113 protein-coding genes, 4 pseudogenes and 1 other annotated feature (1 of these 118 running past the window's edge) are annotated in these 113,248 nt (G+C 60.7%); of the genes and pseudogenes, 41 read left to right on the top strand and 76 right to left on the bottom strand.

Features of this window, described 5'->3' with window-relative positions:
- The 12 genes from KRR38_RS31785 to KRR38_RS31730 form a co-directional block, all read right to left on the bottom strand.
- Positions 1-664, bottom strand: the 5' portion of a protein-coding gene (locus KRR38_RS31785; protein ID WP_217407811.1) for an efflux RND transporter periplasmic adaptor subunit. It extends 236 nt beyond the left edge of the window; the window shows 664 of its 900 coding nt (coding positions 1-664); its start codon is at positions 662-664; its stop codon lies off the left edge, out of view.
- Positions 665-684: 20 nt separating this feature from the next.
- Entirely contained in the window at positions 685-891 is a 207-nt protein-coding gene (locus KRR38_RS31780; RefSeq protein WP_217407810.1) for a DUF1656 domain-containing protein, read from the bottom strand.
- Positions 888-2,948, bottom strand: a complete 2,061-nt coding sequence (locus KRR38_RS31775; RefSeq protein WP_254515813.1) for an FUSC family protein — start codon at positions 2,946-2,948, stop codon at positions 888-890. Before KRR38_RS31775 ends, KRR38_RS31780 begins: the two co-directional genes overlap by 4 nt.
- 226 nt (positions 2,949-3,174) lie before the next feature.
- Positions 3,175-3,414, bottom strand: a complete 240-nt coding sequence (locus tag KRR38_RS31770; RefSeq protein ID WP_254515812.1) for a hypothetical protein — start codon at positions 3,412-3,414, stop codon at positions 3,175-3,177.
- 729 nt (positions 3,415-4,143) lie between these two features.
- The gene (locus KRR38_RS31765) at positions 4,144-5,553 is read right to left on the bottom strand and encodes a cbb3-type cytochrome c oxidase subunit I (RefSeq protein WP_254515811.1); all 1,410 of its coding nucleotides are present in this window, start codon (positions 5,551-5,553) and stop codon (positions 4,144-4,146) included.
- A gap of 229 nt (positions 5,554-5,782) precedes the next feature.
- On the bottom strand, positions 5,783-6,457 hold the full coding sequence (locus KRR38_RS31760) for a hypothetical protein (RefSeq protein ID WP_217407808.1): 675 nt from the start codon (positions 6,455-6,457) through the stop codon (positions 5,783-5,785).
- A 199-nt stretch (positions 6,458-6,656) separates the two neighbouring features.
- Complete coding sequence (locus tag KRR38_RS31755) at positions 6,657-7,013, bottom strand: cupin (RefSeq protein ID WP_375293486.1); 357 nt, start codon at positions 7,011-7,013, stop codon at positions 6,657-6,659.
- Positions 7,014-7,374: 361 nt separating this feature from the next.
- Entirely contained in the window at positions 7,375-7,848 is a 474-nt protein-coding gene (locus tag KRR38_RS31750) for a hypothetical protein (protein WP_217407807.1), read from the bottom strand.
- Positions 7,849-7,862: 14 nt separating this feature from the next.
- Positions 7,863-8,108: a hypothetical protein gene (locus KRR38_RS31745; RefSeq protein ID WP_375293485.1), complete on the bottom strand. Its 246-nt coding sequence runs from the start codon at positions 8,106-8,108 to the stop codon at positions 7,863-7,865.
- 45 nt (positions 8,109-8,153) lie between these two features.
- A complete protein-coding gene (locus KRR38_RS31740) occupies positions 8,154-8,423 on the bottom strand; it encodes a DUF1971 domain-containing protein (RefSeq protein WP_217407806.1) in 270 nt (89 codons plus the stop codon).
- A 1-nt stretch (position 8,424) separates the two neighbouring features.
- Entirely contained in the window at positions 8,425-9,114 is a 690-nt protein-coding gene (locus tag KRR38_RS31735; RefSeq protein WP_217407805.1) for an alternative oxidase, read from the bottom strand.
- 17 nt (positions 9,115-9,131) lie between these two features.
- Positions 9,132-9,554: a group III truncated hemoglobin gene (locus tag KRR38_RS31730; protein ID WP_217407804.1), complete on the bottom strand. Its 423-nt coding sequence runs from the start codon at positions 9,552-9,554 to the stop codon at positions 9,132-9,134.
- Between the two features lie 57 nt (positions 9,555-9,611).
- Between KRR38_RS31730 and KRR38_RS31725 the strand changes: the two genes are divergently transcribed.
- The gene (locus KRR38_RS31725) at positions 9,612-10,025 is read left to right on the top strand and encodes an Rrf2 family transcriptional regulator (protein ID WP_217407803.1); all 414 of its coding nucleotides are present in this window, start codon (positions 9,612-9,614) and stop codon (positions 10,023-10,025) included.
- A 450-nt stretch (positions 10,026-10,475) separates the two neighbouring features.
- Here the strand turns inward: KRR38_RS31725 and KRR38_RS31720 are convergent, their stop codons facing one another.
- Positions 10,476-10,829 (bottom strand): hypothetical protein, encoded by a 354-nt coding sequence (locus KRR38_RS31720; protein ID WP_217407802.1) that lies wholly within the window; start codon positions 10,827-10,829, stop codon positions 10,476-10,478.
- Here KRR38_RS31720 and KRR38_RS38005 point away from each other — a divergent pair.
- Positions 10,818-11,018 (top strand): DUF6527 family protein, encoded by a 201-nt coding sequence (locus KRR38_RS38005; RefSeq protein ID WP_375293489.1) that lies wholly within the window; start codon positions 10,818-10,820, stop codon positions 11,016-11,018. The genes KRR38_RS31720 and KRR38_RS38005 overlap by 12 nt on opposite strands.
- 198 nt (positions 11,019-11,216) lie before the next feature.
- On the opposite strand, the gene KRR38_RS31715 is transcribed toward KRR38_RS38005, so the two are convergent.
- On the bottom strand, positions 11,217-11,498 hold the full coding sequence (locus KRR38_RS31715; protein WP_217407801.1) for a hypothetical protein: 282 nt from the start codon (positions 11,496-11,498) through the stop codon (positions 11,217-11,219).
- Between the two features lie 482 nt (positions 11,499-11,980).
- Between KRR38_RS31715 and KRR38_RS31710 the strand changes: the two genes are divergently transcribed.
- The 4 genes and pseudogenes from KRR38_RS31710 to rnk all read left to right on the top strand — a co-directional run bounded on the left by KRR38_RS31710 (position 11,981) and on the right by rnk (position 15,198).
- A complete protein-coding gene (locus KRR38_RS31710; protein WP_217407800.1) occupies positions 11,981-12,196 on the top strand; it encodes a hypothetical protein in 216 nt (71 codons plus the stop codon).
- A gap of 316 nt (positions 12,197-12,512) precedes the next feature.
- Positions 12,513-12,949, top strand: a pseudogene (locus KRR38_RS31705) (integrase core domain-containing protein); the annotation flags it as partial.
- 65 nt (positions 12,950-13,014) lie between these two features.
- A pseudogene (locus tag KRR38_RS31700) lies at positions 13,015-14,243 on the top strand (IS3 family transposase).
- Positions 13,295-13,411: a sequence feature (AL1L pseudoknot), on the top strand. Its footprint overlaps the pseudogene before it by 117 nt.
- Positions 14,244-14,757: 514 nt before the next feature.
- Positions 14,758-15,198 (top strand): nucleoside diphosphate kinase regulator, encoded by a 441-nt coding sequence (rnk, locus tag KRR38_RS31695; RefSeq protein ID WP_217407799.1) that lies wholly within the window; start codon positions 14,758-14,760, stop codon positions 15,196-15,198.
- A gap of 486 nt (positions 15,199-15,684) precedes the next feature.
- On the opposite strand, the gene KRR38_RS31690 is transcribed toward rnk, so the two are convergent.
- The 3 genes from KRR38_RS31690 to KRR38_RS31680 form a co-directional block, all read right to left on the bottom strand.
- Positions 15,685-16,155, bottom strand: a complete 471-nt coding sequence (locus KRR38_RS31690; RefSeq protein WP_217407798.1) for a Dps family protein — start codon at positions 16,153-16,155, stop codon at positions 15,685-15,687.
- 352 nt (positions 16,156-16,507) lie between these two features.
- Complete coding sequence (locus tag KRR38_RS31685) at positions 16,508-16,804, bottom strand: hypothetical protein (RefSeq protein ID WP_217407797.1); 297 nt, start codon at positions 16,802-16,804, stop codon at positions 16,508-16,510.
- A 382-nt stretch (positions 16,805-17,186) separates the two neighbouring features.
- Positions 17,187-17,630, bottom strand: a complete 444-nt coding sequence (locus tag KRR38_RS31680) for a universal stress protein (RefSeq protein ID WP_217407796.1) — start codon at positions 17,628-17,630, stop codon at positions 17,187-17,189.
- Positions 17,631-18,051: 421 nt separating this feature from the next.
- Between KRR38_RS31680 and KRR38_RS31675 the strand changes: the two genes are divergently transcribed.
- Complete coding sequence (locus KRR38_RS31675; protein ID WP_254515809.1) at positions 18,052-18,384, top strand: helix-turn-helix domain-containing protein; 333 nt, start codon at positions 18,052-18,054, stop codon at positions 18,382-18,384.
- On the opposite strand, the gene KRR38_RS31670 is transcribed toward KRR38_RS31675, so the two are convergent.
- From KRR38_RS31670 to KRR38_RS31650, 5 genes are all read right to left on the bottom strand, one after another.
- Positions 18,359-18,583, bottom strand: a complete 225-nt coding sequence (locus tag KRR38_RS31670) for a GNAT family N-acetyltransferase (RefSeq protein ID WP_309141231.1) — start codon at positions 18,581-18,583, stop codon at positions 18,359-18,361. The genes KRR38_RS31675 and KRR38_RS31670 overlap by 26 nt on opposite strands.
- Positions 18,584-18,755: 172 nt before the next feature.
- Complete coding sequence (locus KRR38_RS31665; RefSeq protein WP_217407794.1) at positions 18,756-18,941, bottom strand: hypothetical protein; 186 nt, start codon at positions 18,939-18,941, stop codon at positions 18,756-18,758.
- A gap of 41 nt (positions 18,942-18,982) precedes the next feature.
- Positions 18,983-19,750, bottom strand: coding sequence for a slipin family protein (locus tag KRR38_RS31660; RefSeq protein WP_309141227.1), 768 nt, complete (start codon positions 19,748-19,750; stop codon positions 18,983-18,985).
- A 48-nt stretch (positions 19,751-19,798) separates the two neighbouring features.
- Positions 19,799-20,269 (bottom strand): NfeD family protein, encoded by a 471-nt coding sequence (locus KRR38_RS31655; RefSeq protein WP_217407792.1) that lies wholly within the window; start codon positions 20,267-20,269, stop codon positions 19,799-19,801.
- Positions 20,270-20,725: 456 nt separating this feature from the next.
- Positions 20,726-20,989 (bottom strand): hypothetical protein, encoded by a 264-nt coding sequence (locus KRR38_RS31650; protein ID WP_217407791.1) that lies wholly within the window; start codon positions 20,987-20,989, stop codon positions 20,726-20,728.
- Between the two features lie 316 nt (positions 20,990-21,305).
- Between KRR38_RS31650 and KRR38_RS31645 the strand changes: the two genes are divergently transcribed.
- Positions 21,306-21,662, top strand: a complete 357-nt coding sequence (locus tag KRR38_RS31645) for a ParD-like family protein (RefSeq protein WP_217407790.1) — start codon at positions 21,306-21,308, stop codon at positions 21,660-21,662.
- A gap of 8 nt (positions 21,663-21,670) precedes the next feature.
- The gene (locus KRR38_RS31640; protein WP_217407789.1) at positions 21,671-22,246 is read left to right on the top strand and encodes a zeta toxin family protein; all 576 of its coding nucleotides are present in this window, start codon (positions 21,671-21,673) and stop codon (positions 22,244-22,246) included.
- Between the two features lie 52 nt (positions 22,247-22,298).
- Here KRR38_RS31640 and KRR38_RS31635 read toward each other — a convergent pair whose 3' ends face one another.
- Positions 22,299-22,598 (bottom strand): DUF1153 domain-containing protein, encoded by a 300-nt coding sequence (locus KRR38_RS31635; RefSeq protein ID WP_217407788.1) that lies wholly within the window; start codon positions 22,596-22,598, stop codon positions 22,299-22,301.
- Between the two features lie 190 nt (positions 22,599-22,788).
- Between KRR38_RS31635 and KRR38_RS38000 the strand changes: the two genes are divergently transcribed.
- Positions 22,789-23,025, top strand: a complete 237-nt coding sequence (locus KRR38_RS38000) for a Lar family restriction alleviation protein (RefSeq protein WP_217407787.1) — start codon at positions 22,789-22,791, stop codon at positions 23,023-23,025.
- A gap of 413 nt (positions 23,026-23,438) precedes the next feature.
- The gene (locus KRR38_RS31625) at positions 23,439-23,882 is read left to right on the top strand and encodes a MucR family transcriptional regulator (protein ID WP_217407786.1); all 444 of its coding nucleotides are present in this window, start codon (positions 23,439-23,441) and stop codon (positions 23,880-23,882) included.
- 540 nt (positions 23,883-24,422) lie between these two features.
- Here KRR38_RS31625 and KRR38_RS31620 read toward each other — a convergent pair.
- Positions 24,423-25,583 carry an IS110 family transposase gene (locus tag KRR38_RS31620; protein ID WP_217403750.1) on the bottom strand — a complete coding sequence of 387 codons (1,161 nt, stop codon included), beginning with the start codon at positions 25,581-25,583 and terminating at the stop codon, positions 24,423-24,425.
- Between KRR38_RS31620 and KRR38_RS31615 the strand changes: the two genes are divergently transcribed.
- Together KRR38_RS31615 and KRR38_RS31610 are read left to right on the top strand one after the other, a co-directional pair.
- Positions 25,564-25,938 carry a hypothetical protein gene (locus tag KRR38_RS31615; protein WP_217407785.1) on the top strand — a complete coding sequence of 125 codons (375 nt, stop codon included), beginning with the start codon at positions 25,564-25,566 and terminating at the stop codon, positions 25,936-25,938. The two genes, KRR38_RS31620 and KRR38_RS31615, sit on opposite strands and share 20 nt — an antisense overlap.
- Positions 25,939-26,123: 185 nt before the next feature.
- Positions 26,124-26,483, top strand: a complete 360-nt coding sequence (locus KRR38_RS31610) for a CopG family transcriptional regulator (protein WP_217407784.1) — start codon at positions 26,124-26,126, stop codon at positions 26,481-26,483.
- A gap of 270 nt (positions 26,484-26,753) precedes the next feature.
- Here the strand turns inward: KRR38_RS31610 and KRR38_RS31605 are convergent.
- Both KRR38_RS31605 and KRR38_RS31600 read right to left on the bottom strand, forming a co-directional pair.
- Positions 26,754-27,305: pseudogene (locus KRR38_RS31605) on the bottom strand (hypothetical protein); the annotation flags it as partial.
- Between the two features lie 381 nt (positions 27,306-27,686).
- Complete coding sequence (locus tag KRR38_RS31600; protein WP_217407783.1) at positions 27,687-28,058, bottom strand: MbcA/ParS/Xre antitoxin family protein; 372 nt, start codon at positions 28,056-28,058, stop codon at positions 27,687-27,689.
- Positions 28,059-28,516: 458 nt separating this feature from the next.
- Between KRR38_RS31600 and KRR38_RS31595 the strand changes: the two genes are divergently transcribed.
- Complete coding sequence (locus KRR38_RS31595; protein ID WP_217407782.1) at positions 28,517-29,365, top strand: GSU2403 family nucleotidyltransferase fold protein; 849 nt, start codon at positions 28,517-28,519, stop codon at positions 29,363-29,365.
- Between the two features lie 229 nt (positions 29,366-29,594).
- On the opposite strand, the gene KRR38_RS37565 is transcribed toward KRR38_RS31595, so the two are convergent.
- Genes KRR38_RS37565 through KRR38_RS37560 form a run of 3 tightly spaced genes read right to left on the bottom strand, consistent with a single transcriptional unit; the run spans position 29,595 to position 31,328 of the window.
- A complete protein-coding gene (locus KRR38_RS37565; RefSeq protein WP_217407781.1) occupies positions 29,595-30,533 on the bottom strand; it encodes a TerB family tellurite resistance protein in 939 nt (312 codons plus the stop codon).
- Entirely contained in the window at positions 30,526-30,948 is a 423-nt protein-coding gene (locus tag KRR38_RS31585; protein ID WP_217407780.1) for a hypothetical protein, read from the bottom strand. The genes KRR38_RS37565 and KRR38_RS31585 overlap by 8 nt, the downstream gene beginning before the upstream one ends.
- 26 nt (positions 30,949-30,974) lie before the next feature.
- Positions 30,975-31,328, bottom strand: a complete 354-nt coding sequence (locus KRR38_RS37560) for a hypothetical protein (protein WP_309141226.1) — start codon at positions 31,326-31,328, stop codon at positions 30,975-30,977.
- A gap of 15 nt (positions 31,329-31,343) precedes the next feature.
- On the opposite strand from KRR38_RS37560, the gene KRR38_RS31575 reads away from it, so the two are divergent.
- Positions 31,344-31,598 carry a DUF3883 domain-containing protein gene (locus KRR38_RS31575; RefSeq protein WP_309141225.1) on the top strand — a complete coding sequence of 85 codons (255 nt, stop codon included), beginning with the start codon at positions 31,344-31,346 and terminating at the stop codon, positions 31,596-31,598.
- A 75-nt stretch (positions 31,599-31,673) separates the two neighbouring features.
- Here the strand turns inward: KRR38_RS31575 and KRR38_RS37555 are convergent, their stop codons facing one another.
- Genes KRR38_RS37555 through KRR38_RS31560 form a run of 3 tightly spaced genes read right to left on the bottom strand, consistent with a single transcriptional unit; the run spans position 31,674 to position 36,608 of the window.
- A complete protein-coding gene (locus KRR38_RS37555; protein WP_217407778.1) occupies positions 31,674-33,893 on the bottom strand; it encodes an SbcC/MukB-like Walker B domain-containing protein in 2,220 nt (739 codons plus the stop codon).
- Entirely contained in the window at positions 33,847-35,376 is a 1,530-nt protein-coding gene (locus KRR38_RS31565) for an AAA family ATPase (protein WP_217407777.1), read from the bottom strand. Before KRR38_RS31565 ends, KRR38_RS37555 begins: the two co-directional genes overlap by 47 nt.
- On the bottom strand, positions 35,376-36,608 hold the full coding sequence (locus KRR38_RS31560) for an exonuclease SbcCD subunit D C-terminal domain-containing protein (protein WP_254515807.1): 1,233 nt from the start codon (positions 36,606-36,608) through the stop codon (positions 35,376-35,378). The genes KRR38_RS31565 and KRR38_RS31560 overlap by 1 nt, the downstream gene beginning before the upstream one ends.
- 348 nt (positions 36,609-36,956) lie before the next feature.
- On the opposite strand from KRR38_RS31560, the gene KRR38_RS31555 reads away from it, so the two are divergent.
- The 3 genes from KRR38_RS31555 (at position 36,957) to KRR38_RS31545 (ending at position 38,507) form a co-directional block, all read left to right on the top strand.
- A complete protein-coding gene (locus KRR38_RS31555; RefSeq protein WP_217407775.1) occupies positions 36,957-37,202 on the top strand; it encodes a hypothetical protein in 246 nt (81 codons plus the stop codon).
- Between the two features lie 233 nt (positions 37,203-37,435).
- Positions 37,436-37,780, top strand: a complete 345-nt coding sequence (locus tag KRR38_RS31550) for a hypothetical protein (protein WP_217407774.1) — start codon at positions 37,436-37,438, stop codon at positions 37,778-37,780.
- The gene (locus KRR38_RS31545) at positions 37,752-38,507 is read left to right on the top strand and encodes a nucleotidyl transferase AbiEii/AbiGii toxin family protein (RefSeq protein WP_217407773.1); all 756 of its coding nucleotides are present in this window, start codon (positions 37,752-37,754) and stop codon (positions 38,505-38,507) included. Before KRR38_RS31550 ends, KRR38_RS31545 begins: the two co-directional genes overlap by 29 nt.
- A 238-nt stretch (positions 38,508-38,745) precedes the next feature.
- Here KRR38_RS31545 and KRR38_RS31540 read toward each other — a convergent pair whose 3' ends face one another.
- The 3 genes from KRR38_RS31540 to KRR38_RS31530 form a co-directional block, all read right to left on the bottom strand.
- The gene (locus KRR38_RS31540) at positions 38,746-39,339 is read right to left on the bottom strand and encodes a plasmid pRiA4b ORF-3 family protein (protein ID WP_254515806.1); all 594 of its coding nucleotides are present in this window, start codon (positions 39,337-39,339) and stop codon (positions 38,746-38,748) included.
- Positions 39,336-39,716, bottom strand: a complete 381-nt coding sequence (locus KRR38_RS31535; RefSeq protein WP_309141230.1) for a transposase domain-containing protein — start codon at positions 39,714-39,716, stop codon at positions 39,336-39,338. Before KRR38_RS31535 ends, KRR38_RS31540 begins: the two co-directional genes overlap by 4 nt.
- Before the next feature lie 539 nt (positions 39,717-40,255).
- A complete protein-coding gene (locus tag KRR38_RS31530) occupies positions 40,256-41,152 on the bottom strand; it encodes a 3'-5' exonuclease (RefSeq protein ID WP_217407771.1) in 897 nt (298 codons plus the stop codon).
- Positions 41,153-41,396: 244 nt separating this feature from the next.
- Between KRR38_RS31530 and KRR38_RS31525 the strand changes: the two genes are divergently transcribed.
- A complete protein-coding gene (locus KRR38_RS31525; RefSeq protein ID WP_217407770.1) occupies positions 41,397-41,645 on the top strand; it encodes a helix-turn-helix domain-containing protein in 249 nt (82 codons plus the stop codon).
- Between the two features lies 1 nt (position 41,646).
- Positions 41,647-41,970, top strand: a complete 324-nt coding sequence (locus tag KRR38_RS31520; RefSeq protein ID WP_217407769.1) for a HipA N-terminal domain-containing protein — start codon at positions 41,647-41,649, stop codon at positions 41,968-41,970.
- A gap of 75 nt (positions 41,971-42,045) precedes the next feature.
- Here KRR38_RS31520 and KRR38_RS31515 read toward each other — a convergent pair whose 3' ends face one another.
- Positions 42,046-42,738, bottom strand: a complete 693-nt coding sequence (locus KRR38_RS31515; protein ID WP_217407768.1) for an RES family NAD+ phosphorylase — start codon at positions 42,736-42,738, stop codon at positions 42,046-42,048.
- Complete coding sequence (locus tag KRR38_RS31510) at positions 42,739-43,131, bottom strand: MbcA/ParS/Xre antitoxin family protein (RefSeq protein ID WP_217407767.1); 393 nt, start codon at positions 43,129-43,131, stop codon at positions 42,739-42,741.
- Positions 43,132-43,297: 166 nt separating this feature from the next.
- Here KRR38_RS31510 and KRR38_RS31505 point away from each other — a divergent pair, with 166 nt between their 5' ends.
- The 5 genes from KRR38_RS31505 to KRR38_RS31485 are packed head-to-tail and all read left to right on the top strand — an operon-like array spanning position 43,298 to position 46,077.
- The gene (locus KRR38_RS31505) at positions 43,298-43,600 is read left to right on the top strand and encodes a hypothetical protein (protein WP_217407766.1); all 303 of its coding nucleotides are present in this window, start codon (positions 43,298-43,300) and stop codon (positions 43,598-43,600) included.
- A gap of 2 nt (positions 43,601-43,602) precedes the next feature.
- Positions 43,603-44,076, top strand: coding sequence for a hypothetical protein (locus KRR38_RS31500; RefSeq protein ID WP_217407765.1), 474 nt, complete (start codon positions 43,603-43,605; stop codon positions 44,074-44,076).
- 19 nt (positions 44,077-44,095) lie between these two features.
- Entirely contained in the window at positions 44,096-44,548 is a 453-nt protein-coding gene (locus tag KRR38_RS31495; protein WP_217407764.1) for a hypothetical protein, read from the top strand.
- Positions 44,539-45,834, top strand: coding sequence for a hypothetical protein (locus KRR38_RS31490; protein WP_217407763.1), 1,296 nt, complete (start codon positions 44,539-44,541; stop codon positions 45,832-45,834). The genes KRR38_RS31495 and KRR38_RS31490 overlap by 10 nt, the downstream gene beginning before the upstream one ends.
- Before the next feature lie 33 nt (positions 45,835-45,867).
- Positions 45,868-46,077 carry a hypothetical protein gene (locus KRR38_RS31485; protein WP_217407762.1) on the top strand — a complete coding sequence of 70 codons (210 nt, stop codon included), beginning with the start codon at positions 45,868-45,870 and terminating at the stop codon, positions 46,075-46,077.
- Here the strand turns inward: KRR38_RS31485 and KRR38_RS31480 are convergent.
- The 7 genes from KRR38_RS31480 to KRR38_RS31450 all read right to left on the bottom strand — a co-directional run bounded on the left by KRR38_RS31480 (position 46,057) and on the right by KRR38_RS31450 (position 56,443).
- On the bottom strand, positions 46,057-47,418 hold the full coding sequence (locus KRR38_RS31480; RefSeq protein ID WP_254515805.1) for an anti-phage deoxyguanosine triphosphatase: 1,362 nt from the start codon (positions 47,416-47,418) through the stop codon (positions 46,057-46,059). The two genes, KRR38_RS31485 and KRR38_RS31480, sit on opposite strands and share 21 nt — an antisense overlap.
- A gap of 364 nt (positions 47,419-47,782) precedes the next feature.
- Positions 47,783-49,081: an McrC family protein gene (locus KRR38_RS31475; protein WP_217407761.1), complete on the bottom strand. Its 1,299-nt coding sequence runs from the start codon at positions 49,079-49,081 to the stop codon at positions 47,783-47,785.
- 35 nt (positions 49,082-49,116) lie between these two features.
- On the bottom strand, positions 49,117-52,314 hold the full coding sequence (locus KRR38_RS37550) for an AAA family ATPase (protein ID WP_217407760.1): 3,198 nt from the start codon (positions 52,312-52,314) through the stop codon (positions 49,117-49,119).
- A 211-nt stretch (positions 52,315-52,525) separates the two neighbouring features.
- A complete protein-coding gene (locus KRR38_RS36690; protein WP_309141224.1) occupies positions 52,526-52,714 on the bottom strand; it encodes an excisionase in 189 nt (62 codons plus the stop codon).
- A 578-nt stretch (positions 52,715-53,292) separates the two neighbouring features.
- Positions 53,293-54,021, bottom strand: coding sequence for an IS21-like element helper ATPase IstB (gene istB / locus KRR38_RS31460; protein WP_217401355.1), 729 nt, complete (start codon positions 54,019-54,021; stop codon positions 53,293-53,295).
- Positions 54,008-55,522: an IS21 family transposase gene (istA, locus tag KRR38_RS31455; protein ID WP_217406814.1), complete on the bottom strand. Its 1,515-nt coding sequence runs from the start codon at positions 55,520-55,522 to the stop codon at positions 54,008-54,010. The genes istB and istA overlap by 14 nt, the downstream gene beginning before the upstream one ends.
- 75 nt (positions 55,523-55,597) lie before the next feature.
- Positions 55,598-56,443 carry a hypothetical protein gene (locus tag KRR38_RS31450; protein ID WP_217407758.1) on the bottom strand — a complete coding sequence of 282 codons (846 nt, stop codon included), beginning with the start codon at positions 56,441-56,443 and terminating at the stop codon, positions 55,598-55,600.
- A 404-nt stretch (positions 56,444-56,847) separates the two neighbouring features.
- Here KRR38_RS31450 and KRR38_RS31445 point away from each other — a divergent pair, with 404 nt between their 5' ends.
- Both KRR38_RS31445 and KRR38_RS31440 read left to right on the top strand, forming a co-directional pair.
- Entirely contained in the window at positions 56,848-60,048 is a 3,201-nt protein-coding gene (locus KRR38_RS31445; protein WP_217407757.1) for a MobA/MobL family protein, read from the top strand.
- A 585-nt stretch (positions 60,049-60,633) separates the two neighbouring features.
- Entirely contained in the window at positions 60,634-60,924 is a 291-nt protein-coding gene (locus KRR38_RS31440; RefSeq protein ID WP_217407756.1) for a Fic family protein, read from the top strand.
- 64 nt (positions 60,925-60,988) lie between these two features.
- On the opposite strand, the gene KRR38_RS37155 is transcribed toward KRR38_RS31440, so the two are convergent.
- Positions 60,989-61,117, bottom strand: coding sequence for a hypothetical protein (locus KRR38_RS37155; RefSeq protein WP_256449646.1), 129 nt, complete (start codon positions 61,115-61,117; stop codon positions 60,989-60,991).
- 49 nt (positions 61,118-61,166) lie between these two features.
- On the opposite strand from KRR38_RS37155, the gene KRR38_RS31435 reads away from it, so the two are divergent.
- Both KRR38_RS31435 and KRR38_RS31430 read left to right on the top strand, forming a co-directional pair.
- Positions 61,167-61,361 carry a hypothetical protein gene (locus tag KRR38_RS31435; protein ID WP_217407755.1) on the top strand — a complete coding sequence of 65 codons (195 nt, stop codon included), beginning with the start codon at positions 61,167-61,169 and terminating at the stop codon, positions 61,359-61,361.
- A 246-nt stretch (positions 61,362-61,607) separates the two neighbouring features.
- Positions 61,608-62,030: a hypothetical protein gene (locus tag KRR38_RS31430; protein WP_217407754.1), complete on the top strand. Its 423-nt coding sequence runs from the start codon at positions 61,608-61,610 to the stop codon at positions 62,028-62,030.
- Between the two features lie 121 nt (positions 62,031-62,151).
- On the opposite strand, the gene KRR38_RS31425 is transcribed toward KRR38_RS31430, so the two are convergent.
- Entirely contained in the window at positions 62,152-63,477 is a 1,326-nt protein-coding gene (locus tag KRR38_RS31425) for a hypothetical protein (RefSeq protein WP_254515804.1), read from the bottom strand.
- Positions 63,478-63,867: 390 nt separating this feature from the next.
- On the opposite strand from KRR38_RS31425, the gene KRR38_RS31420 reads away from it, so the two are divergent.
- On the top strand, positions 63,868-64,602 hold the full coding sequence (locus KRR38_RS31420; RefSeq protein ID WP_217407752.1) for a topoisomerase DNA-binding C4 zinc finger domain-containing protein: 735 nt from the start codon (positions 63,868-63,870) through the stop codon (positions 64,600-64,602).
- A 126-nt stretch (positions 64,603-64,728) separates the two neighbouring features.
- Complete coding sequence (locus tag KRR38_RS31415) at positions 64,729-65,484, top strand: NYN domain-containing protein (protein WP_217407751.1); 756 nt, start codon at positions 64,729-64,731, stop codon at positions 65,482-65,484.
- A gap of 134 nt (positions 65,485-65,618) precedes the next feature.
- On the opposite strand, the gene KRR38_RS37150 is transcribed toward KRR38_RS31415, so the two are convergent.
- Positions 65,619-65,747, bottom strand: coding sequence for a hypothetical protein (locus tag KRR38_RS37150; protein WP_256449645.1), 129 nt, complete (start codon positions 65,745-65,747; stop codon positions 65,619-65,621).
- Between the two features lie 262 nt (positions 65,748-66,009).
- Here KRR38_RS37150 and KRR38_RS31410 point away from each other — a divergent pair, with 262 nt between their 5' ends.
- Entirely contained in the window at positions 66,010-67,062 is a 1,053-nt protein-coding gene (locus KRR38_RS31410; protein WP_217407750.1) for a tyrosine-type recombinase/integrase, read from the top strand.
- Positions 67,063-67,322: 260 nt separating this feature from the next.
- Here KRR38_RS31410 and KRR38_RS31405 read toward each other — a convergent pair whose 3' ends face one another.
- The 20 genes from KRR38_RS31405 to KRR38_RS31310 form a co-directional block, all read right to left on the bottom strand.
- Positions 67,323-68,171, bottom strand: a complete 849-nt coding sequence (locus tag KRR38_RS31405; RefSeq protein ID WP_217407749.1) for a hypothetical protein — start codon at positions 68,169-68,171, stop codon at positions 67,323-67,325.
- 17 nt (positions 68,172-68,188) lie between these two features.
- Positions 68,189-71,353, bottom strand: a complete 3,165-nt coding sequence (locus KRR38_RS31400) for an exodeoxyribonuclease V subunit beta (RefSeq protein WP_217407748.1) — start codon at positions 71,351-71,353, stop codon at positions 68,189-68,191.
- Positions 71,346-74,072, bottom strand: a complete 2,727-nt coding sequence (locus KRR38_RS37545; protein WP_217407747.1) for a PD-(D/E)XK nuclease family protein — start codon at positions 74,070-74,072, stop codon at positions 71,346-71,348. The genes KRR38_RS31400 and KRR38_RS37545 overlap by 8 nt, the downstream gene beginning before the upstream one ends.
- 150 nt (positions 74,073-74,222) lie before the next feature.
- Positions 74,223-74,417 (bottom strand): hypothetical protein, encoded by a 195-nt coding sequence (locus KRR38_RS31390; protein WP_217407746.1) that lies wholly within the window; start codon positions 74,415-74,417, stop codon positions 74,223-74,225.
- Positions 74,418-74,570: 153 nt separating this feature from the next.
- Positions 74,571-77,261: a DEAD/DEAH box helicase family protein gene (locus KRR38_RS31385; protein WP_254515803.1), complete on the bottom strand. Its 2,691-nt coding sequence runs from the start codon at positions 77,259-77,261 to the stop codon at positions 74,571-74,573.
- Complete coding sequence (locus KRR38_RS31380; protein ID WP_217407745.1) at positions 77,254-78,936, bottom strand: site-specific DNA-methyltransferase; 1,683 nt, start codon at positions 78,934-78,936, stop codon at positions 77,254-77,256. The genes KRR38_RS31385 and KRR38_RS31380 overlap by 8 nt, the downstream gene beginning before the upstream one ends.
- A 2-nt stretch (positions 78,937-78,938) precedes the next feature.
- Positions 78,939-79,532: a GcrA family cell cycle regulator gene (locus KRR38_RS36680; RefSeq protein WP_254515802.1), complete on the bottom strand. Its 594-nt coding sequence runs from the start codon at positions 79,530-79,532 to the stop codon at positions 78,939-78,941.
- A gap of 139 nt (positions 79,533-79,671) precedes the next feature.
- Complete coding sequence (locus KRR38_RS31370; RefSeq protein WP_217407744.1) at positions 79,672-80,574, bottom strand: hypothetical protein; 903 nt, start codon at positions 80,572-80,574, stop codon at positions 79,672-79,674.
- 4 nt (positions 80,575-80,578) lie between these two features.
- Positions 80,579-83,350, bottom strand: coding sequence for an SNF2-related protein (locus tag KRR38_RS31365; RefSeq protein ID WP_217407743.1), 2,772 nt, complete (start codon positions 83,348-83,350; stop codon positions 80,579-80,581).
- 140 nt (positions 83,351-83,490) lie between these two features.
- A complete protein-coding gene (locus KRR38_RS31360) occupies positions 83,491-84,114 on the bottom strand; it encodes a hypothetical protein (RefSeq protein WP_217407742.1) in 624 nt (207 codons plus the stop codon).
- A gap of 43 nt (positions 84,115-84,157) precedes the next feature.
- Positions 84,158-85,174, bottom strand: coding sequence for a YafY family protein (locus KRR38_RS31355; RefSeq protein ID WP_217407741.1), 1,017 nt, complete (start codon positions 85,172-85,174; stop codon positions 84,158-84,160).
- Positions 85,175-85,276: 102 nt separating this feature from the next.
- Entirely contained in the window at positions 85,277-86,566 is a 1,290-nt protein-coding gene (locus KRR38_RS31350; RefSeq protein WP_217407740.1) for a type II toxin-antitoxin system HipA family toxin, read from the bottom strand.
- Positions 86,563-86,775 (bottom strand): helix-turn-helix transcriptional regulator, encoded by a 213-nt coding sequence (locus tag KRR38_RS31345; RefSeq protein ID WP_217407739.1) that lies wholly within the window; start codon positions 86,773-86,775, stop codon positions 86,563-86,565. The genes KRR38_RS31350 and KRR38_RS31345 overlap by 4 nt, the downstream gene beginning before the upstream one ends.
- A 579-nt stretch (positions 86,776-87,354) precedes the next feature.
- Complete coding sequence (locus KRR38_RS31340) at positions 87,355-87,729, bottom strand: DUF488 domain-containing protein (protein WP_217407738.1); 375 nt, start codon at positions 87,727-87,729, stop codon at positions 87,355-87,357.
- Positions 87,726-88,043 (bottom strand): hypothetical protein, encoded by a 318-nt coding sequence (locus KRR38_RS31335; RefSeq protein ID WP_217407737.1) that lies wholly within the window; start codon positions 88,041-88,043, stop codon positions 87,726-87,728. Before KRR38_RS31335 ends, KRR38_RS31340 begins: the two co-directional genes overlap by 4 nt.
- Positions 88,033-88,527 (bottom strand): TlpA family protein disulfide reductase, encoded by a 495-nt coding sequence (locus KRR38_RS31330; RefSeq protein WP_217407736.1) that lies wholly within the window; start codon positions 88,525-88,527, stop codon positions 88,033-88,035. Before KRR38_RS31330 ends, KRR38_RS31335 begins: the two co-directional genes overlap by 11 nt.
- Before the next feature lie 31 nt (positions 88,528-88,558).
- The gene (locus tag KRR38_RS31325; RefSeq protein WP_217407735.1) at positions 88,559-88,804 is read right to left on the bottom strand and encodes a hypothetical protein; all 246 of its coding nucleotides are present in this window, start codon (positions 88,802-88,804) and stop codon (positions 88,559-88,561) included.
- 37 nt (positions 88,805-88,841) lie between these two features.
- Positions 88,842-90,014 carry a cystathionine gamma-synthase gene (metB, locus tag KRR38_RS31320; protein WP_217407855.1) on the bottom strand — a complete coding sequence of 391 codons (1,173 nt, stop codon included), beginning with the start codon at positions 90,012-90,014 and terminating at the stop codon, positions 88,842-88,844.
- On the bottom strand, positions 90,007-91,725 hold the full coding sequence (locus KRR38_RS31315) for an NADPH-dependent assimilatory sulfite reductase hemoprotein subunit (protein WP_217407734.1): 1,719 nt from the start codon (positions 91,723-91,725) through the stop codon (positions 90,007-90,009). Before KRR38_RS31315 ends, metB begins: the two co-directional genes overlap by 8 nt.
- Before the next feature lie 10 nt (positions 91,726-91,735).
- The gene (locus tag KRR38_RS31310) at positions 91,736-93,532 is read right to left on the bottom strand and encodes an assimilatory sulfite reductase (NADPH) flavoprotein subunit (protein WP_217407733.1); all 1,797 of its coding nucleotides are present in this window, start codon (positions 93,530-93,532) and stop codon (positions 91,736-91,738) included.
- A 415-nt stretch (positions 93,533-93,947) separates the two neighbouring features.
- Here KRR38_RS31310 and KRR38_RS31305 point away from each other — a divergent pair, with 415 nt between their 5' ends.
- The 5 genes and pseudogenes from KRR38_RS31305 (at position 93,948) to KRR38_RS31290 (ending at position 100,101) form a co-directional block, all read left to right on the top strand.
- Positions 93,948-94,760 carry a universal stress protein gene (locus tag KRR38_RS31305; protein WP_217407732.1) on the top strand — a complete coding sequence of 271 codons (813 nt, stop codon included), beginning with the start codon at positions 93,948-93,950 and terminating at the stop codon, positions 94,758-94,760.
- 982 nt (positions 94,761-95,742) lie between these two features.
- Positions 95,743-97,401: a cytochrome c oxidase subunit I gene (gene ctaD, locus KRR38_RS31300; protein ID WP_217407731.1), complete on the top strand. Its 1,659-nt coding sequence runs from the start codon at positions 95,743-95,745 to the stop codon at positions 97,399-97,401.
- Between the two features lie 257 nt (positions 97,402-97,658).
- Positions 97,659-98,660 (top strand): rod shape-determining protein, encoded by a 1,002-nt coding sequence (locus KRR38_RS31295; RefSeq protein WP_217407730.1) that lies wholly within the window; start codon positions 97,659-97,661, stop codon positions 98,658-98,660.
- 289 nt (positions 98,661-98,949) lie between these two features.
- Positions 98,950-99,288, top strand: a pseudogene (locus KRR38_RS37995) (aspartyl protease family protein); the annotation flags it as partial.
- Positions 99,289-99,306: 18 nt separating this feature from the next.
- Positions 99,307-100,101, top strand: a complete 795-nt coding sequence (locus KRR38_RS31290) for a PDZ domain-containing protein (RefSeq protein WP_217407729.1) — start codon at positions 99,307-99,309, stop codon at positions 100,099-100,101.
- A 36-nt stretch (positions 100,102-100,137) separates the two neighbouring features.
- Here the strand turns inward: KRR38_RS31290 and KRR38_RS31285 are convergent, their stop codons facing one another.
- The gene (locus KRR38_RS31285) at positions 100,138-100,464 is read right to left on the bottom strand and encodes a hypothetical protein (RefSeq protein WP_254515800.1); all 327 of its coding nucleotides are present in this window, start codon (positions 100,462-100,464) and stop codon (positions 100,138-100,140) included.
- A complete protein-coding gene (locus KRR38_RS31280; protein WP_217407728.1) occupies positions 100,461-100,991 on the bottom strand; it encodes a DUF4142 domain-containing protein in 531 nt (176 codons plus the stop codon). Before KRR38_RS31280 ends, KRR38_RS31285 begins: the two co-directional genes overlap by 4 nt.
- Before the next feature lie 88 nt (positions 100,992-101,079).
- Between KRR38_RS31280 and KRR38_RS31275 the strand changes: the two genes are divergently transcribed.
- The 3 genes from KRR38_RS31275 to KRR38_RS31265 all read left to right on the top strand — a co-directional run bounded on the left by KRR38_RS31275 (position 101,080) and on the right by KRR38_RS31265 (position 106,329).
- Positions 101,080-101,889 carry an RNA polymerase sigma factor gene (locus tag KRR38_RS31275; protein WP_254515833.1) on the top strand — a complete coding sequence of 270 codons (810 nt, stop codon included), beginning with the start codon at positions 101,080-101,082 and terminating at the stop codon, positions 101,887-101,889.
- A 787-nt stretch (positions 101,890-102,676) separates the two neighbouring features.
- Positions 102,677-104,944: a TonB-dependent receptor gene (locus KRR38_RS31270; protein WP_217407727.1), complete on the top strand. Its 2,268-nt coding sequence runs from the start codon at positions 102,677-102,679 to the stop codon at positions 104,942-104,944.
- Positions 104,941-106,329: a PepSY domain-containing protein gene (locus KRR38_RS31265; RefSeq protein ID WP_217407726.1), complete on the top strand. Its 1,389-nt coding sequence runs from the start codon at positions 104,941-104,943 to the stop codon at positions 106,327-106,329. The genes KRR38_RS31270 and KRR38_RS31265 overlap by 4 nt, the downstream gene beginning before the upstream one ends.
- 34 nt (positions 106,330-106,363) lie before the next feature.
- On the opposite strand, the gene KRR38_RS31260 is transcribed toward KRR38_RS31265, so the two are convergent.
- From KRR38_RS31260 to KRR38_RS31240, 5 genes are all read right to left on the bottom strand, one after another.
- Entirely contained in the window at positions 106,364-106,618 is a 255-nt protein-coding gene (locus KRR38_RS31260; RefSeq protein WP_217407725.1) for a hypothetical protein, read from the bottom strand.
- 848 nt (positions 106,619-107,466) lie between these two features.
- Positions 107,467-108,390, bottom strand: a complete 924-nt coding sequence (locus tag KRR38_RS31255) for a multicopper oxidase domain-containing protein (RefSeq protein ID WP_217407724.1) — start codon at positions 108,388-108,390, stop codon at positions 107,467-107,469.
- A 27-nt stretch (positions 108,391-108,417) separates the two neighbouring features.
- Positions 108,418-108,813: a cytochrome c gene (locus KRR38_RS31250; RefSeq protein ID WP_254515799.1), complete on the bottom strand. Its 396-nt coding sequence runs from the start codon at positions 108,811-108,813 to the stop codon at positions 108,418-108,420.
- Positions 108,810-109,511 (bottom strand): c-type cytochrome, encoded by a 702-nt coding sequence (locus tag KRR38_RS31245; protein ID WP_217407723.1) that lies wholly within the window; start codon positions 109,509-109,511, stop codon positions 108,810-108,812. The genes KRR38_RS31250 and KRR38_RS31245 overlap by 4 nt, the downstream gene beginning before the upstream one ends.
- A gap of 11 nt (positions 109,512-109,522) precedes the next feature.
- Positions 109,523-110,614: a multicopper oxidase domain-containing protein gene (locus tag KRR38_RS31240; protein ID WP_254515798.1), complete on the bottom strand. Its 1,092-nt coding sequence runs from the start codon at positions 110,612-110,614 to the stop codon at positions 109,523-109,525.
- Between the two features lie 246 nt (positions 110,615-110,860).
- Between KRR38_RS31240 and KRR38_RS31235 the strand changes: the two genes are divergently transcribed.
- On the top strand, positions 110,861-111,304 hold the full coding sequence (locus KRR38_RS31235; RefSeq protein WP_217407721.1) for an Rrf2 family transcriptional regulator: 444 nt from the start codon (positions 110,861-110,863) through the stop codon (positions 111,302-111,304).
- Positions 111,305-111,353: 49 nt separating this feature from the next.
- On the opposite strand, the gene hemA is transcribed toward KRR38_RS31235, so the two are convergent.
- Positions 111,354-112,619, bottom strand: coding sequence for a 5-aminolevulinate synthase (hemA, locus tag KRR38_RS31230; protein WP_217407720.1), 1,266 nt, complete (start codon positions 112,617-112,619; stop codon positions 111,354-111,356).
- A gap of 196 nt (positions 112,620-112,815) precedes the next feature.
- Positions 112,816-113,202 carry a hypothetical protein gene (locus KRR38_RS31225; protein ID WP_217407719.1) on the bottom strand — a complete coding sequence of 129 codons (387 nt, stop codon included), beginning with the start codon at positions 113,200-113,202 and terminating at the stop codon, positions 112,816-112,818.
- Positions 113,203-113,248 lie beyond the last annotated feature (46 nt).

Below are 113,248 nucleotides of genomic sequence, written 5' to 3'. Positions count from 1 at the left end.
CACTGATCTCGTCAGCAACCCCCATCAGATAGATGCTTGCCCTGTCGCCTACCTTAATCGCGGGCAGCTTGGTTTCCTCGAAGTAGCCTTCAACGCGCAGCGACCGATCAAAAACAAGCGCCAGAGCCGGCTTTCCGGCAGATAGATAGGTGCCAGGTTGTAGCGAGAAATTCGAAACAGTCCCTTCAACCGGGGCCCGAACGAGGGTGCGCTCGAGATTGAAATGGGCAAGATCGCGCGCCGCGACGGCTTGTCCTACTGCGGCCCGCAGCCCCTCGACCTTCGCACGACCCTGCTCGATGGCCTCAGCCGCGATCAATTCGGCCATCGCACGGTTTCGGCGGTCCTCGCGGACTGCCTGGGCGAGCGCAGTTTGCGCATTGACGAGGTTCGCTTCGGCCTGTTCCAGCGCGAGGCGATAACGAGGTCGGTCAATCACGAAAAGCAGGTCGCCCTTTTTCACTGTTTCGTTGTCGCTTACACGCACCTCCGAAACGAGGCCACCGACGTCGGCGGCCACCGGAACCATATCGGCACGGACTTTGCCGTCGCGTGTTATGGGTTCGACCTGGTAGCGCAGCCATAGCGCGTAGATCCCGCCCAGGATCACGAGGATCACTGTCGCGGTAACGGCGGAACGCAACAAATTCTGTCGATGAAGCATAGTTGGCTGAGGGCCCATCACTAGAGGAAGGTGTCGGCCAGGGCGCTCAGCCCCCACCAAGAGAGAACGAACAGTGCAAGTTCGAGCAGGCTCGGGTGCCAGAGGAGTCTGTAGACAGGCAGCTGCTGCAAAGGAGCGCGCAGCGCGTAAACGAAGATCGCTGCTACGACGGCCCATGCGAGTGCGGCAGGCACATAGACGCCGAGGATCTGGATCTCGTCGATCATACTGTTTCGTCCGGCACCAATGGCGCAGAAGTCGGGAACAGGTTGCAGCGCACGCCTACGAGAGCCCGTAGTGCCCGCCGACGTGGCGCGTTGAGCTCCAGCCCGAGTAGAGCATTCAAGGCTTTGTCGAGCTCCACAAGGAGCATCTGTGGTGGAGCGATGGCTTGGCCTTCGCGCCACCGTTCACCGTAAAAGCGGGAGAGCCGCGCGAGAGCGACGCCCAATAAATGCCTGGCTTCATGCGGCACATGGGGGAGGGCGCTTCGGATCGGGATGATATTCCGTCCAACGCGCATATCTGCAAGCCCATCGGCGGCGTGGAGAGCGTCGCCCGGTGCCGCGAAGGCCATGCGCGCGGCGACCTGACCAAGGCGGTCGACGGCCATAGCCGTCCATCGTTCGGCGAGGAATGGTCGCCTTATATCTGCAAGCTGGGAAAGCTCACCCCAATTAGCGCGTAGGATGCGGCGCGCCGTCCAAGCTGCATTGGCAGACCGGAACATTCGGGTGACTGCAAGAGTCGCTACAATACCGCCAAGCTGCGCCAGCCCAGTGTTGACGAACAGCGCGAAATCCGCCTGGAATCGCGCGAGAAAACCCATGGCTACGATGAAGCACGAGAACATTGGCAAGGCTTGCGGGGATCGCTTCGGGTCGGCCTGAATATATCCCATCCACAAGAGCGCCGGCGCTAAAGTGATTATCAGCATCTCGTACCCGTCGACCCGCGGCAGGATGACGAAAAGGTAAAGCGCTGCCAGGGGAAAGGTTTTGAGCGTTGCAAGTAGATAGTGAGCGATGATGGGCGCAGGATCGTCCTGAGCGGCAAAGGAGCAAGTGATTAACGCTGCGAATGCGGCAGTCGCTGACCCGTTCGGCCAGGCGAGCAGAATCCAGACGGCGCAGTAGAGTAATATCGCTGTTCCGGTCGCGAATCCGGCGAGCGCCGCAACCCCGTGATCGCGCGCTAACACAAAGCGATACGCGGTCGCTGCAGCAAGATTGGGACGGCCCGGGGAACCGATCCTGGCAGCGAGGCGATGGCTCGCCGCAAGAGCGGTCAGAAACTCTGCAATGCGAGTGCAGGCGCTCGCCGTCAACAGCGCGGTCCAGTCGCCCTTGGCTTCTGCTTCCAGCGCCATCGCTTCGCAACGACGCACCAATGGCCCCACTTGAGCTAGCTGGCCATCCTCGCACACCAACCAACCGATGGTATCCTCGAGCAGCGCTTCAAGGACGGGCGGAAGGGAGGCGCTCTCGCGCAGCCGGTCGAGCCGGTTGGCGGCTGCCGACGCTAGCGGAAGTATATTCGCAAGATGCTGCTGCAGTGCCGTTACCCGACGCATCGTGGCCGGCGCCCAGCGCTGGTCGAAAGGCAAGTGGATCGCAATCATGCCAAGTTCAGTCACATCGGCTGCCAAAGTGCGGCGATGCTCATTCTCGAGACGGGTGTGATGTCGGCCCAACGCTTCGGCGGTCCATCGCCGCGCATGACTAAGAAATGCTTGTGCGCGGGCCCGAATAACCGGAGTGGCACTCCACGGCTGGAGCAGGGCGTGGGAAGCGGTGACGCAAAGAATGGCGAGCGTCATCTCTTCAACGCGCGCGATTGTCGTTTCGAAAATGTTGCCGGGATCGTCGAGATAGGGAAAGCTCATCACCGCCGAACTAAAAGCCGCCATTTGGAACAGGAAAGCGCGCGGAGTACGGTCCAGGACCGCAATATAGATACAAAAGCCGGTCCAGACTGCGAGGCACAGGACCAGCAACTCAGGTGTGGACTGCAGATTGGGAACAAGGGCGATCGTGACCACCGCACCCGTTGCGATTCCGCCGAGCCGGTAGAGGGCCTTGGGACGGAACGCACCTGCCATGGGCTGTGCGGTCACATAGACTGTCAAGAGCGCCCACCAGGGCCGCGGTAGACTGGCCCAGAAAGCCACACCGAGAGTGAGAGCTGCCGCGATAAAACTACTCATCGAAAAGAGCAGCTTTTGCGGATCAATGTCCAGCGCGATGGGAGGCAGGCGGCGGAGCGCTGCTAGCGGGATGGTCATCAATCGCTACCGTGACAAACTGCTGTGGGGATTTGTCACGATCATTTGCGACCGTGGTCAGCACCTTCCTTGAGCAGATGCCGATAGCTGAGCATGGCATCCAAGGCGTAGAGCAAAATATTGATGGATGAGCGCAACAATTTTGAGGTAACAAATCCCACGGCAGTTCAGGACGCCAAGCCCTCCACGGGCGATCCTCAATCAGGCGTCCATCTGGTCCCGTAAGTTAATCTTCGGCGGCGTCCGCTTCGTTTTGACTCCGATCCTGCCCCGCGCCGGACAGGACAAAAGCGGCGACCGGTACGACTATGAAGACGAAGAGCATGATCTGCTCTTCGCTTAATACACGAAAGTCGTGGAGCAGGTAGAGCCCGTACATGATGGCCGCCATGACGACGGACCAAATCATCCCGAGCCAGGAAAATGGTGAGCCCGGTGTCGGTGGCTTCTCTGCCCGCCACTTCATGAGGCATTCCTCTCGTAGCTGGAACGGGCCTGTGCCAGTTATTATCACGATGGCCTTTCACAGAGTGTGAGAGAGCAGCCAGAGGCTTGCAAACGAATGTTTTTAAAGGATAGCCACAAATATATTGGGTTGACAACCTGGCGTTAAGCGATCGTTTCGCTGTCACCACTTAAGCCACAGTTAGAAATAATCCCTCAGGACTAGCGAAGTTTGCCTTCCCGCCTCGAGGGTGAGCGACAACCGTGTTCCTGCTGGCTGGCCGCTAAGGCGCTTGCCGGGAGCCGGATGCGTAGAATCGAACAGCTTGTCGTCGACAGCAAAAATGCGGTCACCGGTCGAGACACGCCCTCTAAAACCGGTCCATTGTTCCTCAACCTGGTGAGCCGCAGTGAGCGGCCGGCTTTGGGACTTTTCGGCCATTCCTGCGGTAGGGGCAGAACGGCAGTTTCCGACAATACCCGACGTTCGCGATCTGTGGCATGCAACGTCCGTTCGTGCCATCCACAGATCACTGAATTCGATTCGCCGCAGGGTGTGTGCATCCCCGAATAGCCATATCCAGCGCTGACCGCATGTATACTCGCCTCCTGCTCGCCGACAGCCCAAGAGATTCGAGTGGTCGCCGGACGAATTTGGCTAGAGGCTTTTGCGCAGCGAGCGGGCGGGCACAAGCCGTCGTTCCGCATGTTGAGATTGCTTATGTCGTGCGCGAAGGCCTCCCTGTTGGGCTCATTTCATTCCACTCCCTGCAAATGATGCAGCACGAACCATCCAATAGGCTTTGAAGGTGGCTATGCTCAGTGGGATCGCGCCAAAAACGATGAAGATCAGGTCGCCAGGTAGGCGCATCCATTCGAGCTGCCGTGCGATTGCGCTGCCGGTGTAGTCGATGCTGCGTGCGTGCCAATAGCCATGCTGCACCACATCCCAAACCTGCAGAACTCCAGAAGGAAACAAGCTGAAGACCACCATTGAGGCGAGTCCGATGTTGCTCCCCCAGAATCCGACGCGGATATATTTTTCGATGTCTGGCCAGCGCTCCAAGTCAGTCGTTTGACGCAGCACAAACACCATCAAGGCCAGCGCAAGCATTCCGAAGACGCCCATCATGGCGGCGTGGCCGTGATTGGGAGTCAGGATCGTTCCAACCTCATAATAGCTCACGATCGGCAGATTGATCATAAATCCGAAAACGCCGGCGCCGAGGAAATTCCAGAACCCCACCGCCATGAGGAAATAAAAGGTCCACTTGTGGGACAGCGCCGATGCGCTGCCATTTTGGCCGGTTTCGCCGCGTGTCGTGCGGACAAAATCCCATGCGTCGAGCGTCAGCAATGTCAGGGGCACCACTTCCAGCGCAGAGAACAGCGCCGATGCCGCCATATTGATCTGGGTCTGACCCGAGAAGTACCAGTGATGGCCAGTCCCCATCAGGCCGCCTAGGAAATAGAGGATCGCGTCAAGATAAATGACGCGCAGTGCGGTGTTCCGGCCCGTGAGGCCTAGCTGGAACAACATCAGCGCGACCACGGTGGTTGCGAAGAATTCGAAGAAGCCCTCAACCCACAGATGAATGATCCAGAAGCGCCAGGTGTCGACCACGGTAAAGTTGGTCTTTGCGCCAAAAAACAGGGCGGGAACGTAGAAAACGGGAATGGCCAGCGCGCCGAGCAGGAACATCCGGGCGATCGGCCGTGCATGGACGTTGGTGTTCTGGCTGGGCCGCGAAATCCACCAGAGCAGGGCGAACCACCCCAGTAATCCCACAACAAGCAGATACTGCCAGAACCGGCCGATCTCGAGATATTCCCAGCCCTGGTTGCCGAACAGGAACCACCAGTCGTCAAGCCATCCAGATATACCCGCCCATTCGCCAAGAAGGCTGGCGCCGATGACGATAACGAAAGCCGCGAACAGAAGATGAATGGCTGCAGGCAGCCAGCGGGGCTCATCGGACCGGAGCGAGCGGCCAAGAAACAGCGCGGCTGCCGCATAGGCCGTCGCGATCCAGAAGATTGCGGTCTGCAAGTGCCAGATGCGCATCAGGTTGCTCGGAAAGATACTCTCGAGCTGGAAGCCGTAGAAACTTCCCGGATCGGCGCGATAATGCGCAACCGCACCACCTACGAGCGTCTGCATCAGAAACAGCAAGGAGACGACAACGAAGAATTTGACGAGGGCGCGTTGTCCGGGGCTTGCCTGTCCCGGGATCACCTGCGGCGTGGCGCTATGGCCCCGCGTAATCCAGCCCAGATAATCGAATTTGCCGAAGGCAAGCAGTACTGCCGCGATGCCGGCAAGCAGGGCGATCAGGCTGAGTGCGCTCCAGAGGAGTGCCCCGGCCGGAGCAACATTACCGACGCCAGGATCATAGGGAAAATTGTTGGTGTAGGAATAGTCCGCCCCCCGGCCGATCAGCGACCGACGCCCACGCCGTCCAGCAAAAGAACGCGGTCAAGTCGCGCAATTCTGCCGGATCGGTAATGAGCTTGGGCGCGAGACCGCCGTTGCGCGCTGGGTTGATGAAATAGGATGTCCAGCGGGCTGTCTGCGCGCGGTAGGCAATAGCCTCCGGCGCAGTCAGGCGAAGAGTGTCGCTGGCAGGCTCGAAACGATTGGTTTTCAGCGTGACGGCGACCTGACCGCGGATCGACCCTGTCTCGATAGGGGTAAGAGCGTTCAAAGTCTTGGCGAATTGTTGTTGTGCCAGGGAGGTGGCTAGGCTCTCACCAATCTGATGCAGCGTTTCGGCCGAAAAATCGGGGCCAAGATAGGCTCCATGTCCCCAGATCGTGCCATTGTCCATCAAGCCATAGCGCAGAAAAATGGCCTGTCCCGAGCGGATCTGATCACCTGTGAACAGGGTCTCCCCGCGGGCATCCACAACGACATCCGGGATGGGCGGAGCGTTCCGATAGGAGAGCATGGTGATCGCCAGAAGCCCCGCAAAGCCAAGGATCATCACCATCAGGACCGATCGCAGCCACCATTTCGACAAGGGACTTACTTCAGGATCAAATTTGGGTTGGGCGGCTTCGTCCATTGCGCGTCTCCTGGCGAAACCGAAGGTTGGGAAAGAATTGAACGGTCCGGCATACGTTCAACATCGGTAATGGGCCCAGCTGGTCGTAGTCTGATAGAAGCCTCGCAATTGGCCGTTGAGGGCAGCGCGGCGCGGAGAATGTATGGTGCCTCTCACAAAGAACAGCCGAAAGCGGCTGATGATTACAGTTCGCATGCGTTCAGCTTACAGTTGAGACGGTTGGATGCTCGAATAATATGGTGAGCAGCAAGGCTGCATCTTCAATGCCTTCGATGCCATGCTCCTCGCCGCCATCGAGATACATCCAGTCGCTCGCCCGCAAGACAGCCGTCGCGGCTCCGAGCAATACAGACACTCTGCCACGCAGACAGTGGAGCGTAGCCTGTCCGGCAACATGGTGCGGCGGGATTACGGCGCCAGCGTGAACGATGAGGTGGATGGCCTCAAAGGCCTCGGTTTTGACGAGGGCGGTCGTGTGGGCATCATCTCCGCCCACACCTAAGTCTGAGAGATGTACGATCTCGCCGTGCTGCGCGTGATGAAGTGCCATGATCAATTATCTTTCTACCGTTGCCTGAAGCGGTCAATGCCGCGATGAATCCATGCGGGCGCGTCGCTGGCAGGAAGGATTCCCGCGATGCCTGGTCGCGATTGCGTCGGACTCGGCCTGGCTCTCTTGTGCTGCTCCACCCTCTTTGTTACGGCCGTTTCCAGCGCAGCGCGTTGCGCGAGAATAGAATCCGTTATCGGTGCGGTGCCTGCAAAATGCTGGGCCGCCGCCGCCGCCGCCGCTAGCGATACATCGGATCGTCCGTGGCAAAGCGCATGGACGGCGTGCGCGACCGCCTCTATGCGTTCGGGATCTATCGATCTGTTTTCGGTATCAGGCACAACGGTCGGACTCCTTCATCGGCTGTTTAAAAAGGCGAAAACCCGCGGCTTCCGGCAACCGCACCAATGACGGTAGTCAGGCTGAGACCAAGTAGAAGGATATGCGCGCGGTGGAGCAGCCTGAACGCTCCATCCGGAGATCTTGCTGCCCAAACCTCGAACCGGCGACGCAAGATCAGCGGTTCAACGATAAACAGCACCACAAAGAAGATCGACCACACGCATAGCATGGCGTGCATCCACCAGAAATGGGGATCGCCGAAGCGATCCCACATTCCTCCGCGCTGAATCATCCAGAGGCCACTTCCGCCAGCGAGGAGAAGCCAGATGCGCGCCTGCGGCGCGAAGCGGCTTTCGATGCGGTGAAAGGCAGCCATCCGCTCCGATGCCGGCCGGGCTTTGACGGACGGGATGACAACGGTGGTTGCAAACGCAACCCCGCCGATCCAGCAAACGATGGCCAGGATGTGGATCATGCGCGCGATGGTGAGATCATCCATGTCGGTCGGTCCCTTCAGGCGGCGAGTAGTTCGTAGGCGGGGCCGAAGAACTCATAATGAATTCTGTCCGATGCGACGCCAGCGAGCGACAAGGTGGCGACGAACGCGGGCAGGAACGGTCGCGGGCCGCATAGATAATTGTTCGCCTCTTCGATCCGCGTATGGGCCGTGAGCCAAGCCTCGTCGATCAGCCCATCATGGTCATAGTCCCGGCCCGCAACGTCATCTGCCCGTGGTGGCTCGCTGAGTGTCTGTGACATCAACGTCTCCTGTCGTGGTCATGAGGTAGGCTGGTGCTGGCGGCGTCAGCCGCCGGGCGGTTCACTGTAAAAATCGACCCGCATCTTCATCGCACCGATCGGTTCGACAAAATGGGGCTGTTCGGGAAGCAATGGTCCCGGGGTATCGGAATCGAGCAGAAGTTCGGAAGGAGGCTCAAGATAGGTAAGTTTCACTTTGCCTTCGAGCACGCGAACCATGCCCCAGACCCCGACCTTGGTTGCGTGTCGGGCACGCAGCGCCGCAGGGAGGTTGGTCTCGTTGAACACTGGGGTTGAGCGATAGGGCTCGTCCATGTCAGGCTGCCAACCGAATGTCGTCGGCGTGGTCAGGATAGGGCGCCACGGCCGCATGGTTGACCGGCAAACCAGCGAGTTCGTTTGCGAAACCATGATTAATATCGCGGTGATGCGCCTCATCGGCGCGGACCAGGAGCACCACGTCGCGCAAGGTCGCATCGTCTGCAAGCTTCCAATAGTGCCGCGCGATTGCTGGTGCCGGGCCATTGGGGGACCGGCCCTCGTCAAGTTCGGCGAGATAGAGCGTGTAGCTGATCACCGCTTCTTCCTCGAAATATCCGACCACGCGGTGTGCGGTCTTGGCGCTGAGCAGATAGAGCGTGAAGAAGGCGAGGTAGAAGACCCACTGAACGGCCAGAATCACGAGCCGCTCGAACATAGTCGGCTTGGCCACCTCGATGAAGGTCATCAGGTGCATCCGCTCGTTCTCCGCTTCCTCCATCAAGGTGCGGATCCAACCTTTGTCATCGCACATGCGCCGCAGGCAACGCAGATGCGTCAACGTTGCGCCGACCATGCCCGGCACGGCCGCTACAGTCTCAAGCACGATGGCCCGGTGGCCGTAGCGCTTGGCAAAAAATGTGTCGGCCGTGAACCGCAATACCTTGGTGAAGGCCAGCGCGATGCGATCAGACAGACCGCGCGGTTTGCAGTGGATGCTGAGATCAACATAGGGAGCGATTGGCATGAAGGATTCCTTGACGGTCAGGCCGCCGCGCGGTCTGGTTTGGTTTTTAGATCGAGCTTGAAGAAGAGCGCCAGTTGCAGGCTTTCTGCGATCCGCGCGGCCTTGCTCTGCATCGCAGCGGCCGCACCGGGCTCCAACACCTCGGTCGTGGTGCTGCTCCAAAGCGCCAGCCAGCGCTGGAACAACTCGCGACTTATGCGCGTCCGGTGCTTTAGATGCGCGGCCACGGGGTTGCCCTTGTAGCGGCCAGTGGTCAACATCACCGACGACCAGAAGGTAACTAGCTTGTCGAGATGTTCAGGCCAGTTTTCGATCGCATCGTTGAAGATCGGACCCAGCGATTCATCTTCGCGGACGCGCTCGTAGAACAGGGAGACCAGCCGCTTAAGGGCTTCCTCCGTGATCCCATTCCCGTCGTCCACCGACCGACTCCTATTCATGCATCGTGAATGCATCTAAAGACGGTTTTGAAAGATGCAAGAGAAATGCATATATGAATGCTAGGAGATTGCACGCGGCTCACGCGCTACACGGACTACGCCCTGCGCGTGCTCATTTACCTTGGCGCGCGGGCCGATGGGTTGAGCTCCATCGCGGAGATATCGCGCGCCTATGACATTTCGCAGAATAACCTGATGAAAGTGGTCAACGATCTGGTGAATGCCGGTTATCTGGCCAGTGCACGCGGCCGCTTTGGCGGCATCAAGCTCGCCAGGCTGGCAGTGGAAATCAATGTGGGCGCGGTCGTACGGCACACCGAGGACGGTTTCGACTTGGTCGATTGCGGTGAGTGCATCATCGCCCCGGATTGCGGGATGACCGGCGCTTTGCGGCAGGCGCTGGCCGCGTTTCTAAACGTGCTGGACGGTTACACGCTGGCAGATCTCATCACAAAAACCGGCAGAACTTGAATGCTGTTTAGCGCCGCAAGGAATCGGGATTTGCCCCAGACCGGTTAAAATGGGGGTGTTGCGGTCATTTGCGAACCGCCAAGCCGGTCCAATCAGCGACGCTTTGCGATATAGTCTGCAAGGACGATTGCATGATTGTGCTGCTCATCTTGCGCGGCGTGCAGCTGGGTGGCGGTGCCTTGAGCGCATTGATCTGACCGTGCTTTGCCGCACGAACGGAAGGTTCTGGTGCAACCGGTCATTTAGATGTCAATCACGAAACGACCGGCATTGGTCGGAATCGGGCTGACGGGCTCTGCTCGTGACCGGACATCGCAGGGCCGTGTTATCGATCCGCTGCCACAGTTCCCAGAACCCAGATCGCGGCAAGTCGACCTCGGTCCGGTACTGCTACAAAAAGCATCGCGAGTTCGGATGAAAACAGGCCCGTGCGGACGCCCGGCGCGGTGATCACACGCAAGCCTGCATCCTGAGGCCGCGACCGCGTCGAAACATCGACGTGACCGGCGCCGCAAATGAGATACTGGCGGTCGCCATCGAGGAAGAAATCGTCGGCGACGCCGCAAGCTGGCAGCGTATCGATGACGGCTCCTGAATCGGCGTCCCGGCGCTGAAGCGCGGCCGGCAATCGATATCCGCAGGCCCGACTTTCTCGTCCGTCTCGTGGATGAACATCCCGTCGACGACGAAATCCTCGATGGGATCATCTACGTGGTGGGCGGGATAGGTTACGTGAAATGGGCGTACTTCCGCTGGGCTGCAGATCGCACCGAGATCATTCAGTTGTCGCTGATGCAGAAACACCGCCCCTGTTGGCGGGTCCGCTGGGATTGGCTCCGGCGAGCAACCATAATTCCATCGGTTCGACAGACAGCGGGTTCATTCGCGCATTTTTGGGTCCGGAGCGGAGTTGCTCAAGTTTGCGCCGACAGCGGCATCCCGTTGCCCAACCGTTGGGGCAACCGCCAGTCCAGCGGCGCTACGCCGATCTAAGCCTACTGCCGCAAGAGCTGCCGCCGACAGCCGGCATCGGATAGGCGCGCCGATCCGGGGGCAGGGAAAGGCTTCCCGACGAATGCGGCGCATCAGTCGACTTATTTCGCCTAAACTCGGGCCGCGCGCATCGCCGATGCAGGCCGATAACCGGATAGTGCGGGCGTGCAGTAGCTGATGTGTTGGGCGCCGACATCGTCAATTCCTCTTCATCGACGGATGCTCGCGCCTCCACAAGCGACCGGCCGGCCACAGCCAGAACGCAAACATCGCCGCGTAAACTGATGTCAGTCGGAGCAGAGGGCTGGAAGGACCGAACGCCCAAACCGCGACCGCGATGAGCACACACAAGGCAGCGCTGATTTCGGGGTGGCGAACGAGCTTGAACGCGTTCCAGAAGAGCCAGCAGAACAGGGCGGCCGCGACCAAGCCTCCAATTACTTGTCCTAGCGCTTCAGCCATGATTTTCAGCATCAGCATAGCGGCACCTCTTGCGATCAGCCTTCAAGTCCGTCGCCACCACCCAGGCTCACGTCGAAGAGCCCACTCAAATACATATCGCAGTGCGATATAAAATGCAACGGCGTTTTGTAGGTCGAGGTCCGCGCTTGCCTAAACGTGATCGCTGCAGCGGCCGCGAGTGATGCGTTTATGCGCCCGGCCGTGGAGGCATTGGTGCCGTCGTTTGATCCCGGCAGCCGGCTGCGATGCGAGCTCGCACGGCGCGTAGCCTGTCACCAATCCTGGCAAAGCTGCAAGAAGGCGGACGCGCTTCGGTCGAGGTTGTCTCTTCATCAGACACGGCAGCGACATCATGCTTTCGTCGCTTGCAAAACACGGGCTGGCGACCCTGAGGTTGCAGAGGCGTTTATTGAATCGCCATCCTGCGAATAATGTGCGTTCCAGCTAGCTTTCGACAGGCAATCAGACCGCCACCGTGGTCCCGTCAAACGGAGCACTCCATGCCCCTTTATAAGGTATTTCCGACCGATCCATCTCTGGGCTCTGCAGAGGTCGAAGCCTCCAGCACCGAGCGCATCCTCGGTATCGTTCAGGGCCTCGAGTGTCATGAGGCCGATGTGTTCCTGGAGGAACGATACGCGTTTTCAATCCGACTGGAACAGAGCGGTATCTGGTCAATCTTCCAACGCGGAGAGGTCCAGCCCGAGTACCACTGACTGGCTAGGCGACAAACCTGTAGCCCCGCGGTCGTTTAGACATCTACCTTCGTCAACCTGGCTTGGACATCGCTACGAAGAAAAGCCTCTTCGACCGGCGCTTGCTTCTGCACGTCCATCAACAGGTCCGCCGCAATCAGCCTGGCAGGCCCATCGTGGCGGCTACGAGCAGCGGCGAGGGCATCCTCTGCGATGCAATTGTGCCGATGTCCAATGCGGGTCCACTTAGCGAGCGTCGCGGTGACGCGTGCCAGCATCCCGGTGCAAATCTCGAGAGTTTCCACGCGAGTGACGATTCTGACGACTTTCGACACGCTCACCCGTGCTGGCACTACCCAACCAGCGTCGGAGCCTCGACTTCGTGCACGATCATATGGAATCGGGACGCCGGTTCCGGGTCCTCAACATCGTCGATGACGTGACCCGGGAGTGCTTGCGGGCAGGGTCATCGCGGCTCTCGAACCGGGCTCTTCCCAATGTGCTACGGCACCGAGCTGACCTCCAACGCGGCGCTGGCATGGTGCGGGGAGATCGGCATCGAGTGGCATTACACCGCGCCGGGCAAGCCCATGCAGAACGGCTACGTCGAGAGCTTCAAACGGTCGCATGCGCGACGAGCTGCTCAACGAGACCCTTTTCCTAAGCCAGGACCATGCCCGCGTGGTGATCGCCGCCTGGGCGGACAACTACAACAAGCAGCGTCCGCTCTCAGCCCTTGGATACGAGACCCCTGCGGCCTTCGCCGCTGAACTGCATAAGCAATGGGAACCGCACCGGGTTTGCCGGGAGGCTCCAACTCCTGAGAAGGCGGAGCCTGTATGAGCCAGACAACGAACAAGTTTGCGCCGGAAGTCCGCGAGCGCGCGTGCGCATGGTGATCGATCACGAACGCGATTACCCCTCGCGCTGGGCGGCTGTGGTGTCGATCGCAGAGAAGATCGACTGCGGTCCGCAGACGCTGCATGAGTGGGTGAAGCAGGCCGAAGTCGACAGCGGCAAGCGCGCTGGCGTCCCGACCGAGGTGGCTGACAAGATGAAGGCGCTGGAGTGAGACGTCCGCGAACTGCGACAAGCCAACGAGATTCTCCTCAAGGCGTCGGTATATTTTGCCCAGGCGGAGCTCGACCGCCCGTTCAAGCGATGATCGCCTTCATTGACGATCACCGTGACACCTATGGGGTCGAGCCAAGCTGCCGCGTCCTGCCGATCGCCCCATCGACGTATCATGAGCGTATCGCACAGCGTCGCGATCCGATGCGCCTATCGGAGCGGGCGCAACGAGAATAGGCGCTTAGACCCGAGATTGCCCGCGTGTTCGCTGAGAACTTCGCGGTCTACGGCGTCCGCAAGATCTGGCGACAAATGATGCGAGAAGGCTTCCCGGTCGCCCGCTGCACGGTCGCGCGATTGATGCGTGAGATGGGCCTGGCAGTGGTAATCCGCGGCAAGCCGGTGCGCACGACCATCAGCGACAAGGCGCCGCCGTGCCCGCTCGATCACGTCAACCGCAGGTTCTATGCGCCGGCGCCGAACTTGCTGTGGGTGTCGGACTTCACCTACGTCGCGACCTGGGCTGGGTTGGTCTACGTCGCCTTCGTCATCGATACCTTTTGCTAGTCGGATCGTCGGTTGGCGGGCCAGCAAGACGGCCCATGCCAGCTTCGTCCTCGATGCCCTGGAGCAGGCGCTTCATGACCGCCGGGCGGTCCATCGGGACGGCCACATCCATCATAGCGATCGCGGTTCGCAATACGTGTCCATCAAATACACGGAGCGCCTCGCCGGAGCAGGGATCGAGCCGTCGGTCGGCAGCGTCGGCGACAACTATGACAACGCTTTGGCCGAGACCATCAACGGACTCTACAAGGCCGAAGTGATCGACAGGCGCGCTCCATGGCGCAGCGTCGAAGCCGTCGAATATGCCACGCTAGAATGGGTCGACTGGTTCAACCATCGGCGACTGCTCGAGCCTATCGGAAACATCCCGCCTGTCAAAGCCGAAGAACAATATTATGCTGCCGCGAATAACATCGATATGGCGGCGTGACTCACGACCAAATGCCTCCGGCAGACCGGGTGCGGTTCTCAGCGCTTACACCAGCAGTATTATCGCGCGGAAGCTCGAATGGATGCGCTTAACCGGCGACCTGATTTTAATCGTTTTTGGCGCCATCCCACTGATGATCGCTGCGCTGAAGGCCTACGGAAGTCTCTACATCAGACCGATCAATTCTTCAGTTTAAGCTGTCCCTCCAGACTGACGGTCATTCCATTTAGCGACTGAGTCACTCGCGGATAGTAGGCTATGTCACCAATGATGCGCCGGCTCTGAGCCGATATTTAGGCGATCGCATTTGACTCGGGCGAGACACTCCCTACATCATGATCATATGAAGACTCATCGCCGTCATTGTCGCTTTCGCCACCACGGGGGGGCAGATTCTCGCGGGCTTCTAGCCCCGGGTTCCGGTGCATCGTGCCCCGAACTCGGGGCACAGGTTACATGTCCGGAGGCAGCGCCGAGATATTCGGCGGCGCTGCCGCATTTGAAAGCGAAAATTATGACCACCCTGAAGGCGAGCCGTCGGCCGCCAATTCACATGATCGATACGGAAGCCGAAGCGCTGACCGATTTGGCGATAGCTGCCGAGGATCGCGCACCGCAAGCGAGCGACCTGCTGCTCAATGAAATCGCCCGCGCAACGACCCATTCGGCCGCCCGGATTCCGCGCAATGTCGTTACGATGCACGCCACTGTGCAGTTCGTGGATGAAGCCAGCGGCAAGGATTACAGCTACCAGCTTGCCTACCCTGGCGAAGCCGATATTTCCGCGGGCCGAATCTCGGTCCTCACACCAGTTGGCGCAGGCCTCATCGGGCTGCGTGAAGGACAGTCGATTCTCTGGCCTGATCGTGAGGGGCACGAACGCGAACTGAAGGTCGTGACAGTCTCGCAAGCGATTAACACCGCTGATAGGCTCGCTCCTCCGCTAAGCAGATAGCCGGCTTCGTAGGCTTGGTCGGAACCGACGGCATTGAGCAGATCGCACCCTCTGAGATCGTCGGCGCGGATTGCAAGATACTCGTGCCGGCCGCACTCCCAACACTGGGAAAAATGCGAGATCGGCCCAGAAAGAGCTTTCGAATGGCAACGCCTAAAGCGGACGGACTCTGATGCGGCGGGCGTTGTCGTATTACCGGACATTCTCGCCAATGCCTGGCCGGGGAGCATTTCTTATTTCGAATGAGTGCAAAACCGGCAAGGTGACGGCGGAACAATGGTCGTGAGTCGTATTCGCCTCGAGGCGAGGATGGAGGCCAAATGAAGCGGGCGCTGGCAACTAGCAATGAACATCAGGTCACCTGAGCTGCGCTGTCCGCGTTGGGCGCCTTGCAATCGACGCCCATGATACACAGAAATTGTTAATGCCCTGAAGCGCCTAGAGCCCATCAGAGAAGGCAGTTTGAAGCGCGGTTTTACGCATTGCTCACTCTTCCAGCAGGCTGCGCAGCATCCAAGCTGTTTTCTCGTGGACATCTAGGCGCTGGGTTAGAAGGTCCGCTGTGGGTTGATCGTTTGCGGCTCCCACCGTCGGGAATAATTGGCGGGCCGTGCGTGCCGTTGCTTCTTGCGCGTCGACGAGGTGCCGCACCATCTCCATCGCTTTGGGCACTCCATCTACCTCTTGAATCGAAGCGAGTGCCGCAAATTCTTTGTAAGTGCCCGGGGCGGGGAAGCCGAGAGCACGGATCCTTTCAGCGATCAAATCCAGTGCCGTCCATTGCTCAGTGTACTGCTGCATAAACATGAGATGCAATGTGTTGAACATTGGGCCCGTGACGTTCCAGTGGAAGCTGTGGGTCATGAGATAGAGCGTGTAACTGTCAGCTAGCAGCCGTGACAATCCGTTGCTGATATTCTCGCGCTCCTCGTGGGAGAGTCCTATATTGATGGCCATTGGCTGCCTCCTTATCGAAATGTACGTTGCCATGTCGGGCAGGAATCGAACGACTCGGCAATATATCACTTTTCTCAACTCTTTATGGGAGTCATGTTGACCTCAGGCGAGCGTGAGTCCACCCTTTGCTGGATTCCTGGATTGACCGAGCTCTGCCTGCCGGATAGCCACCTCTGAGCTTCAGGAGTCCGCGACGACTGCTTCAGATCGGAGCTAATGTCGCCTCAGCACCCTCGTCCCAACTAAGCAAATCGGACGTTATGCCGGCAAGAAGCGGATATCTAAGGTTGCCCCAGCCGATTTTTGCGGGTTTCTTGAGGCGGTCTCATCTGGGCTTAACTTGGGCGTTAGGTCATGAGAATGCCCAGGAAATGGCGACCAACGCTAGAAATGCGGTGATCGTGAACAAAGCTATCGGATGCTGCGGCGCAGTCAGCATTGCCCGGTGGTCACGTAAGAATTCAGCAAACTTGCCCGCCAACTGGTCGTCGGCGGTGATTAGCGCCTGATCCAATATCGGCAGATAAGGCATGAGTTCGATTAGGTTTGCCAGTTCCTGCTCGCTTAATCGAGGGTAACGATTGAGCAAGCTTCCGACTTGTAATGCCGCGCCTGAGCGCGGCCTCAACCGACCATATGAGGTTGCCATTTTGTGTGTCCTTTTCTGCGGACGCGCGCTTTCAATAGTAAGCGACCGCGTCGGCCAACGGAGTTCCGCCTGACGTGGAAACTGCTCAAATCCGCGCGGTGCGAGTCTGCTAGCCTTCCCTGTGCGCCTCAAGCCGGACGCTTGCGCTGGCGTGGCGCGCGTCCGGCTAGTTGCCGAACATCAGGCGCTGCGGCTCCCGAGGAGCTAAGAGAAGAAAACTAGGCATCATTATCGATATGGCCCGTTCAAGGAGGAAATCAACATCCCGGAGTAAAAACCAAGGCAGATTAAACAACGCATAAACGAAACATGTTAATTAAAGCGATGTGTTAATGTCGTCTTAAGACAAACCTCGGCAGTATTCTATTCAATCTAGGCCTTTTTATCGCACTACAAGAACTGGAATATGGCCATGCGATACCACTTCGTAGGTCTTGCTGCCTAGTATCAGGCGTCCCAAACCTCTACGGCCGTGTGACCCCATGATGATGAGATCGCAATTAAGTGACTTCGCGGTTGCAAGGATCGCTTCCGCGGGCTGGGCATCTGCGACGTGCAATGTCTCGACCGCGATGCCTACCCGATCGGCCGACGCCTTCACCGCAGTCAATGTCGCGGTTGCCCTCTCGCGTTGAGAAGCTTCATAACTGCCCAACAGTGCCTCGCCTGGGACAAGGGCGAACTCTCCACCGGTAATTGGAAACGGCTCGGTCACAGTGATTATCGTAGCGCGAGCGCCGAGGGCCTTAGCCAGCGAGAGCCCGTGCTCCACACCTTTTTCGCCCACGTCTGAGTCATCGGTTGCGATAAGAAGGTGTTTGTACATCATTGTTTCCTTTTCGAAGTTTTCAGGACATCTTGCGAGTCGCGGACGAGATGAAACTGTACTACTTTGACTAAGTGTGTCCCGAACATATTGCGTCCACAGCGTCAGGCGTCGAGGGGGCGGCAAGCAAGGACTCGCTTTTGAAAACTCTAAGTCCCGATCGTGTGGTGCCCTTCCAGTCTCGATCGCTGGCTGGCCACAACGAGCATGCTGATGGCCATCATACTAGCTATAGCTGCACGCCGTGCTCGCACACAGTGCATCATCATTCCCTACCCAACTGCAATTGCCCCGCCCAATCGTGCGCAGTACAAAATGCTGCGGCGCTCGATCCTCATATTTCATCCCGCTCAGTTTACGATCGTGGCGCGTCCACTATATTGGACGTGCCACGATCGATAGTTTCATCCTCGAAAGGGTAATGCCGGCCATGAACAATAGCTTTAAGCTCACAGGCCGTCTGATCGCTGCGGCGCGCGCCCTCGTAGGCGTGGGCCGGGCGGACTTCGCGAGCGCCGCGGGCATATCAGTTGCCGCTCTGCAGCAGATCGAGCGCGGCGGGAGCGCTTGGATCGGATCAGATCCGGAGGTTGAGGCGATAGCTCGCGCGCTCGAATACTTTGGCGTGATTGTCGTCGACGAATCCGACGGTATGGGAAAGGGCGTCAGACTGAAATTCACGCGCCAGGACGTGCGGCAGATTGCGCGATTGGAAGGCGAAGGCGGTATTATCGGCTCAGACGATGCACCCTAAAATGCTCGCCGGCCAGGACATCGTTCCAGTCCGGATGTATCTTGAAGGCGGCCCCTACGTAGGAGCATCGCGGTTCGATCTTGAACTCGTGCTCGCGGGCATCGGATATCAGGGCATCGACGAGCGCAGCGGCGACACCCCGACCTGCGAGCTCCGGCGGTACGATGGTGTGCTCAGCGATCCTTGTCCCATCGCGCATTATCCAGGTCAATCGACCGAAAAGGTTGCTGCCGGCAACGTGAGCTCTGTACTCGCCGGCCTGCGCCGAACCACGGCGCGTGATTGTCAGGCCTTCCATTTGCAGGCGAACTCCGCGTCTAACGTGAGGGGCAAAGGCGGTTATGCGGCGTAAGCCCCGAGCGAGGGACGGATTAGTCGATGCCGTGCCCTAGTGCGGTGAGCGCGGCGCGGATAAGAAAATGGCGATCCGCACGATCGAGCGTCTGATCGGCAAAAATTTCATGCCGCATACGGCTCGCGACACGCCTGATCTCGCCGCGGCTGGGCGCGCGTGCTTCGACGAGGCACGCGGTAATCGCGGGATAATATGTCCTCATGCGTTTTCTCCGATGTGGAGGATGATGCTCTAGCTCATTCGTCATGATACCGGCTGCGCCGCACGGCCAGCGATGGTGGCCAGCAATTCGTCCAGTTTGACCGGAAAGGGAAATACGATCGTGTTGCTGCGCTCGTTTGCGATCACGTTCAGGGTCGAAAGATAGCGTAGCTGCATCGCGCCGGCGTCGCGGCTGAGGATCTGCGCGGCCTCGACCAGCTTCTGTGCCGCCTGCTGCTCGCCTTCGGCGTTGATCACCTTTGCCCGGCGTTCGCGCTCTGCTTCTGCCTGCCTGGCAATCGCCCGGACCATCGATTCGTCGATGTCGACATGTTTGATCTCGACGTTGGCGACCTTGATGCCCCAGGCATCGGTCTGCGCGTCGAGGATTTCCTGGACGTCGGCGTTCAGGCGATCCCGCTCGGCAAGGAGTTCGTCGAGTTCGTGCTTGCCGAGGACCGACCTCAGGGTGGTCTGGGCGAGCTCGCTGGTAGCCTGCATGAAGTTTTCGACCTGGATCGTTGCACGTTCGGGATCCACGACCCGGAAGTAGATGACGGCGTTGACCTTAACCGAGACGTTGTCCTTCGAAATGACATCCTGAGTGGGCACGCTGTGGACGATGGTTCGCAAATCCATGCGCACCAGTTGCTGGATCAGTGGCACCAGCAGGATGAGGCCCGGGCCTTTGACGCCGGAAAAGCGGCCGAGCGTGAAGACCACGCCGCGCTCATATTCGCGTAATATCCGGATCGCGCTGAGGAGGAGGAGAACAACCAGGACGAGAAGAGCGGCCACCGCGATCAGCACAGGGTTTTCAAGGATGTTCATGGCACTCTCCTTCACGATTTGATCAGGTCACCGCGTTGCCCCATCGTTTCGGGCGCCCTCAACGTGCAAAGTGAGCCCGTCGATACCGGTTACTCTTGCGTGGCCGCCGGGGGTCAGCTGGCCGCCCTTCGCGCGCCAGCGTTCGCCATGAACAAGAACATGGCCGCAGTCTCCGCTCCAGCTCAGAACGGGTCCGGTCATGCCGAGCAAGGCTTCGGTGCCTGTGCGGATTCGCCGCCGCCGCGCCGATAGGCCCATCACCATCAACAGTCCGGCGGCAACGAGCGCGGTCAGTCCGGCAATCAGGACAGCTGGTGCGCTGATCATCGCGGCCGCTTCTGGATGGTAGAGGATCGCCGCGCCGCCGATGACCCCGCTGAGGCCGAGCAGCGCGACAATTCCGTGCGAAGGAGATGAAAGTTCGCTTGCGATCAACAGCATGCCGATGGCGATCAGAATGATCGCGCTTGTACTGAGCGGAAGAATTACATTCAGCATCGTTCGTCCTCGCCAAGTCAGGCAAGACCAGATCATCCAAAGGATTCAGCTCGCCCGGTCGTGAAGGCGCTGCATTTTTCATATTTCCAGCAGCGAGTTTGAAGAGTGCGCTTGGGTTTTCTATTAAGCAAACGAGATATAATGCCGGTTGAGTGCAAAGAATTTGCGGTTAAGGTCTCAGCCAGGCGGGAGCGACGTATATCCGCCGCATGATTCCTAACCGGATGCGGTCCTCCCCCTGAAATTTAGGCCCGACTTCCGCCCGCGCTGGCACCCCCCTTGCTCGGACCAGGACGATGCCAAATCCGTCCCATTCGGTCAGGGCTTGGTCGAAACCGAGCCAGCCTGCCAGCACCGCGACGCCGGGCTGTGTCATTAGATAGGCCGATGATCAGCCGCGAAAATGACGCAGAGAATAGACTAGCAGGCCCATGCCGATCACCTGACTGCCGAACATCAATGGCCGCTTGGGTCCATCAGGAGGAAGAGCGGCATCAAATGACGCTGGAAGCCTTGGAGGATGTGGATGCCGGTCGAGTGATCGACCATCAGGCGATCCAGGCGTGGGCTGATAGCCTTGGAACGGATACGCCGCTGCCCGCCGACTAAATGAAAATCCACTGGACCTCCAAGGCCTCGTCGGACCTCGTACGCCTCCATGAACATCTCAAACCCGTGGCGGCCGACGCTGCGGCTCGCATCGTCCAGCAGCTCGCCCACGTCCTATTCGTTTGCTCGATTATCCCAGGATTGCGAGAAGGTGGAAGCTTATGAACCGCGTGAGGTCCGCCGGATCATCGTTGGCAATTATGAGATGCGCTATGAAATCGCGGGTGGGACGATCTTCGTTCTGCGGCTTTGGCATTGCCAGAGGTGGATAGCAGCCGGCGCGCTGGCGGAGTGCGGTTGCTCACCCCTCGCTCTCTGGAGGCAACGATGCTGTTAGACAAGCTTGGTGGTCTGGGACTGTGCCATGCAATTCCTCTCGCTTGAAACTAAGGTGGCAAAATGCTACCTAGTGACCGGGAGGTAATCCATGGCCCAGTCCATCAAACTTGGCGACGATATCATGAGCATCGTGCGCCGCGAATCCGAGTTGCAGAGCCGCTCGATCGCCGGCCAGATCGCCCATTGGGTGCGTATCGGTCGCGCTATCGAGAAATCCGGGAATTTCGATCATGCCCGCATCACCGCGGCGCTTGCGGGCGACATCGCGACGACTGAGCTCACCGACGAAGAGAAGGATGTCTGGCTAGACAGCTTTGTCGAGAAAATGGGGCAACCCGGGCCTGACGAGGATGCTTTCTTCGCCCGGCGGCGACAACTCGGGCTGGGTGTTGGTCTCGATGCAGCCGGCAACCTCGTGCGTGAGAAAGCCGCCCGTAACGCATGAAGCCAACGATGATCGTGCTTGCCGGGCCCAACGGTGCCGGCAAGTCCACATTATACGCGGCCCGCATCGCGCCGAGTTTCGCGGGGCTCTTCATCAACGCCGACATCATCCAGCGTGACGAATTGCGCGATCCGTCACCGACTGCGTCTTACAAAGCGGCCGACATCGCCTCTTCACGCCGGGGGGATTGCCTCGCTCAAGGCCGGGATTTCGTGACGGAGACCGTCTTTTCGCACCCCTCGAAGCTTGAACTCATCGACGAAGCACGCACCAGAGGCTTCACCGTCATAGTGATGCATGTCGGCGTTGATACTCCAGATCTCTCTGTCGCGCGTGTCGGGGCACGCGTCGAGGAGGGCGGACATATCGTCCCCGAGGACAAGATCCGTACCCGTTATGGTCGCGGCGCGCCTTTCATCCGCGCCGCGGTTCTCAAAGCAGATCGCGGCATGGTCTTTGACAATTCGCGCCTGAACCAGCCGCCGAGCCATTGCCTGACATTTGCGAATGGGCGGTTGGTCTACGCAGTGCCACGCCTACCTGGTTGGATCAGATCGGCCTACCAGACCGATCTCTATATTTAAGATCGCAGTCGGGTGAGACGGTGGCCCGCGCTTAGCGCCGGAAGAACCAGCGTCAGTATCGATTGAGGCGCTCGTACTGGTCGCGGTATTGCTGCGAGCGAGTAATCCTGAGCCCATTTAGGCCCGATCGCTCAACGCCCCGTTGCCACGAAGCAAACTCCTCGAGCGTCAGATAATAGCGCTCGCAAGCCTCGTCGATCGTTAGGAGCCCCCCACCTACCGCGGCGACGACCTCGGCCTTGCGGCGCACTACCCACCGAGCAGTGTTGGGCGGCGGCAGCGTTTCGAGTGATAGCGGTTCACCGAGCGGACCGATGACGACCGATGGGCGAATTTTCTGATTTTCGCGCACGGCATCCTCCTCGGCAGGGGCACACGGATAGTCCAAACTGTATTAAAGCGAGGTTAGAGAGATGGGGCCGAATCGCCCCGTCACCTCGAGCCATGAGGGTTGGACGGAGCTCGCGATCCCGTGTCCTATTGTGTCGGAGATCCGGCTACATATTTCAGACAGCTAGAGGGTCGCAATTTGGGGAAATGGGATGTCCGACGAGCCGAACATCACGAGGATGGAAGACGGGTCCCGCCGCCGAGTCCACGTGGATCCAGCCATCGAACTCGCGCCATGTCCTTTCTGTGCCTCGACCAACGTAGGCTTCTACGAGCACGTATACGCCCAGCTCTTTGCCGTGATGTGCAAACTGTGCGGCGCCGAAGGACCGCGCCGGGCCTCGCATGATGAAGCCGGTAGGCAGTGGAACAGGCGGACCAGGATTTGAACTTGAGCCTGCGGGCTTCGCGGTATGCGCGTTCAGGCTCGCCTCCTGGTTTTCGCGGCTGCCAGGAGATAGGGAGCGCGTCGGGTGTAAGCGCTTCGCGCCGTTTAACACGCCAATTCGCGCGGGCTCCATAGGAACAGGCGGTATGCACGGCATACTTTTGGCCGATCCTGGCTTGCCAGGAAATGAAGGAACACCCCGCCTTCCCGCATCTGCATCACCAAAATGGGCCGATGTTTTGGCCGATGTGAGTGTCCGCTGCTGACAGGTGGGAGGCGATGTCGCTGCGATCCTCTTGCGCCTGTCGATCTCGCCCCGTTCAGCGAACGTTACGTAGAAAATCGGTATTCCCCTGCGGCCCTATGACCACTAGTGCGCCAAACCAGGGTCAGGCGTAATTAGGAATTACCCGCATGTCGGATACCCAAGACACTGAAAACACGCTCATCACTCTGACCGCCGACATCGTTGCCGCGCACGTCACCAACAACAGCGTCGCCGTGGGAGATCTCCCGCGCCTCATCGAAAACGTTTTCGGCGCGCTCAGCGGTCTGGGCGTCGAAGCCGTGGCCGCAGAAGCGCCTGCGGAACCCGCCGTTCCGATCCGCTCCTCCGTGAAGCCGGACTACATCGTCTGCCTGGAAGACGGCAAAAAGCTTAAGATGCTCAAGCGCCATCTGATGACCCACTACCAGATGACGCCCGATCAATACCGCGCGAAATGGAAGCTGCCGGCCGACTATCCGATGGTCGCGCCAAACTACGCTGAGAAGCGCCGGGCCCTCGCAAAATCGATCGGGCTTGGCCGCAAGCCAGGACAAAAGCCGAAGGCTCATGCTCTGGAAACCACGCCCTGACCGCTGCCGACAACTTCGAGACATCTCACAAGCTCGAAGCTGCCCCTTGCGTCCCATGCGTTGATCTGTAACTTCCGTCCCATCACCGGCCAAATCCGGTGGTGGGGCGTGGAAACCCCTGATCGCTAGACTCGGTCCCGTATTCGGCGGCCGGGTGGCATGCGCGCATGTCCAACTGGTTCGCCGGTAAAGGCGCATGCGCCTGCTCTAGCGATCAGGTTTCCAACACTCTCTAGCTGAGGTCCCCTCGGCTGGGGGGAGACGCCGGATATGTTTGATCAGAACATGATCTCGTTCCCTCTTCAAGGCCTGGACGGCAAGTATTGATCGACCCGAGGTGCAACACTCTCTCCGGGGTCGTGCGACAGCCTGATGGCTGATGGATCGCACGCCGCATCATGGTCCGTTCGTATCGAAGGGTGGAGCACCATCAACCAGGCACAGGGTCATCGCTGCCCTAAGTTGGTAAAATCGGCGTCTCCGGTCCCTCCGCCTCCCGGGAGGATCGTGCCATCCGCGTCCAGGCGGATGGATCTCGTATCAGGCCCGCGCCCCCTGCATCATCTGGCGATGCGGCTCGACGGTCTCGGTCTTGAACTGGAAGTGCGTGCCGTCGCGCCAGATGCCGAACATGATGACGGCCAGTTTGCGGGCAACAGCGATCTTGGCCTTGTTGTAGCCGACCTTTTTCGATAGGCGAACGCCCCAGTCCTTGAGCGAGCTGAAGGTCTTGGTCGCAGACATGATGACCGTGGCGGCGCCGACGAGGTGAGTTCGCGTCAACCGGTTGCCCATTTTGCTGATCGAGCCCTTATGCAGCGTCTCGCCGGACTGGCTGATCTTCGGCGTGAGGCCGAGATAGGCGGCAACGTCGTCGCAGCGCCGGAACCGCGTCGGGTCTTCGATCGCGGTGTAGAAGGACAGCGCGGTGATCGCGCCGACGCCGGGAATCTCAAGGAAGCGCCGGCACACCGGATGCTCCTTCGCCAGCATCTCCAGTTCCGCCTCGATGCGATCGGCCTCGATCCTGAACTCCTCGCAGAGCTTGAGGATGGGTAGGACGCGCGGGCGCATATTGATGCCCTCCTGATCCTGGATGATGAGCATTTGCTGCATCACACGCTCGCGGAACGTCGCGGAGGATTGTGCGCCGGGTTCGACGCGACCCCCATAGACGCGCAGCAAGCCGCGGATCATGGCTTCGGTCTCCACGCGTTGTTGGACGAGGCGGTGCCGCATGATGATCTGCGCCCTGACTTCGAAGCAGGCCGCGCTCTTCACATAGACTTCGGTCAGATATTCCCGACCTGTCCGCGTGATCTCGGCGAGGCCGCGCGCATCGTTGGTGTCGGTCTTGTTGCGCTTGATCGACAAGACCTTCTTACATTGTAGGGCATCGAGCATGGTGACGCGATAGCCGAGCCGTCTCAGGCTGGTGGTCAGATGCGTCGCCATCGCGCCCGACTCCAGCCCGATCATCGCTATGTTCGTTTTGAAGTTCTTCGAGAAATAGCGCCCCATCTCGGTCGCGTTCGACTTAACCGAGCATTGGTGGACGACCTTGCCGTCGCTATCGACAACACAGACAGCCGTCGATCGCAAACCAACATCGAGGCCGATCCAAACACGCCCGCGCGCCGGGTCCACTTCGGCAGCTTCCTTCAGCGCCAGGATAGCGGGATTGGTGATCTTCTTCGCCATTACGTCCTCCTTCACGCACGATACCGATCGCGGCATCATGCCCGCTGAAGGAGAAAAAAGACCTCAGCTAAACCGCACCCGGCTTCGCCGGTCCGCCCCAAAAACTTGGAGGACCGACGTGCTTGAAATCCATTTCAGGAAACCAATCCCCTTGCCGGAGCTGGACGCCGAGCTGCGTGCATTTGCGCGATTGCTCGCGAAAGAACAGTTCGACGTAGCCTCGAACCTGACAATCACGCTGCAACCCATGCGGTCAGGCGAACCGGTCGCGATTGTTCACCCGGGTTCTGACATCCCTGTGACTACGATTACCTGCGAAAGCCGGCTGGCTAAGCCGCGCCGGACCAAATCTTAGTCGAATACAAAATGCCTGTTTTCTGGCCAGAGACATCACGCTGGCGAAGCGGCGGCTACGTGGCAGGCACGACCCGAGTGGTCTGCAACCCAGCAGGGTACTGTCCGAGAACTCGTCAAGGACGACTTGAAAACCAGGCATTCGACGAACGGCTCGTCGTAGTAATTTAGACTGGGAGCAGTATCATGACGAGTACGAATGCAGGGAAGAATGAAAGTGCCGAACAAGCCAAAGCTCTGCAGGCGCAGGCATCGGCGGACGGACTGCGCTTCGAGGCCTATCTGCCGCCCGACCTCGCGGTTCGGGTTCTGAGCCTCGTCGAAGGACACCTCATTGACGACCCATCTGAGGCTGTCTTTGTTTTCTTGCGGGAGCAGTGGGAGTTGGAGCAGCACCGCGACCTTTTAGAGGAGTTACTCCGAAGGAAAGCTCGCGGTGCCCGTCCACTCCGCGAGGTGATCGCCGAACTACGTGAGCGTGCTGCGTCGGCGCCGGCGCCGGCGCGCTGGGAGAATGTCAGCAGTAGTAGCGAGGAAAAGCTCTGAGGTGGCGACGTGATCGGAGCGGATCCTGTTCAGGTCAACAGTGAGTTGGCCTTGCCCGATAACCGCCGGCGCCTGAGCGCTCCCGCAATCCGAACCTTCGTTGCGATCGCGGACCTTTGGGGCCTGTCTGCCGAGCAGCGCCGCGCGCTGCTCGGCGATCCGTCGCCTTCGGCCTTCTACTATTGGCGTCGCAGGGCGCGTGAACATGGTTCGTTGAGGCTGCCTGTGCGAAGGATGATTGTGGCATCCACTGACTAAAACGTCATCTCCCCCCTGCCTAGCGGCACGAGCGGGCGACGGCGATTGCCGGCCCAAAAGACATTTTGCGCGTCCCGTAATCGTGTAGACCGCATGCCTCTGGCCGCCACGATTGAAGTGATCCACCCGGTAGCCCTGATAGTGCCGCCGCAGCAGGCCCGCCTTGACCAACTCGGTGACGGCCCGGCTCAGATTGGTCTTGGCTGAGGCGCGAACCCTGTCGCGGACCTCACCTTCAATCACGGCAAGAGCTTTGGCCGGGTCTGTCGGCAGATGCCCGCTGTTTTCGAGTTCGCCGCGTACGCGCGCCATCAGGGCCTGTCGCTTGGGGTCCCTGCCTCCCATGGGAGTGAGCGCGTCGCTAAGCCAATCGCGCAATGGCATCAGACTATTGTCGCCGCGGACATGCGGGCCGGCGCTACCGTCCGCCCGGGCGACATCGGCGATCAGGTTCAGCAGCATAAAGGCATAGCGCGGACGCGTGCTCACCTTGGCGAGCTGATCGAGCAATAGCGACAGATCGCTGGTTTGCCTCGGGGCCGACTGGATCGCGCTGACAAACATAACGAGTATGAATGGAGCACAGATCATGAATCATGTGAATCCCCTTTCGTATTCGTTCGCCGTATTTGTGCGCTTTGTCGAGCGCGACACTTTACCCGAGGGCAAAGTGTCATTGCCGACAATGCGGCGCTAGAAGCTGGCCGCCTCTGTGCCGTTTCCCCAACTTGAATTTCGGGCTGCGGCTGTGCGCGCTCAATCCGTCACTTGTGGTCGTGTGACATGGGTTGCCCACCCGGAGGGGGCATACTCGGAATTCTTCGTCTTCCTCTCCGTATCCGGCCCCTCGGTCAGAATGGAGTTTCACAGCTCAGAAGGGGGTACGCAGGTCAGTTTACCTACAAGCAAGCCCAATCAGAAAAAATATCAGAAAAACGTTTAAAATCAGATCATGAGAGCGTCGAGAATGTCTCGAACATGTTTCATTCCCGCTAGTCCCGCCGTGGCCATGTATTCTACCGGCGTCTGGCCCGATAGCTGTTCGCTGGGCGCATGCATCCACTCGGCCGGCGACAGATTGATCTGACCATTGAAAGTCAGGCCTTCCAGCCTCTGCTCGATCCCGATCAAAAAGCTGATCCGCGAAATCTGATCCTCGCTAAGCTCCTTGGGCATCCGGTTTGCCGTCATCGTTAGGATCGCGGCGCTCTCGGCTTCGGACAGCTCGAGCATCTCGATTATACGCGGGTAGAGCTTCAACGCGATGGGCGAGATGCGTTCGATGTCCGCGGGCGTTCGTGGATGCGAGTTAGTCATCGCTTTGTACTGCTGTATATTTCAAACACGCGCAATTCGCTTCGGGATCGGCTTGGTGGGCACAGTGACAACCCGAGGCGACTGGGCCGACAAGGCGTCTGCAATCACGTCGCTGCGAAATCGGCTTATGCGCCTCGCCATGTCATCCACGTTACCGCTGACTAGCCGCCGAGCCAGGAAAATGTGACCTTTATCCAGCGTTCCATAGAATGCCGTATATGAATGATAAATTCCTAGAAAACCCAATATCTGCTCCTCTAATCCTTGAATTTTGAAGCATTATCCAGCATTATTAAAAATAACAGAATTGCAGGATAATGAGATGATTGCCACCGTTCGACCTTTCTCCGAAGAGCAGGCGCGGGTGCTCATAAACCTGCGCCAGCAGTACGAGGTCTGGATGGAGGCGGAACAGGCCTTAGCCTCCATGCCATACAACCTCGTCCGCAAGGAGGTGAATGGCCGGGGGGTATCTCTACGAGGTGAAGGACAGGGTGGGAAACGCCAAAAGCCTTGGACCCTGGTCCGATGAGCAGGCAGCGCACCTCCAGGCCTACCGTTCGAAAAAAGCCGAATGGCAGCAGCGTCGCGACGGATCCCGAGCGCGCCTTGATGAAACATGCCGACTCTACCGAACGCTGAGGCTGCCACTCATGGAAAGTGCCGCTGGCGCCATCATCCGCGAGGCCGATCGCCGCTGTCTGCTCGGGACAAAGCTTATTGTTGTCGGGACCAACGCTTTGGCTGCCTACCACATCGAGGCAGCGGGCTTGATCCGCGAAATTCCGCAAGAAACCCTGGACTGTGATCTCGCCTGGACTGGCACGGAGCTTGAAGAGGGGCGTCAACCTATCTGGGAAATGCTCAAGGCGGTCGATTCCACATTCACCGTCGATACCGAGCGCAGCTTCCAGGCGCGCAATGCCAAGGCCTACGAGGTCGAAATCCTGGCCGCCCCGTCACGTGTGGGGGCAATCTTCCGTACCGATCGTCCGATGCCGATCCCTTTGCCCGAGCAGGAATGGCTGCTCAACGGCCGCTTCGTCGACCATGTCGTCGTATGCCGCGACGGCCGGCCGGTCCGGATCGTTGCGCCGGATCCGCGCTGGTTCGCGCTGCAGAAGCTCTGGATGGCCGAACAGCCTAAGCGCAATGCGTTGAAGAGGCCAAAGGATTTGAGGCAAGGGACGATGCTACTCGATGCGGTAGCCGAGGCCATGCCGCAATACCCGCTCAACAGCGAGTTCGAGGCAAGCTTGCCAGGTGACCTTGCACCCAAATTCGACCATTGGAAGCAGGCACGGTAGAGCGGGGCACGTGCCCATGCCGGTTAGAATCACAGTTTGAGCGAGCGTTGAGCTGCCAGCGGGACGAATAGTCGCCTCCGTGATCCGGCGCCGTGCGGACCCGTGCGTTCACGAACCTCAAGTGCAAACTTGGTTGTCGTCGTGCTCATCGTAGACCCTTCCTCTCAGGACTTGGGCCTCCGACAATCCCTGAGAGGCTTCCGCTTTGCGCCATCGAGAAGGATCTGGGTTATCCCGACGTTTTTCCCTTGGAAGGAGCGCCTTTGGACCCGGCAAGTTTGCGAGAAAGGGCGCTGCGAAGCGTTTTGGCAGTGTTGCTAATCGCACTAGCTGCTTCGCCGGCGACGGTACCCGCTGCCTTCGTGACCTCGGCCAGTCCCTCGCCTGCTTTGGCGAGAGTCAGGCGGCTTGCCTCCTGGAATACGCGCTCAATAGCCTCGATGGCCATCTCCTCACGCTCGTCGATCATGCCATCGGCAGCGATCAGGTCGCGCAGGAAGCCTATAAGTTCGGCCTGCATGGCGGAGGAGTTGCAGTCAGGATTGGCTGCCTGAAATTGCGCCAGATTGGCCGCCAGCTTCTTGACCCGCATTTCGTCCACACGCTGGGCAAGGGCATCGAGCGCGCGTGCGACATAGACCTCATCGAAGCCCCAATCTTCAACGAAGTGATCTCGGATACAGTCCCGCTCAGCCAAGTCGATCCGGCCATCAATCGCCGCAACCCTCATGGCGAGGCTGCCGAGCAGGTCGATCAGTGCCGCGCCGAGTATGTCGATCGGGGTGTTGATGTATTTCGGGATCGTGTCGACGAAGGCGCCCGTTTTGTCGCCAAACCAGCGCGAAACGCCGTAATAGCCGCCGCCCGCGACCACCGCCGCCGCAACGACCCAACCTACGGGAGTAGCTGCCGTCGCCAGCCCCAGCGCGGCGGCAATGCCGGTAGGAGCGAAGAAAGTGCCGGCGACTGCCGACGAGCCCGCCACCGCTGCGCCGGTTCCGGCCGCTCCCGCCGTTTCCCAAAGGGTGTAGAGGTGTTTCTTGGCGCGTAGCAGGGCGAAGGCTTCCTCGCCGATCCGCAGCCGCTGCTTGAAACGCAAAGGGTCGGAAACGACTTGGTCGAGACCCGTCGCGTCCAAGAAGGCGTCTGGGTCGGTTGGCTCAGCCACGGGCGAGCGCCGCATCGAGCTTGGAGCCGAACAATTCGATCTGACGGTCGATCGTGCTGTTGCGCATGTCTACAAGCGCACCCTGGGTTATCATGAAAGCGGCAAGGAGCGGCCCGACCAACGGGCCCAAGACCAAGCCGAGCACAGGAATAGCCCCGACCAGCATCGATACCGTAAGGCCGACGAATGCGCCAAGCGTCGTTGCCGGGTAGCGACGGAACATCTCCAGCACGAAGGACAAAATGTGCCGGCCAACTTCAACAATCTTCCCGGCGACCTCAGCTGTCGTGTCGAGCAGCTTGCCCATCAGCACCTTGGCATCTGCGGACATCGCCATGCGGTCTAGCTGGGTGTGCAGTTCGCGCCGGCTCGGCAGATTCTTCCAGATGGCATCGGCGGAGGGTTCGTCGTTCATCTGCTTCGGTTCCGATTGCTTGAAATTTAGAGATAGGGTGAGGGATTATTGTTTTGCGAGGGGCTGAATAGGCCCACGAAAAGCGCGACCAATAGCGCGAAGCCGATCGCGATCGCCACGACTGCCAGTACGAATGGCAGGACGTAGGTCATCACGAAGCCGGCAACCAGAAAGACAATGATAATGCCTCCGAATGGGATGATGCGAAAGCCTGCTCCAAGCATGGCCCGTTGAGGGTCGACAATCACGATAGCGCAAAGACGCGCGGCGATCACGAACGCATAGAGCATCTGTCCATCCGGCAATCGCGCTCCTGGAAAGGCTGGCGGTGAAATGGTGTTGCGCCAGGTCATGGCGGCCTGCGCCGCGCAGGCCGCCATGACCTGGCCGACCCTGTGCGTTGGACTGCGGTGCGGGACGGCGATGGCTTCGGCATCGATATCGCCAGCTTCGAGCACGACGGACGCGAGCGGCTGATCGAGGTGAAAACGACCAATGGCTGGGAACGCACCCCATTCCACGTTACCCGCAGCGAACTGGCGGTGGCCGAGGACCGCCGCGAAGAGTGGCATGTGGTTCGCCTATGGAACTTTGCTCGCCAACCCCAGCCTTTGCGCTGCGCCCGCCGGTGGAAGCTCATGCGGAGCTGACCGCGACGAGCTTCATAGCGGCATTGAAGTAAATCGGATCGAAAGCGGCCGGCCGCGGTGATATGGTTCGCAGGCTCACCCCGCAGTGACGGCGATCTCGCTTGTGCCGCGACCGGTCGGCGTAACTTCGATCTTCACCGGGATACGCTCTTTCAGTTCCTCAACATGGCTGATGACGCCGACGCGGCGGCCGCTGGCGTGGAGGTGTTCGAGCAGTGCGACCGCTTGTCCGAGACTGGCGGGATCCAGCGCGCCGAAGCCCTCGTCGATGAACAAACTTTCGATGCGGACGCCGCCGGCGGTGGACATCTCGGCAAGCCCCAGCGCGAGCGCCAGGCTGACGAGAAAGCGCTCGCCGCCCGACAGGTTGTGCAAACCGCGGATCTGCCCGGCCATGTCGTTGTCGATCACTTGAATCATCATGTCGCCGCCCCTGCCGCGCTCCAGAGTGTAGCGCGGCTTTAGATCGGCGAGGCGGGCATTGCCGTGTTCGAGCAGGCGGTCGAGCGTCAGGCCTTGGGCAAAGCGGCGGAAACGATTGCCCGTGGCGTCGCCGATCAGATCGGCGAGCTTCAGCCAGACCTCGGCTGCTGCGGTTTCACGCGAGAGATCGGCGCGCAGGCGGGCGGTGCGCTCGCGCACCTCGTCATCGCGGCGCAGTACGAATTCAGCCTCGGTACGGTTGCTGGCTGCCTCCGTGTGCTCCGCCGTGGCGGCGGCAAGGGCTTCTGCGAGCTCCTCGCCGAGCAGATCGGGGCGCTCGGCGGCTGCGTGTGCGGCAAGGTCATCGCGGCATCGGGTGAGTACCGCGCGGCGCTCGCCGAGCGCGGCGACGAGGGCGTCCAGAGCGGCCGCCTCCGCATCGATCGCGGCGCTGCCTGCAGCCGCGACACGCGCCACATCGCCGGCGTCGAGGCCGGCTGCGGCCAGTCGTGCCGCAAGGTCGGCGTCGCGGGCAGTGTGATCGGTAACGGCTTCATCGCGGCGGGTCAGCGCGGCGGCGGCATGGGCTTCCGCCGCGGAGCGGGCCAGCGCTGCCGCTTCCCGCGCGGCGCGTGTCGTATCGAGGGCTCGCGCTGCCGATGCCAGTGCGGCGGCGAGGCGTTCGGAGACGGCCGCGACGGTTTCGCCATCAAGCAGCGCGCTGCGTTTGGCCAAAAGTGCCGAGTGATCTGCGCGAGCCTGCGATAATGCCGTGTCGGCGTCGTTTGCCCGGGCGCGGGCCGAGGCCAGCGCTTCGCCCGCGGACGCCAGAGCGGTGCGCAGGGCGGGTAGCGACATCGCGGTCTCGTCGCGGCCCTGCGCATGGCTTCGCCAATCGGCGGCGGCCTTGCGCAGTGCCGCCAGGGGATCGGGCAAGTGCTGAATGTCTCCCAGCGGCATGAGCGCCTGTGCGAGGGTGACCGAAAGCCGCTCGCGGTCACGGGCCAGATCGGCGAGATCGCGGTCTACTTCCTCGATCGCGCGCGTGACCGCCTGCAAGGAATCCCGCGCAGCAGTATGATTGTCGCGCGCCGTGTCGCGCTGCTCACGCGCCGCTTGTTCGGCCTGTCGGGCCGAGGTGGCTACCATGCGTGCTTGCGAGAGAGCAGCCAGTTCTGCATCGCCTGCTTGGCGCCGCGCGGCGAGGGCAGGGGCCAGTGTCGCGGCAGCGTCAGGCAGGTTTGCCGCGCGCGCGCATGCGACAAGATCAGCGGTGAGTGCGACGTGTCGGGCTTTCGCATTCGTCTGCGCCTGCGTCAGTTCGGCCAGTTCGCCGGCAAGCGCGTCGGCCTGCCGCGATAGCCCAGCCTGCTCGGTTTGCGCGGCCACTTGCTCGCGCTGCTTCTGTGTGACCTCAGCATCCAGAGCTTCCGCGTGCCGCCGGTTTGCGATGTGCTGTTCGCCCAGCAAGGCATCGAGCGCCGAAAGCCGATGCTCGGTCGCGCCGCAGACGGGGCAGGGCTGACCCTCCTCGAGCCCGGCACGAAGGATCTGCGCGGCTTCGTCTGCCGCCGCTTCGGAAAGGGCACAAGCGCGCCGTGCTTCCGATTGCCGTGCCACGAGTGCGGGCATGCCCTGCGAGATGAGGTCGATAGCCTCAGCGAGCGTGCTTATGCGCGCAACAATGCCTGCTTCGCGCGCGCGTGCCGCGATCAGCGCGTTGTCGGCCTGCTCAAGGTCTTCCTGCGCGCGCTGCCAATCGCCGAGCGCGCGTTCAACATGCGCCAGGTCATCGCGCTCCGCTGTCAGTTCGGTGAGACGCGTTTCAGGGGGGAAGGGCGGCTTCCGCCTCGTTCGACGCCTGGCTCGCACTTGTGTGGTTCGCCTCCCAGGTGACGAGGGTCTCCTGTGCAGCATTCCAACGCACCAGGGCAGCTGCCTGCTGCTCAGCCAGATTTTTCCGATGATCGGCTTTGGCGGCATGGGTCCGTTCGGTCGAGGTAAGCGCGTCCACGTTGTCCGCCAGCTCACTCTCGCGCGCGGCGATCTGTTGATAGCCGGCATGTGCGGCGAGCCATGTGACATGGCTGGCGTGCGCCGCCTCCTGGGCGTCCTGGGTGCGCCGGGCTTCTGCCTCGTGCGTCGCGGCATCAGCAAGCGCAGCAGCACGTTTTCGAGCCTCACCATCCAGGGATTCGCTGTGATGCGCGGCCTCGGTCAGGCGCAGATCGAGCGCGTGTGCTTCGGCGATAGCGGGTGCGAGCTGCTTCTCCTGCGCTTCCGTGGCGGAACGCAGAGCTTGCGCCTCGCTTTCGGCGGCGACCTTAGCTGCCTCGGCTTGCTGAGCCTCGACCACAGCGGCCTCACTGCGTTGCAGCGCGGTCCCTGCTTCGTTGCGCTGCCGTTCGGCGTCGGCGACGGCCTGCCACGCGCCAGCAAACCCGAGCGCGGCGCGGTCGCGGACCAGCGCTGCCTGTCGCGGAGCTGCGGCGTCCGCTGCGGCCAAAGCATCGGCGACTGCCTGCTCCTCCGTCTCGATCCTGATACCTAGTTCGGCGCTCCGCAGTTCCCACTGGTTACTGCGATTCAACGCCCCTAGCCGTGCCGCCACTGCCTGTTCCGCCGCGACCGCCGTGTCGCGCTTGACCTCAGCGTCGGCGCGCTGTTCGTCATCGAGGCCGTTCTGCACTGCAATGTCGCGGCGAATGGCGTCCAGGCTGCTTCGCAGCGCGGTGGCCTTGTCCCAAGCCCGCTGGCCGAGCTTGGCATAGATTTCCGAGCCGGTGAGGCGTTCGAGCAGCACAGCGCGTTCGTTTGCATCGGCGCGGATGAAAGCTTCGAAATCGCCCTGTGCGAGCAGGACCGCCCGGCTGAACTGGTCTGCACTGAGACCGATGACGTCACGGATCGCTGCCAGCGTCTCCGTACGCGTGCCGCCGAGCCTTGCGTCGGTGTCGAGCCGTGTGAACTGGTGATCGTAGTTCTGGATGCGGCCATCGGCTCTGCCGCGCGCTCGCTTAACGGACCAGCGAGCGCGATAGCGGGCGCCGCCGGGCATAGCGAAATCGACTTCGGCGAAACCTTCCCCCGTGCCGTGGCGCAGGATCGCGCGCGTGTCCTTCGCGCTCAGCGTGTCGCTTTCACCCACTTGGCTGCGATCGGGCGCGGCGCGGAGGCGGGGGATGTCGTTAAATAGGGCGAGACAGACAGCGTCGAGCAGGGTCGACTTGCCTGCGCCGGTTGGCCCAGTGATCGCAAAGATGCCGGAGCCGACCAGCGGTTCGGTCTCGAAATCGATTGCGAAGTCACCGGCAATGCTGGCGAGGTTGCAGCCGCGAATGGCGAGGACGCGCATCAGGCGGTCTCCCCGCCGGTGTGAACCTCGATCAGCAGGGCCTCGAAGGCCCTGGCAAGATCGTCGGGGGGACCTTCCGCATAGCGGTCGCGGAACAGTGTTTCGAACACCGTGGCAGGCTGCAGGTCTATCAGATCGGCGGCAGAAGCAACGGGAGTATGCGGCTGCGGGGCTTGCGCCTGAACCTTGGCAATCCGGTTGAGACGCAGCGGCTTGTCGCCAATCGCCTCGAGCACGCTCGTTTGCAGGTGCGGCTCAGGACCTGTGACGAGTACCGACACATCGAGGAAAGGCTGCAAGCTGTGCGGCACAGTATCGTCGAGCGTCAGCGCTTCGATCGCGGCGATAACCTCGTCCAGTGGAGCGGCGCCATGCTCGGGCACGGTCAGGAAAGGCACTGGCCGGGGGATCGGGATCTCGTGGACCGCAGCGGCTTTCCCTGCGGAAACCGTGACCAGGCTCAGCGAATGGCGATAGGTCCGTTCGGTAGCCGACAGCGGGAAGGGCGATCCTGCATATCGGATCATGGTGGCACCCGGCACGGTCTGGGGGTGGTGCAGGTGCCCCAGCGCGACATAGGCGGCGCGCGCATCAAACAGGCTGGCTGCCTGGGCTTCCTCGCCGCCGATGACGATGCGCCTTTCGGACAGTTCAGATACCTCGCCGCCCGCGACATGCAGGTGGCCGGTTACGATCAGGGGCAGCTCGCCTGCTTGCGCGGCGGCCTTTTTGAATACTTCGGCATAGAGCGACGGCAGATCGTGTGTGCCGAGATCGCCCGGGCGGCAGAAGGGCACGGCGGCGAGCCAGGCCGCGAGCGTGCCGGTACGATCGCGCAGCGGCAGCATCAGGCGTTCATAGTCGGGCACTCCGTCACGCCGCGGCAGGGCTCCGATGAAATGCACGCGCCCTTCGCCAAGCAATGCCGCGGGCAAGTCGATCCGCGCCGCGCTGTCGTGATTGCCGCCAAGAATCACGACCTGCAGTCCGGGCCGGCGATCGGTTGCCGTGCGCAGAAAATCGAACAGCCGGCGCATCGCGGCGACCGGCGGGTTGGCGACGTCGTAGATATCACCCGTGACCAGCAGGACATCGACCTCCTGTTCGTCGAGCTGGTCGAGCAGCCAGGCGAGGAAGGTGTCGTGTTCGGCCTCGCGGCTGTGGTTGAACAGTTCGTGACCCAGATGCCAATCGGAGGTGTGGATCAGGTTCAGCGGGGCAGGGGAGCGCATGTTTTGTGTCATCGCTTGCGCATCTGCCGGTTGCAAGCGACAGATCCGGTCGTGTGACAAATCCTCGCCGACCGCCGAGCCACCCCGACCGATCTCCTTGCCGCTTGATCCGCCTGCGCCTGAGTGCGCAGCGAGCTGCCGGTTTGGTGGACACTGAGATAGGCTAGATCGGGCTACACCAGCTTCCAATTCGAAGTCGATTGGGCTGAGGTAGCCTAGGGGGGGGCACAGCGCTTCGAGCGCGATGACGTGACTAGGGAGCCGGCCTGCGGACTTCATCAGGGCCAGCAGCCATGAAGCTCTTCACAAATAGGCCGAACACATGGATGCACGCGACCGAGGTCTTCATTGGGCATTACCAGCTTCGCCGTACGCGAGGTCGACGAAAAGACTGGCAGCGTGACATATGCCCTAGGCGGCACCGCCCCTCTCGGCCTGGAGGATATCTCCAGGCTGCTCGTAACCGAACTGGGAGAATGTTACGCCGCCTTCACGTCTTTTCAGGCGTTGGCGGCAGAACAAGAGACCTATGTCGCGAAAGAGAACGAAACGATGCTGGCTGCAATGGCCCGAACCCCGTTTACTGAGCCTTAAAGCCGGCCCTGCATATATTGCACGCATCGGTTCAGATCACATATCAGCCGGCATGCGAACTCATGCGCCAACCTATCTTCCATTGGTCGGAAATCTGCCTCTGGCGGAGGCGGCTGTTCTGCGCCCTCAATGCTTCAAGGGCGCACAAGCCGGTCGCGCCTCCTCCGTTCACAGCTGGGAACAAATGAGGTAGGCTGGCGGCAGGCGGTCGCGTCAAGAAAGGAGGTTGCGAGATGTTTGACATAATACAAGGCGTAGCATCTCCCTCGGACATTTCTCTGATCGAACGCGCCTTCCCCCCAGGATGCGGTGTTCCGATGCTGGATGTGCCGCGGTTCTGGAGTAACCGAAAACTCGATGATCCAGACACCATCATCGCCCTGGTGCTCGACAAGCCCACAACTGAGGATCTCGCCAGGACTATCGTATCCTACGGACCACGAAGGGTTATTGCGACGCTGGAGAGGCTGTCGAGGACGGGAGACCTTTCGGCGCCCCGCGTAGAGCGCGCGCGCAGCTGGCTTGTTCCGATCATCAAAGGGGTTGCGGATGCAGCACGAGAACTCACTGCCTCCTGACACCCGAACTCTCCTACGGCGGCTCATCCAGAGGGACGACCTCGAAGGCTTCACACTCATCGGCGGGACGGCACTGGCGCTCCGGCACGGACACAGGATCAGCGAGGACCTCGACCTTGCGTGGACCGCGGGCGACCTTCCGACCGACACGATCCGGCGCATCATCGCGGAGCTTCCTCAGCGCGGGCCGGCTCAAAACCTAATTGACCCGTTAGACAGGGAACTTGCGGAAAATGACGGCCTCTATCTTGCAGGCCATCAGCAGGACTGGGAGATCGACGGCGTCAAAGTGACCTTCTACGCTCAGCCGGATCGCAATTCGCGAATCTTGGAGGAGGGCCAAACCGAACTGTTGGGAAAGCTTCGCGTCGCAACCGACGACACTCTTTTCAAGTTGAAGAGCGTCGTTCTGCTTGACCGGACGGCCAGCCGAGATCTTTTCGATCTTTGGTGGTTCCACGAGCACCAGGGGCGAACGGTCGAGCAGATTCTTGCCAACATGAGAGCCCACGATCCGCACCTGTCGGTGGACATCCATTTAGCGAAGCTGGCGCCTAGCAAGCTTTCCGAAGGAGACCCTGGTTTCGAGACAACTCTCTGCGGAGCTCCTCAAACGAAGATAGAACTCCTTGAGCGAATGCGCGTGCTGGCAGATTCCTTCCGATCCGAGTTGTCGAGGCGAGCAGCAATCCAGAGCCAGAAGTCGCGCCCTGGAATGGGCAGGTAGCAGCCTCCAGGCGGTCCATCCGGGCAAAGACAACGTGTCTGGCGCCCCGCTGGGAATCCAGGCAGTGAATTTCTCGCTCTCAAAATATCTTGGGGTTTCAACCTGACAATCCGTGGAGCTGAAATAGCGGGCCGTAGTAGATCGACGTTTCGACCCGACGTAGGCGGGGCCTGACGGCCGCCTTGCAGTGTGGCATTTTGACAGTAAGCGCCGATGGAAGGCGGCGTTGACGTAGGCCCTATTTCGTCTTTCGCTGTCGCGGCGCCGATTTTTTGGCGAGCGCCGCGAAGCGCGCGTGGATCAGATCGATGTCGGGCTGAGCATGAGGGTCGTGGTCATCGCCCAAGGCTTCCAAAGCATCTTTGTGGTATTCATGTGTCGGGTCGGCGAGGGCCTGCAGCGTCTCGGCGTAGCCCCACGGCCCTCCGGAGTCCTCGGGTGGGCGCGTGCCCGTAGCTTCGATCAGGCGGGGATAGCTTGTCTGAAGGTCGGCAGGGACGATGCCCTCGATCCTGACGCTGTGCTCCCAGCCATCACCGAAGTCGTAGAGGTACCGGAAGGTCTTGCCGCGCATTCCCTCCAGGGCCTCAGCCAGGGTTGCCTTGCGGGCATTGAGCGGCCCATCGAAGCCGTAGGACAGGTCGGGGATGCCGAAGCCCGTGCGCCCGAAGGTCAGTTCCCATAGGTGGCTGTCCGTCCACGCCAGCGCGGCCTGGAAGACGGTATGCAAGCGATCGAGCCGGATGGTGAGCGGCACTTCGATCATGCGGCTGACAGCCGGCGTCACGTCATCCAGCGTGATCATCATCCGCACGACGAAGTCGTTGCTCAAACAGCGTGCTCCAGGTTCTGGATCTTTCGTGCGGCCTGCCATTTCCAGGGCAGGAGTTCGTCGATCCGGTTGATCGGATGATTGCCGATCCGCTCGATGACGTCGGTAAACCAGCGCTCGGTCTCGACGCCATTGAGCCGGCATGTCTCGACGAGCGAGTAGAACAGCGCCGATGCGTCCCCGCCCTTGGTAGAGCCCACGAACATCCAGTTGCGGCGCCCGAGCGCCACCCCGCGCAGGGCATTCTCGACAAGGTTGTTGCTGATCTCGAGCAGGCCATCGTCGCAATAGCGGATCATCGCCGCCCACCGATTGAGCGGATATCCTCCAAAGCCGTGCTTACAGCCTGCTCCGCACGCCGCGCGATGAGGGTAAATGCGGAAGCCGATACCATCGCTGTCTGCAATATGGATATTCGACCAATCGTCAATCTTATTGCGTCTAATCGTCAGTCATCTATCGTCCAGCTGCTCGGAGCTTTCGCTTCGCGGTGTGAGCCACCCGGCGCGGATTGATCCGTAGAGCTGGTCGATCGGACCGCATGGGCGCATCCTCGTCAGATCGGCCATCCGGGCGGATGCGGATCCCTGAGCTAAAACTCATCGACCAACGATCCTGGGCGCTGCCTTGCGGCGCTGCGGGCATGACGTACTTGTAATGGGACGAGCGTTTCCTGCTCTGCAAGGCTGCGTGCCAGACGGTTGGTGGAGATGCGGTGCTGGGCTTCGACCAGCCGCCATACCGCCGATGCTCACGCGAGCGCGGTAGAAGTCCACATAGTCGCAGACCTCAATCAAGCCTCGCATGGTGTCGATCCGTTCGATCGGTTTGTTGCCCAGATCCTTTGGGAGGCGAGCGGCCCAGGCAGACTTTAATATTCCCGCTCGGTAATTTCCGGGTTGATCGCCAGCCGTTTCTACCGGCGATCCGAGAACCGGTTGTAGGCATCCATGCGGTGGACCAGCAGGTCGATGTCGCGAAGGTATATCTCCTTGCGCAGGAATTCGATCTCGGCATCGCGCTGGGCGTGCTCGACGTCGATGTACCAGGCACGAGGGCTTGGCGTATTGTCGCCGTTCCAGCGGTAGCCCCGGGCCTTCAAAACGTCCTTGAGATCGAACGGCGAGTTCTCCGCCCAGATCCGCCAGCTCGGCTGGCGCGCGCGCTCAAGCAGGCGCGCCATCGCGAGCGCACCCGACCTGGGCATCGGTGAGGCCAGCAACTCGATCGCCGCCAGGCAATCGTTCTGCGCCCGATGGCGATCATAGAAGAATCCCGCGCCTGCCGCGAGATAGGCGAGCTTTGTCCCTTCATGACCTTCGCCGGCCCAATCCACCTGCGTCATCGAGCAGGCCCACGGTTTGGTTTCGAAAGCCTCGCTCAGGCGCTCGGCGAAGCGCCGGTCAAATGCCGCATTGTGTGCGATGACTAGAGCCGCCGCGTTGACGAAGGAGGCAACGGCGTTGGGATCGATGCGATGACCGGCGACCATGTCGTCGGTGATGCCAGTGATCGCGGTGATGGCCGGCGTGATCGGCTGGGAGGGCTCGTTGAAGCTTTGGTAGGAGGGCCGGATCTCGAAGATACGGCCGTCATGGCCGTAGGTGAACGGCACCATGGCGAGTTCGATCACCTCGTCCTTCTGGGGATCGAGGCCCGTGGTCTCGACGTCGATCATGACGCCGAGCCGCGTTGGCGTTCCGTCGGGCGCGGTGATCACCGTCCGTGGGTTGAGCCTCTTCTGGATACGGTACTGGCCACTCGCGGCCAGACGCTTGGCAATGGCGTCGAGATCGTGTCCAGCATCGTTCATGATGATGGCAGGTATAGTGCCCAGCGCCTGTTTCCAACAGGACACCGATCGCGGGTCGAAAGTGGAGCTAGCAAGAACGAATTCTCGATGTTGCAACGAACCATTGAGCGTTTTTTCCTTCAGTTTCTTCGAGTGCCCGGCCTGAAGGCCGATACCCTGCAGGGTATATTTCGGCCCCATACCCCCAGGGGTATATTTTTCCTTTATTCCCTCTGGGGTATAGCGCCTCCCCAGGAGGTGCGGCATGATCCAGATGGTTAGATCGCCTAAGCAGTTCGGCTCCCTAATTCACAACGCGCGCGTACGGCACAACCTCACACAGCAGGCACTCGCCGACCTCGTCGGCACGGGGCAGAAGACGAAATCGCGAGTCGAGAACGGACACGAGGGCACGAAGCTAGAGACAATATTCGCCCTTATCGCGGCTCTCGACCTCGACATGCAGCTCACTCCGCGCAGAAAGGGCGGCCCGGACATGGCCGACATCTTCTGACATGGCCCGCAGCAAGACCCACATCCCGCTGGACGTCCTAATCAACAGCCGGCTGGTCGGCCGTCTCGAGAAAAACCCCAGCGGTGCCGTCTCGTTCCAATACGCCGACAGCTGGCTGGACTGGGAGCACGGATTTGCCGCCTCGCTGTCGCTGCCCATGCGCAAGGCAGCCTACCGAGGCGCGGCAGTCCTCGCGGTTTTCGACAACCTGCTACCCGACAATGCCCACATCCGTCGCCGCGTCGCGGAGCGGACCGGCGCGGAAGGCACGGACGTCTACGCATCGCTGTCGATCGACTGCGTCGCAGCAGCAGGTTGGGTCTAACCGGGAGCTCGGAAGTTCTGGAGGGACCGTGAGAGGTGCGTCGCCGTTGGAGGACAAAGCCAGGTCTTACGCGCGCTACGCGGCAATCACCTGGTCGCCGCCGCTTAGAATAGCAGGGTCCCATTCCTCGCCGGACTCTGTGAATGCATAAAGTTTCGAAATCCGACTTCCATTCCACTCGAAACGATAGTGCACGGTCTGTATGGTTGCCCCTAGACTCGAGTTGTCAGTGACCGCTAGGCAGAGCGCCTGGGGCCTTTCCGGCGCCAGGAATGCGGCGCCGGCCAGTGTTTCCGGCACCTTGCTTCCCGCAGTCCGACATTCCTGCTCGTCGAGATCGGGTGGGAGTTCGGTGAAATCGGCAAATCTGCCCGACACCGGGGTCTTGAGCATTCGCATGTCAATACCGATGGGAGACTCATTGGTCCGGCCGAGAAAGATTTCCCGCCTTCGCACAGCCCGAGCAAGAGCTGTCTGTGGGTCATTGGCTAGTTCGAGTGCGGGCCGGGTACTGGGAAAGAACCGTGATCCCTCCGGATTGATGTAGCGGAAGGGAGCATGGTTCCAATTTTGGAGGCGAGGCGACCCGTCGCCGCCGTAGCTGGCCACCAGTTGCTCTTTGGATAGCAGGCGCGGGTTTGTTCGCGCCTCGGCTTCATAGAGCGCATCAAAACGATCATTGGCCACGAGGCCTTGGTAGACCTCGACAGAGGGAAAGCGGGACGGGATCAGGCGATACCCGTAACCATGGAAGTCGATGGCCTTCACTCAGCCACCCCGCTGAGCATCGAGATATTGGCGGACGGCCAATATGTCAGCCATGCCCCCTCTGAGCATTATTTGAAGCGCGGACTTCCCATCAAAAAAATCGTTGGGCCGGTTCATCCATTCCTCGCCCCTGCGATCATCCGTGAACAGGATTCTAAGTGCCTTCCAGATAGCCAGTAAGTGGGAGAGACGCTCTCCCGTGTCCCTGGGCAGTGCACCGCCCTCTTTCTTCCATTTGAAGAACGTCGACCGGCCTGGTGACCCTAGCATTATGATCTGCTGATCGATCGAGAGGTCCCAGCGCTGCGCCATTTCAAAAAAGGCTTCTAGCTCAGCTGGAATTGATGAGGCCCGCGAGCTCTGCCGAGCGCCGGGCAGCGTATCAGCTGACATGTTCACTCCTCAGTCCATATTTGTACTTGACTCGATAAACCGTCCAAGTTCATACTGTCCATATCAGGACCGTTCTTCGATTCTAGTCCGCGTTTTGCCCCGGTCAAGCAAATCCGGCAGGAGCAGGGCCAGAGATACGGGAACGCTGGAACAAGGAGTTCTTAACGTGGCAGGTAAGGGTAACAACGGCGGTAACGACGGGGGCAATTCCTCGATCGACGTCACCGTCAACTATCAGGCAGAGCGCAAGTCGCATTCGTTCCCGCGCGGGGCGAAGGTCGCGGACGTGCTGACATGGGCAATCGAAGCATTCAAGATCGACGATGCAGTCGCGACGGAAGTCGAATTGGTTGTCGAGGGTACGACCGACGAACTGGCCGGTTCGAAGCCCCTTGCGTCGTTGGCGCATGGTGACGCCGACCTAACGCTCGATCTCGTGCGCGGTGAACTCGCCAACGGGAGCTCGTAAAGGTGGAAGATCCCGCAAGCGCGCTGATCCGCGCCGATTTGGTATCGGATGTCTTCCAGGCGGGATGCCGAGAAGGTCGCTGGCGGGTGGTGGAGTTCGACTACCCCCGCCTCGACTTCAAGGTCTCGGCTATCAAAACCGATGGCGAGGCCACGGAATATGGCTTTCGGGCAGATCTGACCAACTATCCCGGCGTCGCCCCCGAGGTCAGGCTGTGGAACCTCGAGGACAATCGTAAGCCGACGGCGCAGGAGCGTCCGACTGGCGGGACCAGGGTCACCGAGACCTTCAAGGACTGGCAGGACGCTACAATCTACCGCCCCTGGGACCGTCACACGGGACCACACAGCAACAACGCCGCAAACAAGCCGCAGCTTGCCTGGAATAAACAGCGCGAATTGGCGTTCATTTTCGAGGATCTCCATGGGATATTGGTTAGCAACGGTCGCAAGGTCGCTCCTCAGGCGCCAGCCTGAGCTACTCTGCGATCGCACAGTGTGGGACGCCGGCGTCGCTGAGCTAGGCCGACGCACCAATGGCCGCCGCGGAGAAAGTGGCGCCTTCCTGCTCGGGGAGCCCGGCGCGACTTCAACAATCCGCCAGTTTATCTTCTACGACGATATCGACCCGGACGCGCTGAATACGGGCATCGTCTTGATTGACGGGCGCCGGCTTGGGGCGCTCTGGAAGATTTGCCGAGACACAGGCTTGAAGGTTGTTGCTGATGTCCACGTCCATCCGGGCAGCTTCCGTCAAAGTCCGTCCGACCAGGCGAACCCTATCATCGCAGAAGCCAACCACATTGCCCTGATCCTGCCTGATTTCGCTCAAGGCTCCAATCTTCCCGGTCGGATCGGCGTCCATCGCTACCTTGGCAATCGAAAGTGGCGCGACGAGAGCGATTACTTATTCCCGCCGTTTCACGTGGGCAAATACCTATGGCGCTGACCCCTGAGCTTTCGCGACTGGCGAAAATGCTGATCGATGCGGAAGGTATCACACACGAGGAGGCAGAGACCCGACTCCGCTCGATGACGCTTGAGATCGTCGTCGGTCGCGACGCGCACAGCGTAGCCGGCCACAATGCTATCCTGACGGCGGTGGCGGTTGGCGCGAAATCCTTCGTCGGTGGTGTCGCAGTGAAGCTGGTTGAAGATACTAAACTACTCTCAACCCTGCCGGTCGGCACCACGACGTTGCGTGCGGCAATCGTATCTCTGGGCGCGATCGCACTCGACGCGCCCGCTTTGGCCACGATAGCAATCGGAGAAGTTGACGCAGGTATCGCCATCGACGCGCATGCCTGGTGGGATGGTTGGAAAGCGGGCTCGAGCTCTCAGCCAATCGCCCAAGGGGCTGATGATAATCCTCTCACTGGCGTAGTTGCGGGCGCGGCAGCTGTCGCGCAGGCTTTCGCCAACCTCCGGAATGCAAAATATCCGAGCGTCTCCGCATTCGACCTCTGGCCGCAGAGGACCGGTGGGGAGCCGCCTGCATTCGGATCGGTCTATTTCCCCGGCTCGCTTTGGCTGCTGGGACTCGGCAACCTCGGCCAGGCTGCTATATGGTCTCTTTCGGCCCTGCCTTATCCAGATCCAAGCGAGGTAAAGCTCGTTCTTCAGGACGCTGATCGGATCAGTGCCGAAAACTGGAGCACCTCCGTTCTTGTGCGGTCGGGTCAGTACGGTGAGTACAAGACCGCGCTCAGCGAGGTTTGGGGTAAGGCGAAGGGGTTCGATGTTCGCCGCGTTGACCGCTGGCTAGACGAACACCAGCGTGTTCAGGAGAATGAGCCAACTCTTGCGATCTGTGGCTTCGACTCAATCGAAGCGAGAAAGCACATCGACACGTGCGGTTTTGATGTTGTGGTCGACGCCGGCCTCGGGCGCACTCACACCGATTTCGATCTATTTCGCGTAACGATCTTCGATCGCAACTATTCACCAGCCGCCCATTTTGACGACCCGATAAAGGCGCCAGCTCCTTCGCCGCACGATTACGAGGCGCTGCTGGGCCTCGACAAATGCGGCGCTGCGCTGTTCCAGGGTATCGCCGTCGCTGCGCCGTTTGTCAGCTCCATTGCTGCGGCAATCGCGGTGGCACGCGCTATCGCGATAAGCAGTGGCGCTAAGGTTCCGAGGAATGAGAAACGCCGTCTGTCGGCGGAGTCGAGGATTGCTCCGGAATTCCTGCCTATCGCTCGCGGCATTATTCGTGTCTCGCAACAGCCCTAAGGCTGGCCCGACGAGAGAAAAAGGGAGGAAGACATGCAGTCGCGCAACGGTGCCCAACTGTTCTCGGCGAGCGATCTGGTGAATTTTATGGGGTGCGCGTACGCGACAGTTCTGGACTTGCGCCAGCTTGTCTCGCCCGTCGAGTTTCCGGCCGACGATGATCAGGTGGTGGGCCCGCCGGTTCGCGGTGGCGCAGGCAGCAGGAGCCGAGGATCCTGCCGTTTAGATGTGATCGAACACTGAGCCCATGCGGGGACTGAACAGCCGCTCGTAAGTGCTGAGCAGGAATCCGTCAGTCATTCCGGCTATGTGGTCGCAGATCACACGCATTGGGTCGTTCGATGCCTCGTAACGCGCCCGGGTGGTCGCAGGGAGTAGTGATCTTGGATCCGTCGCGAGCGCGTCAAACACCGCGACGACCATGTTCTGACCCTTGAATTCAAGTTGCTGAACTGACGCGCTGCGGATGACCTTTTCTTTCACTGCCTTCTTGAGCGCCTTGAGGAAGTTTTTCTGGCGCTCGGGAAGGTCGACCCGGTAGCGCATCAGCGGAGTCTCGAACTCATCGATCGTTGTGACCTGCACTGATGTGATGAGGTGCGTGACCATCCGGCCGATGTTCCGCTTGCGCGTCTTCTGATCGCCCGTGAGAACGCGGATGAAGGCATCGTAGACGTGGTTTCCGAAATCTTCGCGTCCTCGAAGGTACTCGAGGAAGCTGAGGCAGGACTCCTCGGGGATCATCGACGTGATGTCGCCTGGCCCCATGAGCCCCATGGCCAATGCATCCTCTAGATCGTGCACACCGAATGAAATATCGTCGGCGAGATCCATGATGCTGCAGTCGAACGTCTTGTGCCTTGTCTCGCCGTGATCGCCGTCGACAGTTTTCCAAGACGTAAACAGGTCGCGGTCGGCCTGGCTCACATGTTCCAGCAGCCAATCAACCACGTCCGTCTCAGCGTCTAGGTAGCATTTGGGCGGCCTGCAGGCCTTTCGATTTATCAGTTGCACAACTGACGTCTTGTCCAGCAGCTTGGGCTGCAGATCCTCCGCACTGCTGCGCACCTCGCTCATCGGGGCTGGATACTTGAGGATACCGAGTAGAGAGCGGCGCGATAGATTTGCCCCGTTACTATCGGAGAAACTTTCGAGCCGGCTTAGAATACGCAGTGTCTGCCCATTGCCCTCGAAGCCGCCATTGTCGCGCATGCCGTAGTGAAGCGCGACTTCGCCTCCGTGACCGAATGGCGGATGGCCCAGGTCATGTGTTGCGCCGATAGCCTGGATCATCGTGAGGTCAGGGATCCACGGGGCAGCCGGATGGTCGGCGAAGTCTTTCTGGAGCTGGCGGGCGATGCCACCGGCGACCTGGGCGACCTCGATCGAGTGAGTCAGGCGGTTCCTATAGAAATCACTGTCGCCCAGGTTGAGTATCTGGGTCTTGCCCTGGAGCCGCCGGAAGGAGGCCGAATGCACGATGCGCCCGTAGTCAGTGGCAGCTGCGTCGCGTGCGTCGGCCGATCCGGGATTCCAACCCTCGCGGCGTGCAGTCCACATTTCTTCGATGGCGTCGCTGGTCATCTAGGTCAACTGTCCCATGTTCATCGCCGCGTAAAACCGGCCGCCGCGCGGACACGATCAACTTCATTACGACAGTTCGGCTCGGATCACCCTATCAGGGAAGGCGGATTGTGCGAGAAAATCGTAGAATGACGGGTATGAGCCTACGGTAGGTTTCAGGGGTTGTACCCGATGCATAGAACGGCCGTGATGGCGACGTCGCCTGTTATCCAGAATTTGGTCACGCGCCTTAGCGACCGTTTGATGCGCCGCAATTACCGGAAACCACCATTCACGCCAGGGGAATTCATTTTCGATCTCCAGGCCAAGGGTACGTCCAAGATCGCTTTGATACTAAAAGAGAACAACGAATGGCCTATCGCGATCAAGTTTGCTCGCTCTCAAGCTCGATCGCTGGCTTCAGCAACTGATGCACGAGTCCCATAAGTTGGCCTTTCGTGACCTGCGCCTTACACGAGACATCCACCTTGGCGACGCCAAGCATTTCCCGGCCGCCGTCGATGCCGAAACTGCGCACCATACCGCTCTCACCGTTCGGGCGGGTTGGATAGAGCAGCATCAGGCGTGGGCATTGATAGAGCCGGGCGTAGGCCATCATTTGATAGACATCTGCTTGCGAAAGACCCTTCTTTCGCGAGAGCGGGTCGGCGGGAAGCGACTTCCATTTGGTGTCGATCACGGCGAGCTCCTTGTCCCCCCGCCGGAGCAGGATGTCGGGCCTCGTTTGGAACGTGTGGCCTCTGGTCTCTTCGTCCTCGGACCATTCGCCGAGGCAATACCGCAGCCCACCCTGTTCGTGGACGTCGATGTCCGTGCCTCTGAGAGCGCGGCGTAGCAGTGCCGCGATGTAGGCTTCGAACAATTTGTTCATTGGGAACAGCAGCGTGATCCCATCCTCGCGCGCGCAATCGCGGTGCGTTCCTTGCCACTCACGGCGCAAGAAGAGCTTTGCGAGTTTGAAAAGGGTCTCCCAACGGCGGCTAGTCCTGTCGATCTGGATGCGCTCCCAAGGAAGCGCTGCCAAAGGGAGTTCGCCTATGTCGGCGAGAACGAACCGAAGCTCGTCGAGGCGGCGCTGCGTTTCGACAGCGCGCGCGTGTCGTCTCAGATATAGGACGCAGGTCTTCATGACCTGCATCAAGGGAATGTTGGAGGATAGCGCATCGTAACGGCAGGCGAGTCTGTCGGGGCGGACTGCGTTGACCGTGAACTGGCGTGCGACGTCAATACGCCCACGGAGCGACGGCAGGTCCTCTTCGACTGGCAAATAGGCGCGTGGTAATCCGCGGCGGGTCTCGGCCAGAAGACGGTCGGCAAAGAGCCGGATCAGAAGTTCCAACAGACTGTCGCTTTGCTGCCCCATCCCTGCCGAGATGCCTTCGCCGATCTCGAGACCCAGTGCGACGTCGAGCATCTGCACGAGGCGCCGACGGACGGAAGACGCCCCCTCATCGGGCCCGTCGGGATCGACCTTGGGCAGGATCTCCAGGCTGCAACCTGGGGCAGCGATCACGCCCACCATCTGTTTTGCGCGTAGATGGCGGTAATGATCGGACAGGACTGCACTGCCGTCGTTGCCGCCTAAAGAATGTTCGTTCGCCGCGGCGATCAAGGCGTTTGCCTGCGCACGGGAGAACTGCCGCTGGCCAGCGGAATCGCCCACGGCGATCTTTCCCCACTCGCTGGCTTGAAGGTGCGTCACTCGGCGGCGTCCGCGTCAGTGTCTGGTTCGTCCTCGTCGTTGGCTGCAGGCGCCTCCGAAGCTGGGGCACCCTTGAGCAGTTGCTGATAGGCGCCGGGGCCAAAGCTGTTCTTGACGAACCAGCTCTCACGATCATCGCCATCGAAGCCGGGCGGCGCCTTGAGCTTGCGAAGACCGATGAAACCGTCTCCCAGCACGGCGTGGATCCGACTCCAGTCCTCGAAGAAATATTCTTGCAGGAGCGGGATCACCTTTTCCCGCATCGCCTCATCCACCGCCTCGGCGCTATCGCACCCCATGAAGAAGGCATGGCCGATCCTGTGCTCACGGTCGATCAGGTACTCGACCCTGTCATTTATCGCGCGGAGCGCCGAAGCTAGGTCGATGCCCTCCACGGACGTTAGAAGCTCTGGCTGCGGTGCGATCTCGCGGAAGGTGAAGCGCCGCCGAAGGGCCGTATCGAGCAGCGCGATCGAGCGGTCCGCCGTGTTCATAGTGCCGACGATATGGAGATTGGCTGGCACCCCGAACGACTTCTTTGAATAGGGCAGGGTGAGCGTGAGCGCGTTATCCATTCCGACCCGCTTGTCGGGCTCGATTAGGGTAATGAGCTCGCCGAAGACCTTGGAGATGTTGGCGCGATTGATCTCGTCGATGATGAGGACGTAGGGCTCCGGCGTTCCGCTTGTCGCCCCGGCGTCGCCGCCGCTCGCGACGATCTGCTCGAGGCCCTCCCAGTTCACGTTCCCACTGTTGAGTTGGTAGGCCGATACCTGGCTGAGCTCTTTTGCGTAAATGAGCTCGCGCGGTAGGCTCTCTTCGCTGTGCCAAAGCCAACGGACCTTGCGCCGGTGATTGTATTCGCCGTTGCGGCCGGGGACGAACTGATAGGGACCCGCGATCTCACCAATCGCCCGGAACCGGCGGTTGCCATCCGAGATAACGACCAAGGAGCCAGCCTGCATTGCGATCCGAAAGGTGTACATCTGGGACATGTTGGGATCGTTGCCTGTGGCTTCAGGATGATCCTGCCGCCAACGCTCCTTGATCGCTTCCCACTGTTCGAAACGCGGATCCGACCAGTCGACGTCACCTCCCCATCCGAGCACCACATAACCATCGCGGATGGCGTCCTGGTAGATGGCATCGTCCGCCGCGTTGCGGCTGCGCCCCAGGGACATCTTGAAGATCTTGCGGTCGCGATCGATCACATGCGCTTGGGTGTCGAGCGCCTTACCCCTGTTGCTCGCTGCGAGCTCTGCGATCTGCTTGAAGATGCCGTCCTGCGGCTCAAGGCTGAAGCCGGCTTCGGAAGGCGCATCGGGTTCGCTGGTGCCCGAGACGGGGCGTAGGCCTTCGATGAAATCCTCGTAGCTGAAATTCTGGTGGAACGTGACGAAGCCGATCCGTCCTTTTTGCTGAAGCGCACGATAGAGCGCCATCAGCTCCGCCCGGCTATCGGGCACCGCCTCGTCGCACAGTCGCACTGCCTCGCGCGCAGTCGCAAAGGTCTTGCCGGTGCCCGGAGGACCGTAGAGAATTAGATTGGTAGGGGCGGGCATGCGAGGTTCCTCGGTTGGCTCAGAGGTTTCGATTGCTTCGGCGGTGAGGCGGGACTGGCAAGTCTCCCAGAGAAAGCCCTGTACGTCCCAGAGGTCGCGCGGTGCCCAATGCCACTCGTCGCGCATGACCTTATCGATCTCTCGCGCAAGCGCGAGGACGCCCTCCAACTCGTCTCGAGTTAGGGGTTGCGCTCCGAATGTCGAGCGATGGAGCAGCATTTTCGAGGCGTTTTCTATGGGCTTGGAGCGGATGCCGAGCATGTCCGGATCGACGAGCGCGCGTAACATCGTCGGGATAGTGCGACTTTCGGCATAGGGATTGGCTTGGAAGCCGTGTTGCGAAATCAGCGGCCACGTCTCTTCGGTGAAGGCGCCGATCGCCGTTACGCCTTCGCGGGCGCGGACCAACTTTCCGGCAGCGGTCTCCAATCGATTGGGATGAGTGGCCCTCACGTCCGCGACCAGTTTTGCGATGCGCCAGTCCAGAAGATTGCTCGGCAAACCACCACGACCGGAAAGTAGGTCCAGTAGCGCGCCACCGATGATCGCATCCGTCGCGTCCACGTGCTGCAGCATCAGCTCGCTGGCTTTTGCTGTCAGGGCTCTTTTGTAGCTGGACTGTGCATTAGCGAAACTACCGCTTTCCTCGAAGTTGCGGAATTCGGGATGCAATTCAAGGAAGCGAGCGCGCAACCGGTCCAGTGCAGCGCGGTCGAGCATCGACCGCGCTCGTTCATACCAGTCCAGAAGTGCGGCAAGTTGCTGCGGATCCTGGACGACAATGCGAGACACAGGCTGTGGCGGCGTACCTTCCGGCGGAATGTGCTTCAGGCGGCTGGGCAGGTTCGAATGACGGGCTTCGGTGGGAGCGTAGCGTCGAGCTATGGTGTTCGCTGGTGCAAGACCGCCTTCGAGCCAGATTTGAGCGCGCTTGGCCTCTCGATCGAGGGCAATTTGTCTTTGGTCACTTAGCGCAAAGCCAATGATTTTCTGGGTTTGCGAGATCGGATCGCCGCATCGCCGCCGTAGTTCGAGTTCAGCCCAGTTGTCGTCTTCCGAAAGCCGAAAGATGAGGATCGCAGTGGAGGATTCCGGCGTACCTGTGGTGGCAGGTTCGGGTAGGCGCGCGAGTTGGAGGAACTTCGCTCCCGTGAGCGCTTGGTAGATATTCCGGAAATGCCCGTCGAGCTTGAGGTCGCGATTGACGTCGCTTGCGGGAATCCGGACTTCATCAAGGCTCCGTCGTCGCGCTGGAACGACATAGTGATCAAGCGCATAGTGCCGAATCCGATCAGCCACCGACAAAGGTGCGGCGCCAATTTCGCGGCAGAATTCACCATACTGCTGCGTGCTGCGTATCGCTTTGCGCAGCCGCTCTTCGAAATTCTCAGATCGCGGGACCAGCGCCAGCGGGGGACGCTTGCCCGAGGGCAGATCCGTCAGCACTTCTTCCAACGCGCGGATTATCGCCGCGAGTTGATCGCGATTGAACTCCGTGTCGAGATCAGCATCGGGAAGGCCAAAGTCCGGCATGGCCGCTTCCACGCGCTTGAGTCTTGCGATGTCGCTGTTCACCGAGTGCTCGGCATACCCCTGTGCCAGCATCCATCGCTTGAACTCCGCATCCCTCACTTAGCCCCCTCCTTCACCGTCCGGGCCAGCCTATTCACTCGGCGCAAGTGGTCCACCGATTTCGCATCAAGATCCAATAATTTCGGATTGGCGAGCACCGGTGCGAGAGGCCTTGCGCGGTCGACGGCGGCATTCGACAGGGGGCTCGGTAAGAAGAATTCGGCATGGCAAGGCTGATCTTCGGGCGCCCTGAGAGCGGTTGTACGTCGGATCAGCTCTTATTTGCTCCGCGCCGATTTTTCTCGAGAAGACGATCTAGACTGGCGATCGGCATCAGGGTCGAAGAACCAATTTTGACCACGTCGATGGCTCTTTCTTGGATCAGTTCGTAGATCTTCCACCGCCCGATGCCGGTCATCTTCACTGCGGTCGATATACGAACGCTGAGGGGAGCGATCACGCAAATCTCTGTGGTTGGTTCACTCGAAGAAGCCGGTGGATTTATGCGCTGCATTGCTTGTGACCTTTCATTCAAGGGCCCTGTGATCATGCGGGATTGGAAGGCTGCCACGGCTCGTCATGGCGGCTTTGCTGCAAGATGGAGCTACCGTACCCTCGGAATTTGTCCACTGCGTCAACGCGCGTTCCCCGGTAGCAGGTTGCACAAGAGCAGTTCGACCTTGGGGCCGACAACGGGCCGTCAACCGAATTCGAGATGCATGACCCGGCCCGGCGTCCAGGCACTCGGCAAGATGAATGTTTGCCCGTCAGAGTGGTTCTGGAACAAGCGATCCCGGCGCATGAGCAAGGCCGTCCAGGCAGGGGCGATGACTGTAAATAGGCGTTGAACCGGGACCCCATATCGGCGTGCAAAAGGGCCCCCCCTTTGCGGTTTGCAGGGCGGTTGTCCCGGTAGTCCATAGGAGGGACCCGCGGCCGTCGCCGCGCGCCTCCTAAAGCGCTGGCGGTGACGGCCGTGGGAGGTTCCTGTGGACCCACCGGGTCAACCGCCGGGTGGGGGGGTCCGGGGGGAGGGTTTTAGCTCCGGTTTCTGAGGCGCCAGCTGTCGTTGCCGGTCTCGACGATGTCGCAGTGATGCGTGATGCGGTCGAGCAGCGCGGCCGTCATCTTGGGATCGCCGAACACGGTCGGCCATTCCCCGAACGCCAGGTTCGTCGTGATGATCACCGAGGTGCGCTCGTAGAGCTTGCTGACGAGGTGGAACAGCAGCTGGCCGCCCGAGCGGGCGAACGGCAGGTAGCCGAGCTCATCGAGCACGACGAGGTCAAGGCGCGAGAGCTGGGCCGCAAGCGCGCCTGCCTTGCCGAGGCGGCTCTCCTCCTCGAGCCGGTTCACCAGATCCACGGTGTTGAAGTAGCGGCCGCGGGCGCCGGCACGCACGACGCTGGCAGTGATCGCAACCGCGAGGTGGGTCTTCCCGGTCCCGGTGCCGCCGACCAGGACGATGTTGCGCTGTCCGGGCAGGAACGAGCCGGCATGCAGCGAGCGTACCAGCTGCTCGTTGATCGGTGTGCCTTCGAACACGAACGCATCGATGTCCTTCACCGTCGGCAGCCGGGCCGCAGTCATGCGATAGCGGATCGATGCCGCGTGGCGGTGAGCAGCCTCAGCGCGCAGCAGGTCGGTGAGGATCTCCATGGCGGTGCGCTTGCGCTGCATGCCCGTGGTGACCGCCTCGTCGAAGGCGCTGGCCATGCCCTTGAGGCCCAGGCCGCTCATCGCGGCGATCATCTCATGCCGCTGCACGGGCGCCTCGCAGCAGGTCGTATCGAGCACAGTCCGCGGTCGGCGGGTGGCTGAGCGCCAACGCTTCGGACGTCGCGATGGTCAGTGGTCGGGGCGGCTCGCGCCGTCGTGCCAGGATGTTGAGGATCACATCGTCGCTGGCAGCGCCGGCGGCGAGCGCCTCGCGGATCGCGGCCTCGACCGCTTCGAGCCCGTCGGTGAGCACGGCAGAGAGCACGCGCACGAACCGGCGGTCGGCTTCATCGCCCGTTCCCAGCTTGCGCCTGAGCCGGGCCAGTGCTGGCGGGAGATCCCAGTCCTGGAACGGTGCCCCGTTCCTTAAGGCGCCCGGCTTCTTGGCCAGCACCGGCAGGTAGTGCCAGGGATCGAGGATCATCCGATCGCGGCCGAAGAAGCGGGGATGCTCGGCGACCACCTCGTCGTCGAGGCGGACCACGATCCGGTCGGCATAGGCGCGAACCTGCACCGCACGCCGGGCCGCCTTGGCCATGACCGAGTAGCGATTGCGGTCGAAGCTGATCAGGCAGGTGCCGGTTACCGCGTGCGGCGTCTCGTGGAAGCCGTCGAACGGCGCCAGCATCGCCTGGAGCGCCGGGCGCTCGGCGTCCCATGCCTCGGCGATCGTCAGCTCGCGCTGATCGGGATGGGGATGCAGCGCCGCCCAGCGGCGGCACTCGGCCTCAAGCCACCCGTTCAGTTCCTCCAGGCTCGCAAAGCGTAATCGGGGCTGGAAGAACCGGCCGCGCATCGTCTGCACCTGGTGCTCGACCTGGCCCTTCTCCCAACCCGCCGCTGGCGAGCAGGCGGTGGGCTCGATCATGTAGTGGTCGGCCATGATCAGGAACCGGCGGTTGAAGACCCGCTCCTTGCCCGTGAACACCGTCGTGACCGCGGTCTTCATGTTGTCGTAGATGCCCCGCGTCGGCACGCCGCCGAAGAAGGCGAACGCCCGCGCGTGGGCGTCGAACACCATCTCCTGCGTCTCGCGGGGATAGGCCCGCACGAACACCGCCCGCGATGCGCAAAGCCGCATATGCGCGACCTTCACACGCATCGGCTTGCCGGCGATCTCCACATCCTCGTGGCTCCAGTCGAACTGGTATGCTTCGCCCGGCCGGAACATCAGCGGGATAAACGCCGCCGCGCCGTCGCCGGCATCCTTGCGCCGATCGTCCAGCCAGCGCTTCGCATAGCGCCTCACGGCATCGTAGGAACCGTCGAACCCCTCGCGCAGCAGCAGGTCGTGGATCCGCGTCATCCGCAACCGCTCGCGCCGGGGTCGTGCCTCGTTCTCCGTCAGCAGAGTATCCAGGCGCTCCTGGAACGGGCCGATCCGGGGAAGCGGCTGCACCGACCGCCGATAGGCAAATCCCGCTTCCGGGGCGCGGATCGCCTTCCTTATCACCTTGCGCGACACCCGCAGGTCACGCGCGATCGCCTTGATCGATTTACCGTCGGCGTGCTCGCGCCGGATCCTTACTACCGTCTCCAAAATCAACATCCCGATCCCGCCGCCTGGCTACAACCAAGCCGACGCACCTAAACCATCGAGATGGGGGTCCCTTTTAGATGCCGATCACCCCCATAACGGGGGCCTTTTTGCACGCCGATCCACAGCGATGACCTCGCGAGTCCTGTCGGAGGGGCCAGGATAGTTCCTCGAAAGCCAGCCCAACACTTGTTTGATGTACCATTTTTGCAGCCGTGAATCGTCGAGCTGCTCGGTCATCTGAGGCAGCGCTGCCACGTCAATGTAGAACGCGATATCGTCGACCGGTGGCAGCAACTCCTGCGCAATTGTTTGTGGCGCCGGGCGTTCGCTGATCCTTAGGTGGCCGATAACCGAAGGCAGTTGGGACCAGTTGTAAGGGCGGGCCCAGGCGGCATCAGCGTGCTGCGAATCTTTTATGATGTTCGCGCGTTTTGCGCCACTCCTTTCCATTTCAAGAGCGCGTTTTTCAACCTCGCGATCGATCTTCGGGCGGGTCAGCACAGCCGCTTCGAGCTCGTGTCTGAGGTGTTCCTCATCGTTGTCTATCAACCCCATTTCGATGGCCAAAGACACGCGCGCCAGGTCGAGTTCCGCCAACAAATTTTTGCATGCCAGCCGCGCAGCGGCGAGGTCGCCGAGCGCTGCCAAAGCTCTCGCGATAGACTGCTCAGGGTTCATACTGCGCGCGTCCTCAAACGTAGTTTTCAGACGCGGAAGCGGGTTGTCGCGAGCGATGTTTGCCATCTCGAGGACCCGCGCTTGGATCTGGTCGAGGCCCAATTTCGCGTCGCCAATCTCGGCAAGAAGACCGCTGGCCGCGGGGAAATTGTGGTCGAGAATATCGCGAGCCTGGATGCGGCGGAGCGCGATAGCCTTTTCGGATTTCCGTCCCCGCGGCGATTTTTTGGAAGGAGTGTGGCCGGTCGTCATGATTGTCTCCAAATCGATTGCAGCCATGTTTTAGGACGATGAGGGGTGTGGCCAACCGGCTAACCATCAATTAGCAAAAACAGGAAGATCAGAATAATTGGTAAACTGTGTACCTAAGGAAATAGCGCCGTGTGGCTGCTTGGTGGCTTCGTGTTTGATCGGGAGGCGCACTACCGCTGATTGATAATTTACGATCCAAGTGACCGAGGAGGCGGACCGCGCGCTGCTCATTTCGGTGCGAGCGGCTTAGTAGGGGCCGGGCAGGCATTAATTTGCTCAAACCGAGTTTCTGAAATTGTTGGCGCGATTTCGTTGGGTGCGCGCGCCCTCCCAGAATCGAACCGAGAGCACGCCGCTCCGGTTTCGAGGTGCATGTGGGTTACGGAGGTGTTCCGAATTTAAAGATGCGGCTGAGCTCGCTCAGCACTGCCGTCGACAGGCTGATCGGTGGCTTCGAGCCCGAGGACGTTTTCGGGTGGTGGGGTGTCGGAAACAACCCGACCTCGCCGACTGTCAATTCGGCAAGTGAGGCCTCCATTGCCCCGCGGTTTCGATTTCATATTCCGATGCGGCGCGCGCTCAGACTGAGCACAGAGGACGGGCGCACCTCCTTCCATTTTTCGCACCGCTCCGTTGCTCGTACGCGAATGGGAACGCAGGTCGATGGCATGGATGCAGAGCGTGGTGCTGCGGCGGCGCACTGCGGCTACATCGAGCGCGAATCCGCCACCGTGAAAATCTTCTCGGCCGAACCTGAGGTGGCCGTCTCTTATGCGTCCTTCGAATACGCTAGCGCAGAAGCGGTTCTCAAAAAATCCGCGGTCGCTGAAGACATGCAAGGACCGGCTCGGCGCGATCCAAATTTTGTGGGGGATGCGATGCCACGGTGCATTGGGCGAGGAGCCCGGGCCGCAACGACGCGCCAGCTTGGTAACGGTGATCGGGCGGCTACGGAGGCGATTGCATCGCATGGCGGTGCCTGCATCCTCAGCAACATTTCAGAGGACCCCGCCGAACGCGTTAGGTTCTGGCAACTCGTCGAGGAGCACGAGGCCCTGCCGGCTGCGGACATGATGTCACTAGACATTCAGAGAGCGCCAGCTTTCTGGGCAAGTGTCATGGTTCATCCCAAATGTCCGGTCGAGCTTCGCACGGCGCTTGAAACTGAAACCGCCCATAGGAAATTTGTCATCTCCTCCGGCCGAAAGGTGCGCGCGTTTCTTTCGTCACTCGATGGGTGGAGCGGCAACCGAAAGAAGCGCGTCGGCGAGACGCAGGAGGGCTATCGATTGTCCAAGGACTCTTTCGCGAAGTTTCACGATGGGCGCGGTGGTCGGATCCAGTCCCGGGTCATCGCCGAACTGCCGAACGAATTGAGCCCCGCCGGCCGCCTTGGGGTGATGCGCAGCTTCTGTCGCGAGTTCGAACGAAATGGCCTCCCTTTCAACGCGGCGTTGCATGCGCCGGATCATGCAAACGATGAGCGTCAATGGCACTTTCATCTGGACTACTACGACCGACCGTGCCGCCGCCTGACATCGATCGATTTTGAGAAGGCGCGAGAGCTGGGGTATGTCTCCGCCGAGGCAGTAGCGGGTGATTGGGATTTCGCCGCGCGATTCTGCAGCGACCAGCGCCGTAAAAGCAGCCGCCTGTTTCGCCAGGACAAGGTCCGGGATGTGCGCCGGAAGGATTGGATAGGCTATCTCCGTGGTCGTTTCGCCGCCCAGGTGAACGAAGCGCTCACACGCGAGGGACATGAGCGTCGGTACGATCCTCGAACCTATGAGCAAATGGGCATCGCAGCAAAGCCTGGCGAACATCTGGGCACCAAGCTTTCCGCCGCAGAGGGCAAGGGAAAGGTCAGCATCGTTGGGGTCAGAAATGAGCGGAAACAGTGGGAAGTGATCGTCCAGCAGCTAGACGATCAACTCATCGACGGACACCGCCGCCGAATACTCGCGATACAACGTCGACGTCGCGAACTGGAGGAGGCTAGCCTCAGGCCTAGCCTGAGCGAACCGATCGAGGACCGCATCCGGCTGCTGGACGATGCGTGGGAGCGGCTGATCGATGCGGAGGATGTGGGCGAACGAGTGCATCAGCTGACGGCGCGTGTATGTTCAAGGGCGGCTTACATCGAGCGGATCAACGATCGATGGCTGGCAGCGCACAATGCGGGTGCCTGCAGTCTGAGTCCGGCACAGCAAAAGGAGCGAGAGGCGCTGCGAACCGCTGCGCGCGACCATCTCGAGCGTCTAAGACCCCTCCGGGCGGAATCGGCTGAAATCGTAGAAATGTCCTCAGCGACCTGCCTCGCAGCACGTGCGCAGATGTCGGAATGCGAGCGCGTCGTTGATGACCACTTCAAGGCTGCGGTTAATCAGCAGGCGTCGGAGCGCATCGCTCAGATCCCGCAGATGGCCTCCGAGCAGGAAAAGGCCGCTGGGCCGGTTAAGGCCCTGGGCGAGCCCGCGTCTGCCACTCAGCAGCCGTCCGCCGCGAAAAGGTCGGAAGCTGCTACCGCCGCCAGCCCGGTGGCTCCAGCACGGCAGGCCGTCGAACAAGCTCCTATCGATCAGAGACCCACCACGGCACCGACGTCAGAAGTCGGCCCGGCTAGCAACGATGCCGCCAAAGGAGCGGTCCGCCGTCTGAGCGTCGTCGATCGTCTTACAAATGAGGGCCTGCGCATCCGTTTGGTAGAGGGACGGATCCGGTTCAGTGATCTCGCGCGGCGCCAGCTCGACGTCCGCCAGGAAGATGCTGCCGATAAACACTTCGTGCAGCGTCTGCAGGACATCGCCCGTATGCAGGATCGCGAGCTCACACGCCTTTCAGCCCATGCCACCGCGCAACCAGATCGTGTTCGCATCGACGAAGCTGCGGGTGAGTTCAGCTTGTCGCGGCGCACACCGGAAGAGCTTGTCGCGCTCGATCGCAAATGGCGCGGCGAACCCGAGTACCAGCACGAACTGAAACGGATCTTCGATAATTATCAGAAACGGCTCGCAGCCGCACAGGCCGCCGCTGCCGAGGCCGATGCCATACGAAAGCGTGAAGTTGAGGCAGCACGCCGGCGCGATGAAGCCCAGCGGGCCGCTGCGCGCGTTGCGCAAGCACGCCAGGATGAGATTGATGAACGCGAGCGTCAGCGCCAGGAACGGTTGCAGCGTTTTAAAAAGGGCGTTCCGATACTGATCGATCCGGAAGAAGCGGCCATAGGACGGGCAGCAGCTCAGCGAGAAGAGCAAAAGCGCAGAGAGTTGGAGAAGCGCTCAATTCGCCTGAGGCCGGAGCAGATTGCAGCCCTGGACAGCGTCAACATGCGTGCAGCCATCGACAAAGCCAACGAACGTCCTCGTTCCGGTTTGAATGCCCAGGGACGACACCCTCTCATTGACCGCTGGCTAGAAGCCCTGGACAAACGAATGGACACACATGAGCGTGAGGCTCGCGCTGCGCAGATCGTCAACGACGCGGAAGCTTTCGCGGAATTGGCGGCTATCGATCGCACCACTGCCGAGCGCATCCGTGAAGATGCTCGCCGACGCGCCGAGCAGTCAAGAAACTCGAACTCTTTATGGCGGTCTCGCGGTTTTTGACGGTTTGGCGACAGCGTTCAGGCCCGGTATACTAGGCGCGCATCCAGCCTATTATCGCCTAATGTCCCGCGAGTCCTTACAGTCCTACACGGCCTCATCGCGGGAGGCCACGTCGCCATCGCAATGGTTCGCTCGCCGACGGCCATAGCGTGAGATCGGGGGTTAGGTTGATGCTTTCGCTGACCAATTCTGTCTTCACGCTCATGTGGCAGTCCGCACAAGTCGCGATATACCGAGGTATCGGTCGCTCGAAGGTCATGAGGTCAGTTTCCAGCCGGCGAAGTCCGCAAATCGCCCGGGGTTGGGCGGATTGGCACTTCGAGCAAGCTTCTCTAAAAAGCGCTCCAACCCGCTCGGACGCGTTCTCCATTGAACGCATTCGACCTTTTCTTGACCTATGCGTTCTAAAGTCCGAAACATCGCTTAACCTAACCCGCAATTTAGGAGGATTTGAAATGGCTGCACCGCTTATCGACGCCCCTACGCGGCGGAAGGCAAAATTCAAGGCACGTCCTCAGCCTCAAGTCGATCGTAAGGATCTGATCGAGCGCGCTTTCGATGGCTTCGAAAGGACGTTCGAGGGTCTTGCAAAGTGATATTCTGTGGCTGACGTTCGAGGACGTTAGCCGCCTTCATGAAATCAGCTTAGAGAAATTTGGAGGCGCGGCCGGCTTTAAAGACGAGTCGGCTGTGCACTCTGTTCTCAATGCTCCTCAGGATCGGGCCTATTACAACGGCGAGGATGACCTCCTCGCCTTAGGGATCGTCCTCTTGGGGACGGGTTGGTCATTTGCTCCTTCTGCGGTAGATTTTACCTATGGGCAACTCGCCAGCAGAAGTCGCCGCAAGGGCACGATCACCTGCTTTCAAGGCTGAAATGGCTGCAGCAGGCGGTGGAATGCTGCTTCGAGCTCAGGTCGCTGAGTTCCTGAGGGTCTCTTCAGGCATCATCGATCAGAAACTGCGTGACGAAGGGATTCTCGGGGTACCATGGGGCGAGGGCATAGGATTCCCCGCCGCCCAGTTTCTCGCGTCTATCGAAGTCGCCGGTGTCACTGACGGATTCCATGGCAGAGCGGTCCCAGGCCTCCCAGATATCTTGGAAAGCTTCGGGGGGCATGGACGAATGGGGCCAGCTGCAACTGCTGGTGACGCCGCTTGAGGGCTTTGCTGAAACATCTGCCTCGATCCTTCAAATGCTGGCCACTGGCGTTGATCGGGACACGCTTATTCACCTCTGTGGCCTAGTCGGAGGATGGTCCACGGCAATGGTGATGAAGTCTAAGCGCGATCTCGTTGAGAAGCTGAACTAGGCCACTGCTCGACCGGACTCCAGCTATATTCATGCAGGGTGGCATAATAATTTTCAAATTTCATCCTACAATCTATCCTATAAATTATTCTATAATATAACAGAGGAGGGCGTTATATAGACTCGACTTGACATTATAAAATTAGATAACACTATGGGAGCTATGGTGGAATCGTCATGCAGAACTTGGTCCATTGGTCTTGCTAAGCTCTCTCAGGATCGCGACGGTGGGATATATTTCACTTATTTGATCGTCGGGCTCGATGGTTTGAGTGTGCCACGAACCTGCGACCTGAGTTTCATTCGAGATGACACGGGTTTAGCTTGGAGCTCTCGTCGTACCGCGCGGGATGCGCTTCTGACGGTGCAGGACGACTTGGCCGGGCGGCGCTGCTATGGAACACACGTTTGTACGCCGCCCAGCTTCAGACACTGGATCCAGCTGGCCGGGTTTCGGCCAAATTTTGACTTCCGAGGCATCACATGGGGCCATCCGACGGAGGAGTTGACGATCAATCTTCCATCGGGCGCGCAGATCGAAGCGAAAGATCTGCCGAGCCTGGCCGATATCAAGCGCGACGAGGCGGCAGGGGTCTTCCTATTGCGGTGGGCGTCGAAAGTTCACGAGGCGGCTGCTTATCTCACAGCTTTCCAGCGTTCCGGCAGCTAAGCAAATTCGGGGCTGTCCGGTGACAAACGGTCGGGAATGTCGTTCGCTAGCGCGGACGCGACCTACCGTGATCGCGTTTGCGCCATGCTGCGTGCAATCATATATGCTTGTGGAGGGCAATTCAGGCTGGTCGCGGCAGCAGCTTCGGAGCTGCGGGGCGCGCGATGTTCGACGCCTCCAGGCTCTCGACGATGCCCTTGAGCGCATTGTAACGCTGGCGCTTGGCATCGCCGCGACCAGCCATCACGCGCAGGCCAACGCCTGCTGGCAGTGCGATCCACCAGGTGTTCGTCGCGAGCAGCAGACTCTTGGCGGCGGCGCCGGCAATCGTCGCCTTGGCCGCGCGTTCGCCGAAGATGACGCCGCGCTCTTCCCAGCTGACGCGGGTCTTGCTGAACGCTGAGAACGCGATCAACGCCAGCCCGAGCGCGGAGGGCACGAAGTCGCTTGCGCCGACGTGCTGCCCGATACCCGCCGCTGTCTCGACTTTTTGCTGGAGCGCAGCTTCGGCAATGCCACTGTCAGTGACATGCTCGGCCGAGAGACCTAGCGCCATCAGATGGCCGTGGACCTCGGAGGTCGTGGTGATATCGATATTCGGATAGCGCTCCAGCGCCTCCTTGACATAACTGGCGGACTCGGTCGCCTTTGCCTGGATCTCGTGCACAATATCGCCATGGGCATCGCGCACCAGAATGTCATAACCCGGCTGCGTCGCCGAGTTGGCGAGTTCGGCATGAAGCCCATCAGTCAACGAGCCGTTGAGCTGGTCCACCAGTTCCATTTCGAAAAGCTTGCCCTTCACGCTGTTGACCAGGCCAATCAGGTCCTCCGTTGGCACGCGCGACACGGTATGAGCGAAAGTCTCCCCGGCAGCCGTCAGCCCCGGATAGGCAAGCGCAAAGGCCTGTTGCACTTCAGACGGCACATTATCGGGATGGCGCAGAATGTCGGCCAGCGAGACGCCACCGATAACCAACAGGTCCAGCAGGGTATCGCGCCGGTGGAGCAGGCGCGCCAAGTTGATCCGCTTCAATTCGTCATGCGCCTGTTCGCGGGCTCTGGCGCCGGCGCGCAGAAGCCGCTGCTCTATCGCATCGAAATCCGCTTGAGTTAGCGCAAAAGAATCAACCGCGCCCGATACCGTGCCAATAGTGCCAACGATCATGCCGCCGGTCGCCGCACCGACCGTCGGCGATGCCCGCCGGGTGGCGCTGCCGAGGCCGTCGATGGACCGTCCGAGCAGATGGACGAGGTCGATGGCGGAATCCGCAGCAACGTCGATCAGCTTCTCGCCAGCGTTCTTGGCGGACCGCAATCCTTTGCGCTTCTGCCCGAACGCGGCAGCCTTTTCCGCCAGCACCCTCCCCGCAGTCTCGGAAGCGTGCCCAGCCCAATCAAGCGCCTCGCGCGTGGAACCCGCGATGCCATCGCGCCGCTCTTCCATGAACTTGGCCGCACCGTCGAGCGCATCACCACTTGCTTTGAGTGCTTTTCCGGCCGCCGCCTTTGCCTTGCCTATCCTGTCGCCCCTCATCAAGCCCCACCTCTGTTCTCCCCCGCGATAGCCGCTGGCTCTGTTTTAACAAGCGAGATTAGTCTAACAAACAAGGCTGTTTGAGTGATGGTTGAAAACAGCACCCCCTGATTGTTGAGCAACTAAATTCGATCAAGCCGCCGTCCTTGCTACGGGACCGTACAAGGGCAAGACCATGATCTTCGGCGCCGAAGATGGCCGGGCTGTCGAAGATGAATGACATTTGCACTAATTCAAGCTAAATACTGTCGCTTGAATTAGTGGAAAACCGATCGGTATTTTGGCAGCAGGTGATCAAGAATGCTCGTGGCACCGGAAGATCCAGCCTGCGAGACCATCCAAGTACCTGTTCTCAAGGTATTCGATGGAGACGGCTTTCTCGCGAGGATCCACAATCTCCGGCGCGACAGTAGTCACGAGGTGGCAATCCGTCTTGGGTTCATCGACGCTCCTGAAATGGGACAGCCCGGAGGTAGAGAAGCACGGGACTTCCTAGTTTCCTTGATTGGCGGGAAGTCGGTCGAGCTCGTCGTTTTGTTGAAGATGGACACTGGCGGGATCGTCGATCGTCACGGCCGAATTGTTGCCGTGCCCTATCTCCTAGCCGACGGTATGGACGATCAAGGTCAATCGCGATCGATGATTGGCCCGTTTCTAGGAGGCTGGGCGTCTCCAGCCTACCGAAACATCGAGCTGGAGATGGTTCTCAATGGCTGGGCATGGGTCCTGGATCGCTACGACCCGGACCCTCGATACTTCGACGCTTTGAGCGATGCCCAGAAAAATCGCCGAGGGATCTGGGCATTCGAAAACAACGAGCATCCGTGGGAGTTCAAAAGGCGCAGATATAATGCCCGGCAGGCCGAGCCGAAGGCGCGTCCCGCGCCAGACCTTTTTGCTTCGCAAGGGAAGCAGGTGGCCTGCCCTACGGATGGTTGCAGTGGGAAATTGGTTGAGCGAAGTGGCCGGTACGGTAGGTTCGTTGGCTGCTCAAATTTCCCCGGATGCCGGTACTCGAGGGATATTGCAGACTAGCCCCCGACCAATCGATCCCGGCCCATGGCGCCCCCGCTGGAGAAGTTCACTGACGACCTGTGAGCAAGTGATTTCTGCCTGCCCTCGCTACTAGCATACATTGGCGAAGGCGGGCATAGTCGCGGGATGGCACTCGAACCCCGGGCTCCTCGATTGGCAGTCTTGATCGACGCCGACAACGCATCCTCCAAAATCGCTCAGGGACTGTTTGAGGAGATTGCCAAAATCGGCGAAGCGAGCGTGCGCCGCATCTATGGCGATTTCTCGGGCCCCAGGCTCAAGAGTTGGGCCGACATTCTATCAACGCATGCAATCATGCCTCACCAGAACTTTGCTTACACGTCGGGGAAGAATGCGTCGGATATCGCGCTGGTCATCGACGCGATGGACCTCCTTCATAGCGGCCGCTTTGATGGTTTCTGCCTGGTCTCATCGGATAGCGACTTTACTCGCCTGGCTGCTCGCATTCGCGAGCAAGGGGTCGACGTCTACGGTTTTGGCGAGCAAAAAACTCCCGAGAGTTTTCGTCAGGCTTGCCGTCGTTTCATCTACACCGAGAACCTGCTGCCTGAGGCGCCAGCGCCCGATAAGCCGGACAAACCCGATGCTCGCCCCGCATCGTTGACGCGTCCGTCGAAGGAAGCGACCCCGTTGATCAAGACCGCGATGGCTCAACTCGATGATGATGGCGAAGGTTGGGTTGCACTTGGTGGCGTGGGTCAGAGATTGGCAGTTTTGAATTCGGACTTCGATCCACGTTCCTACGGTTTTGCCAAACTCGGCGACCTGGTCGAGAAAACGGGCGCATTTGAAATCGATCGCGCCCGCGGCCGCGGAGTTTATATTCGCTTGAAGCCTGCACGCGGTGCGGGGCGCAAGTGAGCCAGCGTCCGCCGACATGTCGATCATTCGCAACTGGAGTTTCCGAGTGTGAAAGCAGTCGATCGGGCAGAATCCCTCTCGCCTGCCGTCCGCTCATCCATGACAGCATATGCGCGCAGTTTTGGAGCAGGCGCCTACGGGTCGGGGGTTGCTGGGCGGTTTTCGCTGGCACGACCGTCCACGACGGTAATGCCTTTGGCATGCGCGCGCTCCGAGGCTTCGCGCGCGGCCTTCTTGAAGGCAGGGTCGATGACGTCGATCATCTTTTTCAGGTCGCCAATGGCGCCTCAAAGATGTTCATCCGCTTCCCTCGACAAGTGACTGCGTGTGAGCCTGGATCGGTGGCTTATCCTAGCATAATCGCTTGGGCAGCAAACGTTAGGTTGAGGTCGCTGACGAGGGTGATGCAGTGGACGGCGACTTTCCTATCCACTGCATCAAAATCGACGCAGAATCGTACTAGTGATAATGTACGCTATCGCTAGTACGCTTGACGATTGGCCGGTTAAAAGGCATCCCAACGGCATGAGCGCCCTCGTCGAAATTTTTGCCGCCGGGGCGCCATCGGTCGATGCGGCTGTGCTCGACGCGGCGCGGCGGGCGATGAGCGCGAATTCGTGGCGGGCACTGCGGGCGGACCTACGCGTCTTCAGCGACTGGGCGACGCGTGTCGGTGTCGCGACACTGCCGGCTTCGCCCGAAACAGTGGCAGGTTTTCTCCAAGCTCAAGCGCAAGCTGGGAAGAAGGCGGCAACCCTGGCGCGCTACGCGAGCTCGATCGCGCGCGCGCATGCTTTCGCCAATCAACCCGATCCGACGCGAACCGAACTCGTGCGTCTCGAGCTCAAGGCCCAGCGGCGCGCTCTTGGGGTGCGTCAGCGTCAGGCGAAGGGGCTGCGCTTCCGGGGTGAAGTGGCGGATCCCCTTGCGGCGGCCGGGCCGCTGGGAGTCTGCGTTGAAGCGATGCTCGCTGCCGTGCCCGAAACGATGCAGGGCATTCGTGACCGCGCGGTGCTCAGTCTGGCGTTTGACACCGGTCTTCGCCGCAGCGAGATCGTGGCAGTCCACTGGGCCCATATCGAGAAAGGAAACGCAGGCGCTGGCCGTCTGTTCGTGCCGCGATCCAAAGCCGACCAGGAAGGTGCCGGCGCCTACGCATATCTGTCGGCAAGGACCATGGAGGCTTTGGCGGCATGGCGTCATGCCGGTGAAGGCAAGGACGGGCCCATATTCCTCCGGCTCCACCGGACGCGCGATCGGCAAGGCCAGGACATCTGGACTCCCGGCCAGGCGCTCAGCGCCCAGTCGGTGACGCTTATATATAGAGCCATGCTCGACACCGCGCGGGAAGTCGGGTTGCTGGGTGCGATTACCGAGGCCGATTTCGACCATTGGCGCCAAAGCCTCACCGCTCACTCCACTCGCGTCGGCCTGACACAGGATTTGTTTGCCGCCGGTCAGGATCTCGCCGGCATCATGCAAGCGCTCAGATGGAAAAGCCCAGCGCAGCCCGCTCGTTACGCGCAGGCGCTGGCCGTGGAGGCGAACGCGGCGGCGAAGGTGGTTGGAAGGCTCTAAGTGACCCGCGACGCAAGCCGGTAGAAGCGCCGTCAGCGTCAGGCTTGCGACACAGCCCATCACTGAGAAGCACACTGCTCCAAGGCTTGCCATCGCCCTCCGTCGCGAAAGCATTGGCCGGTTCGCCCCATGTACGGGCGGCACGAGCCTTTTACCCGAAGGATGGGCAAGGGCTTCGACGACCAATGTGCCACCAATGGAAGTGACATTTCAAACGGCGAACCGGTCCTTCCCGGCGGCATTCGTACGGGAACTTGCCACTACGCCGGGAGAAGCGCGGGGGACGTGACGATTGTCCTGAACTCCTCCGCCGCCTCTCTTACCTGAGGCCACAGATGAGCAGGAGTACCAAGAATGGACCAGAACTTGGGCTCGTTGAGCTCCGTCCTGCGAACCATTGTCGATACCTCTTTCTCTCCGGCCGTTGGCGCGATCTTCGCCATGCGCTGCGTGATGAAGCCCCAGAACCACAGATCATCCCAGAGCGTCGGCCACCGACTGCTTTGCAGACCGTACTCCCGGATCACGCCGTTGATCTTGGTGAAGCTGGGCGATCCTAATCCGATTTCCGTGAAGATGTGCAGAATCACGCGGTCGACGGGGACCATCAGGAAATCCTCAGAGGAAATCGTAAAATCGTGAAGGAAGCTCAGGTCCTTGTTGACGTCCAGCGTGTGGATATCAACAATTGACTTTACGAATAGCGCAGCAGTTTTGCCCCCGAAACCCTTCGCGTGGGTAAGCGCCGTCCACATTTCATCCAATACAGACCGCTTCGCCTTGGGCCTCTTTTTTTCCGGGTCGGCAATCAGCCAAAGCGCAGAGGCGAGGTCTTCGATAGTTTCGATACGTTCAAAGTGCTCATAGTTTTCATGCAGCGACTGCCAGGTCTCCCCCAGGTCGTCCAACGAACCGGATGCCTGAGTGTTAGCCTTGGAATGCAGAAGCGAAACCAGCTTGCTGGCCGTGTCCGGCCAAGGCAGCACGTCCCGGCGATAGGCTGCATGCTGCACTGTCTCGTTAAAATGCCGGTTGCGCAGGAGGAAATGGAAGATTTCCGCCAGTTTGCCGGCAAGTTCATGTGCCCCCTTTACATCGTGAAGTACCATCGATTCAGAACTTTCCTTTACAGCATGCCCAGCGTCAGTTCGCCGCTGTGGGTCCAGAAGATCCCCGTCGCTTTCACCGGCCCGGCACCGACCCGCTCCACCGCCTGCGCATAGGTGGCAAGCTGAGGCCAATAGGTGGCGTAGCGGAGCGCGGGATTGGGGACAGGGCCGCTCTTGTGGTCGACGATCATGAAGCCGCCGGGGCCCTGAGCGAGGAGATCAATGATCGCAGTTTGCACGGTGCCGTCGCCCAGCGCGATGTCGAGCGGCTGCTCGACATGGAGTGTGGGATAGCCGCGCTGCGCAAGCGCTGCTCGCAGGGCTTCGGCCTGCTCGGCAAGCGTTGCCACCTCAGCCCCGCTCACGCGGCAATGCGCGGCGACAGCATCGGCGCGATCGGGGCGCTGGAGCAGAATGCGCAAGCCTTCATGCAGCGCTGTGCCCTTTTCGGTGGCCCGCGTCAGCGTCGTGCCGCGCAGTTCGATCCCGGTGGCAAGCTGCAGCGTCTGCAGATCGGCCGGCAGGGGCAGCACCGTGGTGAGCGCGAGCGACGGCGCGACGATTGCACCGGGCATCGCCCGCACAGTCTGCTCCAGCGCGTGACGCGGAGCGCGTAGGGCGGCGGAGAGCGGCTCGTCCGCCGCGTCGAATGCGGGTGGCATCTCGTCATCGCCCAGCGTGATGCGCGCGGAGAAGGTCCGGCCGCCGATCGAAACGGTATTGTCACCGGGCATCATCGCGCATTCCCCGGTCAGGATACGGATCGGTGTCAGCTCGTCCTCCTTCGGCTTGCTGGGGGACTTGGGCCATTCAATTACAAGCCGATCACGGGCACGGGTGAATGCTACGTAGAGCAGCCGGCGCGTGTCCTCGCGGGCATCCTCCAGCCAGCGCGCACGCGCGCGTTCCAGCGCCTCGGGAGCCGCATAGTCCGGCACACAGGAGAGGCGCGCGGTCCCGAGGATAGCCTCGAAGTCGTCGAACTGCGGGATCTCGGCGCGCAATTCACCGGCGCGAGGGGTGCGATCTTCGTTGAGCGAACAGACCACGACGAGCGGCCATTCGCGGCCTTTCGAGCCGTGCCAGGTCAGCACCTCGATCCCATCGGCGTCGCTTCCGCTGGCGGCGGGCCGGCCATCGTCCTGTCCGAGCGCGCGCGCCTCGAGCCAGCCCGCAAACACCGCCATGCCGCGACCGTGGAAGCCAGCGGCCTCGAGCGTGGACGTCTCGGTCCGGGTGAAGGCCAGGGCCTCGGCCTCGAGCCGCTGGAGATCGGCACGCATCTGCGCCGGATCGGAGAGGCGATCACACCAGCCATACAAGTCCAACGCCTCAATGACCCGTGCCACCAGCGCATCGACCGGCCAGTTGCCGCTCTCGCGATGCAGCGCCGCGAGGGCTTCGACATCGTCGTGAGCGATCATGGCGCTGTCCGCCAGCGCGCGCAGAGCCTCTGCGAAAGGCATGGCCGACGGGCCGAGGCTGGCCACGCAAAGCGCGGCGTGACGATCGCCCGGATCGGCGACGAAGCGCAGGGCAAAGACTGCTGCGGCGACCACTGGGCTCTGCCACCAGCCCGTCTCGTTTAGGCGGACCGGTAGCCCGAGGCTGCGCAGGGCATCGGCATATCTCGCGCACTTGGCCTTGGTCAGGCACAAGACGGCAATGTCGCGCGCCTCGAGCGGACGCATGACATTGCTGTGGCGATCCTCGACCATCATTTCTCCATTGCCGAGTAGCTGGGCAATGCGATCGGCCACAATGTGCCAGGGCCGCGCCGGATTGGGATCGTCGCGTCGCCCCGTCCTTTCGCCCACATTCTGCAGAATCACCTCGAGCGCATTTTGGCCCGTGGCCTTGCGGGTCGGCTCAAGCGCGGAGTAGCGACCGGGAAAGAGCCCAGTGCCCACGGCATTGACGAAATCCATGATCGGCGGGACCGAACGCCAGTTCTGGCCCAAAGGATCGCCGGGATAGCGGCGGGACAATTCCTCAGCGAGGCGCGGATCGGCGCCCTGGAAGCCCATGATCGCCTGCTTGGTATCCCCCACGATCAGAGTGCGGGGCGCGCGCGCGGCCAGATGCCACAGGAAGGCAAACTGGATGGGGTTGGTGTCTTGGAATTCGTCGATGATGACACAATCGATCTGATTGAGCACCGCATTCAGCACGTCGGGCTTTTCGGCGAGCATCTGCGCGGCGTTGGTCACCATATCGTCGTAGTCGATCACGCCCAGTTCACGCTTGCGGCGGGCATAGTCGGCCATGACGGCTTGCCCGCCCAGGACAAGCGCGCGGACATGGGCAACCGCCTCCTCCAGCGGTCCCGGCAGCGAGGGCAGTGCCTCGGCGGCGGCCATCACCACCTCGGCCATAGCGTCATAGCCTTCCGGCGTCGAAACGGCGCGACCGGACAGGCGCAACTTGCGTACCGCCTGCCATTGCCGCCAGTCATGACGCCCCTCCATCAGCGAACCGCGAAGCGCACGTAAGGCCACGAAATTCTTTCGGAACTCGGCGCGGGCGCTTTCCGACCAACCCGGATCCGACAGCGCAGCAGGGAAGGCCGCCAGCAGGCTGACAACCCCGCGGCGCAGGGCCATCGCCGCATTGGCATCGTTCCCGCTGACGGGGCCATAACCCTCGCGCACGAAGGCTTCCGCATGATCGGCCAGGACCGGATCGGTGCCGCGCTGCCCGAGCCGGCGTAGCAGGCCGACAACGCCAAGGATCGTCTTGCGGAAACTGTCTTCCGCGCTGCTGTCGTTGCCGAACGAATAGCTGTAGCCGTACGCGGCAAGGTTGCGGGCCATTTCCGCAAGGCCCGGCTCTTTCTCTAAACTGCGGCGCAGCAGCAGGTCCTGCTCTCCCTCCTCGATCAGGCGCAGTTGCGGCGAGGCACCGTCCGCCAAAGCGTGCTCGACTAAGAGCCGCTGGCCGAGCGCATGGATTGTGGTGACGTAGGCCTGCTCGAGCGCGAGCGCGGCGGCGATGTCGCCTTCCGCGAGCAGCGCGCTACGAATGCGTTCGCGCAGCTCATTCGCGGCGGCCTCGGTGAAGGTCACAGCGAGGATGCGGTCGGGCCGGACGGTCCCGTCGCGCACCAAACCGGCGAGCGTTTCCTTGATGTGGTAGGTCTTGCCCGCACCGGCGCCGGCGGGAACGATGGCAATATCAGTCATCGGTGGCCTCCTCGACAAAGGCGGAAGGGATCACGTCGTCGCGCATGAAGGCGCGAATTAGCGGGCTTTCGTCGAAGGCGTAGGTTCCAAGGCCGAGAGTCTTGGCGAAATGCTTTTCGTCGGCGCGGGAGTTGGTCTCGATCTGCCCTGCGCGCAGGGCTTGGAAACGCAGTGACAGCTGCGCCATCGCACGCGTAGAGATGTCCTCGGCAAACAGTTCGACATTGCCGCCCGCCTGCCCTGCGAGGCCGTTCACCAGCACGGCGCCGTCGTTCATCGTGTGGTAGGCAACGCCGGTCTTGCCGGCCGCTGCGGCCAGTAGCGGACGTGCAGGGTTTGGTTCTTCATTGTCGTCACGAGCAGGCTTCAGCTGCATCCGGCGATAGAGCTCTACCTGCAGGTCGGACTGTTTCTCTAGTCGCTTGCGCCGCCCACCCGACGAACTCTTCTTATGGTCCACGATCACCAACTGCCCATCTCCGAGGCGAAGCAGGGTATCAGCCTTGCCGTGAATGGGATGACCCAACACCTCGCCTTCGAGCCAGAACTCATTCGAGACGATCTCGCCGGCCCAATCGCGCAGGGTCTGTGCCCAGGCGAGCGAAGATTTGAGGATGTCGCTTTCCAGCGCCTCCCGCTCCATGCACCATTCGGGTGCGGCAAGGAATGGCGCGTCCTGCGCGATTGCTGCTTCCAGCGATCCTGGCACGGCCGCACGGATCGTAGCATCGTCCGGCACCGGCACACCCGGCTCGAACAGGCGCTCGAACACGCCATGCGCAAGCGTTCCGCGCATCAACACGTCCATCGTTTCAGGCTGCCAGCTCACATGAGCGGCATCGAGTTCTTCAAGCGCCCAAGCGAGCGGGCTAACCAACAGCTTCTCAAGCCGACTCGGGCTTTGCGGCAAGGGGAAGCCCTCGGTCCCGCGGCGCAGCTGGAGGAGATCACGGTCCAGCGCAAAGTGGGCGGGGACGGCGACGCGCATCTCCTGCTTGTACTCTGGCGGGTCGCGCCAATCGATGAGCCGGTCCCAGGCGGTTCCCCCCGGCTGCGCGAGGGGATCGACCAGATCCTCAAGTGCCTTGAGGCCGTCGACCAGCCTTGTCATTAGCGCGAGCGAGGAAGCGGGGAACAGCGGCTTGCCCATGCCATCGCGCTCGCTGCAGAGGACCACGAGTTCCTCCTCCACGCTGCACAGCTGGCGGCGCAAGCGCTCGAGCGCGCGGTTGTGCAACAACCGACGCGAAGGCAAGGCAAGACCGGTAGCCGCCTCGATCGCGTCGATCTCACTGTCGAGGAAGATCGGATTGCGCGGAGCGGGTGGGGGATAGATCCCCTCGTTGAAGCCAAGCACGAGAACTTTGCGGAACCGCCGCCGGGGCAACTCGCGCGCATGGAGCACACTGACGGCATCCGGATAACGGGGGCCGCGCGCAAGGCATTCGACGCGGTGTTCGGCAGCCTGCATAATTAGGCCGTCCCAGTCTGGCGCAACATCTTCGTCCACAGCCTTCAGGCGCTTGATGAGGGTGGCAAGATGTCCCTTGGCCTCGAACAGATCCGGATTGTCTTCGCCGGCCTTGAACGCGAGCAGCTTTTGCAGGGCAAACAGCCGCCCGCACAGCGCCTTGTTAGTAGCGGGCTCACGCTGATCGAACAGGTCGAGCAGTTCCCTGCCCGTCTGATTAAGCACGATCCCCGCATCGGGACGGCGCCCCAGAATAATCGCGCGGGCCATTCGCGCGCCAAGCCCTTCGGCTTCACCCCAGGGCAGGATCGGCGAGGCGAAGAGCGAAGCGCGTGCCATCACCGGTGCAGGCTGCCGGCAACACAGAAGGAATAAGTGAATCGTCTCCGCACCCACGTTACGCCCACCCGATGCGGCGGGAAGGGTCGACAGCACCACCCCACTGCGACGTGCGAGCGCCCCGAGCTGGGCTGCATGGGCGCTGCCATCGGGCAGGAACAGACCGATGTCGCCCGCATCGAGCGATGGGTCAGCATTTAGCCAGCGCTGAATGATCGCCAGCGCGGCCTCACATTCGGTGAGGCTGTCGCGCACCGACAGGACAGCGAAGCTGTCATCGTGACTGCAAGTCTTAGCGGATGTGCCCAGCAGGTGGCGCTGGATGTGCCCGGCCAACCTGCCCGCATCCGCCGCGGGCGCGCGCCGTTCGCCGACGAGACGCAGGTAATCGGGATCGTCGAGGGTTGCACAGGTATGATGCTCGGCAAGGCGTGCCAGGACCTTGCGCTCAAGCGCCGAAAGCCAAAGCCCCTCGGGCTCCCCCACTAGCGTGATATGCTGCAATGCATCGTTCGCACCGCAGCTTAGGAAATCGCGTAGAATGCTAAGGTCGGAGGGCAAAACCTCGGGATGACTGCGCCACAGCTCAAGCAACGCGTCGAGATGCAGCCGCGCCCGCCCAGCCCCCGTCAGAGCACCAGTGTCGATGGCCTGCGGATCGAGATCAGGCGTTGCTAGCATCACACTGCGAAGCATTGCCCCCACAGCCATCGTCGTCTCGCGCGGGGCTACTTGCAAGCTAGCGCTCCAAGGCCAGGTCCTCACGCTAGCGCGTAACACCGCTTCCAGATCGGGCTCATCATGGTGAGGAAGCGCATAGAGACTGGAAAGCAGCGCTGCGTTCAGCGGCAGCGTGCCGGCAAGCGGAGCTGTGCCAATTCTCGCATAACAATCTTCAAACACCGCCACCCCCTTTCCTACTGAAATTCGCAAGCTTTTCGGCCTACTCCTTCACTCACCCTATGGGACCGTTTTGCGACAATTCCGGTCGCACCGAGATGCCGCCCGCCCCAGCCATGCACGGCGGTCTGGTAATGAAATGCAAATTACCGAAACAAATTAATTTTCGACCGGTTTGGCTGCAACGATGCCCAGTATCTTGCAAAATAGGTCCAACAGGCGTTGCTGTGCTGACTCTCTATCACACGCCACGTCAAGCCGTGCGATCGACATCATTTCGCGAAAACCATCAATGCCGAAACTGCGCAAGATCTCGCTCTCCATGTCCGGAGGCGACGGGTAGAGCAGCATCAAGCGCGGGCTGCTCTGTCCCTCTCAAGCCGCCCAAACCAACTCATTCACGAGGCGAAGGCGCGCCTACCGATATTGTGTCCAATTCCAAGAGCTTGGATTTGACCAGCGCAAACGTCAGCGTCCGTGAAGCTCACGTCCTCAGCCGAAAATCCTTTACACCGGCAACAGTGCCGGCAGCGTCAGGCTTTGCGACACGGCGCCATCGCCGAGCAGCACGTAGCTCCAAGGCTTGCCGTCGCCCTCCCCCGCGAAAGCATTGGCGTGTTCGACCCATGTACGGGCGGCACGAGCCTTTTCCTGAACGACCGCATCGCTCAGTTCGCTTTCCGCCTTGATCTCGACGATCAGCTTGGCGGTTTCGCACTCGACCACAAAATCTGGCTCATAGCGGCGGCCGCCGTGATACTCGATGTCGAACTGGCCGGGTGCCGGGCGCAGCCACCTGATCACGCCGGGGAACCGGTCGCTATCGATCAGGGCGGCGAAGCGTCGTTCAGGATCGCTGTCGAACTTGTGGAAGCGGTAGGGTGATTTGCGCGATCCTGTGAAGACAAACCCCGGTGTCGCCGAGAGCGGCTGCGCCTGCTGGTCGAGCGGCAGGACCCGCGTTGGATCGTAGCCAAACTGCTGCGGTCGCAGCACCTTGAAGGAACGTACCCGGCGGGCGCGGTAATCGACAGGCGTTTCGCGATAGTGGCGGCGCATCTGTTCGAAGATGAAGTCGGCCAGCTTGCGCCCATGCTCCAGCGCCACAGCCTCCACCGCCTCGTCGCTATCCAGGTAGGAGCGCAAATGTGCGATGACCTGTCCGGAGAGTTTGTAGAGTTCATCTGCCTGGCTGTCGTAGTCAATCTCCGGCAGGCCGATCAGGTGGCGGATGACATAATTCTCCATACGGGCTTCGCGCGCACCTTCTTTACCGCGTGCCATTTCGCGCTGCGCATCGGTGCGTAGATTGCGGACGAGGATCGTGTCGCCGCTCGGGCGGAAACGAATGGCGTCGAGCCCGGTCAGGTCAAATGGCTCGAACCAGAAATTGACCTCGCGGCTCGGCAGCACGACGATTTCCGGGATTTCGATCGCACTATCGGCCAGTGAGACCGCGATCTCCGCGACGAGCGCCGAGACGTCTGCTTGGGGCAGAATGCCCTCTAGCGTTCCCTGCGCTGCCGCCGTCGCGCGGGTGACGTCAGCGGCGATCTCGGCCTGAACCTCGGGCTTGCGCAAATCGGCAAGGCCGCCAGGCAGGCTGCGTTCGAACTTGTCGCGTATCAGTTCAAGAGCCGTGCTGGCGATGGCGGCCTGCTCAGGCGTCGGCGGAGCATAGATGGCGCGCCCGCCATCCTCGACTTTGCCGCCATTCGGCAAGGGCTGGAGAGTGTAGCGCAGCTCGGTTTCGCTCGGCACAGTCACCACCTCACGGCGGCCGGGCGTGATGTCGGCGCCTTCCCCGATCGTCAGCGCTTTCATGGCGACGATGGAGCCGGGCTTCTTCGCCTCTTCGATCACCGCATCGAAGCGGTCGTGGGCAATCACCGTCAGCGTATCGACCATCTCGTTACCGGTCCGCTTGCCATAGGGCAGACGCAGACCGCGCCCCAGTGTCTGCTCGGTCAGGATGTCCGAGGCAGAGGCTCGCAGCGGAACGATGGTATAGAGGTTGGTGACGTCCCAGCCTTCTTTCAGCTTGTTGACGTGAATGACGATGTCGGTCTGCGCGTCGTGCTCCAGGCCGACTAGCCGAGCCATGGCCTCGTTCGATTCCTCTCCGGTCTGGTTGGAGTGGACCTCTGCCACCTTGCCGCGATAGGCACCGCCGAAGAAGCCCTCACCCTCGATCTGGGTGCGCAGCGCGGCAGCATGGGCAGTATCCTTCGCAACCACGAGCATAAACGGGTGGACAAGCGGCGCGCCGGTCTGGCGGCTGTAGAGCTCCAGCTCCACGCGAACCTGCTCGTGATAGGTCACGCCGTCTTCCAGCATGATCGTCTCGAGCTGATCATCGTCATAATCGCTGCGCTTGAAGTTGGCGCGCGTCGCCACGGCCGGTTCCTTGACGAATCCATCCGCCATCGCCTCGCCCAAGCCATAGCGGTAGATCACATTGCGGAAGTCCTTGGGAGAGGCGCCCACGGTCTTGGGGGTCGCGGTCAACTCCAATCCCAGCCGGGGCTTCAGCTCATAGACCGCATTCGCTGCTGCCTTGGCGCGATAGCGGTGCGCCTCGTCCATCAGCATGACGAGATCGGGTTGGCTGGCGAGATGATCGAAGTAGCTTTCCCCCAGGGTCTCGCGGAACGAGCGGATGCGGCCCTTTTCCTTGTTGATCTTGTCGACGTTGAAGATGTTGATCACTACGTCGGCCAATCCTAGCCCGCCGCGAGCGTTTTCCCAGTTTTCGCCGGTGACGATGGTGGGCGGGTTCTGGGCGAATTCGCCGATGCCCTTGAACACATACTTCGGCGACGACTGCATCCGAAAATCGGCGATTAGCTTGTCGTAGATCGTCGTGTTGGGAGCTAGCACGAAAAAATTATTCGAGCGGCCCGTGAGGTGGAGATAGGCGATGAACGCCCCCATCAGGCGGGTCTTGCCAACCCCGGTGGCGAGCGCGAAACAGAGCGAGGGGAAGTCGCGCTCGAAGCCTTCTACCGAGGGATAGCTACCGCGAACGTCCGCCAGAAGCGCGACCGGATCGACCTCGCCGCGCCAGTCGATGCGGTCTGCGACGTCCGCCAGCACAGCCAGCGCTTCTTCCTGCGGCCGGCGCAATGATAGCCGCTGTGTGACGTTGCGCTGCAAGCGCTGGTTTGCCGTGAGCATGGTAGGAGCCGGGCTATGCATCGGCTGCCTCCTCGTTCGCGAACAACGGGCCAAAATCGGGCGTGGCCTCCTGGGCCTGCGGTAAATTGACGACACTCAGCGAATAATCGTCTTTGCCCCATTCACACGATGAGAGGATGGTGGAAGGGATCTTCTTCGCCATCAGGTTGGGGAACTGGTCAACCTGCCCGGCAAAAGCGCGAGCGCAGACCAGCAGGGTCCGATCCGACCCCACGGCTTCGGACAGCAGCTTGAGCGCCTCATGCGTCAGGCTTTGTGTGGTTACGTAGAGAAAATCGCTTTCGCTCGACTGCCCGTGGCGCCACCATTCCCCTTCTTCTTGGCTCGGTGCGTAGTCAAAGCCCAGATGCTTGCACATGGCCTCAGCCAGCATCTCGGGGTTGTAGACCTTATCGATCACCCAGTTGCCCCAGGCATCTTTCGCCAGTAACGAAGGCGCGAGGGTTAAGTAACGGAACCCTCCTCCTCCCTTCCAGTCAACCGCCTTAGAAACGCCACCCTGGTCCTTTCCGTCGATCACCTTCTTCAGGCGTGGCACAATATGGGTCTCGGCATGTTCCCCGATCTCAATCATGATCCAGCGACGGCCCATCTTGTGCGCGACCGCACCGGTGGTGCCAGAACCGGCGAAAGAATCGAGCACGAGGTCGTCAGGATTGGTGGCGATGTGAATGATGCGATTCAGCAAGAACTCAGGCTTAGGCGTCTCAAACGCAGCTTTTTGCCCAAACAGCCCTTCCATCTCTGACGAAGCGTGCTGATTTAGGCCCACATCAGCCCAAATCGATGGAGCCGACATACCTTGCTTTGCCTCTGTCTTAAAAAGCTTCCGCATCGGCGTTCGTGCCGTGCCTTTTGCTCCCCAAAATAAGCGACTCTCACTTTGCAAGCGCTCCATCTCTTCTTTTTTGTGGCGCCAACACGTTCCATCGCGAGGCCAAACTTCTTCACCCGTATAGGGATTTACTATGCCATAATATAGGCTCTGAACAAACCTACCGCCTTTTCCATTGGCGGTGGTATCGATCTTGCGGAACGGCCCGCGCTCGTCTGGACCATCGGGCTCAGCAAAGACCTGATACTGGGCATCCGCCTTTTCCGTCCTTGCCATCAAATTGAAAGACTCTTCAGCCTTGGTCTTCTTGCCCAATAAATCCGATGACTTGCTCCAAACTAAAATATGATCACTAATTGATCCGATCTTCCTGTCATTGGGAGGACCATCTCGCTTCTGCCAACAAACATCAATTATGAAGTTTTTCCGCCCAAACACTTCATCGGCCATCACCTTGAAATAATGCGCCTCGTTGTCGTCGAGCGTTACCCACAGCGAACCGTCGTCGGCCAGCAGCCGGTGGATGCATTCGAGTCGGTCGCGCATCAGCGACAACCACAGCGAATGCTCCAGCCCGTCGTCGTAATGGGTGAACGCCGAGCCGGTGTTGTAGGGCGGATCGATGAACACGCACTTCACTCGCCCTGCGTAGTCCGCCTCCAGCGCCTTCAGCGCCAGCAGGTTGTCCCCCTTGATCAGCAGATTGTCGAAGCGGTCGCCCTTGCGACGCTCGGCCGCGTGATACGACATTTCTGGATGCTCGATCAGGATGCGCGGCTCCAGAGCCGGGCGGTTTTCCTTGCCGGGCCAGGTGAGTTCGAGGCGGGTCTTTTTGGTCATGGTCAGCCTGTTAATTCGTCTTCGCTTGTTTGTCGTGGCGGCAGGTCTGATTGTGCCCGGATCGGTAGCTCCAGGCGCTTAGCCTTGCTGATCACGGCATTTCGGCTGACATGACCAATCCGCTGAGCGATCTCACTCGCGGAACAGCCCTCGAGCCAGAGTTTGCGCAAGATGTCGGTCTCGATCGCGGTCCAGTTGCGCCCCTCGGCGGCAAAAAGCCCGCCCTTGGCAATGCCACGATCGAGCCGGGCGATCCGGCGTTCCAGCTCGACACGCTCATCTTGGTTGCGCTGGGTCTTAGGTGAACCGGGCAACAACTTGCGTCCCCGTTCGACCAGGTCCTCGAGCTTCGCCGCAAGCATTGTTCGTTCGAGTTCCAGTTCGGACGACGGTGCCGAGCGCCCCCCATTGCATTCCGATGTCTCTAGCGTGGGAAGATCCAAGGTCGATTGGACCTCCTCGCCACTGCGAGCGGGCCCTTGGCTTTCAAGGCGATTGTCGATTTCGGCGATGCCACGCTCGATCCGGCCAAGTTTCGCCTCAGCCTGCTCGCGCCAACGCGGATGCGAACCAGTCTTCGCGAGTGCATCACGCAACCGTCTCGCCTTGGCCTCAAGCCTTTCGCGGCGGACCAGAACATTCTCACGTAATTTTTCGTCCTGTCGCCAGAGCTCGGTAACGGAGAGTTCCCTCTCGGACGCATTCTCACAACGCGCCGGCGCAAGACTTGGCAGTTTACGCAAGACGGGGGGAATGTTTTGGCAGCGCCGGCGCGCGAGCGTGGCTGACCTTCTGGGTTTCACGCGCCGCGCGTTCCGCATCGGCTTTTTCAGCGTTGGCTTGCAAGGCGGCGGCGAACCGCGTCAAGACTTCCTCTGGCTTTTCGCGGTCCTCGACGCCTTCATAAGGTGCAGCGCTAGTGTAGTATTCTCCCTGCCGCCATATGCGCGAAGGGCGCCGTTCCTGCTTATTGCTCGCGGCTCGCCACCGCACGGTAATACGTGGCTCAATTTCGATCAGCAAGTCGGTGCGCTGCCACAGCGCTTCCTCCGCCGCGTCAGCCTGACGGCGCAGCATCGTACGCTGGTCGGCAAGGCTCGCCGCTGCTGCGTCGCTCTCGGACTCGAGATCAGCGATTACCGCCCCCAGTGCGATCCGTGCCTCGATCGAACATTCGGGCATCCGGCGACGGCGGCGCAGATCGGAAATCTGGCGCTCGACGGCGCGGGTCCGCGCCGTCGCATTTGCCTCCAGCACTTCGATCCGTCGCTGCGCCCGGTCAAACAGCAACGCAAGCTCAGCGTTCGTCTCGCGCTGCCAGCGTGCATAAAAGCTCCCCTCCTCCTCGCACAGCAAGTCATCAAGGATAGCCGGTGGCTCGTCAAAACAGGGCTCGAGCCGCGACCATACGCACTCTGTCAAATGCATCGCTCGCCAAGACGGAATGGCACTCCCCTGGTGGTCACAGGCCGCGATGAGGTCGGCGCGGAGCATGTCGTGCTCGCTCTGAATCGTCGCCCGCGCGACATGTAGCCAGCCCGATCCGCCCCGGAAGGCTGCGACGTGGGTCCACGATCCTTCGTAAGAATCGAGGTCGATATCGAGGGAAAGCGGAGCTTGGCCGAACTCCGGAAACATGCGCTCAAGCCGCCTCTGCCCCATAGGCGGCAAGCGCACCGGAGCGTACGGTCCAGCGCAGAGTAAACTGCACCGCCATGGTCGGCTCCTGGCTAAGCAAGGCGGCCATCTCGTCCAGCTTATCGCCAACCTGCTTGCGCACGACCTTCTTGGCCTCGTGCTGGCTGAAGACCAGATCGTCGCGCTCGGCCTGTTTGTCGCGCACCGCGCGCATCAGCTTGAGTTTCTCGTCCATTGCCAGGTGCGGCGACAGCTTGGCCTTGTCGAGTTCCTTGATTTCCTCGTCCAACGCGGCGATCCGTGCCTGGGTCTCGATCTCCATGTCGCGGGCGTAGCGAGACAGTCGCTCTTCCTCCTCGAGCAGCCACCGATAGTTCTCCTCCTTCACGCGGCTGGAGAATTCGCCGAAAGCCTCGTCGGCCAGCGAGGCAAGGCGGGCATCGGGAACGACCAGCGTGGCCGCACCTTCAGACACCGCGGGAGCCATTAGCAACCTATCCCCGATAATCGAGGGGATGACCTCCCCGGCATCGGTCTCGGCCACGACGATCAGCTCCTCACGCGGGGCCTCGGCCACCGGCATCGTTGCGCGGACCACCCGCAGCCACCCAGATTGCCCGGCAAGGTCTGGGATGCCGCTGAGCTTGCCCGCGTAGGGGTAGGCGTCGGGATCGAGCACGATCGCTTCGTTCGTGATGGCATGATCGCGCGCGCGGGCCCGCTCGACCAGTTCTGCTCCCAGCCCGTCATTGACTCGCAGGAACTGCCAGTCCTGCGCGTCGGCGTCCTTCCATCGTGTGGTCCAGCGCTGGCCGGCATGATCGAACATCTGAGCATCAGGCGTTGGGAACTGCGCATCGGGCAGCTCAGCGTGCGCGACCATCAGCAGGCGACGTTCGAAATCCGGCAGGATGTTGGCAATGTCCTGCTCGCGCCGATGCAGCTTAGCCACGACATCGGCATCCATGTTTTCGAGCACCTTGGCCCGAGTAGCTTCGACATCAGCGTCGATACTGTCCTGGATGCGTGCGGTCAGCTCATCGAATTCGCGGTCGGCCTCTTCGGCGCTGCGGCAGGTTTGGACGATGCGTAGCACCTCACGCTCGAAGTCGATCCCGTCGGAAAGGATGCCCAGCACGTCATCGGAGGCACCGAAAACGCCTTCGAACAGGTGCAGCTTCTTTTCCAGAAGCTCGTGTATCCGCGCCTCGGCCCGGTTCTTGAGGTTCAGCATGTTGACCACGGTGACATCGACCAGCTGGCCATAGCGGTGGCAACGACCGATCCGCTGCTCGACCCTCTGCGGGTTCCACGGCAAGTCGTAGTTGATCAGGAGAGAGCAGAATTGCAGGTTGATGCCTTCAGCACCACTTTCGGTGGCGATGAGGATGGCCTTGTCCTCGCCCTTGAAGGCCTCGACGATCGCCGCCTTCATGTCGGCCGTGCGCGATCCGGAAATGCGGTCGGTTCCCGCGTGACGGGTTTTCCATTCATCATAGATGGCTCGGCTCTCGGGATCGGCGTTCGACCCATTCATCAGCGCGACCTGCCCAGCATAGCCATGTTCGGACAATAGCGCAGCGAGATAACGCTGGGTCCGGACGCTTTCTGTAAAGATCACGGCCTTCCGCCGTCCGCCCTTACTTTCAATCTCGTCGAGCACCGAGGGCAGGTTTTGGACAAGCTTTTCGCCCTTGGCGTTGATGCCAATGGAAACAGCGAGGTCGCGCATCGCACTCACGAGCTCGATCTCGGCGGCAAGCCGGACCGGATCGATTGGGGGAGCGCCCTCCCCTTCCTCATCCTCCATCGCTTCTGATTCATCGACCAGAACGTCTTCGAGATCGTCGGTCATGTCGACCGAGGCGGCCTGCTCACGGCGCAGGCGCTCGAGAAGAGTGCCGAGATACTGTGCTGTGGCAAAGGTCGAGGAACCAAGCTGCTTCCGGGCCTGCAATACAACGAGAGCATTTGTGCGACCGCCATAGGCGATGGTGTCCGGGTCCTGCAGGTATTCGGACAGCATTTCGTAGAGCCTGGTCTCGTTATCGTAAGGCTCGAAGGTGAAAGTTCGCGCGTGGCGCTTGCGGAAGTTGATGTGCCCGGCTTCCTGGACCTGGCGGCGCAGGGTTCGATGGCAGATCGGAACCAGGCGATCGCGCAAAAGCTGCTGCGATGCCGGGGTCGCTGCAGCGCCGACGAATTGCGAGCGGAAGGCATTCTCGCCGCCGAAATGCATCTCGTCGATCATCGAAACGAGACCAAACAGTTCCATCAACGAGTTCTGCAGCGGGGTCGCGGTCAGCAGGATCTTGAACCTGTCGCCCACTGCCGCCCTGAGTGCCTTGGCACCCTTCGCTCCCGCCTTGTTCCAGACATTGCGTAGACGATGGGCTTCGTCGAAGATCACGAGGTCCCACTTCGCAGCCCTGATCTCGTCAGCCTTGCGCGCGGCGAATTCGTAGGAGGCGATCGTCACCGTTCCGCCCATTTCGAAGGGACGGCGATGACCTGCCTTGACCAGTTCATTATACGTCTTCGCTTCGAGGATCCGGCTGCGCAGCGAGAATTTTTCGTGAAGTTCCTGGCTCCATTGCTTGCGCAACGATGCAGGCACGACAAGCAGAATGCGCTGCCGCTGCTCGGCCCAGCGCTGTGACATGACAAGCCCCGCCTCGATGGTCTTGCCCAGGCCGACCTCATCGGCAAGTAACACGCCCTTGGACAAGGGAGACTTGAGGGCGAACAAAGCCGCATCCACCTGATGTGGGTTCATTTCGACACGAGCCGAACTAAGTGAACGAGTGAAGGCGTCCTGCCCAGTTCCCGCAAGGGTGAGCCGCGAGGCGTGATAGTGACCTTGAAGTTCCGTGTAATTCAACGGTCTAATCCTCGTTCAGAGCTTCTTCTATGATCTCAATGCCCGAGCATCGCCCGCTCGATCCCCTGCCATTCGGCTTCGTGATGCCCTGTGTGGTTCGCCATGTTGGCCTTGGTCAGGCACCCGCGGGGAGCAATATAGCTGTCGATGCGGCGTTCGGGTTCTTCGCGCCAGGCCAGGTTGAATGCCCAAAGCTTCGGAAAGAAGTAGAGCGACGAATAAGGCAGGTGATCGTGGATCCACCAAGCCAGCTTCGTCCAGCCACCTGGTTCGGGGAAGGCGTCGTAGAAGCGGGGGATAACCACGCAGGCGGTGGCGCCCATGCGGCCGAAGCCGTCACGTCGATCCCAGATATGTGCGGCGTAGTTGGCTTCGTTCGACGCACAGTTCGCCTTCAGCTGATTGCCGAGGCTGTTAACTTCTTCCGATCGATAGGCAGAACGGATCGCGACGCGGCCGAACACGTCCTGCAACGGGTCGAGCAAGTCCTCACATAGCCGCGTTCCGGCGGCAATAGCGAGGTCGGGGTCTTCGGGTACATTCGAAATGCCGTGATGCGCGGCGATGTCCGAGAAGAGGAAGTCGCGCACGAAGAAGGACTTCGACAGACGAACCCGGCCGAAATCCTCGATAGCTGCGATGGAAGTGGGTTTCCTCATGACTCGGTCATTCTAGACAGCTGCGACAGTTCCGGTCGCGTCATCACACTGACGCAAGCGCCAGCAGCACGCGCTCCTTCATCACACGACGCAGAGCCTCAGGCGCCTCGATGCGTATGTCGCCACCCCAGGTGAACAGGTGTTCGGCGATCTCGCGCAGCCCCCCTGCCCTGAATTTCACGAGCATTTCCGTACCGTCAGGCTCGAAGCTCTGGCCGGGATGGAAGCGCCAGGCCAAAGCCTTGGCAACGGCGCTGGGCAGGACGCGCAGGACAATGTCGTGATCCTCTTCGCGCCAGATACCGAAACTCTGCGCCAACCAGGCGTCGAGATCCCATTCCTCCGGCGCGCAGCCAAGTGTGTTCGAGACGCGCGCGCCGGCCATACGGTCGAGCCGGAAGAATACCGGATCCTTTTCCAGCGCGCCCTCGCGTAGGGGAATCTTGCCAATCAGGTAGGTGGTAGGGCCGTGGACCAGGCCATAAGGGATCACGCGGCGCCATTTGGGCATCTCGGCCTCGCTGGCGGTATAATCGAACTCGACGCAATTTCCGGCGAGGATTGCGCTCTGAATTGCGCCAAGCGCTTCGGGCGTGGAGTCGTGCAGCGGGCCGGCGGTGATGCGGCTACGCTGGAGGCGGACCAATGCGTCGAGATCAGGCGCGAGTCGGCGCTTCTCGCGTGCGTCGAGCGCCGATTTGACCTTGGCAAGCAAGCTTTCAAGCTGGCGCGCGTGGCCTGTCCCCTGCACCCGGCGAGCGGCGACCTCTGCCTCGAGCGCGGCGACTTCCTCTGCGGTGGGGCGCGTGTAGGGACGGGCCAGACGGTCACGGATGAAGAAGCGCTTGGATCGATCCTCGACCCGTTCCTCGATGTCGAATTCTTCGCGCAAGGCATCGCGCAAGCGCTCGGCGGTGCGGCGGTTGACACCGAGTTCTGACGCCATCTCGTCGAGCGTCAGCCCTTCGGTCGATTCCGAAAGCAGATGCACCATTATCAGTGCTCGGCGCAGCTTGCCCATGCGCGTCGCGCCCGCGACATCCTTACCCCCGTCCGTCATAAGCCCCCACTGTGACCGGAACTGTCGTTTTATGTCGGTCAAAGCGCTTAGAGGGAAGGTGTATCCGACGGAAAGTCCCTCCGAAATGGCGGCTTCTGACGGTCAAGTGCTCGTGGCCTTGAGCGCCAGGCGGCCTGCACGTTCCGTCGTCTGCGCGGCCAATGTCGCCACCATTGCCGGATCGGCCAGGCCCGCCACCTCGACGCCCGCAGCGATAGCGTCCTCAACCGCACGCGCCAGCGCCGCGGCGCGGCGACGGACAAAAGGCGCCGTCAGCCCGGCATCGGCAGCGAACCGCACAAAACTGTCCGCTTCCACGTCCTCAAGGCTGGCCGCCCCGCCGAACCGCATGGCCAGACGCGGCGCGAGATCCGGCCAAGCACGCGTGGCAACAAGATCGTAGAACGGGGAGAGCACAATGTCCCCCGCCCCCATACCACTCGTGCCGCGCAGCAGACTGAAGTTCTTGGCATGGGCATCGGCGTTGCCGATCAGCAGGTTGAACAGCGCGGCATCGGCGAGCTTGAGCACCTCGCGTGCGGGACGGGTTGCGGCCTGGCGCAGCAGGGCGAAGGCATCGCGGAAGGCCGGCCCGCCCTCTGCCGCATATTTGCGGTTGGAAGGCACGCCCAGTGCCTGGGCGAAGTCCTCCTGATGCAACCGGATAATCGCCCCCGCCCCGTTAGCGAACCGGTCATAGCGAGTGACGAGCAACAGCGGACGCCCTTCCGCGCTGCGCCATTCGGCGCGCGCAGCATCGAGCCCGGTGATGCGCGCGAGCGCGAGACAGAAGGCTTCGTTGGCGGCGAGGCCGGGAAAACGCTCGGGCTCGGGCTTAATCAAATGGGTCGAGGGCTCGCCCGGCCGTGGCACGGCAATGGCGCCCTCCGCATCAAGCACGACGGGGAGCTTCTCCTGCGCCCCGGCGAGGCTAAGCCGGGCACCACCCTGCCCGGCGAGCATCGGCGCGCGCGGCAGTCCCTCGATTAGGGCAGCCAGATCGAGCTCGGACAACGGCTGCACGGGATGCCCCGACGTCGGCGGTTCTGGCGGCGTAACGCCGGCAGGCAGGAAAGCGAGCGCACCCGCAACATCCCCGCCCAACGCCGCGAGCAGGCGGAAGGGATTGTCAGGCGAGACCCCAAGTGCGCGTGCAATCGCGGTCCGCTGCCCTTCTTCGGGCAGGAGGCCGCCGAACACCGCATTGCAGAGGGAATCGCCAAAAGGTTCTGCCTGCTTCGGCAGGGCCTGCGACAGCGGCGATGCAGCTGCGTCATCCAACCACTCCGCCGCATAAGCGAAATGCATCGCCCCGCCACGGTCGATGGCCAGTTCGCCTGCGATGCGCTCACCCCACCAGACGGCAAGGACGTCCTGCATCGGTAGGCTCATGCGCACTGCCCAGGTCGCGCGACGACCAAGGTACAACCCAGTGCGCCCAGCACGGCGAGCACCTTGCCAAATTGCACCGTCGGTTTGCCGCGCTCGAGTTCGACAACGAAGCGCAATCCCACCCCGCTAGCCGCAGCAAGCTCGTCCTGGCGCAGACCCTGGGCCTTGCGTTCGTCCCGGATCAAAGCGCCGACATCACCGACTTGCACGACCGCGCCTCCAAATTTTCCCGACCGGTAAAATGCGCCAGTGCCCCAGCTTATTCAAGGGAATGTTTCCCGATGGGGACATTTTTCCGATTCCCTTGCGACATTTCGTCGATCAATTTCCCGATCGGGAACATACTATCCGGCGAAAATATTGCTATATCCCGGCGAAAGCCCTTCCTCGCCGCGCCAGCTTCGCGCCTATCGCCTTTCGGCAAACATCAGGTTTATGTTCGGCGATTGCTGCTTCCTCGATCGTTTCACCGCGGCGGCGGATGCAGGCTTTACCGCAGGGCAGTGCCTCCTCCCTTACGATCACCCCGTCGATGCTCTGGCGCGCCCGGTCTAGGAAACCGGGTTGGAGATAGCGCTGTTCAACTGTCCGATTGGGCTGGCCGCGAGCGCGGGATCGCCACTTTGCCTGGACGTGAGCAGAATTCCGTCACTCGATTCATGGCAACCGACCTCGAAGAGCAGCACGAGCTCCGTGTGGCAACATCTCTGCGGGTCAGATCACAATCAAGGACCGTGGCTATTGCATCAGAGGATGAAGCTGACGTTCAGCTGTCGTTCGGCGTTTGTCTAGGCGTTGCTTTCGAAACGCACGCCCTGCTCCGCGAGATATTCGGCCAGAACAACCGCATTGTTCCTGCAAGGATCTCGGGCGCCATAGAGAAGCGTTGTGTCGTGCTGCGCGGATACCTTGAGAAGCTGGTCTACCGCGGCGCTGTTGGCCTCGAGTTCGCTTCGGTATCGTGATTTGAATTCGCTAAAACGCGTTGGATCGTGACCGAACCATTTGCGAAGCTCGGCGCTAGGCGCGATATTCTCGAGCCATAGGTCAAGCGCTGCCGACTGCCGCGCGACACCCCTGGGCCAGAGCCGATCGACAAGGACGCGATAACCATCGGCGGCGTCCGCCTTGGCGTAAATGCGCTTGATCCGAAGCGTGCTCATGAGCGGTTCTCAGAGACTATGCGCTTGATCCAAGAAGGAGGGTCGCTCGCAGGGAAGGATTCCATCGAAGCATCGTCTATTTCGTCGATGAGGGAGCCGCTCGCGAGCAGAAGTCGCACCTCGCGGCAAATTTCCAAAACAAGGTCGGCATGAACGAAACTGGTACGGTCGTTTTCCCCTGACGCCGTGGTGACAGGGAAGCGGTCTCGAAGGACTTCATCCACCAGCTCTTCGGCACGATGTCGACCGGCGATGTAGCGAACGGCGTCGGCCATCTGGTCGCAATCGATGGGATAGTCATACTCATGCGTCATTGGACAACTCCCGTTCTGCCAAGAGAAAGGCTATATCGGCCGCAACTCGCATATCGTCCTCCACTCCGAAGGCGTGTTTGCGCATGCGGCCTCGACGGTCGATTAGGATAAGCGTGGGCGTGCCCTGCATCGCATAGGCTGCCATAGTCTGCGGGATCGGATCGGCAGTTCCCGGAAGATCGACGCCGATAGGAAAGGTCAGATGGAATTCGCGAATGAAGACCGCGAGGGCCTGCGGTGTCATCACGTCGTGATGCTCGAACACGGTGTGCATGCCGATGACAGCGAGTTGGGAGGGATCGAAGGAGCGCGCGATGCGCTGCGCTTGCGGAATGCTGCTCGTGACGCAGCCTTGGCACAGCATCTGGAAGGCGTGAAGAGCGACGACCTTGCCGCGTAGGACCTGTAGGGTCAGCGGGCTCGAGGCGTTGAACCATTGAGCCACATGCCAATCAGGTGCGATCGAGGTGGCGGTGTCTTCCATCGCGACATCCTTCCGCAACGTGATACCGTCGCTATGCAAGATTGGTCAGGGTCACCATTCCGCCGATTACGACGCTGAAGACCATGACGATGACGCCAACGATTCGCAGGATGTACGTGACCGGATCCCCGTCGCCGCCGCCTTGGACGATCGAAGGCGTTCGCGGCGGGGGGCGCCCGATCAGGCGGCGAACTGCCCTCTGACGGAAGGCCATCGAAAAGCCGATGAACGCGAATATCGCGGCCAAGAAGTCGACCGCAAACACATAGCCGGGCATCAAAGTCGCTCCTTCGTTGTGAAGCTGGCGGGATTTATCATCCGGCGCATGCCGCGAGACCCGTTTCCAAACCGACGAGAAGATCCCGTTCTGCTTCCAGGCCAATGGAAAGGCGCAGGAGGCTGTCGCTGATGCCTGCCGTAGCGCGCGCTTCCTCGCCCATGTCCGCGTGCGTCATCGTCGCCGGGTGGGCAACGAGGCTTTCGATGCCGCCGAGCGATTCAGCGAGGGTGAAGAAACGCACAGCCTTGATGAACTGGCGGACGGCGCTGACACCGCCGAACAACTCGAAGCTCAGCATTGCGCCGAAGCCATGTTGTTGGCGCGCGGCGACGGCATGTCCTGGATGCGTCGGTAGACCCGGGTAATGAACTTTCACCACAGCGGGGTGATTTTGAAGGTAGTTCGCGATGGCCATGGCGTTGTTTTGCTGCTGCGCCATGCGCGGAAAAAGCGTGCGCAGGCCGCGCATGGTCAGCCAGGAATCAAAAGGCGCCCCGGCACTACCGACGATATTTGCCCACTGTCGCAATTGATCGACCTGTGCAGGATCGGCCGCAACGACGGCCCCGCCGATGACATCGGAGTGCCCGTTGAGATACTTGGTTGTCGAATGGAGGACATAGTCAGCGCCAAGCTCGATCGGTCGCTGGATGGCGGGCGAGAGGAACGTGTTGTCGACCGCAACCGCCGCGCCGGCGTCGTGCGCCTTGGCAGCGAGCACGGCGATATCGACAACTCGCATCAACGGATTGCTCGGCGTTTCGATCAGGACGAGCGAGGGAACTTCCTCCAGCGCGTCTGCAAATGCCGATACATCGGATTGATCGACGAACCGAACGCTACAATGGCCGAGCTCGGCGCGCGCTTTGAGGAGGCGCATCGTGCCGCCATAGCAATCATGCGGTGCGAGAATGAGGTCGTCGGGCCGCTGGCGGCTGACCAGCAAGTCGAGGGCGGACATACCGCTCGAGGTGATGATGCTCCCTGCCCCGAGTTCGAGTTTCGCCAGCGCGTGACCGAGCAAATCGCGAGTTGGGTTGCCCGCGCGACCGTAATCGTAAAGGCGCGGCTCTTCGTAGCCGGCGAACTCGTAGGTGCTTGAGAGGTAAAGTGGCGGCGCGACCGCGCCGAAAGCTCGATCGCTGGCCACGCCATAGGCGGCAGCGGTGGTCTGCGGGTGCGGCGAGAAATCGCGGTGATCAGTCATTGAAGAATCGCCCCTCCGTAACTTCGCGTACGATACCGGCCCGAATGGTGAAGTCCCCGAAATGCTCGCCTGGCTGCCTTTCTCTTGCGTATCTACCGAGCGTTTCCGCCAGCACGTCGATGATCGTCGCCTCACCGATATTTTCCTTGACCATCCGATTGAGACGCTCGCCGTGAAAGCCACCACCCAGGTAGAGATTGTATTTGCCGGGAGCTCGGCCGGTCAGCCCGATCTCGGCGATATAGGGGCGCGAACAGCCATTTGGGCAGCCGCTCATGCGAACCGTGATCGGTTCGTCGGACAAGCCGTTCTCGGCGAGGATCGTCTCGATCTTTTCGAGCAGCGTCGGCAGGTATCGTTCGCTTTCCGCCATGGCTAGCCCGCAGGTCGGCAGAGCCACGCAGGAGATCGCATTGCGCCGGAGTGTCGAGACGTGATCGCTATCCGGAAAGTGCTCTGCCAGGATGGCGTCGATCGCTGGCCGATCTTCGGTTTTGACGCCGGCGATGATTAGGTTTTGATTTGCGGTAAGCCTGAATGCGCCGCGGTGGAGGCGGGCGACATCACGTAGAGCGTCGAGCAGCTTGAGATCGAGCCGCCCGTTTTCGATGATGAGCGTGCGATGGTGGCGGCCGTCAGGCGTTGTGTTCCACCCATAGCTGTCGCCATTCGACGCGAAATCAAAGGCGCGCTCGCGTTCGAATGGAAACCCCATGCGCCGCTCAATCTCGTTTTTAATCCAGTCGAGGCCCTTGTCGTCAATTGTGTATTTGAAGCGGGCGTGCTGGCGATCCCTGCGATCGCCATAGTCGCGCTGAACGGCCATAACCGCGTCGGCACAGGCGATGACCCGACCGGCGGGCACGAACCCGATCATGCTGGCGAGCCGCGGATAGGTCTCAGGTGCCTGATCAGTGCGGCCCATACCGCCGCCGATAACTACGTTAAAGCCAGCGAGCCCCTCATCACTCTCGATCGCAATGAGCCCAAGATCTTGGGCGTAGACATCGATGTCGTTGGAGGGCGGCAGTGCAAAGCCGATTTTGAACTTTCGGGGCATGTAGGTGCGGCCGTAGAACGGCTCTTCGGGGTCAGAACCCGCAACTCTCTCGTTGCCGTACCAGATCTCGTGATAGGCCCGGGTCTTCGGAACGACATGGTCGCTGACGCGTTTGGCCAAGGCGGCGACCTCGGCATGGAAGCGCGAGCTTTGCGGATCGACCGTGCACATCACTCCGCGGCTGTCGTCGCCGCAGGCGGCCACGGTGTCGAGCAGCGTCTCGTGCAAGCCCTGGATGATCGGTCGAAGGCTGTCCTTCAGAACCCAGTGGAACTGAAATGTCTGGCGAGTGGTAATGCGTAGGGTTTCGCCGCCATGCGCACGCGCGAGCTCGTCGAGCTTCAGCCATTGCGCGGGCGTGCAGACGCCGCCTGGCAGCCTGACTCGGATCATGAACTGATAGGCAGGTTCGAGCCTTTGACGCCGGCGCTCATCGCGCAGGTCTCGATCGTCCTGCTGATAGATCCCATGAAACTTCATCAGCTTCACGTCATCGACCGAGGGAACAGCGCCGGTGATCCGGTCGAGCAGGCCATCGGCGATGGTCCCGCGCAAATAGTCGCTGCGGTCCTTCATGGTTTCGTCCGGACCGAGCCGTTCAAGCGGCTGCGAAAGATCGTGAGTGCGGTCGATGACGGTCGTATCGGTCATTTCGGGCCCTTCAATAGACGTCGCGCTGATAGCGGTGGTCGGCCTGGAGGGAGCGGACGTAGTCCTCCGCCGCCTCGCGGCCAGTATGGGCTTCGTGCGCCACGATATCGATCAGCGCTTCGTGGACGTCGGGCGCGAGATTGGTGGCATCCCCGCAGACGTAAACATGCGCTCCTTCTTCCAGCCAGGCGAATATGTCGCGGCTTCGTTCCTTCATGCGGTGCTGAACATAGACTTTGTCGGCACGGTCGCGCGAGAAGGCGACGTCCATGCGGGTAAGCGTGCCGTCTTTGAGCCACCCCTGCCATTCGGTTTGGTAGAGGAAATCGGTGCGGAAGTTTCTCTCGCCAAAGAAAAGCCAGCTCTTGCCGGAAACGGCCTTCGCCTCGCGGTCCTGCAAGAAGGCCCGATAGGGCGCGACACCGGTCCCGGCTCCGATCATCAGGATAGGAGCATCGGATGCGGGTAACCGGAAGTGCTGGTTGCTCTGAATGTAGACGGGAAGAACGGTGTCAATTTCGGCGCGGTCGGCCAGTAGGCCGGAGGCTACGCCGCTGCGGCCAGCGCCATGGAGGCTGTAACGCAAGGGCGCGACCGTGAGGTGAGCTTCGTCGGGCGCCGCGCAGAGGCTCGAGGCCAGCGAATAGAGCCGAGGCTGAAGCGGCCTGAGCGCCGAGACGAAACCTTGCGGCATGACGTCGCGCACAGGAAACCGGCGGACGATGTCGACGAGGTGATGGGTGCGCAGGAACACGGAGCGTTCGCCGGCGCGGTCCTCTTCCTGCAACTGCTTGAGGAAGACCGCGTCGCTCAGCAGCGCCCAATAGTCCAGAAAGCGCGGTGTGGCCGCGGTGATTTCGAAGCGATTGGTCAGAGCGTCACCGATTGAGCAGTGCTGGCCCTTTAGGTCGAACTCTGCCTCAGGGGCCAGCGAAAGGGCCTCCAGGAGCTCAGCCACAACGGCGGGATCATTCGTCGCCGCAATCCCGAGCGCATCCCCCGGCTCGTAGGCCAAGTCCGATCCTGCGAGCGAGAACTCGATATGCCGGGTCTCCTTGGTGGAGCCGCGCCCGACGATGGCGATGTTCTCGATGACCGGCGCCGGAAATGGGTTGCGCTTGTCGTGGGCTGTCGCTGGTGCGAAAGCCTCCTGGTCGCGTAGGCTCAGGCCGGGCGCAGGGTTGGGCGGGATTTCCGCTGCGAGGATATCCACGAGCGACCGTATCCAAGCCTCGGCCGCCTCCTCATAGTCGACATCGCAATCGACGCGGGCGGCAAGGCGCTTGGCCCCGAGTTCCTCGAAGCGCTGATCGAGCCGTTTTCCGGCTTGGCAGTAGAATTCATAGGTCGAATCTCCGAGCGCGAGCACGCTGAACCGAACATCTTCGAGCTTCGGCGCTTTGCGGCTTTCGACAAATTCGAAGAAGCCTGTTGCCGGTTGTGGCGGGTCGCCCTGCCCATAGGTGCTGGCAATGATCAGCAAATCCTGCTCCCGGCCAAGCTGACGCACCTTGTAGTCGGCCATGTCCTGGAGGTTGCAGGCTACTCCCTTGTCCCGAAAGGTCGTCGCGAGCGACTGGCCGAGTTCTGCTGCGTTGCCTGTCTCGGTGCCGTAGAGGATGGTGAGCGTGCGCGGTGCGACAAGGGACGCCGGCTGCGGTTGGGGCTCCCGCAAACCGGCGTCTAGTCCTGCGAAGTAACCGCTGAGCCAATTCGTCTGCATCGGATTGAGCGACCGGGTCAGTCCTTCGACCTGCCGCCATTGTTCCAGGGTCAGGGGGTTCCCCGGGAGATCCGACGCATACATGCGGTTCATTCCTTGATTTTTCAGCTTCCTTTCCTGAGGCTCCGGCCTGGTCGGTCAGGACATCTCCGGCTGCCGTCGTCTGAAGCATTCATTCCGAGACCAGAGTTTGCAAAACCACAATCCATAATGCAAACGACTATTATTGGGCATTTAGCGCAAAATATTTACGCTAAATGCCCACCCAGCGTGGCGCCCGGCTCTGCACTGTGTTTGGGAAGGGTTGGTCGGCCGGAAAGCGGCTTAGCCATTTCGAGCAATATTTTTGCTACTAAACGACAATACCATTCGCTTGTCCGCATTTAATTTTGGTCCACTATGGTCGCACGCCCCCTCGGACGTCGCGGATATCCGGTTGCGTCGACATGTCGCGGCGCAACCGGGTGTTCGGCCACTAATAAATTGAACTGGGGATCTGATGGTTTGGACCGAAATTCTTGTACCCGTCCTGGGCGGCGACAACGATGCCGCACTCCTGGCGATCGCCAAGGCACTGGCTGAGCCATTCAACGCCGCGATCAACGTGGTCTACGCGTCGCCTTCACCCATCAGTCTATTCAGTTGGGCTGGGGAAGGCGGATATGGTCCGACCGATGTCGCCGTCGCCGCTATGCAAGAGAGCGCCGACAGGGGCCAGGCGCGTTGCCGCGATCTGCTTGCGTCGCTGGACTATCCCAAAACCAAGTTCGAAGCCGTGACCGCCGATGATTGGATCGGGTTGCGGACGGTGTCCAGACTAGCCGACGTGGTGATCTGGGAGCGGTCGGTTTCGCGCGGACATGGGTTTCTTGCGAACGCATTTCAGCAAATTCTGCTCGACGAGCGTCGCCCGGCGATCATTGCCGACAAGCCCACCAAGGCGGACGGAACGATAGCCATTGCCTGGGATGGTGGCCGGGAGGCGTCGCGCGCGCTGCGGCGCGCGGTGCCGCTGCTCCGAGGTGCTACCAAGGTTGTCATCCTGAGCGTGCCGCATGCGATGGCGCATCCGTGCGACGGATCGCGCGCAGTGGACTATCTGGCAGATCAAGGGATCAAAGCCGATGCGGTCGTACTCCATACGCAAGGAGATGCGGGCCAAGCGATTCTGGGCGGCGTAAGGGACTTGGGCGCCGATATTCTTGTCGCCGGCGCGTTTGGTCATCCGCGACTTCAGCGCTTCATTTTCGGTGGTACCACGCAGCTGTTGCTGGATAGCGGCTCCCCTGCCGCCTTGTTCCTATCTCACTGAGGCGTCGCGTCATGGGTAGTGTGACCTATCTTCCTGCCAGCACCTATGTGTTTCCAACGCAAGTCGAAGGGACGGATAACGCGGAGGTCCATCGTGCCTTCCTCTTTCGACTCTCCGGTTGGCCCCAGTATGCCCTCTCCAGCGATGTAAAAGGGCAATCCTTGCCTCGTGGGGTCCGCGGATCGATCTGCTGGACGTTCATAAGAGCTATCGATTTGATAGCTGGCGAGTGGCGCGTAGCCTTCGATACCGACGAAGCTCTGCGGTCACTCCATGACGATGGTTACGCGCTGTTGGGTGGCTTTTTCGGGTCCCGATAGCGGGACGCGCGCCCGCTTCGTTTCATAGAACGAACGACGCAAATTCAATTGATATGTAGGACCATGAGTGCCGGATCGGATATCCTGCATCCGAGTGCTGCCCAGCCGGCAGGAAACCTGCTGGAGATGCTGAACGAGGACGGTTTTGTCGCGCGCCGGCGATATGTCTATGAGGCGGTGCATACAGGCACACGCGATCCCTAAGAGGTTGCGGCGAGGCTAAGCCAGATCGCCACGATCCTCATCCATTCACCCCGGGCAGGTCGGTACGTTGCAGGGTGGTTGTATCGGCAGCTTCCTTTATGAAAAGGCAGGGTCACATGCATTTCTTCAGCTGCGGCGGCACCCTTTAACAGTCTCCCAGGTGCGCACGCAGTGATCGCTGCAAAGCCAATGAAGCAGATCTTTTCGCGGTGGGTCGACGAGGGTTACTGACGCGACTTTGAGGATGCCTCAATATTCTTGCTGTGATCCAACGAAAAGATGATCTTTGTTGCGGATAGGCTGAATGATAGGCCCTAATTCGTAGAGACGATCCGCCACATCAACGTGACGATGACCGTGCAATCTTTGTTGCGCGGGCGTGGATAGCATGCGCCCGCCGACAGCATTTCAACGGTTTCTGAACGCCATCGTCTCCGAGCAACGCGGAGTAGACGACGATGGCTGTTACCGCAGTGACGAATGAATTTCGGGCGCCAGCAGGCGAGCATGAGGACGAGCACGATGGCAAACCGGCGTTCTTCGCTCGCTGGTTCATGTCGACAAATCACAAAGACATCGGGACACTCTACCTGATCTTTTCGATCGTCGCCGGCATCCTCGGCGGTGCGATCTCAGGTCTGATGCGGCTCGAACTCGCGGAGCCGGGGATCCAGTACCTGCCGCTTTGGCTGGGGAGCAGCGACTTTTCTGGAGCGCTGCACCTGTGGAACGTCCTGATCACCGCACACGGCCTCATCATGATCTTCTACGTGATCATGCCGGCAATGGTCGGCGGCTTTGGCAACTGGCTCGTTCCGCTCATGATCGGTGCGCCGGACATGGCGTTCCCGCGCATGAACAATGTCAGCTTCTGGCTATTGGCCGTTTCCTTCCCGCTTTTTCTGGCTTCAGCGTTCGTGCCCGGCGGATCAGGCAATGGTGCGGGGACCGGTTGGACGCTCTACGCTCCTCTATCGACGAGCGGATCTCCAGGTCCCGCCGTCGACATGGTCATCTTCGCTATGCACTTGGCCGGAATTTCCTCGATCCTCGGTGCGATCAATTTCATCACGACCATCTTCAACATGCGCGCGCCAGGCATGACGCTCCACAAAATGCCACTCTTCTGCTGGTCGATCCTGGTAACTGCTTTCATGCTGCTCTTTGCCCTGCCCGTGCTCGCTTCCGCGATCACTATGCTCCTGACCGACAGAAATTTCGGCACTACTTTTTTTGACCCGTCCGGCGGCGGCGACCCCGTCCTCTATCAGCACCTGTTCTGGTTTTTCGGACACCCAGAAGTCTACATCATGATTATTCCGGGGTTCGGTATCGTCAGCCAGGTCACATCGACTTTTAGCCGAAAGCCGGTGTTCGGCTATCTCGGCATGGTCTACGCGATGATCGCTATTGCCGTCATCGGGTTTATCGTTTGGGCACACCACATGTTCACAGTGGGCATGTCGATCAACCTGAAGATGTATTTCACTGCCGCTTCGATGGTCATTGCGGTTCCCACTGGAATCAAGATCTTCTCCTGGCTTGCGACACTATGGGGAGGATCCTTGACGTTCCGCACGCCGTTGCTCTGGGCTCTGGGGTTCATTTTCATGTTCACGATCGGTGGGGTCACCGGTGTAGTGCTCGCCAATGGCGGCATCGACGACGTGCTACAGGACACCTATTATGTCATAGCGCATTTCCACTATGTCCTGTCTCTCGGCGCAGTGTTTTCGTTGTTTGCGGGTTTCTACTTCTGGTTCCCGAAGATGACGGGCAGAATGTACAGTGAGTTGCTCGGCAAGCTGCATTTCTGGATATTCTTCATTGGCGTGAATATCTTGTTTTTCCCGATGCATTTTCTCGGGCTCCAGGGAATGCCGCGCCGATATCCCGATTATCCCGAGGGGTTCGCCTATTGGAACCATGTAGCATCAATTGGTTATGCTGTTATGGCTTTCGGGATGCTGTTCTTTTTCGCCAACATCATCTGGTCGTTTGTCTGGGGCAAGCGGGCCGGCGACAACCCCTGGGGCGATGGGGCGACAACGCTAGAATGGACGCTTTCCAGCCCGCCGCCGTTCCATCAGTTCGAGACACCTCCCGACATCCGTTGATAGGTCGGCGACCGAGAATCCTAGACCAGACATGGGGAATTGGGAGGCGCCGATTAGCGTAGACCAGACAAATCCTGCCATGCTCGTACGCCATGCCCCCAGTCCGAGTTGCTCTCGTGAGCGTACTTGTGCGTAAGGAATTGAAAAATGGGAAGCACGTTGGTCGGCAGGTCAGGCTCTACCGACCCTGCTTTCCTATCCCTTTGCCGATGGTCACAACGAGAGACAAACGCCGACGCCTCTGCTAGAGCGCCTGCGTGGCGTCGATTTTATCCTGGAGGCGGCCCGAGATCGCGATTGATTTCGGAACCGCCAATGTACGTGTGATGAGCCGAGATGAGGGTATCGTCTTTGACGAACCGTCGCTCTGCTGTTTCTCGAAACGTGATGGATTCTCGGATCTGATCGCCGCAGGCGCTGAGGTCCAGCCGATGCTGGATCGGACCCCTGCGAATCTCAACATCAAAAGGCCCCTTTGCCGCGGCGTCCTGCAGGACATCGATGCCGCCAAGGGCCTGCTGCGCCATGCGCTGTCGAGGTCGGTTGGCGCGAGGCGCGCCAGATCTCCCAACGCTCTCATTGGAGTGCCTGCGGATGCGACACAGGCTGAGCGCAGTGCAATGTTGACGGCTGCCAACGATGCTGGCTTCGGCAAAGTGAGCCTCGTGACCGAACCTCTGGCGGCGGCGATCGGAGCCGGTCTCCAGGTCGAGGACGCGGCAGGGTCAATGGTTGTGGAATGCGGTGCCGGCACCACCGAGGTCGCGATCTTCTCGCTGGGAGGAACCTGCGAAACGGGAACCGTTCGGATTGGAGGCGCCTCGCTCGATAAGGCCATCGCCGATCATCTGCATCTGCACCACAAATTCCTGATCGGAAATCTCACCGCCGAGCAGCTAAAAATGGACTACGCTGCGAAACGGCAAGGTGCCGATGCGCGCGATGCCATGGTTGCGGTGAAAGGGCGATGTTTGCGGGGAGGTCTCCCGAAAACGATCGAGGTGGCGATCTCGGAGTTCGACCGGGTCGTCGAGAAGCATATCGACCAGATCGTTCAGGTCGTCCGGACCGTCCTCGGCCGGACCGCTCCAGAACTGAGCCAGGACATCTACGACCGCGGCGTCATGCTAACAGGCGGCGGCGCGCTGATGCCGTTGATGAGTACGATGATTACGGCGGCAACTGGCTTGGATGTAGTGGTCGCCAACGAACCCGCGAATTGCGTGGCGCTCGGATTGCATCAGATGCTCGTCGCCTAGCGGCGTGGCGTGTTCCAGCGCATGTCTGACCGACCATCTCGCGCATTTCTTGCGTTGAAATGCAGGCCGTTTTCGCGGTCCGGCGAGTTCCCGCCTTGTGCCTACGCGGGGCTCTAACGAGGCCCCGGTATCGAAGACCAACCCTGGAATCACGTAAGGTCGGGGCGGCGTTACGGCAAATAATCTTTAGAAATCCATCAATATATTTCGTTTGCAAAGCATCACTACTGGTCCGAATTCGCCCGAAGGCGGCTTGCCATATCACGGATAGGCCTGGCCCGTCTTAGGGATGGATGATTCCAGTTCGATGTATAGTGGGCAAAATATCAGCGTTTCTTTTGAGACAATCCCCAAGGCGGACAAAATCGGAGAGGGGATTTGGTATGACTTCGATCCGGAAGCGACGAAATATCTGTCAGTTCCGGCGCTATTAGAGGGTCTAGGTGTTCGGGGCGTGATCGACACGGGAGCCACCCGGAGCGTTGTTAGCCCGAAATTGATAGCACGGACCGGAATGAAGCCGTCGGGCGCTACGTGCGCGACTATGTTCACCGCGTGCTATTCGGTACCATTATACAGGGCGATGCAACTCCGGGCAGGAGCGGCAAGTGTCTCGGACCTCGACGTCGCCTGTCACGATCTGGCGATGCTCGAGGCCGCCTTCCCCGGCGAATGCCCCATACTCATTGGCCGAGATGTCCTCACGCGCGCGGTTCTGGAGTGTCAGTTCTCGCGCGGACGTGCGCGTATCGCGGCGGCCTTCCCGCCGGAAGAAGCTACCGGTCATGCGCGTCTCGAGTTCACTCGAAGCCGGCATGGCCTTCCGATTTTCCAGACCCAGCTCGAGGATCTGCAGCCGCAGCCTGCGGTCCTCGACCTGGGCAGCAATCTCGTCTGCAGCATGTCGGAACAATATGCTGCTGAGGCCGGGCTGCTTTCCCGGCCGGTCTCGACGACCATGACCGCGGGACTGGAGGGGAGTATCGTAGGCCGGCAGTTCACGTTGGGATCGCTGAAATTCGCAGACTATGTCCTGCATGATGTGCCTGCCTGCGTCATCCCGAACTGGTCGCTGGATGCTCCGATCAATCTGGGATGGCCGGCGTTCGCTGCCTTCGACCTCGTCTTTGAGTTTGACCGCGATCTTTACATTCGCGCGGATGAGGATCGTCTTGCCTTGCCACTGTTGCGGGACCGCTCTGGCATAGGTGCCCAGCGCTTTCCGGATCATTTGCTCGTCAGGCATGTTGCCTTGGGGAGCCCAGCCCACGAGCAGGGTATGATCGCGGGCGATCGCATTGTCGCAATCGACGGGCTGCCTGTCGATGTCGGTTATCCCGTAGCGGGCAAAAGGCTTGGTCGCCAGGCTGCGGGCACCCGAATATCGCTGACTCTCGAAGTCGGGCGCGAGATCGACCTCGTCCTCAAGGACTACTTTTGATCCTGGAAGCCGACGGCGACGCGGCGGAGAGAATTCTCACCGCGCAACGTTGAGCTGCCCGCGCATGCCCGGATGGAACCGGCAGAAAAAAGCGATCGAGCCGGGCTGCCGCAAGACCATCCTACCACTCTTTGCCGGCATCAGGTCGACCTCGAAGCTGCGGTCCGAAGCTGTTGCCGTGTGCCGGAAAAGATCGCGGTTGACCCAGATGATCGTATCGCCGACCCGAAGGCCGGGCGGCAACTGACCATATTTCATCTTGTCAATGAGGATGGTGTAGGTCCGCGGCGGGGGTGCGGCGATGGCAGCGCTTGGAAGCGCTACCAGGACGACCGCGAAGAGCGTGGCGGCACGCCGCATCATCGGTGGTTTCTCGCTGCGAGCTGCTCGGCGTGAGTCTGGTGCTCGGTGAACAGGGTGAGCCCGGTCTGCAGCAATGACTTGAGTTCACCATTGTGCGCGCCTGGAATGAGCGTGTCCTTGAGCGCGGCGTTGACCGTGCGGTGATAGGCGACTTCGTTACGGAGATAGGCCTGGTCGAAAGCTGCGCCGCGGAGCCGTGCCAGCTCTGTGTGCTTTGCGGTAGCCTGTTGCGAGAGCGCCTGGCTAGTGGGATTGTCTTGAGGCGAAACGCCGAGCTTCCTGACCAATGCGAGGGCCTGATCGTTGACCGCCTGATGATCACGGACCATTTCCTGCGCGAATTCCCGGACCGCGCTGTTCCTAGATTTTTCCAGCGCCTGCTTGCCTGCGGTCACGTCGATGGCGCCGGCCGTGTAGGCGATATGCGCTATCTGGGCATCGTTGAGTGCAGGCTTGTCCTGCGAGATGGCAACGCCGGAGATCATGAGCAGGCTCGCGGCCCCAAGTAGGGCGACCTTCTTCAGCATCTCGATATCCTTCCACTGATGGGAGGCCAATTCCTGCCCACACGGCTTGGATGTCGAAGCGCGGCCAGGGTTCCCGTGATTGTCGAAGATGCTTCCTCGGGAACCTTTGCGTTCACGCGGCATCCAAGCGTCATTCGAGGCAACCGCGACGATCCCGGGCATTGCCCATAAGGTCGGGCAGATTGGTTCGCTCAGACGAAAGACGATGATGACGATGCCCGTTACCCAAAAGGATATTGCTCAACTTTCCGATGTCGATCTGGCCAAGCGGGTGAGCCAGCGGGATCCTCGCGCCGTCCGGCTCATGACGGAAAGGAACAACCAGCGACTATTTCGCGCGGCTTGGAGCGTCCTGGGTAATCGCGCGGAAGCGGAAGATGCCGTACAGGCCTGCTATCTCCTTGCCCTCAAGGCGATCGGGGATTTCGAAGGCCGTTCGTCCCTCTCGACCTGGCTGACCCGTATCGTCATCAACGAAGCGCTTGGCCGAGAGCGCGTTGCGCAGCGCCGACGTGCCAGGCTCGATGCGGAGTCGGTAGTGGACCTCGAGGAGTATCGCGAAAAGTTGATGGGCGGATCAATTGACCGGGCTGGCCCGGACGGCAACCTGGCGGTCAAACAGATCCGCGCGCGTCTCGAGGCGGCGATCGGTGAGTTACCACCCGAGTTCAGGCTCGTTTTCGTCATGCGGGAGGTTGAAGGGGCAACCATTGAGGAAATTGCCAACGCCACCGGCGTAAGCGCACCTACAGTGAAGACGCGGTTATTCCGGGCGCGTAGACGGCTGCGTGAGGCCCTGGCTCCTGATCTGCAGGCGAGCCTTATTGGCGCCTTTCCCTTTGCGGGTGCTGATTGTGAAGCCTTGACGCAAAGGGTGATGATCCAGATCTTCGATTGATCGCGACGAAGCGCCGCCCGTGCGAGGCGATCGGCACAGCCTCGGCCGCCTCTCTCCAGACAACAAAATTGTTGCGCCTTGTAAGGCATGGAATTCATTTTTCATATTTCTGGAAATCTAATAGAGGTATTTTATCTGCATATTAATAGGAGCCGAGGTGGGTACTCCAGCGGAAATTAGATCAGCACCGCCGCCCTGCCCGGCAACCGCCGTACTGGCCGGGGCGGAGTGACGGTTCGCCGCCGCCTTGGTCGGGGCCATTGGAGGCAGGCCGCGGTCTTGCTTGCAGCAGCGCTGATGGTCAGGATTGTGGTTCCGATGGGCTACATGCCCGGCATCGTGAATGGCGCGTTTGTCATGCAGCCTTGCAGTGGGCAGAGCCTTAGCGTTCTTCCACCATATGAAGCCGTGACGCTCCGAGGGAACGACGATGCAATTCACGAAACTGATCGTGACGACAGCAACAAACACTCCAACTCGCCGGCACCTTGCACGTTCTCCATCCTGGCGGTGCCCTCGCTCGCTGGCGCCGATCCTCTCGTGTTGGCGACTGCCCTCGCCTTCATCATTGCGACCTTATTCCGCGCAGTCGCGGCCGTTGCCCTGAGGCGCAGCAGTCGGTTTCGCCCACCACCCCAGGGCCCACCTCGTACCACTTGATCGCTTCGGATGTTTTGAGCCTGTTTCGGCCGCTGCCTGGATGGCACGCGGGTACCGGCCTGCGCCCGATGCTCGCAGCTTGGCAACGCGCAATTGCGCAATCCCGATCAATTCGCGGGGACCCGTCATGTCCAGATTCTTTCTCTCCACCAGCGGACTCGCCGCGCTGCTTGCTGCATCCGCTCCAGCCTTCGCAGACACGAATGATGAGGACAGTGGCCACGATCTCGCCTCAGATATTGTGGTTACCGGCCGCCTAGAGGACCGGAGCTTGCACGAACTCAAGACTCCAGCGCTTGGCGTTGGGATCGATGGTAGGCAGATAGCGGCGATCAACGCGATCAATGCCGAAGATGCAGTACGCTACGCGCCCGCTCTGGTTGTGCGTAAACGCTTCATTGGCGATGCCAATGCGACGCTCTCCTTCCGAAATATGCACTCGACGCAGACGCCGCGAGCGCTGGTGACGGTTGATGGCTTCAACATCTCGAATTTCCTTGGCGCGGACTTCGACACGGCGCCGAAGTGGGGAGTGCTGGCTCCGGACGATATCGCCCGTGCAGAGATCATCTATGGGCCGACCTCTGCGCGCTATTCGGGCAACTCGATGGGCGGGACCTTGCTTCTCAAGACCCGTGACATCACTGCCTCGGCCGCTCGCCTCAGCACGCAAGTGTTCAGCCAGAACTACAAATATTATAAAACTGACGAAGATCTGTTCGGCTGGGCGGTCGATGCCGGGTTTGATTTCACATTGGGATCACGCGGCGGCCTCTCGATAAGCTACCGGCATTTCGAGAATAAAGGTCAGCCAATGGAATGGCGGACGGTCAACGCTTCATCTCCCTTTGGCAGCCAGGGTATCGTCGACAAGGAACTCTCCTTCCTGCGGATTGGAGCGCAGGACTCGACAGTGGATTCTAGCGAAGATCAGCTTCGTATGCGCGGCCAATATGACTTGGGCGGCGGCTGGGCTCTACATGGTCTCGCGGCGCTCTTTGCGAAGCGAGAGGATACGCTCCATCCCAAGACCTTTCTGCGCGATGCAAGCGGCGCTGCGACCTTTATCGGCATCGATGGGGTAAATGTGGGCGCGGCGCGGTCGACCGAACTGCTGATGGGCGTTGGCCTGTCGGGCGAAGCCGCAAGCTGGAAGTTGGACGTTTCCTTCAGCCGGTTCGACGTCCTTGACGACAAGACCCGGACTTCCGACAATTTCGATGTTGTGACCGGCGCACGACCGCTCGCGGGGCGGCTCCTTGGCTACGACGCCGGTTGGAATAGCTTGGAGGTCTCGGCCGAGAAAAGCTTCGGGGTCCATACGCTCGCACTTGGCCTCTCCTATGCCGGATACTCGGACAATAACCGCACATACACGGCGACCGATTGGCTGCATGCGACGGTCACCGGTCTTCGCGATGCGTCGGGTGGTAAGACCCGTCTCATCGGCGCTTTCGTCGAGGATGGCATCACGTTGTCGCCGCGATTTATCGCGACCTTTGGTTTGCGGTACGAAACCTGGCGCGCCTCGCAGGGCTTCCTTACTGCTGCCGGCGCCACTGACCGATACGGAGAACGCCACAATGATGCCTGGTCGCCCAAGGCGGCCCTGAGTTTCAAGCCCGACGCCCTCACCCAGATCGTTGTCTCCGCCTCGCTGGCGACGCGCTTCCCCACGGTGGGCGAACTCTATCAGGCTGGCCTCATCGCCTACGGCGCCAATGTCGGCGAGCTCGACCTCAACGGCTTCAATCCTGCTCTGAAGCCCGAACGGGCGATTGACCTGCAAGTCACCACCTCGCGGCGTTTCGGCAATGTGAAGATGACGCTGTCGGGCTATCGGCAGGACGTCCGGGACACCATCTTCTCGCAGACCATCGCTGTTCCCGATGCTGTCACAGGCGATCTCACGCAGAGCTCGCTAATGACCAATATCGGAAACGTCCGTACCTGGGGGGCTGATCTGATCGTGTCGGCCGAACAGGTCTTGATCGATGGCCTGTCGATCGATGCCAATGTTTCATGGATCGACGCGGAAGTGACCCGCAACCCGCTCAATCCGGCGTTGGTCGGTAACAAATTTCCCCGCGTGCCCATGTGGCGGGCCAATGCAAGCCTTCGTTACAGCCCGACGGCCGATTGGACACTGGCTGCAAATTTCCGTCATCAAAGCACGCCTGATCGCAACATCGAAAATAGCAGTACATCGCGGTGTGATACCTTCTACTGCGTTTCATCCTTCTCGTTCGTCGACGTGAAGGCGAGCAGGCGATTGGGGGCTATCGAGTTGTCCGCAGGCGTCGATAACCTGCTCAACGAAAAGGCGTTCGTCTATCATCCCTACCCAGGCCGAACCTTCGTCTTCAGCCTGAAATGGAACGGAGAGTTCCAATGAGCGCGGATGAAGCAAGGTCGGCGAGCCTCATCCGATCGAGCCTCTATAACTCCGTCTGGCGCTGGCATTTTTATGCAGGAATGATCGTCATACCTTTCATCCTGGTCTTGGCGGTGACGGGGGCAGCCTACCTGTTCAAGCCTCAGGTGGAGCGATGGGAAGAGCGCGCTTTCCATGGATTGCCGGTTGCGTCCGCTGTCGAACCGCACGTACAAGTGGCTGCTGCTCTTGCTGCGTTCCCCGGCACGCGTCTGAGCAGCTATCGCCTGCCCGACCGCACAGGCGACGCGGCGATGATCCATCTTGTCACACCGGATGGCCGCGTGGCCTGCGATGCCTTCGTCTCGCCGCGAGGTGAGGTGTTGGGAAGCATGTTGCCAGAGGCGCGCATGATGGCATGGATCAAACGGCTCCACGGACAATTGCTGCTTGGCAAGCGGGGGAGTTGGCTCGTCGAACTCGTTGCAAGCTGGGCGATCGTCCTGGTGCTATCAGGTCTTTATCTCTGGTGGCCGCGTCGCGGCGGCCTGGCGGGCGTGATCTGGCCGAGATTGCTCAGCGGGAAGCGCGTTTTCTGGCGCGACCTCCACGCCGTGACCGGGTTCTGGATTTCCGGCCTGGTTCTCTTATTGCTCGCTACCGGCCTGCCTTGGGCCGGACTGTGGGGCGGCGCATTCAAGGCTGTTCGGACGGAACTGGGTTGGCTCAAGGGTCCGCAGACTTGGACACTAGGCGGCGAAGCGCCCCGGCTCGAGAACAGCGCCAGCCATGCCATGCACAACCAGGCAGCGCCCATGCGCATGGTGCCGACGCCGCCCGCAGTTCGTACCAGCATCGACGATTTTGTCGTTAAGGCAAAGCAGGAGCAGCTGGCTTTCCCCGTCATCGTGACTCCGCCAGACCCCGCCGGAACGAATGGCATCTTTGCCTGGACGGTACGATCCGATGCGCAGAATCGGCCTCTACAAATGACCATCACTTACGATGCCGGCACCGGTCGGGAGATCGCACGCGAGGGCTTCGCTGATGGGCATATCGCTGACCGCATCGTCGGCTACGGGATTGCCTGGCACGAGGGCCAACTTTTTGGCTGGCTTAACCAGCTCATCGGAGTGCTGACTGCAATCGGACTGATCGTCATGGCCATCAGCGGTTTCATTCTGTGGCGCCGCCGTAAACCCGAACACGGGCTCGGCGCACCGCCCCCCGCGAAATTCACCGAACGCATGGGCATCGTCGTCGCAATAGCGCTGGTGCTTGCTGCTGTGCTGCCGCTTCTGGCCGCCTCTCTCGTGGTCCTCTGGCTGTTTGAAAGGCTCGCACTCCCACATTTGCCCCGGGTCGCCGCATGGCTGGGAGCATCAAGGCGCGGCGCTCCGGCATGAGCGCGATCCGAGCAATCCAGGTCAGCCTATTTGATTATCGCTCTATAGTGACGTCCGCGAATGTGGATATGTCGGACCCATGTTCTACAAATTCGTCGGCGGCGATGGGCCCGCGCTGGGTGATATCTTTGACAAAGCCGTGGATAATGGATCGCTGAAGTTCACCTCCGCGCTCGAGTTCGACGACCCCTTCGAGTTCAAATTCAACTCGATCGTGCCCAGCCGTGAGGCCTTTGACGCTTGGCAGAAGACCGAAGATCCGGGCTGCAGCGCCGAGGACCTCGAGCACGGCTGGGCGTATCTTTCCGGCGGGAGCGCAGACTGGAAATGCCAATTTCGTGCCGCGGCAGAATATTCTGCAACAGCTCTATGTGCTTTGCCTCGCTCAGCGCTGGGACAGCCATCTGATGTGGGCACACTATGCTCGCGACCATCGGGGTTTCGCGATCATTTATCGGCGGGAGTTGGTGTCGGCCATCGAGACGTTCGCCGACCACGTGGTGAGCGGCGCAATTGCCTATCGATCGCAGGTGCCCAACCTCCGGTGGTCTCAAGTGCCGCGGGCCGAAATGTTAGCCCCCCCGCCCTTTTCACCAAGTCGCAGGAATGGGCCTATGAGGAAGAGTTCCGTGTGATATGTTCGGGGCCATCTGACAGGCCCTTCTACCAGGCGATTGACAGCGGCCTCGTCGTGGGCGTGATCCTGGGCACGCGCGCTCCAACGGCCTTGATCGAGAGAGCTGGCGGTGCAGCAGGGTCGTCTGGACTTCATCGTCCGCAAGGTTACCTCGAGATCAGGCTCATATGCGCTCGAGGCTTACGACGTTGATGCAACCAGTTGGCGATACGGGTACATGCTGTAGCGTCGAGAATTGTTTGTCAGCCGGACTCGTAAATCGATGGGGTCGGCACGTCAATTTGAAGCAGCTGACCGTTCGGAACTGAATGATCGAATGCCGCTGACTTGGATGGGCTCGATGGCGGCATTCTTACACCGGCTGGCCTGTTATGTATGCGCCGCGGCGCCGCATATGGACCCGGCCGGTAGGGTCGCTGGGGGCCGGCCGGGTTCATCGCGAAGCCGCGGCGCTGGGCGCAGTTGCCTACGCCCGGGACGCGGGAAAAGGGGGCTCAGCCTCAGGGTACGAGGATGAGGTTCCCGCGACCCATATTGGGGTCGGCGTCTTTCGAAAACATTACCACTGCCATGGCACCCGTATGCGCATGAGCCATGGAATGATCGACGATTACATTGGCACCTTCGACCGGAGAAATGAGATCGAAGGTTGCGCCGTCGCCGGGGCCGACGACTAGGCTCTGCATACCGACTTTCTTGTTCTTAGGATTGCCGCTCGGATAGACAGCGTCCCAGATGCCGGCGATGGGATGGAGCGTTGAATATTCATTCGGACCGGCGTTGACGAAATAGACCCGCACGCGTTCGCCGGGCTTTGCCACGAGCATTTTCGTCGATGCCGGATCGTGCACCGGATCGTACTTGAAGGCGACGCCGTTGAAGACGACGTGATTCCAGTCGCTTTTCATGATCGAGTGAAGGTCGTCGGGGTTCGGATAGACCTCCGACTGGACGAGAACATATTCGCGGTCCGCAGGCGGCAGGGCTTTCGTATCCTTGGGATCGACAAGGATAACGCCGAACATACCGCGAGCGATGTGCTGATACATGGGGTCGGAGCCGCAATGGTAATAAAAGGCGCCCGGGTAGGTCGCGACGAAGCTGAAGGTCTTCGTCTCGCCGGGCTTGATTGCCTCGAAATCCTTGACGACGTCGACGCGTGCGGCGTGCAAGTCGATCGAATGCGAGTTCTTGTTGGCGGCATCATTGGTCAGCACGATCGTGACGCGATCGCCCTCCGTGACGCGCAGCACGGGCCCGGGAACCTGTCCTTCGTAAGTCCATGAGGCCTGCATCGTCCCCTTGTTGTCGATCGGCAGGGAAACCTCTTTGGCGGTGAGGCGGAGTTCAACGTCCTTGGCAAGCGCAGGCTGGCAGGCCAGTCCAATGAAGGCGGACGCGGCAAGAAGCAGAGATTTTCTCATATTATTACCCCTCGTTGCTGATGATGATCACTTTTTCTGGTCGCACTTGCAGACGTACATGAGGTAGTCGGCCATATCCTCGATCTGGTCCTTGCTGAGGACGCCGGACCATGACGGCATCAGAGCTGACTTGTTGACCGATGCCCCTCCGTCGGTAATGGCCTTGATGATCTGTTCGCGCGGGAGCGACGACATCGCGACGGTATCGCTGTGGTCACGCGGTTGAACCGACAGGCCGACCGTATTGATGCCCTTTCCGTTCCGCTGAACACCGTGGCATTGAGCACAGTATGTATCGTAGAGATGGGCGGTCGCCTGAATCTTGGGGCTCTCGGTCCCCGCGGTCGCTGGCTGATGGGCGGTGATCCCCAACGCCAACACGGCAAAGCCACCAAGGAGTGCGAGTCCATAGCGGAGCATCATTTGTTCTCCTTGCCCAAAGACGTGATGTAGCCGGTCAGGCGCTGGAGATCGGGCTCGGACAGCGTGGGGGTTGGCATCCAGACGTGCGGATCGAACAACTGCGGGTTCTTGGTATAGGCAATCACGTAGTCGGGCCGCAGGCGCTTACCCGCGTCGTAGAGTTCCGGACCGGAGAGACCGCCCTCGCCTTGCGCGTCCTGATGGCAGGCGACACAGCCGCGCAGCTTGCTGAAGGCTAGCTTGCCCATTGTCATGTTGGCGGCCTCGGGCTTGTATCCGCCCGACGGGACAAGACTGTCGCTCTTGAGCAGAAGGAGCGCGTCTGCCAGCCGCTCGGCGGTCGCGGCATCGACCTTTGGATGCTTCTCGACCGCGGCGGTATCTATCGTATCGCGAGGCTCACCGGCTTTGGCATGCTTGAACCAGAGCACGCCGCCAACGCGGATGGTTGTCGGGTTTTGCAACCAGGCCACGAGCCAGTCTCTGTTGAACTTGTCGCCGGCGTACCAGAGATCGGGACCTTTGCGTGTCCATAGGTGCTCGAGCGTCGCATTGGCGGGCTTGCTGAGCGTATGGCATGCCGCGCATTGTGTCGTCAGTTCCGAAGACGAGCCTTGCGCGTCGACAACGGCAGGGCGCGCGGCAAGGGCGAGGACTGCGGCACTTGCGCAGGCGGCGATGACGAACGGCGCTTTCATGACATGACTCCTCAGGCGACCGGGACACCTTTGAAAGCCGGGTTCGGGTAGATCCCGTGAGGCTTCCTGAGGCTTTGTTCGTAGTAGAAGTCCGGGACGAACTCCTTGTGCGCCCAGTGGTACCAGGGCTGGTCGCGCGGGATGCCTTCGTATTCGATGAGGGTCATGACGCCGCCGTGTGGCGTGTGGCCGTTCATGGTATGGCTGTCGACGTGGTCATGGATCATCCAGCGGCCCGGATTGTCGCAGCGCAGGATGATGTCGTAGCGCTCACCCGGCCCCACGAGGACCGTGTCCGCGTTGATTGGCGCAGGCAGGGGATGACCATCCTTGAAGGCGATCTGGAACACATGTCCATGGATGTGGATTGCGTGGAAGCCGCCCCCTGCACCGAACATCCGGAGGCGGATGACGTCGCCTTCCTTGACGCGAATGGGTTGCGTTTCTGGGAACGATTTGCCGTTTATGGTGAAGTAGTCGAATACGTCGCCGGGCATACCGCCCTGTCCGAGTTTGTCCGCCCAGGCCGAGGCCCATTCGGAGAACATGAGGATATAGTCCCCCGTAACCTCCCGCTCGAGCGGGGTCGGCTTGATCGGATCGATGATGAACGGCCCCCACATGCCGCGCGTCGCGACATGCTCGTTCACATTGACATGGCAGTGATACCACATGGTACCCGCCGGCTCGGCGACGAACTTGTAGGTGAAGCTGTCACCAGGCTGGATGCCGAGTTGGGTCATATCGGGCACGCCGTCCATCTCCCACGTCCCGCGCTGCAACAGGCCGTGCCAATGGATAGTGTGCGGAAGCGTGGTTAGATTGTTGAGGACGACCTCGACTTCGTCGCCTTCGCGCACATGGAACAGCGGTGCGGGGACCTGACCGCCGAAGGCGAACGTCTTGAAGGACTGATTGCCGACGAGCGTGATCTTGGTCTCTTCGATGTTCATTTCGAATTTGTGCTGGGTCGCGCCGGGACGACTTTTTCCACGTGCGGGCGCCGCTTGGACGCCCGAGGTGGAGGACGCGGTCAGTGCCGGAACTGCAATGGCCGCCCCCAATCCCGTCAATACGGCGTCCCGGCGCGTCAAATCTGGCATCATACATTCCTATAAGATGTATATGATAGGCATGATTCTATCTGAAGCCGCGGTCCCTGCCCAACGAATTAGTTTGCCGTCATCCAACAATTTTCTTGTTGGGAGGGATTAGATGATGGGGGAAGAAACCGCGGGCGTTTTCGCCCGCCGCAATGAGCCTTGCAGGCTGCGTGGAGGCCCAGCCGGCCTCTTAACATGTCATAGCGATACTGGTATACGTTACGTTGATACACTGAGGAGAGGTGTGTGCGACTCACACGCTATACGGACTATTCGCTCAGGGTGCTGATCCACCTGGCGCTGAACGACGATCGGCTATGCTCGATCGGCGAGATGTCGCGCACCTATGACGTTTCTCACAATCACCTGATGAAGGTGGTCAATGCGCTGGCCCATGACGGGTTCATCAAGACGATGCGTGGCCGCGCGGGTGGCATGCAACTCGCGCGGCCGCCTGAAGAGATCACTGTCGGTGAGGTCGTTCGCCGGACCGAGGAAGGTTTGCAACTGGCCGATTGCTCGGGCTGCGCGCTTTCGCCGGCATGCGGCCTGACGGGCGTGTTGGCAAAGGGGATGCAGGCGATGATGGCGGTATTCGACTCCTACACGATCGCGGATCTGCTCGCGGACAAGGAGGCGATGCGGCGTCTGATGAATCGCGAGTCCCCTCTCGGTATCGGAACGACTTGAAGGACGCGACGCCGCGGGGCCTCTTGCAGAAGCCATTAGCCTTTGCGCGTCAGGCCGCCAGACACATGTCGAGGCGCTGCCAGATTTCGGAGAGCGCGACCGTAAGCTCGCGCACCATGGCAGCGCTGTGCGTGGGGCCCGGTGTAAAACGTAGCCGTTCGGTACCGCGGGGAACCGTTGGGTAATTGATCGGCTGCACATAGATCCCGTATTCTGCGAGCAGGATGTCGCTGATCTGCTTCGCTTTGACAGGATCACCGACCATGAGCGGAACGATGTGAGTGCTCGACGGCATGACCGGCAAGCCTGCGTTTACGAACTGTTCCTTGAGCATGGCAGCTGTAGCTTGCTGTCGGTCCCGCTCCGCGCTCGATGACTTGAGATGGCGGACGCTGGCCAATGCCCCGGCAACCAGGACGGGTGAGAGTGACGTCGTGAAGATGAAACCAGGCGCATAGCTGCGGATCACGTCGATGATGCGGCGATCGGCCGCAATATAACCGCCCATGACCCCGATGGCTTTGGCGAGCGTACCTTCGATCACGGTTACGCGATGCGCCGCGCCATCCCGCTCGGAGATCCCGCCCCCGCGCAGCCCATACATGCCGACGGCATGCACCTCATCGAGATAGGTGATCGCACTGTATTTTTCAGCAAGATCGCAGATCTCGTGGATAGGCGCGACATCGCCATCCATCGAGTAGACGCTTTCGAAGGCGATGAGTTTGGGTACCGCTGGATCCGCCTCGATCAGCAGTTCCTCAAGATGCGCAATATCGTTGTGGCGCCACACTTTCTTCGCGCATCCGGAGGACTGGATGCCGGCGATCATACTCGCGTGATTGAGCGCATCGGAGAAGATCACGCAGCCGGGCAGAACTTTCGCGAGCGTGGAAAGCGTCGCATCGTTCGAGATATAACCGGACGTGAAAAGGAGCGCGCCTTCCTTTCCATGAAGGTCGGCCAGTTCGAGCTCTAGGTTGATATGATAGTGCGTGTTGCCGCCGATATTGCGCGTCCCGCCTGACCCGGCGCCGACGTCGTGCAATGCCTGTTCCATGGCCGCGATTACCTTGGGATGTTGGCCCATCGAGAGATAGTCGTTCGAACACCACACGACGATAGGCTTGGGACCATTGTGGCCCGCAAAGCAGCGGGCGTCGGGGAACGATCCCTTGTTGCGCAAGATGTCGATAAAGACCCGATAACGCCCCTCGTCCTGCAGCTTGGCCAAGGCAGCATCGAAGATCACATCATAGTGGGCCCGGCTCTGGCGGCGGGGCGCGGGAGTTGTCGAGGCGCTTTTTGGTGTCATGGGCGCAATCCCCAAGACCGATCCTAGTCGGCCGCATAAACATGTATCTTGAATGCAAGATAGGGGTCTGTCCCATCGTGCTCAAGATGCGAACTGTTGGGCACTGTTGAATCCGAACTCCGCGAACAGTGAACGCGTGCAATGCAGCCACCATCGGCATTTCGGCTTTGGCTCATAGAAACCACACGTTGAGACTTCATTTTTCGTCGACGACGCGGTCAAGCGCGAGGGCCACGACCTTGCCCTCTTTCAGTCGAACTACGACCGTCCAGAAGAGGGATGCCCGGTAATAGTCGTGAACGGTGGTCCAGTCGGGATAGACACATCGTGCGATCTGCGCATCATGCCGATCGCCCATGCACCGCGCGCCGGCCTTTTCGAGGATGTCGAGCGCCGCCCAGAAGGAAAGGCCGACAGGGACGGCCCGGGCGAGGGTGCCTCTCGCATGCTCGAGATCGTTGTCCCACTGATAGTCGCTCTCGATTGCCGCGAACCGCAGTGACGGGTACTTCTGCTCCTTCGCGTGAACCGGGGGGCAGAGAGAGAAGCAAGCAACGAGCGCAATCAGCGTCTTGAATGTCATGGCGTCCCTTTAGGGAGCCACTGGTTCTAAAAAACCACAAAATATT

The organism is Novosphingobium sp. G106, assembly GCF_019075875.1.
Lineage (GTDB): Bacteria > Pseudomonadota > Alphaproteobacteria > Sphingomonadales > Sphingomonadaceae > Novosphingobium.
Note: the sequence above shows the minus strand (reverse complement) of the source record. Positions and strands in the feature narration are given on the sequence as shown.

Excerpts from the sequence above, each read along its gene's own strand:
- KRR38_RS31305 (WP_217407732.1), top strand. The coding sequence starts at position 93,948 with ATGGTTTGGACCGAAATTCTTGTACCCGTCCTGGGCGGCGACAACGAT.
- KRR38_RS31620 (WP_217403750.1), bottom strand. The coding sequence starts at position 25,583 with ATGGCGAAGAAGATCACCAATCCCGCTATCCTGGCGCTGAAGGAAGCT.
- KRR38_RS31350 (WP_217407740.1), bottom strand. The coding sequence starts at position 86,566 with ATGAGCCTACCGATGCAGGACGTCCTTGCCGTCTGGTGGGGTGAGCGC.
- KRR38_RS31425 (WP_254515804.1), bottom strand. The coding sequence starts at position 63,477 with ATGGAAGAGCGGCGCGATGGCATCGCGGGTTCCACGCGCGAGGCGCTT.
- KRR38_RS31625 (WP_217407786.1), top strand. The coding sequence starts at position 23,439 with ATGTCGGATACCCAAGACACTGAAAACACGCTCATCACTCTGACCGCC.
- KRR38_RS31710 (WP_217407800.1), top strand. The coding sequence starts at position 11,981 with ATGCCCCTTTATAAGGTATTTCCGACCGATCCATCTCTGGGCTCTGCA.
- KRR38_RS31645 (WP_217407790.1), top strand. The coding sequence starts at position 21,306 with ATGGCCCAGTCCATCAAACTTGGCGACGATATCATGAGCATCGTGCGC.
- KRR38_RS37560 (WP_309141226.1), bottom strand. The coding sequence starts at position 31,328 with ATGGCGGCCTGCGCGGCGCAGGCCGCCATGACCTGGCGCAACACCATT.
- hemA (WP_217407720.1), bottom strand. The coding sequence starts at position 112,619 with ATGACACCAAAAAGCGCCTCGACAACTCCCGCGCCCCGCCGCCAGAGC.
- KRR38_RS31740 (WP_217407806.1), bottom strand. The coding sequence starts at position 8,423 with ATGGACGAGCCCTATCGCTCAACCCCAGTGTTCAACGAGACCAACCTC.
- KRR38_RS31330 (WP_217407736.1), bottom strand. The coding sequence starts at position 88,527 with ATGGAAGACACCGCCACCTCGATCGCACCTGATTGGCATGTGGCTCAA.
- KRR38_RS31405 (WP_217407749.1), bottom strand. The coding sequence starts at position 68,171 with ATGGTACTTCACGATGTAAAGGGGGCACATGAACTTGCCGGCAAACTG.
- KRR38_RS31640 (WP_217407789.1), top strand. The coding sequence starts at position 21,671 with ATGATCGTGCTTGCCGGGCCCAACGGTGCCGGCAAGTCCACATTATAC.
- KRR38_RS31285 (WP_254515800.1), bottom strand. The coding sequence starts at position 100,464 with ATGATGCGGCGTGCCGCCACGCTCTTCGCGGTCGTCCTGGTAGCGCTT.
- KRR38_RS31270 (WP_217407727.1), top strand. The coding sequence starts at position 102,677 with ATGTCCAGATTCTTTCTCTCCACCAGCGGACTCGCCGCGCTGCTTGCT.
- KRR38_RS31225 (WP_217407719.1), bottom strand. The coding sequence starts at position 113,202 with ATGACATTCAAGACGCTGATTGCGCTCGTTGCTTGCTTCTCTCTCTGC.
- KRR38_RS31445 (WP_217407757.1), top strand. The coding sequence starts at position 56,848 with ATGCGGCTGAGCTCGCTCAGCACTGCCGTCGACAGGCTGATCGGTGGC.
- KRR38_RS31255 (WP_217407724.1), bottom strand. The coding sequence starts at position 108,390 with ATGAGAAAATCTCTGCTTCTTGCCGCGTCCGCCTTCATTGGACTGGCC.
- KRR38_RS31585 (WP_217407780.1), bottom strand. The coding sequence starts at position 30,948 with ATGAACGACGAACCCTCCGCCGATGCCATCTGGAAGAATCTGCCGAGC.
- KRR38_RS31680 (WP_217407796.1), bottom strand. The coding sequence starts at position 17,630 with ATGTACAAACACCTTCTTATCGCAACCGATGACTCAGACGTGGGCGAA.
- KRR38_RS31250 (WP_254515799.1), bottom strand. The coding sequence starts at position 108,813 with ATGATGCTCCGCTATGGACTCGCACTCCTTGGTGGCTTTGCCGTGTTG.
- metB (WP_217407855.1), bottom strand. The coding sequence starts at position 90,014 with ATGACTGATCACCGCGATTTCTCGCCGCACCCGCAGACCACCGCTGCC.
- KRR38_RS31745 (WP_375293485.1), bottom strand. The coding sequence starts at position 8,108 with ATGTCACAGACACTCAGCGAGCCACCACGGGCAGATGACGTTGCGGGC.
- KRR38_RS31310 (WP_217407733.1), bottom strand. The coding sequence starts at position 93,532 with ATGTATGCGTCGGATCTCCCGGGGAACCCCCTGACCCTGGAACAATGG.
- KRR38_RS31600 (WP_217407783.1), bottom strand. The coding sequence starts at position 28,058 with ATGACTAACTCGCATCCACGAACGCCCGCGGACATCGAACGCATCTCG.
- KRR38_RS31670 (WP_309141231.1), bottom strand. The coding sequence starts at position 18,583 with ATGCGCGATGGGACAAGGATCGCTGAGCACACCATCGTACCGCCGGAG.
- KRR38_RS31435 (WP_217407755.1), top strand. The coding sequence starts at position 61,167 with ATGGACGAATGGGGCCAGCTGCAACTGCTGGTGACGCCGCTTGAGGGC.
- KRR38_RS31760 (WP_217407808.1), bottom strand. The coding sequence starts at position 6,457 with ATGGACGAAGCCGCCCAACCCAAATTTGATCCTGAAGTAAGTCCCTTG.
- KRR38_RS31335 (WP_217407737.1), bottom strand. The coding sequence starts at position 88,043 with ATGACGCATGAGTATGACTATCCCATCGATTGCGACCAGATGGCCGAC.
- KRR38_RS31480 (WP_254515805.1), bottom strand. The coding sequence starts at position 47,418 with ATGACCAGCGACGCCATCGAAGAAATGTGGACTGCACGCCGCGAGGGT.
- rnk (WP_217407799.1), top strand. The coding sequence starts at position 14,758 with ATGACCACCCTGAAGGCGAGCCGTCGGCCGCCAATTCACATGATCGAT.
- KRR38_RS31530 (WP_217407771.1), bottom strand. The coding sequence starts at position 41,152 with ATGAACGATGCTGGACACGATCTCGACGCCATTGCCAAGCGTCTGGCC.
- KRR38_RS31385 (WP_254515803.1), bottom strand. The coding sequence starts at position 77,261 with ATGCATAGCCCGGCTCCTACCATGCTCACGGCAAACCAGCGCTTGCAG.
- KRR38_RS31770 (WP_254515812.1), bottom strand. The coding sequence starts at position 3,414 with ATGAAGTGGCGGGCAGAGAAGCCACCGACACCGGGCTCACCATTTTCC.
- KRR38_RS31520 (WP_217407769.1), top strand. The coding sequence starts at position 41,647 with ATGGCCCGCAGCAAGACCCACATCCCGCTGGACGTCCTAATCAACAGC.
- KRR38_RS31750 (WP_217407807.1), bottom strand. The coding sequence starts at position 7,848 with ATGGATGATCTCACCATCGCGCGCATGATCCACATCCTGGCCATCGTT.
- KRR38_RS31560 (WP_254515807.1), bottom strand. The coding sequence starts at position 36,608 with ATGCGCTCCCCTGCCCCGCTGAACCTGATCCACACCTCCGATTGGCAT.
- KRR38_RS31780 (WP_217407810.1), bottom strand. The coding sequence starts at position 891 with ATGATCGACGAGATCCAGATCCTCGGCGTCTATGTGCCTGCCGCACTC.
- KRR38_RS31400 (WP_217407748.1), bottom strand. The coding sequence starts at position 71,353 with ATGACTGATATTGCCATCGTTCCCGCCGGCGCCGGTGCGGGCAAGACC.
- istA (WP_217406814.1), bottom strand. The coding sequence starts at position 55,522 with ATGTTGATTTTGGAGACGGTAGTAAGGATCCGGCGCGAGCACGCCGAC.
- KRR38_RS31715 (WP_217407801.1), bottom strand. The coding sequence starts at position 11,498 with ATGCTGATGCTGAAAATCATGGCTGAAGCGCTAGGACAAGTAATTGGA.
- KRR38_RS38000 (WP_217407787.1), top strand. The coding sequence starts at position 22,789 with ATGTCCGACGAGCCGAACATCACGAGGATGGAAGACGGGTCCCGCCGC.
- KRR38_RS31280 (WP_217407728.1), bottom strand. The coding sequence starts at position 100,991 with ATGCTGAAGAAGGTCGCCCTACTTGGGGCCGCGAGCCTGCTCATGATC.
- KRR38_RS31415 (WP_217407751.1), top strand. The coding sequence starts at position 64,729 with ATGGCACTCGAACCCCGGGCTCCTCGATTGGCAGTCTTGATCGACGCC.
- KRR38_RS31595 (WP_217407782.1), top strand. The coding sequence starts at position 28,517 with ATGGCCGGGGGGTATCTCTACGAGGTGAAGGACAGGGTGGGAAACGCC.
- KRR38_RS31690 (WP_217407798.1), bottom strand. The coding sequence starts at position 16,155 with ATGGCCATCAATATAGGACTCTCCCACGAGGAGCGCGAGAATATCAGC.
- KRR38_RS31450 (WP_217407758.1), bottom strand. The coding sequence starts at position 56,443 with ATGACGACCGGCCACACTCCTTCCAAAAAATCGCCGCGGGGACGGAAA.
- KRR38_RS31665 (WP_217407794.1), bottom strand. The coding sequence starts at position 18,941 with ATGAGGACATATTATCCCGCGATTACCGCGTGCCTCGTCGAAGCACGC.
- KRR38_RS31545 (WP_217407773.1), top strand. The coding sequence starts at position 37,752 with ATGCAGCACGAGAACTCACTGCCTCCTGACACCCGAACTCTCCTACGG.
- KRR38_RS31240 (WP_254515798.1), bottom strand. The coding sequence starts at position 110,614 with ATGCCAGATTTGACGCGCCGGGACGCCGTATTGACGGGATTGGGGGCG.
- KRR38_RS31675 (WP_254515809.1), top strand. The coding sequence starts at position 18,052 with ATGCCGGCCATGAACAATAGCTTTAAGCTCACAGGCCGTCTGATCGCT.
- KRR38_RS31370 (WP_217407744.1), bottom strand. The coding sequence starts at position 80,574 with ATGTTTCCGGAGTTCGGCCAAGCTCCGCTTTCCCTCGATATCGACCTC.
- KRR38_RS31655 (WP_217407792.1), bottom strand. The coding sequence starts at position 20,269 with ATGCTGAATGTAATTCTTCCGCTCAGTACAAGCGCGATCATTCTGATC.
- KRR38_RS31245 (WP_217407723.1), bottom strand. The coding sequence starts at position 109,511 with ATGAAAGCGCCGTTCGTCATCGCCGCCTGCGCAAGTGCCGCAGTCCTC.
- KRR38_RS31380 (WP_217407745.1), bottom strand. The coding sequence starts at position 78,936 with ATGACCAAAAAGACCCGCCTCGAACTCACCTGGCCCGGCAAGGAAAAC.
- KRR38_RS31315 (WP_217407734.1), bottom strand. The coding sequence starts at position 91,725 with ATGACCGATACGACCGTCATCGACCGCACTCACGATCTTTCGCAGCCG.
- KRR38_RS31685 (WP_217407797.1), bottom strand. The coding sequence starts at position 16,804 with ATGGCAACCTCATATGGTCGGTTGAGGCCGCGCTCAGGCGCGGCATTA.
- KRR38_RS31420 (WP_217407752.1), top strand. The coding sequence starts at position 63,868 with ATGCTCGTGGCACCGGAAGATCCAGCCTGCGAGACCATCCAAGTACCT.
- KRR38_RS31365 (WP_217407743.1), bottom strand. The coding sequence starts at position 83,350 with ATGAACCCACATCAGGTGGATGCGGCTTTGTTCGCCCTCAAGTCTCCC.
- ctaD (WP_217407731.1), top strand. The coding sequence starts at position 95,743 with ATGGCTGTTACCGCAGTGACGAATGAATTTCGGGCGCCAGCAGGCGAG.
- KRR38_RS31275 (WP_254515833.1), top strand. The coding sequence starts at position 101,080 with ATGCTTCCTCGGGAACCTTTGCGTTCACGCGGCATCCAAGCGTCATTC.
- KRR38_RS31360 (WP_217407742.1), bottom strand. The coding sequence starts at position 84,114 with ATGAGGAAACCCACTTCCATCGCAGCTATCGAGGATTTCGGCCGGGTT.
- KRR38_RS38005 (WP_375293489.1), top strand. The coding sequence starts at position 10,818 with ATGCAGAAACACCGCCCCTGTTGGCGGGTCCGCTGGGATTGGCTCCGG.
- KRR38_RS31340 (WP_217407738.1), bottom strand. The coding sequence starts at position 87,729 with ATGAGCACGCTTCGGATCAAGCGCATTTACGCCAAGGCGGACGCCGCC.
- KRR38_RS31775 (WP_254515813.1), bottom strand. The coding sequence starts at position 2,948 with ATGACCATCCCGCTAGCAGCGCTCCGCCGCCTGCCTCCCATCGCGCTG.
- KRR38_RS31765 (WP_254515811.1), bottom strand. The coding sequence starts at position 5,553 with ATGCAGACGCTCGTAGGTGGTGCGGTTGCGCATTATCGCGCCGATCCG.
- KRR38_RS31490 (WP_217407763.1), top strand. The coding sequence starts at position 44,539 with ATGGCGCTGACCCCTGAGCTTTCGCGACTGGCGAAAATGCTGATCGAT.
- KRR38_RS31610 (WP_217407784.1), top strand. The coding sequence starts at position 26,124 with ATGACGAGTACGAATGCAGGGAAGAATGAAAGTGCCGAACAAGCCAAA.
- KRR38_RS31730 (WP_217407804.1), bottom strand. The coding sequence starts at position 9,554 with ATGAATAGGAGTCGGTCGGTGGACGACGGGAATGGGATCACGGAGGAA.
- KRR38_RS37150 (WP_256449645.1), bottom strand. The coding sequence starts at position 65,747 with ATGATCGACGTCATCGACCCTGCCTTCAAGAAGGCCGCGCGCGAAGCC.
- KRR38_RS31325 (WP_217407735.1), bottom strand. The coding sequence starts at position 88,804 with ATGCCCGGCTATGTGTTTGCGGTCGACTTCTTGGCCGCGATATTCGCG.
- KRR38_RS31510 (WP_217407767.1), bottom strand. The coding sequence starts at position 43,131 with ATGTCAGCTGATACGCTGCCCGGCGCTCGGCAGAGCTCGCGGGCCTCA.
- KRR38_RS31485 (WP_217407762.1), top strand. The coding sequence starts at position 45,868 with ATGCAGTCGCGCAACGGTGCCCAACTGTTCTCGGCGAGCGATCTGGTG.
- KRR38_RS37155 (WP_256449646.1), bottom strand. The coding sequence starts at position 61,117 with ATGGAATCCGTCAGTGACACCGGCGACTTCGATAGACGCGAGAAACTG.
- KRR38_RS31410 (WP_217407750.1), top strand. The coding sequence starts at position 66,010 with ATGAGCGCCCTCGTCGAAATTTTTGCCGCCGGGGCGCCATCGGTCGAT.
- KRR38_RS31525 (WP_217407770.1), top strand. The coding sequence starts at position 41,397 with ATGATCCAGATGGTTAGATCGCCTAAGCAGTTCGGCTCCCTAATTCAC.
- KRR38_RS31265 (WP_217407726.1), top strand. The coding sequence starts at position 104,941 with ATGAGCGCGGATGAAGCAAGGTCGGCGAGCCTCATCCGATCGAGCCTC.
- KRR38_RS31290 (WP_217407729.1), top strand. The coding sequence starts at position 99,307 with ATGCTCGAGGCCGCCTTCCCCGGCGAATGCCCCATACTCATTGGCCGA.
- KRR38_RS31550 (WP_217407774.1), top strand. The coding sequence starts at position 37,436 with ATGTTTGACATAATACAAGGCGTAGCATCTCCCTCGGACATTTCTCTG.
- KRR38_RS31355 (WP_217407741.1), bottom strand. The coding sequence starts at position 85,174 with ATGACGGACGGGGGTAAGGATGTCGCGGGCGCGACGCGCATGGGCAAG.
- KRR38_RS31565 (WP_217407777.1), bottom strand. The coding sequence starts at position 35,376 with ATGCGCGTCCTCGCCATTCGCGGCTGCAACCTCGCCAGCATTGCCGGT.
- KRR38_RS31735 (WP_217407805.1), bottom strand. The coding sequence starts at position 9,114 with ATGCCAATCGCTCCCTATGTTGATCTCAGCATCCACTGCAAACCGCGC.
- KRR38_RS31725 (WP_217407803.1), top strand. The coding sequence starts at position 9,612 with ATGCTAGGAGATTGCACGCGGCTCACGCGCTACACGGACTACGCCCTG.